The organism is Rhodoferax sp., from assembly GCF_044236835.1.
In the GTDB taxonomy this organism is placed as follows: Bacteria; Pseudomonadota; Gammaproteobacteria; order Burkholderiales; family Burkholderiaceae_C; genus Allorhodoferax.
Genome location: NZ_JBIIGC010000013.1, coordinates 1 through 110,223, shown reverse-complemented (window position 1 = coordinate 110,223; position 110,223 = coordinate 1). Strand labels below are relative to the sequence as shown.

The 110,223-nt window shown below is 62.0% G+C and carries 100 protein-coding genes, 2 tRNA genes and 1 pseudogene; 51 read left to right on the top strand and 52 right to left on the bottom strand.

Going from position 1 to position 110,223, the window contains the following annotated elements:
• The first annotated feature begins 765 nt into the window (after positions 1-765).
• Genes istA through ACILRC_RS10690 form a run of 3 tightly spaced genes read left to right on the top strand, consistent with a single transcriptional unit; the run spans position 766 to position 3,220 of the window.
• Positions 766-2,283, top strand: coding sequence for an IS21 family transposase (gene istA / locus ACILRC_RS10700; RefSeq protein ID WP_395669352.1), 1,518 nt, complete (start codon positions 766-768; stop codon positions 2,281-2,283).
• Complete coding sequence (istB, locus tag ACILRC_RS10695; protein ID WP_395669351.1) at positions 2,280-3,095, top strand: IS21-like element helper ATPase IstB; 816 nt, start codon at positions 2,280-2,282, stop codon at positions 3,093-3,095. The genes istA and istB overlap by 4 nt, the downstream gene beginning before the upstream one ends.
• A complete protein-coding gene (locus ACILRC_RS10690) occupies positions 3,092-3,220 on the top strand; it encodes a hypothetical protein (protein ID WP_395669350.1) in 129 nt (42 codons plus the stop codon). Before istB ends, ACILRC_RS10690 begins: the two co-directional genes overlap by 4 nt.
• Positions 3,221-3,697: 477 nt before the next feature.
• Here ACILRC_RS10690 and ACILRC_RS10685 read toward each other — a convergent pair whose 3' ends face one another.
• Positions 3,698-4,339 (bottom strand): TetR/AcrR family transcriptional regulator, encoded by a 642-nt coding sequence (locus ACILRC_RS10685; RefSeq protein WP_395669349.1) that lies wholly within the window; start codon positions 4,337-4,339, stop codon positions 3,698-3,700.
• 82 nt (positions 4,340-4,421) lie between these two features.
• On the opposite strand from ACILRC_RS10685, the gene ACILRC_RS10680 reads away from it, so the two are divergent.
• Complete coding sequence (locus tag ACILRC_RS10680) at positions 4,422-5,405, top strand: alpha/beta hydrolase (protein WP_395669348.1); 984 nt, start codon at positions 4,422-4,424, stop codon at positions 5,403-5,405.
• A 262-nt stretch (positions 5,406-5,667) separates the two neighbouring features.
• Here ACILRC_RS10680 and ACILRC_RS10675 read toward each other — a convergent pair whose 3' ends face one another.
• Positions 5,668-5,985 carry an integration host factor subunit beta gene (locus ACILRC_RS10675; RefSeq protein ID WP_395669347.1) on the bottom strand — a complete coding sequence of 106 codons (318 nt, stop codon included), beginning with the start codon at positions 5,983-5,985 and terminating at the stop codon, positions 5,668-5,670.
• Positions 5,986-6,382: 397 nt separating this feature from the next.
• Between ACILRC_RS10675 and ACILRC_RS10670 the strand changes: the two genes are divergently transcribed.
• The 3 genes from ACILRC_RS10670 to ACILRC_RS10660 all read left to right on the top strand — a co-directional run bounded on the left by ACILRC_RS10670 (position 6,383) and on the right by ACILRC_RS10660 (position 10,886).
• The gene (locus tag ACILRC_RS10670) at positions 6,383-7,558 is read left to right on the top strand and encodes a restriction endonuclease (RefSeq protein ID WP_395669346.1); all 1,176 of its coding nucleotides are present in this window, start codon (positions 6,383-6,385) and stop codon (positions 7,556-7,558) included.
• A gap of 85 nt (positions 7,559-7,643) precedes the next feature.
• Positions 7,644-9,110 carry an SEC-C metal-binding domain-containing protein gene (locus ACILRC_RS10665; protein ID WP_395669345.1) on the top strand — a complete coding sequence of 489 codons (1,467 nt, stop codon included), beginning with the start codon at positions 7,644-7,646 and terminating at the stop codon, positions 9,108-9,110.
• A 123-nt stretch (positions 9,111-9,233) separates the two neighbouring features.
• Positions 9,234-10,886, top strand: a complete 1,653-nt coding sequence (locus ACILRC_RS10660; protein ID WP_395669344.1) for a hypothetical protein — start codon at positions 9,234-9,236, stop codon at positions 10,884-10,886.
• 382 nt (positions 10,887-11,268) lie between these two features.
• On the opposite strand, the gene ACILRC_RS10655 is transcribed toward ACILRC_RS10660, so the two are convergent.
• The 8 genes from ACILRC_RS10655 to cysS form a co-directional block, all read right to left on the bottom strand.
• Positions 11,269-12,117 carry an ArdC family protein gene (locus tag ACILRC_RS10655; protein ID WP_395669343.1) on the bottom strand — a complete coding sequence of 283 codons (849 nt, stop codon included), beginning with the start codon at positions 12,115-12,117 and terminating at the stop codon, positions 11,269-11,271.
• Positions 12,118-12,713: 596 nt separating this feature from the next.
• Positions 12,714-13,934 carry a tyrosine-type recombinase/integrase gene (locus ACILRC_RS10650; protein ID WP_395669342.1) on the bottom strand — a complete coding sequence of 407 codons (1,221 nt, stop codon included), beginning with the start codon at positions 13,932-13,934 and terminating at the stop codon, positions 12,714-12,716.
• A gap of 176 nt (positions 13,935-14,110) precedes the next feature.
• Positions 14,111-14,203: transfer RNA gene (locus tag ACILRC_RS10645), tRNA-Ser, on the bottom strand.
• A 36-nt stretch (positions 14,204-14,239) separates the two neighbouring features.
• A complete protein-coding gene (locus ACILRC_RS10640) occupies positions 14,240-15,508 on the bottom strand; it encodes an aspartate kinase (RefSeq protein ID WP_395669341.1) in 1,269 nt (422 codons plus the stop codon).
• Positions 15,509-15,514: 6 nt separating this feature from the next.
• Positions 15,515-16,495: a tRNA lysidine(34) synthetase TilS gene (gene tilS, locus ACILRC_RS10635; protein ID WP_395669340.1), complete on the bottom strand. Its 981-nt coding sequence runs from the start codon at positions 16,493-16,495 to the stop codon at positions 15,515-15,517.
• Positions 16,496-16,513: 18 nt separating this feature from the next.
• Positions 16,514-17,491, bottom strand: a complete 978-nt coding sequence (locus ACILRC_RS10630) for an acetyl-CoA carboxylase carboxyltransferase subunit alpha (protein ID WP_395669339.1) — start codon at positions 17,489-17,491, stop codon at positions 16,514-16,516.
• 50 nt (positions 17,492-17,541) lie between these two features.
• The gene (locus ACILRC_RS10625) at positions 17,542-18,192 is read right to left on the bottom strand and encodes a DNA-3-methyladenine glycosylase family protein (RefSeq protein WP_395669338.1); all 651 of its coding nucleotides are present in this window, start codon (positions 18,190-18,192) and stop codon (positions 17,542-17,544) included.
• Positions 18,192-19,589 carry a cysteine--tRNA ligase gene (gene cysS, locus ACILRC_RS10620; protein ID WP_395669337.1) on the bottom strand — a complete coding sequence of 466 codons (1,398 nt, stop codon included), beginning with the start codon at positions 19,587-19,589 and terminating at the stop codon, positions 18,192-18,194. Before cysS ends, ACILRC_RS10625 begins: the two co-directional genes overlap by 1 nt.
• Positions 19,590-19,834: 245 nt before the next feature.
• On the opposite strand from cysS, the gene ACILRC_RS10615 reads away from it, so the two are divergent.
• Genes ACILRC_RS10615 through ACILRC_RS10595 form a run of 5 tightly spaced genes read left to right on the top strand, consistent with a single transcriptional unit; the run spans position 19,835 to position 24,060 of the window.
• On the top strand, positions 19,835-20,962 hold the full coding sequence (locus tag ACILRC_RS10615) for a tetratricopeptide repeat protein (RefSeq protein ID WP_395669336.1): 1,128 nt from the start codon (positions 19,835-19,837) through the stop codon (positions 20,960-20,962).
• 25 nt (positions 20,963-20,987) lie between these two features.
• Positions 20,988-22,172, top strand: coding sequence for a L,D-transpeptidase family protein (locus tag ACILRC_RS10610; protein WP_395669358.1), 1,185 nt, complete (start codon positions 20,988-20,990; stop codon positions 22,170-22,172).
• Positions 22,169-22,753 (top strand): peptidylprolyl isomerase, encoded by a 585-nt coding sequence (locus ACILRC_RS10605; RefSeq protein WP_395669335.1) that lies wholly within the window; start codon positions 22,169-22,171, stop codon positions 22,751-22,753. Before ACILRC_RS10610 ends, ACILRC_RS10605 begins: the two co-directional genes overlap by 4 nt.
• Entirely contained in the window at positions 22,750-23,256 is a 507-nt protein-coding gene (locus tag ACILRC_RS10600; RefSeq protein WP_395669334.1) for a peptidylprolyl isomerase, read from the top strand. The genes ACILRC_RS10605 and ACILRC_RS10600 overlap by 4 nt, the downstream gene beginning before the upstream one ends.
• Positions 23,257-23,274: 18 nt before the next feature.
• The gene (locus ACILRC_RS10595) at positions 23,275-24,060 is read left to right on the top strand and encodes a UDP-2,3-diacylglucosamine diphosphatase (RefSeq protein WP_395669333.1); all 786 of its coding nucleotides are present in this window, start codon (positions 23,275-23,277) and stop codon (positions 24,058-24,060) included.
• Here the strand turns inward: ACILRC_RS10595 and ACILRC_RS10590 are convergent.
• Together ACILRC_RS10590 and ACILRC_RS10585 are read right to left on the bottom strand one after the other, a co-directional pair.
• Complete coding sequence (locus ACILRC_RS10590; RefSeq protein ID WP_395669332.1) at positions 24,035-25,657, bottom strand: HD domain-containing phosphohydrolase; 1,623 nt, start codon at positions 25,655-25,657, stop codon at positions 24,035-24,037. The genes ACILRC_RS10595 and ACILRC_RS10590 overlap by 26 nt on opposite strands.
• A 98-nt stretch (positions 25,658-25,755) precedes the next feature.
• Complete coding sequence (locus ACILRC_RS10585; protein ID WP_395669331.1) at positions 25,756-28,320, bottom strand: DUF349 domain-containing protein; 2,565 nt, start codon at positions 28,318-28,320, stop codon at positions 25,756-25,758.
• A gap of 504 nt (positions 28,321-28,824) precedes the next feature.
• Between ACILRC_RS10585 and ACILRC_RS10580 the strand changes: the two genes are divergently transcribed.
• The 3 genes from ACILRC_RS10580 to nrdR all read left to right on the top strand — a co-directional run bounded on the left by ACILRC_RS10580 (position 28,825) and on the right by nrdR (position 31,446).
• Entirely contained in the window at positions 28,825-29,619 is a 795-nt protein-coding gene (locus ACILRC_RS10580; RefSeq protein ID WP_395669330.1) for a transglycosylase SLT domain-containing protein, read from the top strand.
• Positions 29,620-29,740: 121 nt separating this feature from the next.
• Positions 29,741-30,985 carry a serine hydroxymethyltransferase gene (glyA, locus tag ACILRC_RS10575; protein WP_395669329.1) on the top strand — a complete coding sequence of 415 codons (1,245 nt, stop codon included), beginning with the start codon at positions 29,741-29,743 and terminating at the stop codon, positions 30,983-30,985.
• 11 nt (positions 30,986-30,996) lie between these two features.
• Positions 30,997-31,446, top strand: coding sequence for a transcriptional regulator NrdR (nrdR, locus tag ACILRC_RS10570; RefSeq protein ID WP_395669328.1), 450 nt, complete (start codon positions 30,997-30,999; stop codon positions 31,444-31,446).
• Between the two features lie 3 nt (positions 31,447-31,449).
• Here the strand turns inward: nrdR and ACILRC_RS10565 are convergent, their stop codons facing one another.
• Positions 31,450-32,055 carry a GspH/FimT family pseudopilin gene (locus tag ACILRC_RS10565; RefSeq protein WP_395669327.1) on the bottom strand — a complete coding sequence of 202 codons (606 nt, stop codon included), beginning with the start codon at positions 32,053-32,055 and terminating at the stop codon, positions 31,450-31,452.
• Between the two features lie 183 nt (positions 32,056-32,238).
• Here ACILRC_RS10565 and pilV point away from each other — a divergent pair, with 183 nt between their 5' ends.
• The 15 genes from pilV to ACILRC_RS10490 are packed head-to-tail and all read left to right on the top strand — an operon-like array spanning position 32,239 to position 47,328.
• Positions 32,239-32,853: a type IV pilus modification protein PilV gene (pilV, locus tag ACILRC_RS10560; protein ID WP_395669326.1), complete on the top strand. Its 615-nt coding sequence runs from the start codon at positions 32,239-32,241 to the stop codon at positions 32,851-32,853.
• A gap of 7 nt (positions 32,854-32,860) precedes the next feature.
• Positions 32,861-34,009 (top strand): PilW family protein, encoded by a 1,149-nt coding sequence (locus tag ACILRC_RS10555; protein WP_395669325.1) that lies wholly within the window; start codon positions 32,861-32,863, stop codon positions 34,007-34,009.
• A 22-nt stretch (positions 34,010-34,031) separates the two neighbouring features.
• Positions 34,032-34,640 carry a PilX N-terminal domain-containing pilus assembly protein gene (locus ACILRC_RS10550; RefSeq protein ID WP_395669324.1) on the top strand — a complete coding sequence of 203 codons (609 nt, stop codon included), beginning with the start codon at positions 34,032-34,034 and terminating at the stop codon, positions 34,638-34,640.
• Between the two features lie 4 nt (positions 34,641-34,644).
• Positions 34,645-38,934: a pilus assembly protein gene (locus ACILRC_RS10545; protein ID WP_395669323.1), complete on the top strand. Its 4,290-nt coding sequence runs from the start codon at positions 34,645-34,647 to the stop codon at positions 38,932-38,934.
• Entirely contained in the window at positions 38,931-39,368 is a 438-nt protein-coding gene (locus ACILRC_RS10540) for a type IV pilin protein (RefSeq protein WP_395669322.1), read from the top strand. The genes ACILRC_RS10545 and ACILRC_RS10540 overlap by 4 nt, the downstream gene beginning before the upstream one ends.
• Positions 39,365-39,910, top strand: a complete 546-nt coding sequence (locus ACILRC_RS10535; RefSeq protein ID WP_395669321.1) for a GspH/FimT family protein — start codon at positions 39,365-39,367, stop codon at positions 39,908-39,910. Before ACILRC_RS10540 ends, ACILRC_RS10535 begins: the two co-directional genes overlap by 4 nt.
• The gene (ribD, locus tag ACILRC_RS10530; protein ID WP_395669320.1) at positions 39,907-41,046 is read left to right on the top strand and encodes a bifunctional diaminohydroxyphosphoribosylaminopyrimidine deaminase/5-amino-6-(5-phosphoribosylamino)uracil reductase RibD; all 1,140 of its coding nucleotides are present in this window, start codon (positions 39,907-39,909) and stop codon (positions 41,044-41,046) included. Before ACILRC_RS10535 ends, ribD begins: the two co-directional genes overlap by 4 nt.
• A 56-nt stretch (positions 41,047-41,102) precedes the next feature.
• Positions 41,103-41,732 (top strand): riboflavin synthase, encoded by a 630-nt coding sequence (locus tag ACILRC_RS10525; protein ID WP_395669319.1) that lies wholly within the window; start codon positions 41,103-41,105, stop codon positions 41,730-41,732.
• An 18-nt stretch (positions 41,733-41,750) separates the two neighbouring features.
• The gene (gene ribBA / locus ACILRC_RS10520; RefSeq protein WP_395669318.1) at positions 41,751-42,923 is read left to right on the top strand and encodes a bifunctional 3,4-dihydroxy-2-butanone-4-phosphate synthase/GTP cyclohydrolase II; all 1,173 of its coding nucleotides are present in this window, start codon (positions 41,751-41,753) and stop codon (positions 42,921-42,923) included.
• Between the two features lie 14 nt (positions 42,924-42,937).
• Positions 42,938-43,411, top strand: a complete 474-nt coding sequence (ribH, locus tag ACILRC_RS10515; RefSeq protein ID WP_395669317.1) for a 6,7-dimethyl-8-ribityllumazine synthase — start codon at positions 42,938-42,940, stop codon at positions 43,409-43,411.
• Positions 43,411-43,938 carry a transcription antitermination factor NusB gene (gene nusB, locus ACILRC_RS10510; RefSeq protein WP_395669316.1) on the top strand — a complete coding sequence of 176 codons (528 nt, stop codon included), beginning with the start codon at positions 43,411-43,413 and terminating at the stop codon, positions 43,936-43,938. Before ribH ends, nusB begins: the two co-directional genes overlap by 1 nt.
• Before the next feature lie 32 nt (positions 43,939-43,970).
• The gene (locus ACILRC_RS10505) at positions 43,971-45,155 is read left to right on the top strand and encodes a pyridoxal phosphate-dependent aminotransferase (RefSeq protein WP_395669357.1); all 1,185 of its coding nucleotides are present in this window, start codon (positions 43,971-43,973) and stop codon (positions 45,153-45,155) included.
• Positions 45,156-45,191: 36 nt separating this feature from the next.
• Entirely contained in the window at positions 45,192-45,887 is a 696-nt protein-coding gene (gene tolQ / locus ACILRC_RS10500) for a protein TolQ (RefSeq protein ID WP_395669315.1), read from the top strand.
• A 21-nt stretch (positions 45,888-45,908) separates the two neighbouring features.
• Complete coding sequence (locus ACILRC_RS10495; RefSeq protein WP_395669314.1) at positions 45,909-46,373, top strand: biopolymer transporter ExbD; 465 nt, start codon at positions 45,909-45,911, stop codon at positions 46,371-46,373.
• A gap of 19 nt (positions 46,374-46,392) precedes the next feature.
• On the top strand, positions 46,393-47,328 hold the full coding sequence (locus ACILRC_RS10490) for a TonB family protein (protein ID WP_395669313.1): 936 nt from the start codon (positions 46,393-46,395) through the stop codon (positions 47,326-47,328).
• On the opposite strand, the gene dnaE is transcribed toward ACILRC_RS10490, so the two are convergent.
• Positions 47,325-50,882, bottom strand: a complete 3,558-nt coding sequence (gene dnaE, locus ACILRC_RS10485) for a DNA polymerase III subunit alpha (protein ID WP_395669312.1) — start codon at positions 50,880-50,882, stop codon at positions 47,325-47,327. The two genes, ACILRC_RS10490 and dnaE, sit on opposite strands and share 4 nt — an antisense overlap.
• Positions 50,883-50,934: 52 nt before the next feature.
• On the opposite strand from dnaE, the gene ACILRC_RS10480 reads away from it, so the two are divergent.
• A complete protein-coding gene (locus ACILRC_RS10480) occupies positions 50,935-51,714 on the top strand; it encodes a sulfurtransferase (RefSeq protein WP_395669356.1) in 780 nt (259 codons plus the stop codon).
• On the opposite strand, the gene ACILRC_RS10475 is transcribed toward ACILRC_RS10480, so the two are convergent.
• Positions 51,665-53,620, bottom strand: a complete 1,956-nt coding sequence (locus ACILRC_RS10475) for an MFS transporter (protein WP_395669311.1) — start codon at positions 53,618-53,620, stop codon at positions 51,665-51,667. The two genes, ACILRC_RS10480 and ACILRC_RS10475, sit on opposite strands and share 50 nt — an antisense overlap.
• Before the next feature lie 31 nt (positions 53,621-53,651).
• A complete protein-coding gene (locus ACILRC_RS10470) occupies positions 53,652-54,443 on the bottom strand; it encodes a hypothetical protein (protein WP_395669310.1) in 792 nt (263 codons plus the stop codon).
• Positions 54,444-54,568: 125 nt separating this feature from the next.
• Between ACILRC_RS10470 and ACILRC_RS10465 the strand changes: the two genes are divergently transcribed.
• Entirely contained in the window at positions 54,569-55,300 is a 732-nt protein-coding gene (locus ACILRC_RS10465) for a helix-turn-helix domain-containing protein (RefSeq protein WP_395669309.1), read from the top strand.
• Positions 55,301-55,466: 166 nt separating this feature from the next.
• Complete coding sequence (locus tag ACILRC_RS10460) at positions 55,467-56,258, top strand: hypothetical protein (RefSeq protein ID WP_395669308.1); 792 nt, start codon at positions 55,467-55,469, stop codon at positions 56,256-56,258.
• Positions 56,259-56,321: 63 nt separating this feature from the next.
• Here ACILRC_RS10460 and ACILRC_RS10455 read toward each other — a convergent pair whose 3' ends face one another.
• Both ACILRC_RS10455 and ACILRC_RS10450 read right to left on the bottom strand, forming a co-directional pair.
• Complete coding sequence (locus tag ACILRC_RS10455; protein WP_395669307.1) at positions 56,322-56,855, bottom strand: flavodoxin family protein; 534 nt, start codon at positions 56,853-56,855, stop codon at positions 56,322-56,324.
• 90 nt (positions 56,856-56,945) lie between these two features.
• A complete protein-coding gene (locus ACILRC_RS10450; protein WP_395669306.1) occupies positions 56,946-57,647 on the bottom strand; it encodes a pirin family protein in 702 nt (233 codons plus the stop codon).
• Between the two features lie 88 nt (positions 57,648-57,735).
• Between ACILRC_RS10450 and ACILRC_RS10445 the strand changes: the two genes are divergently transcribed.
• From ACILRC_RS10445 to dinG, 6 genes are all read left to right on the top strand, one after another.
• Entirely contained in the window at positions 57,736-58,677 is a 942-nt protein-coding gene (locus ACILRC_RS10445; protein WP_395669305.1) for a LysR family transcriptional regulator, read from the top strand.
• A 57-nt stretch (positions 58,678-58,734) separates the two neighbouring features.
• Entirely contained in the window at positions 58,735-59,778 is a 1,044-nt protein-coding gene (locus ACILRC_RS10440; protein ID WP_395669304.1) for an NAD(P)/FAD-dependent oxidoreductase, read from the top strand.
• Positions 59,779-59,842: 64 nt separating this feature from the next.
• Positions 59,843-60,739, top strand: a complete 897-nt coding sequence (gene gluQRS, locus ACILRC_RS10435) for a tRNA glutamyl-Q(34) synthetase GluQRS (RefSeq protein WP_395669303.1) — start codon at positions 59,843-59,845, stop codon at positions 60,737-60,739.
• 11 nt (positions 60,740-60,750) lie between these two features.
• Complete coding sequence (gene trmB / locus ACILRC_RS10430; protein ID WP_395669302.1) at positions 60,751-61,509, top strand: tRNA (guanosine(46)-N7)-methyltransferase TrmB; 759 nt, start codon at positions 60,751-60,753, stop codon at positions 61,507-61,509.
• Positions 61,506-62,411: a pseudouridine synthase gene (locus ACILRC_RS10425; protein ID WP_395669301.1), complete on the top strand. Its 906-nt coding sequence runs from the start codon at positions 61,506-61,508 to the stop codon at positions 62,409-62,411. Before trmB ends, ACILRC_RS10425 begins: the two co-directional genes overlap by 4 nt.
• 10 nt (positions 62,412-62,421) lie before the next feature.
• Positions 62,422-64,647 carry an ATP-dependent DNA helicase DinG gene (gene dinG / locus ACILRC_RS10420; RefSeq protein ID WP_395669300.1) on the top strand — a complete coding sequence of 742 codons (2,226 nt, stop codon included), beginning with the start codon at positions 62,422-62,424 and terminating at the stop codon, positions 64,645-64,647.
• Positions 64,648-64,680: 33 nt separating this feature from the next.
• Here the strand turns inward: dinG and ACILRC_RS10415 are convergent, their stop codons facing one another.
• Both ACILRC_RS10415 and ACILRC_RS10410 read right to left on the bottom strand, forming a co-directional pair.
• Positions 64,681-65,694, bottom strand: a complete 1,014-nt coding sequence (locus tag ACILRC_RS10415; protein ID WP_395669299.1) for an adenosine kinase — start codon at positions 65,692-65,694, stop codon at positions 64,681-64,683.
• 17 nt (positions 65,695-65,711) lie between these two features.
• Positions 65,712-66,485, bottom strand: a complete 774-nt coding sequence (locus ACILRC_RS10410; protein WP_395669298.1) for a ferredoxin--NADP reductase — start codon at positions 66,483-66,485, stop codon at positions 65,712-65,714.
• A 121-nt stretch (positions 66,486-66,606) separates the two neighbouring features.
• Here ACILRC_RS10410 and ACILRC_RS10405 point away from each other — a divergent pair, with 121 nt between their 5' ends.
• The gene (locus tag ACILRC_RS10405; RefSeq protein ID WP_395669297.1) at positions 66,607-66,993 is read left to right on the top strand and encodes a thioredoxin family protein; all 387 of its coding nucleotides are present in this window, start codon (positions 66,607-66,609) and stop codon (positions 66,991-66,993) included.
• Positions 66,994-67,049: 56 nt separating this feature from the next.
• On the top strand, positions 67,050-67,517 hold the full coding sequence (locus ACILRC_RS10400; protein ID WP_395669296.1) for a DUF411 domain-containing protein: 468 nt from the start codon (positions 67,050-67,052) through the stop codon (positions 67,515-67,517).
• A gap of 91 nt (positions 67,518-67,608) precedes the next feature.
• Here the strand turns inward: ACILRC_RS10400 and ACILRC_RS10395 are convergent, their stop codons facing one another.
• The 4 genes from ACILRC_RS10395 to alaS form a co-directional block, all read right to left on the bottom strand.
• Complete coding sequence (locus ACILRC_RS10395; protein WP_395669295.1) at positions 67,609-68,109, bottom strand: TPM domain-containing protein; 501 nt, start codon at positions 68,107-68,109, stop codon at positions 67,609-67,611.
• A gap of 2 nt (positions 68,110-68,111) precedes the next feature.
• Positions 68,112-68,996, bottom strand: a complete 885-nt coding sequence (locus ACILRC_RS10390) for a TPM domain-containing protein (RefSeq protein ID WP_395669355.1) — start codon at positions 68,994-68,996, stop codon at positions 68,112-68,114.
• Positions 68,996-69,628, bottom strand: a complete 633-nt coding sequence (locus ACILRC_RS10385; protein ID WP_395669294.1) for a LemA family protein — start codon at positions 69,626-69,628, stop codon at positions 68,996-68,998. The genes ACILRC_RS10390 and ACILRC_RS10385 overlap by 1 nt, the downstream gene beginning before the upstream one ends.
• A 416-nt stretch (positions 69,629-70,044) precedes the next feature.
• A complete protein-coding gene (gene alaS / locus ACILRC_RS10380; protein WP_395669293.1) occupies positions 70,045-72,777 on the bottom strand; it encodes an alanine--tRNA ligase in 2,733 nt (910 codons plus the stop codon).
• Positions 72,778-73,026: 249 nt separating this feature from the next.
• Between alaS and ACILRC_RS10375 the strand changes: the two genes are divergently transcribed.
• Positions 73,027-74,505, top strand: a complete 1,479-nt coding sequence (locus ACILRC_RS10375) for an NAD-dependent succinate-semialdehyde dehydrogenase (protein WP_395669292.1) — start codon at positions 73,027-73,029, stop codon at positions 74,503-74,505.
• 48 nt (positions 74,506-74,553) lie between these two features.
• Here ACILRC_RS10375 and ACILRC_RS10370 read toward each other — a convergent pair whose 3' ends face one another.
• Positions 74,554-75,489, bottom strand: coding sequence for a diguanylate cyclase domain-containing protein (locus ACILRC_RS10370; protein WP_395669291.1), 936 nt, complete (start codon positions 75,487-75,489; stop codon positions 74,554-74,556).
• Between the two features lie 37 nt (positions 75,490-75,526).
• A complete protein-coding gene (locus tag ACILRC_RS10365; RefSeq protein WP_395669290.1) occupies positions 75,527-77,509 on the bottom strand; it encodes a methyl-accepting chemotaxis protein in 1,983 nt (660 codons plus the stop codon).
• Positions 77,510-77,731: 222 nt separating this feature from the next.
• Between ACILRC_RS10365 and ACILRC_RS10360 the strand changes: the two genes are divergently transcribed.
• The gene (locus ACILRC_RS10360; protein ID WP_395669289.1) at positions 77,732-78,571 is read left to right on the top strand and encodes a shikimate dehydrogenase; all 840 of its coding nucleotides are present in this window, start codon (positions 77,732-77,734) and stop codon (positions 78,569-78,571) included.
• A 55-nt stretch (positions 78,572-78,626) separates the two neighbouring features.
• Here the strand turns inward: ACILRC_RS10360 and ACILRC_RS10355 are convergent.
• The 10 genes from ACILRC_RS10355 to uvrB form a co-directional block, all read right to left on the bottom strand.
• A tRNA-Val gene (locus tag ACILRC_RS10355) sits at positions 78,627-78,701 on the bottom strand.
• Positions 78,702-78,734: 33 nt separating this feature from the next.
• Complete coding sequence (dnaQ, locus tag ACILRC_RS10350) at positions 78,735-79,436, bottom strand: DNA polymerase III subunit epsilon (protein ID WP_395669288.1); 702 nt, start codon at positions 79,434-79,436, stop codon at positions 78,735-78,737.
• A 9-nt stretch (positions 79,437-79,445) separates the two neighbouring features.
• Positions 79,446-79,784, bottom strand: coding sequence for an ISC system 2Fe-2S type ferredoxin (gene fdx, locus ACILRC_RS10345; protein ID WP_395669287.1), 339 nt, complete (start codon positions 79,782-79,784; stop codon positions 79,446-79,448).
• An 18-nt stretch (positions 79,785-79,802) separates the two neighbouring features.
• Complete coding sequence (gene hscA / locus ACILRC_RS10340) at positions 79,803-81,659, bottom strand: Fe-S protein assembly chaperone HscA (RefSeq protein WP_395669286.1); 1,857 nt, start codon at positions 81,657-81,659, stop codon at positions 79,803-79,805.
• An 8-nt stretch (positions 81,660-81,667) separates the two neighbouring features.
• Complete coding sequence (hscB, locus tag ACILRC_RS10335; RefSeq protein ID WP_395669285.1) at positions 81,668-82,183, bottom strand: Fe-S protein assembly co-chaperone HscB; 516 nt, start codon at positions 82,181-82,183, stop codon at positions 81,668-81,670.
• A complete protein-coding gene (gene iscA / locus ACILRC_RS10330; protein WP_395669284.1) occupies positions 82,180-82,503 on the bottom strand; it encodes an iron-sulfur cluster assembly protein IscA in 324 nt (107 codons plus the stop codon). The genes hscB and iscA overlap by 4 nt, the downstream gene beginning before the upstream one ends.
• 4 nt (positions 82,504-82,507) lie before the next feature.
• Positions 82,508-82,894 carry a Fe-S cluster assembly scaffold IscU gene (gene iscU / locus ACILRC_RS10325; protein ID WP_395669283.1) on the bottom strand — a complete coding sequence of 129 codons (387 nt, stop codon included), beginning with the start codon at positions 82,892-82,894 and terminating at the stop codon, positions 82,508-82,510.
• Positions 82,895-82,925: 31 nt separating this feature from the next.
• Positions 82,926-84,146 (bottom strand): IscS subfamily cysteine desulfurase, encoded by a 1,221-nt coding sequence (locus ACILRC_RS10320; protein WP_395669282.1) that lies wholly within the window; start codon positions 84,144-84,146, stop codon positions 82,926-82,928.
• A 59-nt stretch (positions 84,147-84,205) separates the two neighbouring features.
• A complete protein-coding gene (locus ACILRC_RS10315) occupies positions 84,206-84,742 on the bottom strand; it encodes a Fe-S cluster assembly transcription factor (RefSeq protein ID WP_395669281.1) in 537 nt (178 codons plus the stop codon).
• A 111-nt stretch (positions 84,743-84,853) separates the two neighbouring features.
• Entirely contained in the window at positions 84,854-86,983 is a 2,130-nt protein-coding gene (uvrB, locus tag ACILRC_RS10310; protein ID WP_395669280.1) for an excinuclease ABC subunit UvrB, read from the bottom strand.
• Between the two features lie 175 nt (positions 86,984-87,158).
• Between uvrB and ACILRC_RS10305 the strand changes: the two genes are divergently transcribed.
• The 3 genes from ACILRC_RS10305 (at position 87,159) to rsxB (ending at position 90,581) form a co-directional block, all read left to right on the top strand.
• Positions 87,159-88,355, top strand: a complete 1,197-nt coding sequence (locus ACILRC_RS10305) for an amino acid aminotransferase (protein ID WP_395669279.1) — start codon at positions 87,159-87,161, stop codon at positions 88,353-88,355.
• Positions 88,356-88,461: 106 nt separating this feature from the next.
• Positions 88,462-89,883: a polyhydroxyalkanoate depolymerase gene (locus ACILRC_RS10300; RefSeq protein WP_395669278.1), complete on the top strand. Its 1,422-nt coding sequence runs from the start codon at positions 88,462-88,464 to the stop codon at positions 89,881-89,883.
• A complete protein-coding gene (gene rsxB / locus ACILRC_RS10295; RefSeq protein ID WP_395669277.1) occupies positions 89,880-90,581 on the top strand; it encodes an electron transport complex subunit RsxB in 702 nt (233 codons plus the stop codon). The genes ACILRC_RS10300 and rsxB overlap by 4 nt, the downstream gene beginning before the upstream one ends.
• Before the next feature lie 119 nt (positions 90,582-90,700).
• On the opposite strand, the gene ACILRC_RS10290 is transcribed toward rsxB, so the two are convergent.
• The 7 genes and pseudogenes from ACILRC_RS10290 to scpA form a co-directional block, all read right to left on the bottom strand.
• Positions 90,701-93,025, bottom strand: a complete 2,325-nt coding sequence (locus ACILRC_RS10290) for a methyl-accepting chemotaxis protein (protein ID WP_395669276.1) — start codon at positions 93,023-93,025, stop codon at positions 90,701-90,703.
• A gap of 117 nt (positions 93,026-93,142) precedes the next feature.
• A complete protein-coding gene (locus tag ACILRC_RS10285; RefSeq protein ID WP_395669275.1) occupies positions 93,143-93,610 on the bottom strand; it encodes a VOC family protein in 468 nt (155 codons plus the stop codon).
• 22 nt (positions 93,611-93,632) lie between these two features.
• The gene (locus tag ACILRC_RS10280; protein ID WP_395669274.1) at positions 93,633-95,681 is read right to left on the bottom strand and encodes an acetyl-CoA carboxylase biotin carboxylase subunit; all 2,049 of its coding nucleotides are present in this window, start codon (positions 95,679-95,681) and stop codon (positions 93,633-93,635) included.
• A gap of 373 nt (positions 95,682-96,054) precedes the next feature.
• Positions 96,055-97,587, bottom strand: coding sequence for an acyl-CoA carboxylase subunit beta (locus tag ACILRC_RS10275; protein ID WP_395669273.1), 1,533 nt, complete (start codon positions 97,585-97,587; stop codon positions 96,055-96,057).
• Between the two features lie 21 nt (positions 97,588-97,608).
• Complete coding sequence (gene meaB / locus ACILRC_RS10270) at positions 97,609-98,682, bottom strand: methylmalonyl Co-A mutase-associated GTPase MeaB (protein WP_395669354.1); 1,074 nt, start codon at positions 98,680-98,682, stop codon at positions 97,609-97,611.
• A gap of 198 nt (positions 98,683-98,880) precedes the next feature.
• A pseudogene (locus ACILRC_RS10265) lies at positions 98,881-99,069 on the bottom strand (GIY-YIG nuclease family protein); the annotation flags it as partial.
• 319 nt (positions 99,070-99,388) lie between these two features.
• Positions 99,389-101,563, bottom strand: coding sequence for a methylmalonyl-CoA mutase (gene scpA / locus ACILRC_RS10260; RefSeq protein WP_395669272.1), 2,175 nt, complete (start codon positions 101,561-101,563; stop codon positions 99,389-99,391).
• Between the two features lie 92 nt (positions 101,564-101,655).
• Between scpA and ACILRC_RS10255 the strand changes: the two genes are divergently transcribed.
• The 4 genes from ACILRC_RS10255 to ACILRC_RS10240 all read left to right on the top strand — a co-directional run bounded on the left by ACILRC_RS10255 (position 101,656) and on the right by ACILRC_RS10240 (position 104,142).
• Positions 101,656-102,330, top strand: coding sequence for a GntR family transcriptional regulator (locus ACILRC_RS10255; RefSeq protein WP_395669271.1), 675 nt, complete (start codon positions 101,656-101,658; stop codon positions 102,328-102,330).
• 122 nt (positions 102,331-102,452) lie between these two features.
• On the top strand, positions 102,453-102,800 hold the full coding sequence (locus ACILRC_RS10250) for an NIPSNAP family protein (RefSeq protein ID WP_395669270.1): 348 nt from the start codon (positions 102,453-102,455) through the stop codon (positions 102,798-102,800).
• Positions 102,797-103,534: an ArsR/SmtB family transcription factor gene (locus ACILRC_RS10245; protein WP_395669269.1), complete on the top strand. Its 738-nt coding sequence runs from the start codon at positions 102,797-102,799 to the stop codon at positions 103,532-103,534. The genes ACILRC_RS10250 and ACILRC_RS10245 overlap by 4 nt, the downstream gene beginning before the upstream one ends.
• Before the next feature lie 197 nt (positions 103,535-103,731).
• Positions 103,732-104,142 carry a hypothetical protein gene (locus ACILRC_RS10240; protein WP_395669268.1) on the top strand — a complete coding sequence of 137 codons (411 nt, stop codon included), beginning with the start codon at positions 103,732-103,734 and terminating at the stop codon, positions 104,140-104,142.
• Between the two features lie 65 nt (positions 104,143-104,207).
• On the opposite strand, the gene ACILRC_RS10235 is transcribed toward ACILRC_RS10240, so the two are convergent.
• Together ACILRC_RS10235 and dusA are read right to left on the bottom strand one after the other, a co-directional pair.
• Entirely contained in the window at positions 104,208-105,206 is a 999-nt protein-coding gene (locus ACILRC_RS10235) for an alpha/beta fold hydrolase (RefSeq protein WP_395669267.1), read from the bottom strand.
• A 12-nt stretch (positions 105,207-105,218) separates the two neighbouring features.
• Positions 105,219-106,256, bottom strand: coding sequence for a tRNA dihydrouridine(20/20a) synthase DusA (gene dusA / locus ACILRC_RS10230; protein ID WP_395669353.1), 1,038 nt, complete (start codon positions 106,254-106,256; stop codon positions 105,219-105,221).
• A gap of 112 nt (positions 106,257-106,368) precedes the next feature.
• Here dusA and ACILRC_RS10225 point away from each other — a divergent pair, with 112 nt between their 5' ends.
• The gene (locus ACILRC_RS10225; protein WP_395669266.1) at positions 106,369-107,502 is read left to right on the top strand and encodes a tyrosine-type recombinase/integrase; all 1,134 of its coding nucleotides are present in this window, start codon (positions 106,369-106,371) and stop codon (positions 107,500-107,502) included.
• A gap of 57 nt (positions 107,503-107,559) precedes the next feature.
• Here ACILRC_RS10225 and ACILRC_RS10220 read toward each other — a convergent pair whose 3' ends face one another.
• The 7 genes from ACILRC_RS10220 to ACILRC_RS10190 form a co-directional block, all read right to left on the bottom strand.
• Positions 107,560-107,784 (bottom strand): hypothetical protein, encoded by a 225-nt coding sequence (locus ACILRC_RS10220; protein ID WP_395669265.1) that lies wholly within the window; start codon positions 107,782-107,784, stop codon positions 107,560-107,562.
• Positions 107,785-107,988: 204 nt separating this feature from the next.
• The gene (locus ACILRC_RS10215) at positions 107,989-108,447 is read right to left on the bottom strand and encodes a D-Ala-D-Ala carboxypeptidase family metallohydrolase (RefSeq protein WP_395669264.1); all 459 of its coding nucleotides are present in this window, start codon (positions 108,445-108,447) and stop codon (positions 107,989-107,991) included.
• Between the two features lie 4 nt (positions 108,448-108,451).
• A complete protein-coding gene (locus ACILRC_RS10210) occupies positions 108,452-108,772 on the bottom strand; it encodes a hypothetical protein (RefSeq protein WP_395669263.1) in 321 nt (106 codons plus the stop codon).
• Positions 108,769-109,179, bottom strand: a complete 411-nt coding sequence (locus ACILRC_RS10205; RefSeq protein ID WP_395669262.1) for a hypothetical protein — start codon at positions 109,177-109,179, stop codon at positions 108,769-108,771. The genes ACILRC_RS10210 and ACILRC_RS10205 overlap by 4 nt, the downstream gene beginning before the upstream one ends.
• A gap of 74 nt (positions 109,180-109,253) precedes the next feature.
• On the bottom strand, positions 109,254-109,439 hold the full coding sequence (locus ACILRC_RS10200; protein WP_395669261.1) for a hypothetical protein: 186 nt from the start codon (positions 109,437-109,439) through the stop codon (positions 109,254-109,256).
• Positions 109,432-109,854 (bottom strand): hypothetical protein, encoded by a 423-nt coding sequence (locus ACILRC_RS10195; protein WP_395669260.1) that lies wholly within the window; start codon positions 109,852-109,854, stop codon positions 109,432-109,434. Before ACILRC_RS10195 ends, ACILRC_RS10200 begins: the two co-directional genes overlap by 8 nt.
• Before the next feature lie 4 nt (positions 109,855-109,858).
• A partial coding sequence (locus ACILRC_RS10190; RefSeq protein ID WP_395669259.1) for a hypothetical protein occupies positions 109,859-110,223 on the bottom strand: 365 nt, incomplete at its 5' end.

Genomic DNA, 110,223 nt, shown 5'->3' with positions numbered 1-110,223 from the left:
TATTCGCCACGGTGCTCCTGCACCATGCGCACAGCGCGCTCGCGGACTTCGGGGGAAAACTTCGTTGACTTTCTCATGGCTCCATCTTCTCAGGTGTTGGAGCCTCCTCAAAACCCGGGGCGGTTCAGTTGTGAATGGCTGTCCAGAAGCGCACTTTTCTGGCTTTTGAGCGCGGTATTGATCCCGATTCAACGATCCATCACTTGAATTCATCCGGGTGGCCCGAGGGCCACCCGGATGGGCGAGTTTCATAATCCAGCCAATACTGAGGTGCTGCCGGAGGTGTCTTGCACGAACAGACCGGCAGACTTTTCCTATGCGCACGTTGCCAGACACAAGTCCTGATTTGCAGCCAATGTGACCGTGGCCATCGCTACTGCGTCAATGGCTGTGCAAATATCACCCGTCGAAGCCGCCAACGCGAGGCCAGTAATCGCTACCAGCAAAGTCGCACCGGACGTCACAAACACGCAGCGCGCATGCACCAATGGCGCAAACGCCGCGCAGCCTCAGCAAAGATAGTGACGCATCACGGTTCCCAGGCCGCCCCTACCGATGCTGTACTGCCGGTCAACGAATCAACCTCGGCACTCCCGCCAGATTCACAGTCCCTATCGCTATGTACATCGTCAACATCAGAGTCAATTGTGGTCGGCACCACCCACAGCGGCTTAGCTGCGCCAGTCTGGCGCTGCCACTGGTGCAAATCACCCTGTCCAGGCCTGGTGCGCCAAGGCTTTCTTCGCCACAGCAGATGGGTGCGTAATGGTTGTTACCCCTGAACTGCGCGCCCAGATCCTGCGTCTGTACCTAGCCGACCAATGGCGAATCGGCACCATTGCCCGCCAATTGCACGTTCACCGCGACACCGTGCGGCGCGTCTTGGCAGTCTCCAGTGTGCTGCGTGCACCTGCCGCCGTGCCAGTCCGCCTGATTGACCCATTCATGCCGTTCATCCAGGAGACGCTGGCAAAGTTCCCCACGCTGGCGGCCAGTCGCCTGTACGCCATGGTTCAGGAGCGTGGTTATGGTGGCGGCAGTTCGCATTTTCGCCATCTGGTGGCGCCACTGCGCCCGCGGCCTGCAGCCGAGGCCTACTTGCGACTGCGTACCCTGGCGGGTGAACAAGCCCAAGTGGACTGGGCCCATATGGGCTATGTGGTGGTTGGCAAAGCCAAGCGGCCCTTGATGGCATTCGTGATGGTGCTGTCGTATTCCCGGCGCATCTTCTTGCACTTCAGCCTGAATGCCCAGATGGACAGCTTCCTGCGTGGCCATGTTCTAGCATTTGAGGCATGGGGCGGTGTTCCCAGAGTCATTCTCTCGGACAACCTCAAGAGCGCCGTACTGGAGCGCATGGGCGATGCCATCCGGTTCAATCCGCAATACCTGGCCTTTGCGGCCCACTACCGGTTTGAACCGCGCCCCGTGGCGGTCGCACGCGGTAACGAGAAGGGACGAGTGGAACGCTCAATCCGCTATATCCGCGACAACTTCTTTGCCGCCCGTGTGTTTGCGGACGTGGCGGACCTCAACGCTCAGGCCAAAGCCTGGACCGATGGACCTGCGACTACCCGGCCATGGCCAGAAGGTGTGCAGTTAACTGTGACCCAGGCGTTTGAGACCGAGAAGCCTAAGCTGATGGCACTGCCCATGGACGCCTACCCGGTGGATGCTCGTCTAGAGGTATCGGTGGCCAAGACGCCCTATGTGCGTTTTGATCTCAACGACTATTCCATCCCGCACACCCATGTACAGCGCACCGTGACGGTGTTGGCCAGCGCGGATTGGGTCCGCGTGCTCGATGGCGAAGTGGTGCTTGCCGAGCATGCGCGCAGCTATGACAAGGGTGTTCAGGTCGAAATTGCGGTTCACGTGGAGGATCTGGTACAGCAAAAACGCGGTGCCCGCCAGCACAGGGGAATGAGCCAACTGACCCAATCGGTACCTGCCATGGCGGATCTGATGACCAGCGCCGCCGCCAAAGGCCACCACCTGGCCTCCATGACGCGGGTGCTGGGTCAAATGCTGGATCACTACGGTGCACCGGCCATGCAAGAGGCGGTGCTCGAAGCCTTGCGCCGGGATGTTCCTCACTACAACGCGGTACGCCATGCTCTGGAGCGTGCGCGCCAGGAACGACAGGATGCCCCACTGATCGTGCCGCAACTCTCCGAGCGAGCCCAGCGCATGGATGTGACGGTTCAGCCGCACCGGCTGGATGCTTATGACGATTTGCAAGCACCCACCCCTGACACCGATGTTGAAGAGGACACCCAATGAAGAGCAGCACACCGAAGAACAGCACATCAGTCAGCGCCAACATGGCGCAACTCCAAGCCCGCGCCAAGGAACTGCGACTGGCCGGACTGCTGGCCCACTGGGACACGCTGGTGTGTGACCCCGCCCGACTGGCTTGGGTGACTGAATTGCTGGGGTGGGAGGAAACTGAGCGTGACCAGCGCAGTTTGGAGCGACGCTTGCGCGCATCCCATATCGGCAAGTTCAAGCCATTGGCAGACTATGAGTGGGATTGGCCCAGGCGCTGTGACCGCCAGGCCATCCAGGAACTGATGACGCTATCGTTCATGGCAGACGCCAGCAACGTGATGCTGGTGGGGCCCAACGGGGTCGGCAAGTCCATGCTGGCCTGCAATCTGGGCCATCAGGCCTTGATTCAGGGCCACACCGTGTTGTTCATCACTGCCGGGCAATTTCTGGGCGAGCTGGCGGCACTGGACAGTGACTCTGCCTTGCGCCGCCGCCTCAAGCATTACGCGGCACCAGATTTGCTGCTGATCGACGAGGTGGGGTACTTGTCGTATTCCAACCGGCACGCCGATTTACTGTTCGAGCTAATCAGTCGGCGTTACGAGCACAAGAGCACCGTCATCACCACCAATCGGGCTTTTAAGGAATGGCACGAGGTGTTTCCCAATGCCGCCTGCGTGGTGTCGTTAATTGACCGGTTGGTGCATCGCTGCGAGATTGTGGCCATTGAGGGCGAGTCTTACCGACTAAAGGAGGCGAAGGCGCGTTCAGAGAAGAAGGCGGCAAGCCGTGCGGCTGCGCCCCGCAAAGGCAAAACACCATGACACGGCGCAATCTGGTGATGGGACAGCGATCACAGGAAGAAGGCAACAGTTCCACCATGTGGAAGTTGCCAACGCATTGGACGGCCGCCCAGGCCTTGGCAGTATTTGAGGTTCTGGACGGCTAGGCGAAGAAGATTCAGCAGGCTGCACGCCTAGACCGCACCGTCACAACGCCATCACTGCCAGCAAACATTGATATTGGGGATGTGCCGTTCTAGGTCGGCAATGGGTTGGGAGCCGTCTTTCGGTTAGCGGCCTTGAAGGGCAGTTCCCGACCCAAAAGCAGTCTTCTAGCACCTCAGCTTCATGGCCCGTTAGCTGACATTCGATGAGGGATCAACGGACAGGTACGATGGACGGCCGTGCAGCGGTAGGCGACGTTGATCACTCCGTTGCGATGGTCCGGATGCGACCCTGGGCCGCCCTTGTGCGCCCCGATCTTGCCGCCATAAAGCTGCGGTCCAATCTACCCGCTGGCGCCCAGCTATGCCCCGGGACTCAGGCCACGCATCTGCCGGCAGCAGTCGACGCCAATGGCGCATAAAGCCTTCCGCGGCGACCAGGGCCAGCTCCCTGTGAACTTGGCGCAGAGGTCACCCGAGTCACATCCCGGGCTCAATCAGAGAGCGCAGATAGGAACCAAGCATCCGTTCGAGTTCCATCGACAAGCTGTGCTCGGTAACCGGCTTACCATCATGGTCGATTACCCAGCGATGGACCACGGCGTCCGTGGTCTCAACCAAGAGTGTCGCGACGAGCTTCGGCTGGCGTACGACGCCACTTAGGTGATGCTCGACGCGCATGACCGTTGCTTCCAAAAGCTGTCGGGCACGCGCGGTGACGTGCGACGAAAGCGGAACGGTACCAGACAAGGCGCGGTGAAGGGCAGGATCGTCGTGGTGAATCTTGATGAAGCCTTGAACGAGCGCATGCACGAATTGCTCCAGCGTCATGGACGATCGATCGTCGGCATAGGCCTTCTCAAGCAATGCCTCGCCCTTCGAGAGGTGCTCGTTAGCGACTGCGTCGACCAAGGCCTGCTTGTTGGGGAAATATTCGTACAGCGAGCCAATGGCGACGCCTGCCCTAGCTGCAACCGCGTTGGTATTGAAACCGTCCCAGCTGCGCTCGACGAGAACCCGAGCAGCGGCCTCCAATAACACGGCGACCGTATTACGTGCACGGTCTTGTTTCGGCTTGCGGACAAGGGCTTGCGAGCGTCTCTGACTGCCTGTCGTCGCCATGCAGAATCCGAGTTGAAAGTTGAGCAATGGCTCGATATTATCACTCCCATCTCGGCTAATCCGCTGGCTTGGCGGTCAACAAATGAAAAGCTACTCACAGCTTCCATCGTGGAACAATTACAAGGCGCTGGTTGCGCGGCGTTTCGGCATCTCAATCTTGCGCGAGCCCAAGGAATCAAGCATGCCGATCCGGGGCCATGCCATTCACTTGGACACCTGGGAACCAGATGCCCAACCCCGTGGCACGATCGTCCTGGTCCATGGTGGCGGCGGGCATGGCCGAATTCTTGCGCCGCTGGGTGATGCCGTCGCTGCGCTGGGGTGGCGTGCGATCGCGCCGGATCTGCCCGGATACGGACTGAGCACACCAGCACCAGGGTTCAGGTGGGAGTACGAAGAGTGGCCGGCAGTGGTGGCCGAGGTCGCCAACCGCGTCTCGGGACCTGTGGTCCTTTTCGGTTTATCTGTCGGCGGCTTGACTGCGGCTCTCGCAGCGACCCGCGCCCGATCCGTTGCCGGCGTCATCGCCACCACGCTGCTGGACATGGGCGACCGTGTGATCTTTGCTCGTTCCGCGCGGTGGAAGTGGCTCGGCCACGCGTCGATAGTGGGATTCAGTGCTTTGCCGTCTATCCTTGACAGGGTGGTTCTTCCGCTTCGGCTGGCCGCGCCGCTGGACAAGATGTCGCGGGACGTAGAGGTAGCCGCGTACTTTCGTCGCGATCCGCTGCTGGGAGGGCTGAAGGTTCCGACAAGGTTCTTTAGGACATTGCATGCGTGTAAAGTCGGCGCTCTTGCCTTGCCTTGTCCCCTCCTGCTGGTTCACCCGGGTGCGGATGACTGGACGCCGACAGCACTCAGTCAGGCAGTCTTCGATCGGATCGAGACTCCCAAAACATTCCGCGAGCTGAGCAACGGATCACACCTCCCGCTGGAGCAACCCGCCTACAAGGAGCTGATGGCTGCGGTGGAAGAATGGTTGAAGCCGCTATCTGAAACCGAACTCATGAAGGCGCCGGCCAAACCGTGGGGCCAACACGTGGTGGCAGATATCACTCCGAGTTGAGCTCCCACACACCTGCCGTCGTTGAACAACCACTCCTAACCGGAAACCTGCCCATTGGTTGGTGGCATCAGAAGGTCCGCTCCTAGCCTCAAGCTGAAGATTCGATTCGGCACAGTACGCCAGATGGAAGCATCAAAGTCACTTCCCTAAAGCGGTCATTGGCAATTGCCAGCAACTGGCCCACTCCAGCCTTAGAACTGTCACAAGCCTAAGACCACAATCGGCGGCATAGCTGGCTTACGATTTTCCCCATACCCGACCTTCATTTACCCTGACTCTTTGCGGGAGCAACCTCTTCACTGGGCAGATCGACAGCCTCCCGCAACGCCTTACCTACCTTGAAATGCGGCACGCGCGCCGCAGGAATCTCCACTGGAGCGCCACTGCGCGGGTTACGACCCATCCGCGAGGCACGGTCAATGACTGAGAAACTACCGAAACCCCTGATCTCAATGCGCTGCCCACGCACCGTTGCGCTAGTCATCGCCTCCAAGATGGTCGAAACGGCGGCTTCAGCATCCCCCTGTGTCAGCTGACTGAACCGTTCGGAGAGAAATTGCACAAGGTCTGTTCGGTTCATTCGCTCCGAAGGATAAGGCAGCTTTTTCAGGATTCGCCCAAAAAGCGCGTTCAAAAGCCATTTAGGCGCGCTTTTGGACAGCCGCTAACATCAGTCCGTATTCCGGTTGACTTGACCATCTGTTCCGGAAATTGCTGACCACCAACAGCGGTTTTTTTCTTGTGTTGATCAGAGTGAGTTGCTCTGGAGGCGATCAATGTCATCTGTGGGCCAGTTGCGGTCGTTGGTGAACGACCGGTATCGGGAGGCCAATCCTTCATTCAACTTTTCGCACTGATATCCTCGACCTAAAGACTCGATTGCCGCGATAGCTGGACTGCCTGCTGGTGGCGTGAAAATCAGCATGCCTACTGAAGGCACTAAGTACGACATTTAGTACGAACCGAGGAAGATTGAGATGGTCGATCACACGCAATTCGAGTACGCACCTCCGAAGTCTTGGGATCAGTTTGAGGAGATGTGCGCGGATCTCTTCCAGACAATGTGGAGCGACGCTTCGTTAGTTCGTCACGGCCGTTCGGGGCAGAGCCAGGATGGAGTAGATATTGTGGCGCGTCACAACGCGCTTTATCCGGTGGGCATCCAGTGCAAGCGCCGCACGAAGTGGCCGGTCAGCAAGGTGACGGTTGCACAGATTGGCAGCGAGATTAGAGATGCCGAGGCCTTCAAGCCACCGCTTAAGCATTTCTACATCGTCACCACGGCACAAGACGACACCAAGTTGCAGGAGCATCTGCGCACGACGAACGAGGCACGCAGAAAGGCCAACAAGTTCGAGGTGACTCTGTTGGGATGGTCAGAGCTTGTTCGCCGGGTCACCCTTGAGCCCACCGTGGCTCGAAAGCACTTCGGTGCAGTGGGCGGCGCGCAGCCAGAGCCTCTGCTGGCGACATGGTTCACCAAAGGGGGAGTGCTGCCGTTCACGGATCGTAGATTCGAGCTTGCAGTGGAAGAACTCGCCTTGGACCTCGACGACCATCCCAATGGTCGCGTCGTGATCCGCCAGATTGAATCAGACGAACTCCTTCAGCAGATCCAGGCACTTGAGGCAGTCGAAAGGACAGATCAGGTTCGGCAGAAGCGGGTCAACTTGCGTAAAGAGCTCAGAATAATGGCCGCTAGGGAAGCGCAGGCAGTGCGAAGCCTAAAATTTCTGTTTCAAGCGCCCAGCCTCAAAGACAGCCTGCGCTACAGCTGGGAGAAGCAGATGCCTATGCTTGTCCGCGCTGTCGTGGAAGGCGTGTTCGCGCAAATTGGGAGCATTGGATCAAGCGACTATGCCGAGATGCGGCTCTGGCCACCAGGGAAGCGCAACGACGACTTCTCGCGTCGTATCACGGTCCACCTCACCGCCGCTCAAGTTAACGACATCTTGAAATGTCGTCAGAACCACCTCGCCAAATATGGAAAGCCAATGGTTGATGCGGTCTGCGAGCTCCCGGACTCGGCCCTGGGCGCCACCTTCCCAGCCATCGTCCGTCGGTTGTTGAGGAACATCGATGATGGCAAGTCCATCGCGGAGCTGCATGCAGCTGGCTGGCTCAATCCTGCTTCTTGGGCCTTCGAGCTATGAGCGCACGTCGCTGCGTACCGGCAAGAGCTAACCTGTCCTAAGAGTCGAACATGACCGTAGGTAAAAAATTCAAAGGAGCTCGTCGATGTCAAAGCCGTCCGTAGGCGTCACCGAAACTGAAAGGCTGCTCGCGAAGTTCTGTGAGAACACTTTTTTAAAGCTGTGGTCGTATCCAAATCCGTTCAAAGACGATGGTCATGAGCTGTGCGATCTGCTGGCCGTCTTTGGCGACGACGTCTTCATCTTTTTTGACCGCGAGAACGTGCTTCCCGAAGAATCGGACAAAGACCCTCAAGTACTGTGGGACCGGTGGCGTAGGAATGTCATCGACCGTCAAGTGAAGACGGCCCACGGCGCTGAGCGCTACCTACGCCTTGGCAGGCCGGTTTATGTCGACGGCAAGCGCGCCCAACCATTTCCAATCGGCATCGATCCAGCAAAGGCCGTTTTCCATAAAATTATCGTCGCGCACGGCGCGAAGGACGCCTGTAAAAATGCTTCTCCCATGAACGTTTACGGAAGCTTGGCGATCACGTATTCCGACATGGAGACGGAGCCGTCCGTCCCATTTCACGTTGACCTCGAGCGAGCTTCGCCGGTGCATGTCTTGGACAGCCACAACATGCCGATTGTGCTGGGCGAACTCGACACGATCACGGATCTCTCATGCTACTTCCGCGAGAAGATGCGAGCCATCTCTCGATATGCCGCCCTGAGCTACTGTGGTGAAGAAGACCTGCTGGCCCATTACCTCTACAACTTCGACAGCGAGGCGGGCCAATATCTGATTGGCACGCGTGATGAAGACGTTGCATCAATTCACATTGGCGAAGGCGAATGGGCAACCTTCATCGAGTCGCCGACCTATCAAAGCACAAAGCGCGCTGACAAAATATCATACTTCTGGGACGAGCTGATACAACGAACTTGCCAGAACAGCCTTGACGGCACGCTTGGCGGAAATTCGAACATCGTCCGGGGAGAAAGCGCGATCTTCGAGATGGTGAGAGAACCGCGGTTCATCCGCCGCGCGTTGTCCGAAAGAATGCTGCACGCCACCGAGAGATTTCCTGACCAGCCTTCCGGAATGACTCGCCAGGTCACTTTCCTCCCGTCATTCCATGACGACGCGGGATATGTGCTTCTCCAACTTCGTATGCCGGAGGCCCTGCGCACAGCGCTAGATTATCGAGGCAAGCGCCAGTTCATGCTGGAGATCGCGTGCGGTGCGGCGAAGAACAAGTTCGATCATCTGGCCAAGGTCGTCGGGATCGGAATCGAGAACCCAAAATTCGTTCGCAACAACACTGGCGAGGACTTCATCCTGATGCCGTGCGCCGAGTGGCCTGCGGAGCAAAGGTTGTACTACGAAGGGCTGAATGAAAATTTCAACTTCTTCGACACAGACAAGCTGCAGCAATTCAATGAGCGCGTGACCCAGTTCGTCAACGACGACGAACGGCCCGTTTCCAGCCGCCCCGGAAAGACTGGCCGCAACGACAAGTGTCCATGCGAATCGGGGAAGAAATTCAAACACTGCCACGGCAGATAGACTGCCGACACCATGCCCCTCATTGACCACCTCGCTTTGTTCCCTATCCGTGGGGGCACCCTGCCAGCCCGTCTCCGAACGCTGCTAAGCCCTGTCGGTCTCGACCCTCTCGAGCGAGTCGAAGTGACCAGCGACGTCGAAGTCGACCCTCATGGGCCCAACGCCGAATATGTGCACATGCTCGTGGCCGTCGTGCCCGAAGCGATTGAAAGCCCACTGACCATATTCGACGAATGCGTAGGCGGTGTGGTGTCATTCTCGGAGCCCGTACTTGGCACCAAGGGCTCCTCGGCAGAATTTGCGCCCAGCATGTCTGGGTATGACTACATCGTCGCGTCCTGGGGCGATGGGTCGTATTACACCTACCACCTCGCCGAAAAGGTGTGGATGGCCCTTGGCCTCTCACCCAGATGCATTGGAAATGACCAACAACGCCTTGTCTACGACGATCTGGGCGTGCCGGAGTTTGCTGTCGCAGATGGCGAGGTTGCGCGCGAATATCACTACACATCCTCCCGTGACGTCACATGGCGCATGTCGAACTCTCATCTGAGAAAGTATCTATGGCTGCGTGGCGCGAGGGGCGTGCGAACATTTTTTTATCAGGCGCAGTTGCCCGACAGCGCGGAGTTAAGGCAACTGATGAATGGGCAGCGGCACATCGATATCAAGCCGGAGGCGGGGTGGTATGAAATCGACATAAGCGAGAAGGATGGAGGCCTGCTCTTGCAGGTGTGGGCGACCGTCGACGCTGTTTCCTGCGAATTATGTCCCGAGCGCACGGCTGACAACATCGACTGGCCTGGGGTGACGGGATTGGTGACGCACTCCAGCGCCAACGCAGATCGAGCAGTCCACATCATTCATCTCGACGACCGCTTTCTGGAACGATATGAAAAGAGCGGGTTCTACGACACCACGCCTGTGTTTCATCATGACCAGTGGCATTGCAGCCCGTCCTATCGCAACCAGTGGAGCTTCACAGATTGCAGACGCGTGGGCCGGAATCTCGTCCGCGTTTCGCTTCGAGAGCTCTATAAGCCCAAGCCTGACCAGGAAATACTTCATGCGCGCTCGTTCGCGCTGAGCCCCGCGACGGTCGCCCAGTTTGATCTGAATGAAGAACACGTCGCGTCGAAGACGAGGCGGCTTTTGGTGGAGCTTTTGACGTTGGGCGATCACCTCTCGCGATTGGGCGCAAATGTTGGGCAAGGAAAATCTGCCGAGGACCTTGTCGGGTTTTCTGCGGCGGACATCAAGGCCAATGGATGGCTTCACTACCCTCAGTTGAGCCGATTGGCACAAGTAGCGCCGTTGTCGATGTCCGAGCAGGACTTCCTCGCTCGTTGCAAAAGCCTCCATGAGATCTGGCAAAAAATCCCCAATGGCTTTTTGAAGCGAATTCTCGAAGCTGGGGGCTGCCCTAAAAAGGAGGTGGCTGATCTAGGGAGCATCAAATTGCTGCAGGCCATCCTCAACATCTCTGAGCGGCTCGACGCGCACGACGAAGATTCCACAGCATTCGCCAGCGCTGATGAACCGCCGGGCTGGAGGGAAAGCAACGAAAAAATCGCCGCGCTATTCGTAGCGCACGACTTGCGGATCGCCGATGCCCACGACACGTTCGCCAATGCTCTTCCGCGACTCCAAGATCTCGGCTTCGACACCGCAAGCCTCCAGCAGGGTTATGGACGCGCGCTCGACTTCGTGCTGGATGGGGTCATCGTGTCATTCTCAAACCTGAACGGCCCTCTGGGTCGCGTTCTCGATCGCTAGCCTGTGGTCTTGCCGCGCGCCATCGTGGGTGGCGCCCGGCCGCATCAGCGACTTACTTAGCTTGAATGAGCTTTACCCGGCGAAGCCGGATCTCTTTGTGCATCGTGAAAGGCGTAGTCGCGAGGACGCAGTCCTCTCGTAAAGCCGCAACCGAAGAAACCTCGACAAAAAAGGTGCGGTCTATCGGAGTATTTCAGGGCTTCTTACCCTCCTGACGGACCAATCCTGAATGTCAGCTTTCTGGCGATGAGTCTGAAGCCACGGAATTCCGCTATGGGTCGATAGCTGCCGGTGGTCATGACCAGCGTACTGGTCACCAATTGCCGAATTGATGGTCAGTGAATTCCGGCCTACGCACACTGGGCAGCGCAACCCATTTTGATCAGGCATTTGCCTGCGACGTAAGGATGAAATCAGATGCCTTCGCAGCCTGGCTGGCGGCGGTAAAAATTGCAGATTTGTCCGCCTTTAGGCACTTGAGCCAGCCATCCACATAGCTCGCGTGGTTCTCAATCGTGCCGTTCACCAGGCCCAATGAACCCATGCTGAACGCTGCCGACAGCTCGGCCACCAGTTCCTCCATGGCATAGGCATCGTCGCCAAAGCACCTTCCAAACGTGCGATTCAAGCGTGACTCGATCCCGGTCCAGTGGGCCAGTTCATGTAATGCTGTGGCGTAGTAATTCACTTCGCTGGTGAAACGCTCCCGATTCGGCAAACAAATTTCGTCCCGACTCGGCACATAAAAAGCGCAGTCAAAGCCGTGACGAATTGTCGCGCCGGTCTTGGCAAGTACCTGCTCCGCTTCCAACACCGGGCTAAATTCTTGCGTGGCTGGTGGTGCGGTCAAAGTCTCTGGTAAGGCGTCAATCTGCGCCGCATTGAATAGCCAAAACGGTTTTGCCATGGGATAGAAAATTTCTTCCTGGCCGTCGTCAGACTCTTTTTTGATCTTGTCAAAGAAAACGCACATCACGGATTTTTCACCCTTGCGGACCTGCGCGCCCATGGTTTCCGCTTGCTTGTACGTGAGCCAAAGATTAGAGCTGTAACCACGTTCGGCTGCCTCGGACCACAGCAGCAGCACATTGATTCCCCGATATGGTTCCTGTGTTTTTGCATTGCGCGGCAAGCCCTGACCCGCGCACTGCGTCCAGCGTGGCCCGCCCTTGGCGGTGCCAGCTTCCAAGATGCTGATGATTTTGTTGGTGATGGTTTGACGAATGCACATACGAAAGCCCCTTTGAAGTTGAGTTCGGAGGGCTTTAAAAAGTTACCCTCTCGCTCGGCTCTCGGCGTCTTCCCTTGGGGGAACGGATAGGGGGAGAGTCCCTGCCAGCGGGGCGGGGATTAGGGGTGGGGTGCTTTTGGAAATGAAAAACAGGCCTTCAAGCCCGTTGTCTGTCACCCCCACCAAGTCCCCGGCATAACTGTTCGGGCGCTTGGTGGGGGTGAAGGGCTTGATGGCATGTTTTGGTATTCGTCAGTTCCGCCGTTCTGAAACTGGCGTGCCACCAAGCAAAGCGACTGGCAAGGTAGTTTTTAGGCGAGACAGACGGGTGGTTTACCCCGAGCCGTTCACGGTTCGGGAGCTTTCGGGGGATGGGCAAATAGCATGCGCCAGGGGGTTGCATAAGCAGCCCCCGCGAGTTGACAAGTGACCAAGCCTGATAGGCCGAGACCCAAGACTCGGTTCACGCCGGGCACGGTCGGCGCACGCGCCGATGGCACAAGCTCAGATTCTTTGCTTAACGGATGCGCGCTCGAAGGTGCGAGCTAGACCCCGACGCGGTTAGCCGCACCATGCTTCGGAATCGGTCGAAGAGTTCACGCGGCCGTGCCATGCAGTTGAAAAACGTTTCCCTTGCGAAGACCGTCAAGGTGCTTCGCCCAATCCATCATCATGGCCCGCCGATCCCTTAGATGAGTTGCATGGTTGTATGCCGCCGCCGTCGAATTTCGCTCCTGGTGAGCCAGCTGCAATTCAATCAAGTGATGGGCATACCCCAGCTCATGCAAGATAGTGGACGCCACGCCCCTGAATCCGTGGCCAGTCATACGTCCGGCGTACCCCATTCGCTTCAACGCGCCCAAGATGGTGTTGTTGCTCATCGGCTTTTCGTGATCCCGCTCGCCAGGGAAGACAAGCTCACGCCCATTCGCCATAGTTTGCAATGCTTGAACCACCTCGACAGCTTGCGGTGAGAGCGGGACGATGTGGGGCGTACGCATCTTCATGCGCTCAGCAGGAATGCGCCATTCCGCCGCCTCCAAGTCAAACTCTGACCAACGCGCACCGATCAACTCCCCTGTGCGCACAAAGGTGAGCGCCATCAATTTGATGGCGAGCCGTGTGTAAGCACTGCCCTGATACGCTTCGATCTTGCGCAGCAGCTCGGGCATCTCCTTGGCGTCAAGACGCGCGTAGTTTTCCTTTTTTCGGGGCTTGAGCGCATCGGATGGTTTGACGTCCGCTGCTGGGTTGCGTTCGATGATTCCGTGAGCAACTGCGTACCGCAGAACCTGACCGCAAGTCTGCAATGATCGTTTTGCGATATCGACAGCGCCACGCGCCTCGATCCCCTTCGCCATTGCCAACAAATGGGGCGCCGTAATGCTGGCGATTGGCCTGGACCCAATGGCAGGAAAGACATCCGCTTCCAGCCTGCGAATGACGTAATCGGCGTGCCTTGGGCTCTTCGGCCCCTTCCAATGGTCCCACCACAGCCGCGCAATCACTTCGAAGCTGTTTGCGGCATCGAGTGCCCGCGTCAGCTTGGCTTCTCGTTTGATCTGAGACGGGTCTTCGCCCACTGCAATGGACTCGCGGGCCTTGTCACGCGCCTTCCTGGCCACCGCCAACGTCACATCGGGATACACGCCAAGAGCGAGGCGTTTTTCTTTGCCAAGGTGACGGAACTTGAGCCGCCAGTACTTTCCGCCCGTTGATGTGACCTCCAAGTACATGCCCCGCTCGTCTGAAAGGCGAACGTACGGACGGTCATCAGGGCATGAAGCCTTCTTGCATTGCAGCTCTGTCAATGGCATTTTGGGGGCACATTTCTGGGGGCATCGGGAAGTACCGATTTATGCCCCCAAATATGCCCCCGGTTGACGTCGGATGTCAATCAACCGCATCGGACGGCAGAAAACAAAAAAGCCCCTGGTAGAGGGGCTTTTAGGGGTCTCTGGTGGTCCGCATTGGACTACCTAAAACCATTTTTTGGCGGAAACGGAGGGATTCGAACCCTCGATGAGGCTCTACACCCCATACTCCCTTAGCAGGGGAGCACCTTCGGCCACTCGGTCACGTTTCCAGCGGGTTGGATTATGTCACGACTTGTTGGGCGCACTCAGCGTTCGGGCTGGTCCAGGTCGAAGGCTTTGTGCAGGGCGCGCACCGCCAGCTCCATGTACTTCTCGTCGATGACGACCGAGGTCTTGATCTCGGAGGTGGAGATCATCTGGATGTTGATGCCCTCCTCGCTCAAGACCCTAAACATCTTGCTGGCCACGCCCACGTGGCTGCGCATGCCGATGCCGACGATGGAGACCTTGCAAATCTTGGTGTCACCCATGATCTCGGTGGCGCCCAGCTTGGGCAGCACCTTGGTCTTGAGCAACTCCACCGCGCGGGCGTAGTCGCCCCGGTTGACGGTGAAGCTGAAGTCGGTCTTGCCGTCTTTGCTGACGTTTTGGATGATCACATCGACGTCGATGTTGGCGTCGGCCACCACACCCAAAATTTGGTAAGCGATGCCCGGTGTGTCGGGTACGCCCAGCACCGAAATTTTGGCTTCATCGCGGTTGAATGCGATGCCGGAAACAATGGCCTGTTCCATGTGTTCGTCTTCCTCAAAAGTGATCAGGGTGCCGGAGGCGGCCTCCTCGTTGATGTCGATGTCCCAGGGGGTGAAGCTGCTCAAAACGCGCAGGGGCACCCGGTATTTGCCAGCAAACTCGACCGAGCGAATTTGCAGCACCTTGGAGCCCATGGAGGCCATCTCCAGCATCTCTTCAAAGCTCACGGTCTTGAGCCGGCGCGCTTGGGCCACTACGCGTGGGTCGGTGGTGTAGACGCCATCCACATCGGTGTAAATCAGGCATTCGGCAGCCTTCATCGCAGCGGCTACGGCGACTGCCGAGGTGTCCGACCCACCGCGCCCCAGCGTGGTGATGTTGCCCAGCTCGTCCAAGCCCTGAAAGCCAGTCACGATGACCACTTTGCCTGCGTTGAGGTCTTGGCGCACTTTGGCGTCGTCGATCGACTCGATGCGGGCCTTGGTGTAAGCGCTGTTGGTGCGGATAGGTACTTGCCAGCCAGCGTAGCTCACCGATTGCATGCCCTCGCCCTGCAAGGCAATGGCCAGCAATGCGCTCGATGCTTGCTCGCCGGTGGCGGCGAGCATGTCGAGCTCGCGTGCGTAGGCGGCGTCTTGGCGGGAAGGGGCCAGCTCGGAAGCCAGGCCCAGGAGCCGGTTGGTTTCACCGCTCATCGCGGAAGGAACGACCACCATTTGGTGCCCGGCGCGCGCCCATTTGGCAACGCGCTTGGCGACATTGCGGATGCGCTCGGTGGACCCCATGGATGTGCCGCCGTATTTGTGAACAATCAGGGCCATTGGTACTTAGGAGTGTGTCGGAGCCGCGGGATTGTACCAAGCGAGTACCTCGCCACTGCGCTCCAGCAGGCCCGCTCCGACCTTCAAATGCAGGCGGTGTCCCCGGGTAACGCAGGCCGCCAACTGGCGTTGCAACTCCGCCATTTGCGCAGTGCTGGGCATCACGCCAAACGCGGTCTTGAGCCAATAGCGCAGCACATTGTTTTGGCGCGCTGGCGATAGCGTTTGCAGCGCGCGGATCCGGGGCAATCCGTCCGTTGGTCGGGCCACGCCGCGCAAGTCGTCTGCGGCCAATGCGTCCAACAACTCCACCGCCTGCGCCGCATGCGCCGCGCTGCGGGCGAAGGTGTCTCGAAACTGCGGGTTGGCTGCGGCCAGCGCGGGCAGAACCTGTGCGCGCAGCCGGTTGCGGGTGAAGCGCAAGTCGGTGTTGCTGGGGTCTTCAACAAACGCGGCCCCATACCCGGACAGCGCCAACCGGATATCGGCACCGGACACGCCCAGCCAGGGCCGCACATAGCGCACACCGCCACGCTGCCAAGACGCACGCATTCCGCTCAGGCCCGCAAGCCCCGCGCCACGGCCCCAGGCGAGCAGCAAGGTTTCCACCTGGTCGTCGGCATGCTGCGCCAAGGCGATGGTGGGTAGCGGACCTGCACCACCGGGCTCGGCGGCCAGGCGGTCCAGCGCCTGGTAGCGTGCGCGGCGGGCAGCGTCTTCGGGGCTTTGGCCTTGGGCAGCGCCGGCCTGCACCTGCGCCACCCGCAGCTCCACCTGCAACTGCGCGCAGGTGGCAACGCACTGCCGCTCAAAGTCAGCCGCTGCCGCTTGCAAACCGTGGTTGACATGCAGCGCCACCACCTGGCCGGGCCACTTGGCCGCACAGGCACACAGCAATGCAGTGGAATCAGCGCCGCCGCTGAACGCCACCCCCAAGGGCAGGGCCGGCTCGAAGGCGGCCATCGCCGCCTGCACCGACACCGTCATGGCCGGCGGCGCAGGCAGTTACTTGGAAGACGACTTGGTGTCGGTAAAGCGGCCATAGCTTTGCAAGCGCTCGTAGCGCCTATCCAGCAACTCTTTGACCTTGAGGTCGGCCACTTGGCGGTAGGCGTCGGCCAGGCCGCGCTTGAGGAACGCGGCGGCCTGCTTGGTGTCGCGGTGCGCGCCGCCTACAGGCTCGCTCACGATTTTGTCGACCAGGCCGAGTGCTTTGAGGCGGTGCGCGGTGATGCCCAGGGCCTCGGCCGCCTCTTGCGCCATGTCGGAGGTTTTCCAAAGGATGGAGGCGCAGCCCTCCGGGCTGATGACCGAGTAGATGGAGTACTGCAGCATGATGACCTGGTCGGCCACCGAGATGGCCAGTGCGCCGCCCGAACCGCCCTCGCCGATGATGGTGGTGATGATGGGCACCTCGAGCTGCGCCATCTCGAAGATGTTGCGCCCAATCGCCTCCGACTGGCCCCGCTCCTCGGCGTCGATGCCGGGGTAGGCGCCAGGCGTATCGACAAAGGTGAACACCGGCAGACCGAATTTTTCTGCCAGCTTCATGAGGCGCAGCGCCTTGCGGTAGCCCTCGGGCTTGCTCATGCCAAAGTTGCGCAGACCGCGCTCCTTGGTGTCGCGTCCTTTTTGCTGGCCAATCACCATGCAGGGCGTGCCGTTAAAACGCGCCAAGCCACCGACGATGCTGAGGTCATCAGCGAAATGGCGGTCGCCATGCAGCTCGGTGAAGTGGGTGAAGATTTCGGCGACGTAATCCAGCGTGTAGGGCCGCTCGGCGTGGCGGGCGATCTTGGTGATCTGCCAGGGGGTGAGGTCGCTGTAGATGTCTTTGGTGAGCTGCTGGCTTTTCTTCGCCAGTTGTTCGATCTCGGCGGAGATGTCTACCGCCGATTCGTTTTGCACATAGCGCAGCTCTTCAATCTTGGTTTCCAACTCGGCAATGGGTTGCTCAAAGTCCAGAAATACTCTTTTTCCCATGCAATGCTCCTGTGAACGGTGGGGTCCTGCGACGGGGGCTTTGCGCCCGCTCAGTACGCCACCGGCAGCGGGTCCAAAGACCGCCAAATATACCAAGTCGCGACGCTGCAATATGGCTGCCAAGCGGCTGCCACCTCGCGCGCGTCGCTGCGGCTGACCACGTCGCCGGAGAAGTAGTTGCGGCTGATGCCGTTGATGAGACCCACATCGTCGAGTGGCAGCACGTTGGGGCGCATCAAATGGAAAATCAAAAACATCTCGGCGGTCCAGCGGCCAATGCCGCGGATGCCCACCAGCTCGGCGATGATGGCATCGTCATCCATGCTGGCCCACTGCGCGACATTGAGTGCACCGCTGTCGAAATGCAGGGCCAAGTCCACCAGGTACTCCACCTTGCGCGCGCTCAAGCCGGCGGTGCGCATGTCGTCGACCTTCAGGCGCAGCACATTGGCTGGCGTCATCGCGCGCGGCAAGGCCGAAAAGCGGTCCCACACGGTCTGCGCCGCCTTGACCGAAATTTGCTGGCCCACGATGCTGCGCGACAGGGTGACAAATGCATCACCCCGGGTTTGCAGGCAGGCGTTGCCAAACTGCGGGATGAGCCGCTTCATCACCCGGTCTTTCTTCATCAGGTGCTTGCAAGCGTCCTGCCAAAAATCTGGCGTCACCGGCACGGCGTCTGGGGTGCTTGCTGGAGCCATCAGCGCAGCGCCTCCCAGGTGGTGCCTTGTCCGGCGTCTTTGAGGACCACGCCTTGGGCGCGCAGGCTGTCGCGGATCTGGTCGGCCAAGGCGAAGTTCTTCGCGGCCTTGGCCGCAGTGCGTTGGTCGATCAGGGCCAGGATGTCGGCCTCCAACAGGCCGGCACCGGCCTGCAAAAAGGCCTTGGGCGCTTGCTCCAGCAGCCCCAGGCAGCCGCCAAGTTGCTTCAGCAACAGCGCAAGGTCTGCACTGCTGCTGCGGTAGACCTCGGACGCCAGGTCGAACAGCACGGCGATGGCTTCGGGCGTACCAAAGTCTTCGTCCATCGCCGCTTGGAAGCGCTGCGCAACCGGATTGCTCCAGTCGATACCACCGTCGGCTGGCAAGTCACCGGCTTGGTCGATGGCCGCGTAGAGTCGGCGCAAGCCTGCATGGGCGTCACTGAGGTGTACATCGCTGTAATTCAAGGCGCTACGGTAGTGGGTGCGCAGCAGGAAAAAGCGCACCGTCTCCGGATCGAACTTGGCCAAAACTTCGCGGATGGTGAAGAAGTTGCCCAGGCTTTTGGACATCTTCTCGTTGTCCACCCGCACAAAGCCGTTGTGCATCCAAAACCGCGCCAATGGTTTGCCGGTGGCACCTTCGCTTTGGGCGATTTCGTTCTCATGGTGCGGGAACTGCAAATCGGCACCGCCGCCGTGGATGTCGAAGGTCTCGCCCAAGGTGGCGCAACTCATGGCGGAGCATTCGATGTGCCAACCGGGTCGGCCCACGCCAAACGGGTGGCCCCATTGCGCGCTGTCCCATTTGGCGTCTTCAGGTTCAGTGGGCTTGGCGGCCTTCCACAGCACGAAGTCCAAGGCATCGTCTTTGCTGGCGTCCACCGCCACCCGCTCACCGGCGCGCAGTTCGTCCAGGGACTTGCCCGAGAGCTTGCCGTAGCCTGCGAACTTGCGCACCGCAAAGTTGACATCGCCTGTGGGGCCCTGGTAGGCCAAGCCTTGGGTCTGCAAGGTGCTGATCAGCTTCAGCATCTGCGGCACGTACTCGGTGGCGCGCGGCTCCAGGGTGGGTGGTTCGATGCGCAGCAGGCCAATGTCTTGGTGCATGGCGGCCACCATCTCTTCGGTGAGTGCGCGGATGCTGATACCACGCTCAAGCGCGCGGCGGATGATCTTGTCGTCGATGTCCGTGATGTTGCGCACGTAGGTGACACGGTAGCCGCTGACTTTGAGCCAGCGCTGCACCACATCGAATGCCATCATCATGCGGGCGTGCCCGATGTGGCACAGGTCATAGATGGTCATGCCGCAGACGTACATGCGGACATGCCCTTCAGTGAGTGGAGTAAACGGCTCTAGGGCACGGGTTAGCGTGTTGTAGATTCGCAGACGCATCGGATCGTTTTTCTTGTTCAAGTCCAGTCGCAAAAACCTGCAAGCGCGCGAAAGCTTTCGTTGAATTTGTGAGGGATTTGGGGGGCGTCTCAGAGGGGATAGTACAAACCCCTCAGATACAATCCGCCGCAGTATAAGGCCCTGCACCCAGCTCAATTGCAGGGCCAACCAACCCAGGAGGCTTGAAGCGCGTGCATCTCGACGGATCGTGGCTCAGACGGTGGCTCGCTGTTGCTGCATTGCTGATGCTGCCCTGTGCTTATGCAGACGAATACGCCGATGCGTCCGAGCTGATGCGCGCGGGCAAGCTGTCAGAAGCCCTGACCAAAGTGGACCAGTTTCTGGCCACCCAGCCCAAAGACCCCCAGATGCGCTTTTTGAAGGGCGTCATCCAACGCGATGCGGGCAAAACCCAAGACGCCATCGCCACCTTCACCCGTCTCACTGAAGACTACCCCGAGCTGCCCGAGCCCTACAACAACCTGGCGGTGCTGTATGCGGGCCAAAACCAGTTGGACCGGGCACGTACCGCCTTGGAAATGGCCATACGCACCAACCCAAGTTATTCCACGGCCCACGAAAACCTGGGCGATGTGTACGCCAGGTTAGCCAGCCAGGCCTACAGCAGAGCACTTCAAGTCGAGAACGCTGCCAGCGCCAGCGCCGCACCTAAGCTGGACCTGATTCGGGAGTTGTTCAGCGTAGGAGCCAACCGGGGGCAGCGCCCCAGCATGCCCAGCGCCGCAGCACCCGCTTTGTCTGGCGCGCAAAGCAGCGCAGGCAAGCCACCGCCCACGCTGCCAGCGCCGCGACTGCCCGCAGCGAAAGCGGCCACCGCCACCGCCGCTGTCAACCTGAACACCGCCAACCCCTTGCCTGCTGGCTCCGCAACCTCCAGCGCCGCAATGCCCAGCCCGGCCGCTGCACCAATGGCAACCGCTCCAGCAGCTACCACCAATGCAGCCCCGCCAGTGGCCGTGTCTCCAGGGACGGAGAGCACGTCCGCTGCCCCTGATTCGGCAAGCACCGCCAACGATGAGAACGAAGTGACAGCCACCGTGCGGGCTTGGGCTGCGGCTTGGGCCGCCAAAGATGTGAGAACCTACCTCGCCTTTTACGGCAAAAGTTTTGATGCACCCGGCTCCCTCTCGCGTGCCGCGTGGGAAAAAGAACGCCGCCAGCGCATCACCAGCAAAGCCACCATCAGCGTCAAGCTCGACAACCTGAGTGTGCGAACCAATGGAAACCAAGCTACGGTGAAGTTTCGGCAAGACTACCGCGCCAATGGCTTGGCGGTATCAAGCCGCAAGACGCTAGAACTGCAAAAAGGCGGTGGCCGCTGGTACATCGTCAAGGAGTCGGTCGGTGGATAAGTGCCGAAGCGGCTGGCCCAAGTGGTTGCTGACTGGGGCGGTCGTATGGTGCCTGGGCAGCGCGCCCCAACCGGCGCTGGCACAGGCCCCGGCCAACACTGCGGGCTTGGCAGAAGCGCGGCTGATAGAAATCTACCAGCTTATCGGCGCCGGGCAGAACAGCGAAGCGTTGGTCAAGTCGCAAAAGCTGGCCACCGAACTGCCGCATTTCCAGCTCGCCCAGCTGGTGTATGGCGACTTGCTGGCCGCTCGAACCCGCTTCGTTCGCACCGTGGGCGATGTACCAGAGGACCTCGCCCGCATTGCCGGGCCCAATCTCACAGACCTGCGCGAAGAGTCGCAGCGCCGCATCCAGGCCATCAGGGAACGCCCCCTGCCAGGCACGGTGCCCTCGCAGTTTGTGGCCTTGTCGGCAAAGACCAAACACGCTATCGCAGTGGACGCATCGCGCTCGCGCCTGTACCTGTTCGAAAACTCGCCAGCGGGAATGCGGCTGATTTCCGACTACTACATCTCGGTCGGCAAAGCGGGCCTATCCAAGACCATCGAGGGTGACCAGCGAACGCCCTTGGGGGTGTACTACATCACCAGTAACTTGGACAAGAAGTCACTCAAAGACTTTTACGGTGCGGGCGCCTTACCCATCAACTACCCCAACGTCCTCGACCTCAAGCGTGGCAAAACCGGCAGTGGGATTTGGCTTCACGGCACCCCGCCCAACCAGTTCGCGCGGGCACCCCTGGCCACCGATGGATGCGTGGTTCTCACCAACCCCGACCTGGACCACATCCTGCGAACCGTGGAGGTGCGCAGCACCCCGGTGGTGATTGCCGATCGCCTGCAGTGGGAAGACGCACGCGCAGTACGGCAAAGCGGCGGCGCATTTGAGGCGGCGCTGCGTGCATGGCGAAATGCCAAAACGCTGGGCGATGTGAATCAGGTGCTTTCCTTCTATGCGCCCGACTTCAGAAGCAATGGCCGGGCACTGGAGCAGTGGATTCCGCAACTCAAGGACGAGCTGGCCAAGACCCGCGGCCGCACGATTGAACTCAAGGACCTTTCCCTGTTGCACTGGTCCGATACGGCCGAGACCATGGTGGTAACCTTTGGCGAAGTGCCACAGGGCACGCGCACCGGCCGGACCAAGCGCCAATACTGGGTGCGCAACAACGATCAATGGAAGATTTTTTTTGAAGGAAGCCTGCAATGAAATGGTTCCCCCTGCAGCGCCGCGCACTGTTCTTGCTATGCGCTGGCGCCCTGGCCTTCAGTGGAGTGCATGCGCAAAGCGCGCCCAAGGTCCGGTTTCAAACCAGCCTGGGTGACTTCACCGTGGAGGTTTATTCCGACAAAGCGCCCAAGACAGTGGCGAACTTCTTGCAGTATGTGCAAGACAAACAGTACGACGGCACCGTGTTCCACCGCGTCATGGACAACTTCATGGTGCAAGGCGGCGGCATGACCCCCGACATGAAAGAAAAGCCCACCCGCGCACCGATCCCACTCGAAGCGCGTAACGGCCTGCGTAACGACCGTGGCAGCATCGCCATGGCACGCACCTCCAACCCCAACTCAGCGACTGCCCAGTTCTTCATCAACGTGGTGGATAACCCCGGCCTGAACGCGCCCCAGCCGGACGGCTTTGGCTACGCGGTATTCGGCAAGGTCGTCTCCGGTATGGACGTGGTCGATAAAATTCGCGCCGCGCCCACTGGCAACCGCGGCATGCACCAAAACGTGCCGCTCACGCCCATCCTCATCCAATCTGTCACTCTCTCGACCCAACCATGAGCAATCCCCAAGTTGAACTGCATGTTGCCGACTACGGCGTCATCACCCTCGAACTAGACCAGGAAAAAGCACCCAAGTCGGTGGCCAACTTTCTTACCTATGTGGCCAAAGGCCATTACGACAACACCCTGTTCCACCGGGTCATCCCCGGCTTCATGGTGCAAGGCGGCGGCATGGAGCCAGGCATGGGCCAAAAGTCTACCGACGAGCCCATCACCAACGAGGCCAACAATGGCCTCAAGAACACCACCTACAGCGTCGCCATGGCGCGCACCGGCAACCCGCATTCGGCCACCGCGCAGTTCTTCATCAATGTGGCCGACAACGGCTTTTTGAACCACAGCGCGCCAACCTCCAGCGGCTGGGGCTATGCGGTGTTTGGGCGCGTTACAGCGGGCACCGACGTGGTCGACAAGATCACCGCCGTCAAGACCGGGCGCAAGGGATTCCATGACGATGTGCCGCTTGAGGACGTGCGCATCGAAAAAGCCATCGCACTCTAAGCCTGCCAGGACCGCCCGATGGACATCGCGCTGCCCCCCGCATGGCGGCGCATCGATTTCATCTCTGACATCCACCTGCAAGCCAGCGAACCCGCCACCTTTGCGATGTGGCGCGACTACCTGTTGGGTACGCCTGCCGATGCGCTCTTCATTCTGGGCGATTTGTTCGAGGTGTGGGTGGGCGACGACGCGTTGGACGCCGGTGACGCCTTCGCCCAGGATTGTGTCGAACTGCTCTTGGCCACGTCAACGCGGCTGTCGCTGCACATCATGGTGGGCAACCGGGACTTTCTTTTGGGCGAGCAGTTTTTCGCGGCCTGCCATGCGCGCCGCTTGGACGACCCCACCGTGCTCGACGGCGGCGACCTGCGCATCGCCCTCACCCATGGCGACGCGCTGTGCTTGGATGACACCGCCTACCAACAGTTCCGTGCGGTGAGCCGCAGCCCGCAATGGCGCGCAGACTTTTTGGCCCAGCCGTTAGCGCAGCGGCGCGCATTGGCGCAGCGCATGCGCGCACAGAGTGAATCGCACAAGCGCGACGTAGGTGGCTACACCGACGTGACCGAGGCCGCCGTGCAAGCACAACTTGCCAAGCTGTCTTGCCAGCAGATGGTGCACGGCCACACGCACCAACCGGCAGTGCATGCGGTGGCAGGTGGCGGTATGCGCAGTGTGCTCAGCGATTGGGATGCAGCACAGCAACCGCTGCGGGGCGATGTGCTCCGCCTGGAGTTGCTGCCGCAGGCGCGCTGCGAGTGGTCGCGGCTGACGCCCGCTACTGCAGCAAAGCCTGCGGATTGACCTCGTCGATCTGCCAAGGGTCCAGGAACTGCTTCGCATAGAGCAGGTAAACGCCCTCTTTGACAAAAACGTCAAAAAGGTCGGGGTCAATGTGCCCGTTGTACTTGAACTTGCGCATGATGCCCATGGCCTGGGAGAGCTTCATGCCTTGCTTGTACGGCCGGTCGCGCGCGGTAAGCGCCTCAAATATGTCGGCAATGCCCATCACGCGCGCCTGGATCGACATTTGTTCTCGAGTCAGGCCTTTGGGATAACCTTTTCCGTCCATACGCTCATGGTGACCGCCGGCGTACTCCGGCACCCGTCGCAGATGCTTGGGCCAAGGAAGCTGCTCCAGCATCTTGATGGTGGCAACGATGTGGTAGTTAATGGTGTCGCGCTCGGCAGCAGTCAGTGTGCCGCTGCGGATCGTCAGATTCTCGATCTCGTCTGCGCTTAGAAAGTCGGACTCCACGCCGGCCACATTGCGCCAAACATTGTTGCGACCTATGTCGCGCACGCGCTGCATATCCGCGTCGCTCATCGCTTCTGTGCCTTGGTTGGCGGCGCGCAGAAAAGCACGGTCTGCGTCCAGAGACGCCATCGCGGTACGGCACTGGCTCCACAGGGCCGCCTCGGCACTGGCGTCCTTGCAGTCCCGCAACGCGAGCTGCGCACGCAGGGCGGAAATCTCTTGGTCGCGCTTGAGCACTTCGAAGCGGGTGTCAATCTGGTCAATGCGGTCACAAAGGGTTTGCAGTTTGGTCGCCTTGTCCACCACGTGCACTGGCGTGGTGACTTTGCCGCAGTCGTGCAGCAGGCCTGCGATCTTGAGTTCGTAGCGGTCGCGGTCATCCATCGAGAAGCTCGCCAGGGGGCCAGTGGTGGTGGCATTGACCGCCTCCGCCAGCATCATGGTCAGCGCCGGAACCCGCTGGCAATGGCCACCGGTGTAGTGCGACTTCTCGTCGATGGCCAGATTGATCAGATTGATGAACGACTCAAAAAGCTCTTCCAACTGCACCATCAGCTTGCGGTTGGTGATCGCAATGGCAGCTTGCGAGGCCAGCGACTCCGCCAGACTTTGGTCCGCTGCAGAAAAAGGCTGCGCTGTCTGGGCGCCAGGTGGCATCGCGTTGATCAGCTGCAGGACGCCGATCACCTCGCCTTCGTGGTCCTTCAGGGGCACCGATAAGAAGGATTTAGACCGGTAGCCCGTCTTTTGATCAAACTTGCGGGTGCCCGAAAAATCAAAGTCCGGCTCGTTGTAGGCGTCGGCGATGTTGACGGTTTGGCGGTGAATCACCGAATACGCTGCCACCAGCGAGTCATTGGGTGCGCCCGACTCGGTGTAGAGCGGCAAGTTGGGAAAATTGATGGCTTTGCCCGAGGTGCCACCCATGGCAATGTTGAGCGATTCGGTTCGCATGATCTCAAAGCGCAAGGCGACTCCGCCGTCGGTGACGCGGTAGAGCGTTCCACCATCGGCATGGGTGATGTTCTTGGCCGCCACCAGAATACTTTCCAGTAGCCGGGTGATATCACGCTCCTTCGAAAGCGCCGCGCCGATCGCGTTGAGCTGCTCGAGCCGGCGCAACAGGTCTTCTACCGAATTCATTGAACCTCCCTAAGCCACAACCAATCCGCTTGGCAACTGCATCACCTCAATCCCGCAAAGCTACCACGGTCCGCCCGCGCTACCAGCGCAACGGCCCACTAAATCTTAAGCATCGACTTGATCGCATTTTGCAGGCGTCTCGCGTCCGCCGGATCAAACGGCCCTGCCAACACCGCTGCAGTATCTTCCACCCAAGTTTGCGCCGGTGCGGGGTCGTTGCGTCGGGTCAACAACTGCAGCTGAAGCATGCGCCGCTGCGCCAGTTGTTGGGCTGGGGTCGGTAACTCGGTGGCGATCTCTAAGCGCAGCAACGCGGTTGCCGGGTCAACCCCTTTGGTGGTTGTCAAATCGCCCGCAATTGCACGTTGCCAAAGCGCCCGGGCCTGCGCGTTCACCCGCGCACCGAGATCCTGCAGACTGGGAAACTGTTGCGCATCCCGGCTTTGCCAGCAGTTCAGCAACTGGGTGAGGGCCTCGCCATGGGCTTGGGACGCGAGCTTTTTGAGCGCCTGATGGGCGTTGTCCATCGCTTCGCGCTGGGCACGAAACGCGAAGTCGCCCAAGCGCGCCGGTTCAGCAAAGCCCGGGCCGCGACCACGGGCATCTTCTCGCTGGGAAAACGCAGGCTTACCGGGCCGATCACCACGGGGGCTCTCGCTGCGCCCCATGGGCTTGGCACCGCGTCCTTGCGCTGTCGCTGGTGCCTCCGATCTCATTCCGGGGCGGTCATCACCGCGTACCGCCCGCACCGGCTTGGCTGCTGGAGATGTTGCAGCAAGGGGCGCAGTGGGCGCTGCAGGCATTGGCAACGGCGTAGCCGTTGGGGACGCCGCAGCGCCGGCTGGCGTTTCTTGCGCGCGCACTGCGGCATCTAGGTCAGCAATTGCTTTACGGATCGCGGCTGCATCGCCAGATGCGGTGGCCACTCCCAGCGCTTTGGCGGCATCCAGCACGGCCTTGTCACGCTCACCCAAGGCAGCCTGCGTGCGCTCACGCTCGCTCGCCTTGCGGCCAAAGGCTTCATCGATAGGCTGGCGAAATGCGTCCCACAACTTTTGGTCCAGGCGGCGCTCCAGTGGGACGCGGTGGGCCTCGGCCTGCCAGCGCTGCTGCAGGGACTTGACAGCATCCAGACGCAAGACCGTCGCAGCGCCCAAGGTCTGGGCTTCCTCGATCATGGCCTGACGCTGGGCCACGCTTTGGGCCTGGAGTTCCTCCAGGGGCGCGGCAGCAAATGAGATGGCCTCTTTCCATTGGGGTTGGAGCTCGGCAAACAGCTTTTCGCCTACATGGCCCGCATCGCGCCAACGCTCGCCAAACTGTTGCAACACCCGCCCAAAACCCTTCCAGTCATTGTCTAAAGCAGTGCGGTTGGCCTCGGCCCAGGCCCGAACTTCCGCAATCAGCGCCAGCCGCTGCGCCTTGTGCTCGGCCGCCTGCGTGCGCACCTGCTCCAACCAGGCCTCCACCACCTTGTGCGCATCGTTGCAGGCGGCGTCAAACCGCTTCCACAGGCCGTGGTTGGGTACCCCGCCCTGGTCGGTTTGCTTCCATTGCTCGCGCAAGGCGCGCAGCTGCTCTTGCATCTTGCGCCCCCCCATGGCCTGACCTTGCGGTCGCTGCAGCAAACCCTCGGCCTTGGCCACCAACTCTTCGCGCAGCTGGTCGGCACGCCAGCGCTGCCACCCCTCGAGCTCGCTTGCGGCAGCCAACACATTGTTGGCACGGCCTTCCGTCTTGGCGTCCAACAGCTTGCCATGCTCTTTGAGCACTTGGCGCAAAGCCGCCGAGGCACCTGCAGACGCCTTGCCGTGGCCCTGTGCGACCTCTTGCTCAAGCTTCTCCAAGGCCTCGCTGACCGCGGCATGGGCCTGGGCACGCAACTTCGGATCCACCTGCGGCTTGGCGGACTTGGTCGAGGCCTCGCTGCCTGCTTCGCGAGCAGCGCGCAACCCTTCGGCCCAGGCGGGAACCGATGGCAAGGGCGCGTTGGGATCGTCGGCCGCGGCCACAGCCAACGCCAACGCACCCTGAAACGCACCCCAAACCACCAACAACTGCGCGCGCGATGCGTCCAGCAAAGGCGGGAACTTCAAGTCCACGCTGGCCCAATTCGGGTTGAGCACCAACTCAGAGGCTTGCGTTTGCCAGCGCTGAACGTCGGTCTGCAGGCTGTCCATGGCGCTACGCGCATCGGCCAATGGTTTGGTGGACAGGACTTCAATACGCTGGGCAAGCAAGACGGCTGCCTCGCGCTGTACTTGGACTTGGTGCTGCAGGTCTTCGATTCCGCGCACACGCTCGGCGATGCGGGCTTTGAGCGAGGCCAAAGGTTCCTTGCTTAAGGGCGCGCCTGCTTTTGCGGCATCGCGCTGCCAGGCCATCGCATCGGCAATGTTGAGCTTGCCCACTGCCAGCAAGGCCTCGGCCTTGCTGGCCCAGTCGGTGGCCAGCGCTTCCTGACCCTTGGCGCGCTTGGCTTCGTCGAGTTTTTCACGCACCAGCTTCGCCGCGCCTTTGTCCTTGCTGCTGAGCTCTCGGAAGACTTCGGCGAGGTGCTCGGCTGCCGGTTCGGTGTCAACCCAAGCTTTGATCCGGGCAGAACGTTCCGCTGACGTGGCTGCAGTGAAAGCCCCACCTGTCAAATCATCCAGGTTGTGCATGGCAAGTGTTTTTGTGGGGTGGGCGGTCGTCACAGTGGGCTCGAGTCCGAAAAACGAAAGACCGCGCATTTTCGCAGTGATTTGCGCAGTGATTAACACAATGTGAGGACGACAAGGGCAATTTTGTGGCTTGCGGCGCGAGAGCAAAGACTGGCATCAGCACGCCAAGAATCCGTGACTGGTCACCCGCCAACAGCGCATGGGCAGGCTCGTTAACCGACGACAGCGACTCTCCATAGATCAAAAACCGGCTAACTAGTCTAATTTTTATTGTTGACTCGTTATATTGCGCCCACCTAGAATCCCGGGCATCGGCCCCAAGCCGACTCGCGCGGCCCCCGGGCCGCTTCGCTGCCGAACCCGGCATGTTCAAGTCGCTGCATATGTCAAGACGACGCCGCAGGACATTGATAGCGTACCAACCCAACCCGGCACGCTTGCGTTGCTCTCTTGCCAGCCCCTGCGGTCTGAGTGCAGCACAAACCTGCCAACGAAGGAGGTGCTATGACAGTTGCCAATCCGTTCAAAAAGATCACCAAGGTCTTCCCAGGTGTTTTGACCCGTGGATTCTTTGCACTCACCCACAGTGGCTTCACGCTGCTAGGTTTGGGCGTGGTTTTTGTGGCCATCACCCTGCTCGCCCGGCCTGAGCTGCGCGAGGCCAGCGAAACTGCCCTCATTAGCTGGCTGCAAGATCGCCAAGTTGCGCTGGATGGTTTCGCCCAGGACGCCGATGCGGGCGAACGCGCAACCGCTGCCAACCCCAAGGACTTACCCAAACCACAGGCCGCAGTGGCCTACTGGCTAAGTCGGAAGTACCGGGTCGCGCCAGAGCCCCTGAGCGCGTTGGTCGTGGAGGCGTTCGAAACCGGCAAGAAAGTCAACGTGGACCCCGAGCTGATTTTGGCCGTGATGGCCATTGAGTCTGGCTTCAATCCATTTGCCCAAAGTCCCATGGGCGCCCAAGGGCTGATGCAAGTGATGACCAAAGTGCACAGCGATAAGTACGAGAGCTTCGGTGGCCAGCTGGCAGCTTTCGACCCCTTGAGCAATCTGCGCGTGGGTGTCAGGGTCTTAAAAGAGTGCATCGCCCGAGCTGGATCCGTAGAAGGTGGCCTGAAACTCTACGTGGGTGCAGCCAACCTGGAGGACGACGGCGGGTACGCAGCCAAGGTGATGGCTGAGTACGCCCGCATCCAGCGCGTGGCGGCGGGCCAGCCAGCAACTCCCGATACGGCTACGCCGACGCCCTCCCAAACCACGGGCGGCGAGCGACTTGCCAGCTTGGTGGGCAGCTAGTTCTTGCTCGGTTAGACTCTCGCCGCTTCGGGCCACCGGCGGGTGGCTTCTCGGCCTGGCAGCCACGACGCTGCCGCTCAATCCTGCGAACCGCCACCGACATCTCCCCTGAAAGACCGCCATGTACGACCGCCAGACCCTGATTGCCCAGACAGACCCCGAACTGTGGGCCGCCATCCAGGCTGAAAACGCCCGCCAGGAGCACCATATTGAGCTGATCGCCAGCGAGAATTACGCGTCCCCTGCTGTGATGGCCGCACAGGGCAGCCAGCTCACCAACAAGTATGCAGAAGGCTATCCTGGCAAGCGCTACTACGGCGGTTGCGAAAACGTCGATATCGCTGAGCAGTTGGCGATCGACCGCATCAAGCAGCTTTTCGGCGCAGATGCCGCCAACGTTCAACCGCACTGTGGCGCCTCTGCCAATGAAGCCGTATTCCTGGCGTTCTTGCAGCCTGGCGACACCATCATGGGCATGAGCCTGGCCGAAGGCGGCCACCTGACGCATGGCATGCCGCTCAATATCAGCGGCAAGTGGTTCAAAGTGGTGTCCTACGGTCTCAACGACAAGGAAGAAATTGACTACGAAGCCATGGAGCGCACCGCCCACGCGACCCGCCCCAAGCTGATCATTGCTGGCGCCAGTGCCTACTCGCTGGCAATTGATTTCGAGCGCTTCGCGCGGGTGGCCAAGGCGGTCGGCGCGATCTTCATGGTGGATATGGCCCATTACGCGGGCCTGATTGCTGCCGGTGAATACCCCAACCCCGTGCCGCATGCTGATGTAGTCACATCTACCACCCACAAAAGCCTGCGTGGGCCGCGCGGCGGCATCATCTTGATGAAGTCCGAGTTCGAAAAGGCCATCAACAGCGCGATCTTCCCCGGGCTGCAGGGAGGACCCTTGATGCATGTGATTGCTGCCAAGGCAGTTGCTTTCAAAGAGGCGCAAGGTCCCGATTTCAAGCGCTACCAGCAGCAAGTTAGGCGCAATGCCAAGATCGTTGCCGAAACCCTGGTGGCGCGCGGGCTGCGCATTGTCAGTGGGCGCACCGAAAGCCACCTGATGTTGGTGGACCTGCGCGCCAAAGGCATCACTGGCAAGGAAGCCGAGACCGTCTTGGGCCAAGCCCATATGACGATCAACAAAAACGCTATCCCGAATGACCCGGAAAAACCAATGGTGACCAGCGGCGTGCGCATCGGGACCCCGGCCATGACCACACGCGGCTTCAAAGACGAAGAGGCCCGTGCCACCGCCCACCTGATCGCCGATGTCCTGGACAACCCGCGCGACGCCGCCAACATCGAGGCGGTACGTGCCAAGGTACACGCCCTGACCGCCCGCTTCCCGGTCTACCGCTAGGGCACTGCGCGATGAAATGTCCGTTTTGCGGTCATCCGGAGAACCAGGTGGTCGAAACCCGGGTGTCGGAGGACGGCGATTTCATCCGCCGCCGGCGCCAGTGCGGCGCCTGTGAAAAGCGCTTCACCACCTACGAGCGCCCCGACGTCAACTTCCCGTCCATCGTCAAGAAAGATGGGCGCCGGATCGAGTACGAGCGGGCCAAGCTACTCGCGTCCATGAACCTGGCGTTGCGCAAGCGGCCTGTGAGCATCGAGCAAATTGACACGGCCGTGGAGAGAATCGAAGAGAAGCTTCTCAACCTGGGGCTGCGCGAGGTGCAGAGCAACCGCATTGGGGAACTGGTGATGCGCGAGCTCAAAAAGCTCGACAAGGTCGCCTACGTCCGATTCGCGAGCGTCTACCGCAATTTTGAAGACATCGACGCCTTCAAAACCCTGGTAGACGAGGTCAGCCGATAAGGCTCAGGCGCAATTTCCCACCGACGCGGCATCGACCCGGGCCCGGCCACCGGGGCTGATCACCACTTTGCGCAATTCCACCTCGCGGCCAGCGGGGCTGCAAACGGTGAAGGTGCCCGACTGGAACGCGCCCGACAGGTGCGCACTCACCCCCATGCCGGTGTAGGAGACGTAGTTCGCCACCGCCGAGTTGCCCACAATGCGAACCTGGGGTGCCTCGGTTTGGCGCTGCAGCACCAACTCAGAAGGGTCCACATTGGCGTTGTTGTTTGCATCCAGAAACACCAGCCAACCCTGCTCCCAACCACCCGCATGCGTGCACGTCGCACCATCGCGCGACTTGCACAGCACCACGCGCATATTGCGCATCACTGCCTCACGGCGGGTGAACAACACGCTGTTGAAGAGATTGTTCGTTGCCGTTTTGAGCTGCAACTGGGTTCTGAATGCCGCCACCGAGGGTATGGCCACCGTGAGCAAAACCGCGACGATGGTGCCCACGACTGCCAACTCCACCAAAGTGAAACCTCGCACCCGCTCCAAGCGTTGTGAGCGGGCCAAAACGTGTGCCTTGTTGAGAAGAATGCGGGGAGTGGTTGGCTGCTGCATCGTGGACCTCCGGAAGGCATCCACTGTCGGCAAGCAAGTCGGCGCACCGTGAGCACAGTGTTCGACAGAGTGCAATGGCAATTTGTCCGGCGTGACCAATTCCACGGCTGGGCGGTTGAGTTTGGCGGATGTGCGGTTGCACCACACCGGTCATGGCAGCGAACCGGGCTCTAACATCCGCCCATGAATTTGAACTGCAAGGGTGATCGAGGTCGGCGCAGGCACGACGGCTTTTCCATGCTGGAAGTGCTGGTGTCCGTCGTGATTTTGTCGGTCGGCATTTTGGGAGTCGTCGGCTTGCAGGCGGCCGCGCTCAAGGCCAACCGCGAGGCCCTGAACCAGTCGTCCGCCTCGCGCTACGGTCGCGAAATCATCGAGATGATGAAGGGCAACCCCAGCATCGCCGGGGTGACCACGGCAGCAAACAACCCCTACCTCATCAGCTACCAGGCCGCAGTGGACGACCTCGACACCTTGGCTGCGCAATCCACCGACTGCTTCACCGGGGACTGCACCACCACTTCGGACGCCGCTGCCCGCACAGCCATTGCACAGTGGCAGGTGCGCGACTGGCTGTACCGGCTGAACCATGAGATCCCTGGCACCCGGGTAGAAATCTGCTTTGACGCAAGTCCGTACACCAACACCGGCATGCCGGAATGGGACTGCAGCAACACCGGCACCGTCGTGGTCGTCAAAATGGGATGGACGCGCCGCGCGCTCAACAGCGCCGCCGGGGCAGCGCAGGCCTTCGATCTGGCCAACACACCCGCAGTGGTGCTCCCAGCTGCGTTCTGATCTGTCTATGCAAGTCCGCACAGCAGCTCGCAGAATCCATCTCGCCGGCTTTAGCCTGATCGAGTTGATGGTGGCACTGGCCTTGAGCGGCCTGATTGCCCTGGCCGCAATTGCCTCGCTGAGTGTGGCGCGACAGGGCTTTAGCTCGGTGGATGTGTCCTCGCAGCTGCGGGATAACGCCCGTTTCGTCACCGAGACGATCCAGCGCGTGGCGGTGCAAGCCGCGTTCCAGGACGCCAGCTTTGCCGCCGCATCCGATTTGACCGGGTTCACGGGCCTGGGCGGAGGTGGCGTGACACCCAACATCTTGGGCGCCAACAACCAGTTGCTGAAAATCGCATCAACCACGGACACGCTGTTGCTTGGCTCGGACTTTGTGAGCCGCGTTGGCGCCAGCCAAGGCGACAGCAACTGCGTAGGCACGGCCGACACGGCGTGCAGCAACGGCAGCGATGTGCTGATCGTGCGCTACCAAACCAGCGCTGTGGCGCCTGGCTCCACCGTGGCAGACGGCGCCATGGTCAACTGCGCTGGCCTCGCTGAAACCGCCGTGCCCACTACCGCCAACGACCGCATGACCAGCGTGTTTCATGTGGCCAAACCGCCCAACAGCGCCGAGCCCGCCTTGATGTGCTCGTACTTCAGCCGCAGCGACAACACCTGGAAGAGCGAGCCGCTGGTGGAGGGGGTGGAGAGCTTCCAGGTGTTGTACGGACTCGACGGTGCCGTCGGCGCACCCAATACGGCGTTCACCACGGTCAATCCAGATGGCGTTGCCGACCGTTTCCTCAACGCAAGCCAAATGGTGGTAGCGAGCGACCCCGACTCGGCCGCCAGCTACAGCAACTGGATGCGGGTACGTAGCCTGCGCATTGGCCTGGTGCTGCGTGGCCCGCCCAGATCGGCACCCGTGGCGGCTGGCACATTGTCCACCCGCTGCCCGCTGGGCTACCTGCGACCCGACCTTTTGATACCGCAAGACCTGAACGGGCAACCCGCACCGATCGCGACCGACTGCATCGATCCGCCATCCAACGGGGACTCAGAGCTCACATCCCAGGGTTCGGAATTTCCGCGCAAGGGCGCATTGATTGACGACGATGGCCGCTTACGCCAGGTCATCACTTTCACTATCAATGTGCGCAACGCCCAGTAAGCCCCAACGGGTACCAAAGACCGTGCAAACAACCGCGTCCACGCCAATCCCACCTCGTAACCCGAGCACCCAGCGCGGCGCTTCGCTGCTGGTGGTGGTCATGATCCTGATCATCGTGTCCATCCTGGGCATCGGAGGCGCACAGATCGCTTTGATGAGCGAGCGTGGGGCCCGCAACGACACCGCGCTGCAATTGGCCTGGCAGTCGGCAGAATTGGGGCTGATGGACGCCCAAGTGGACATCACCACCGGCACCCGCGAAGGCGTTTTTGTGACCGACAACCAATTGGCGTTTGTTGCGGGCTGTGGCGCTGCTGACACCTCCGGCAGCGGCTTGTGCCTACCAAGCGCCGGCAGCAAACCCGCCTGGCTGGAGGTGGACCTGCGCTCAGACGACGGCGCCTACACCGAGTTCGGCGCGTTTACCGGGCGGTCCTTCAACGCTGGTGACACCGGCATCCAGCCCGCGCAGGCACCGCGCTACGTCATTGAAATCCTCGACGACCCGGACGTCGGGGGCAACTTGGCGATCGGAAAAGGTAAGCGCTACATCTACCGCGTCACCGCCATCGGATTTGGGCCGCGTGCCGACATCCATGCGGTCACACAAATGGTCTATAGGAAGGAATAAAGGCATGGGCAAGCTCGCACTAACCTTTGCCCGCGTGCGCGCCATGGCACCCAGAAAACTGGCATGGATAGCAGTGCTACCCCTGGTTGCACTCTCCTGGTTGGCAATCGGCCAATCCACGCCCTCGGCGCACCCCACCATCCCGCTGGCCTCGGAGCCGCTCTACGCCCGTGGCACCCGCGACAAACCCACGTTGACGCTGGCGCTGTCGGTGGAGTTCCCCACCGTCGGGGCGCTCTATACCAGCCCATTCAGCGCCACCAACGATTTCACCTACAACCCTGACACCGAGTACGTGGGCTACTTTGACACGGAGAGCTGCTACGTCTACAACAACGCACCCACTGAAGTGGCCAGCACGGACGTCAACTACAGCAATTACAAACGCTTCGACCGATCGGGAGCCGCCAACAAACGCCTCTGTGGGGGCACCGGTTTCAGTGGCAACTTCATGAACTGGGCTACCAGCTCAGCAGTCGACATCCTGCGCATGGGGCTCACCGGCGGAGACCGCTGGATCGACACGGCCAATCTCACCATCCTGCAGCGCGCCATATTGCAGAGAAACGAGATGTACAACGACAGCTACTTCCCGTCCAAACGCCTGGTCAGTACCCATGCAAGTGGTGCTGTTCCTGCCAGCTTGCGGGGCACCCACACGGGCGACATATTCATCGCAAATTGTCTTGACAGGGTTCACTTTGGCACCAGCCGGACCGGCAACTGCACCAACCCCGGCAACAACGCCAACCTGGGCGTGGCAGGTGGCACCGCTGGCACCACAGCACTGGCCACTGAAAGATTCTTTTTCACCCGCGTGCAGGTATGCAATGCGGTGGGCAACCAGTTGCAGGATACGCGCCAGTTCAATGGCGACAACTACTGCGTCAAATACCCCGCAGGCAACTACAAGCCGGTGGGCAACCTCCAAAAGTACAGCGACGCGATGCGGGTGGCGGTGTTTGGCTACCTCAACCAGAGCGACAATGCGCGCTATGGCGGTGTTTTGCGTGCGCCGATGAAGTACGTGGGCCCCACCCAGTTTGACAGTTACGGCGTGCAGATGCCCGCCAAGAACCCCCAGGTGGAGTGGAGCGACCAAACCGGCGTCTTTGTAGCCAACCCCTTGGGCGACGCCTCGGGCATCAGCGGCGTGGTGAATTACATCAACAAGTTTGGCCGCACCGGTAACCCCACTGGGATGTACAAAACATTCGACCCGGTGGGTGAGCTGTACTACGAGGCACTGCGCTACTTGCAGGGGCTAGGCCCGACCATTGGCACCACAGAAGCGACCAGCCCCACTTTGCACGCCCTCAACACCTCCGACAGCACCATACTTGCGCGAAAGGACGGATTTCCGGTGTACGAAACCTGGACCGATCCGCACGCAGGAGGCTCCAGTAGCGGGGACTACACCTGCCTGCGCAACAACCTGTTCACGATTGCCGACATCGGAACGCACGCCGACAAGTACATCCCGGGCAACACCCGAGCCAACACCAACGATGAGGTCCGGCCCGCCAGTGTGGCCAACAACGAGCCCGATTTTGTCTACTGGACCCGGGTGGTGGGGGCCTTCGAAGCGGGGGCGGCCATTGAATACAAAGTGGGTCCCGAGTCGAGCAGCCGCACTGTCAAAACCTACAACCCCAACCCAAGCACCGGCAACTACCAGCGTTACACCGACTTCTATGCCAGCGCCAGCAATCATCTTGGCACCCTGGGCACCGGCGCGGGCTCAGCCGCTTTCTACATCGCAGGCATGGCGTACTGGGCCAGAACCCACGATATACGCGGCAGCGATTGGACCGCACAGCCCAGCAAGCAGCGCCCCGGCATGCGGGTCAAGACCTACGTGCTCGACGTGAACCAGAACGCGTCGAGCAGCGCAACCGACACCCGTCGCAAAAGCCAGCTCTTTCTCGCTGCCAAGTACGGTGGCTTTGCCGACGAGTCCGGCATTGGCAACCCCTATCTAACAAAGGACCCCGCAGGCGCCGGCATTGCGGCCCTATCGGACACCACCGACGCCAGTGCAAGCACCAAGTACCTGGCAAACAACGCTGTCTGGGACAAGTCCAACATCAACTACTTTGACCCCACCCAGCCCGGTGAAGCTGGCAGCCATTTTCTGGCCAGCGATGGGCGGGCGGTCCTACGCACCTTGAACAACATTTTTGCCACCATCGCCCGCGATGGTTTCAGCGTGGCCGGTGGTGCTATTTCCACCCAACGGCTGACCTCGGTGGGTGGTTTTGTGTACCAAGCGCTGTTCGATGCGGCAGACTGGACCGGGGACTTGGTATCGCAGTACGTGCGGCTCACCAACAATGTGGTGAGTGTTTCCAACGGTTCCCTGTCTGACCCCCACCAATGGCACGCTGCGGGCAAACTCAACGCACGCATCGCGGCCAAACCAGACGCATCCTGGCGCAATGTCGTCGTTGGCAAAAGCAGTCCCACCGCCAGCGCCACGGCCACCGCATTCCTCTGGAACGAGGTCGACACCGACGTACAAACCGCCTTGAGCAAGGCCACGCCAAGTGCCAGCGCCGACCTACGGGGTCAGGACCGCCTCAACTACATCCGCGGAGTGCGCACGCTGGAGGGCACGACGGTCGATGGCACGGCATTTCGCAAGCGCGGCGGCCTGTTGGGCGACATTCTGAACTCCGGCGTCGCCTACTCTGGTGCGCCCACGGCCAACCAAGCGGGCGCGGATTACAAGAAATTCTTTGACGACAACAAGAGCCGCACCAAGGCCTTGTTTGTGGGTGCCAATGACGGGATGCTGCATGCCTTCAACGCGGCCGACGGCGAGGAGTTGTTTGCCTACATCCCCAGTTGGGTGGTGAAGAACCTGCCAGCCCTCACCTCGCCGAGCTACAACGCCGGTGGGCACCAAAGCTATGTGGACGGTACGCCCGCGGTCAGCGAGGCTGAAGTGGGCGCGCCGCCCAACGCTTGGAAAACGGTTCTGGTCTCTGGCACTGGCGCTGGGGGCCAAGGGGTCTTTGCACTCGATGTGACCAACCCCGACAGCTTTGACGCATCCAAGGTTATGTGGGAGTTCACCGACCGCGATGACCCCGACCTGGGCAACGTGATCGGCCGTCCGCAGATCCTGAAGTTCCGCACCAGCGCGCCCGGCGCCAGCACGCCCACCTTCAAATGGTTCGCCGTGGTGCCCAGCGGGGTCAACAACAATGCCAACGACGGCTATTTCAGCACCACCGGCAAGCCCGCCTTGTTCTTGCTCGACCTGAGCAAAGGCGCCGCAGTCGCCTGGCAGGAGGGGGTGAACTACTACAAGGTGTCGTTGCCTGCGGGTTCGACCACCATGCCTTCTGGATTGGTCAACTTTTCAGCCACCGGCGGCTTGGCAGGTGAAGTGCAGCAGATTTACCTGGGCGATCTGCAGGGTAACGTGTGGAAGCTGAACTTCGCGGGCAACGGCACAGCCGGCTGGAACCTAGACACCCTGTCCTTCTTCAAAACCGGCGGTGCAACCCCCGCTGCCTTGCCATTCTTTGTCGCCAAGGACGACTCCGGCGTGGTGCAACCGATCAGCGCTGCGCCTGCGCTGACCCGCGGGCCCAACGGCGGAGTGATTGTGTTGGTGGGCACCGGAAAGTACCTGGAGACCGCCGACAACGTGGTCAGCAGTACCACCCAGAAGCAAGCGGTGTATGCCCTGCTCGACACCGGCAGCCCCGTCGCAGACTCCGCCACCCCCAGCAGTGCCATCTCGGGGCGCGGCCGCCTCAAGAAGGGTACGGTGACGAGTTCCACCGGCGCGGTGAGCACCGATGCTTTCACATGGGGCCGGGCCACCTCAGACACCGATGCGACCTTTCGCTCTGGCTGGTATGTGGAGTTCCCCAACCGGGGCGAACGCCAGGTCAGCGGTTTCGGTGTCCTGGGCACCAAGCTGGTGTTTGGCAGCCTGATTCCGCCAGACCAATTCACCGACCCGTGCGGAACCGGCTCGGGATACCAATACTTTGCGAACCTGGCCACGGGCACCGGCAAGCGCAACATCTCCCAGGTGGGCCTCTTGGGCGAGCCCTACGTTCTGGAGCTGGGTGAGGTCGACATTTCTGTAGCCAACGGCACCGGCAGGCGAAAAAGAACCACCAAGGGCCAAATCTTTCTGCAAGGTTCCGAAGGTATCCAAGTGGTCGTGGGTGACGGCGCGGGTGGCGCGTTCTCCAATGACACCATCATCGGCAGGTTAAGCTGGCGCCAGATTCCCAACTATGCAGAACTCCGGAGTGAAGCAACACCATGACGAGAAACTGTGAGCGCGGATTTACCTTGGTCGAACTCATGGTGGCGGTCGCCATCGTAGGCATACTGGCCGCGCTGGCCATTCCCAGTTACAACGACAGCGTGCGCAAGGGCAAGCGCGCCGAAGGCCGCGCGGCGTTGATTGACCTGTTGCAACAGCAAGAGCGCCACCTAGGGCAGTACGGCAGCTACGGCGCGTTTGTCGACGGCACCAGCACCGTGGGAGCGCGCTTCAAGGTGTTCTCTGGCGGCAATGCGGCAAGCTCCGCCTACCTGCTGCAGGCCAAGGAGTGTGCGCCGCCCAACAACAGCCTACGCATCTGCGTGCAATTAGAAGCACTGCCCCAGTTCAATGATCCCGAAGCCGGAATTCTCTCGGTCAACAGCACGGGTGTCAGAGCTTGCACCGGCACCAACCCGAACGCATGCTGGTGAGCCACGCACCCAGCCAGCGCCACGCTGGCTACACCGTGATTGAGCTGCTGGTGACGGTGGCCATCATCGCCATTGCGATGATGATCGCCGTGCCAAGCTTTATCGAATTCCGGCGTGGCGCAGCCTTGTCATCTGCCGCCAGCAACCTGGCTGCGGCGCTGAACAACGCACGCTCCGAAGCAATGGCCCGCGGCACCCGCACCCGGGTGGTGCCCGCCGGCCCCAGCTGGGCCAGCGGCGTCGTGTCGTTTGTTGACCTCGATGGATCGGGTAACCCGTCGGAACAAAACATCACGCTGGCGCAACAACCTGCGGTTCCCGGCTTCCTGTCGATCTCGGGTCCCGCGGTGTTCCAGTTTGAACCCTCCGGCTTTGCATCCGTGCTCTCGGGCACGCTGTCGCTCAAGCGCAGCGACGTTTCTGAGGCCGACGAACTCCGGCAGACCCGCAGCATCGATGTCGCCCGAACCGGGCGCATTAGAGTGTGCACACCCACCTCCACGCCGGACCCCTTGTGCCCCGTAGCCGACGACCCCAATTGACTACCTCCCATCCCCTGCTGATCCAGGCCCTCGAACTGGCCACGGCCTGTATCAACCTGACCTCACCCAACCCCCGCGTTGGCTGCGTGATTGCCAGCACCGACGGCAAGGTGCTCGGCCAAGGACACACCCAGCGCGCGGGCGGCGCGCATGCCGAAGTCGTGGCCCTGCAAGATGCGCAGCTGCGCGGCCATGCAGTGCGGGGCGCCACCGCCTACGTCACACTGGAACCCTGTTCGCACCAGGGTCGCACCGGCCCCTGCTGTGATGCCTTGGTGCGCGCTGGCATCGCGCGGGTGGTCGCATGCGGCACCGACCCCAACCCCCAAGTGGCAGGCCAAGGGTTCACCCGGCTGCGCGCCGCTGGCGTTGCGGTCGAGGTGCTGCCCGTGGGCGACCCACTCGCGCAGGCGGCGCGTACGCTCAACATTGGTTTTTTTAGCCGCATGCTGCGCAAAACCCCTTGGGTGCGCATGAAAGTGGCCGCTTCCCTGGACGGCACCAGCGCCCTTCCCAATGGCACCAGCCAGTGGATCACTTCACCAGAAGCGCGCGCCGATGGCCACGCCTGGAGGGCCCGCGCCTGCGCGGTACTGACCGGCGTGGGAACTGTGCTGCAAGACCGTCCCCGCCTGGATGTGCGACTCGTGCCCACGCCACGCCAACCCCAGCTGGTGGTGGTGGACAGCCGCTTGCAAACGCCCGCCGATGCGGCACTCTTCAACGTTGCCGACCGCCAAGTCACCCTGTACGCCGCCGCGCCCGAGCTCGGTTTGGACGCGGCACTGGAGGCACGCGGAGCCACCATCGTGCGGCTGCCGGGGCACGGACCCGACGGCCAAGCCACTGGCAAAGTGGACCTGGCGGCCATGCTCGCTGACCTGGCTCAGCGCGAAGTGAACGAGCTGCATATCGAAGCAGGGCACCAACTCAACGGCTCCTTGCTGCGTGCCGGCTTGGTGGACGAGCTACTGGTGTACCTCGCCCCGAGCCTGCTGGGCGACGGTGCGCCCATGGCCAGCTTTGGACCGCTGGCTGCGCTCGGCCAAGCCCTACCGCTGCAGTTCAAGTCGGTGGACTTGGTAGGCCCTGACCTGCGGATACGGGCGGGCGTCGCCGGGCGCGATGTCTTTTAGTCGCCGTTTCTACCCCTATGCCCGGGGATGGCCCCAAAGCCTGCGAAAATGCGCCGATGTTCACAGGCATCATCACCGGCGTAGGCCGCATCGACACGGTCAGCGCCTTGGGCGCATCGGCAGCCCATGGCAAGCGACTTGGCATCACCTGCCCCTCGCACTACCTCGATGGTGTCGGACTAGGTGACAGCATTGCAATCAACGGAGCCTGCATGACGGTGACCGAACTGGATACCGATGCGCAGCGTTTTTGCATTGACATCTCCGCCGAGTCACTGGCCTGTACCGCCGGCCTGGACGCACTGGGCAGCGTCAACCTGGAAAAAGCCCTGCGGGCCAACGACCGGCTCGGCGGCCACCTGGTCTCGGGCCATGTGGACGGAATCGGGCAAGTCACCCACTTTGCGTCAGTGGGAGAGAGCTGGGAGCTGCGCCTGCTTGCACCGACCGCACTGGCCAAGTTTCTGGCCTTCAAGGGCTCCATCACCGTCAACGGGGTGAGTCTCACCGTCAACCAGGTGAGCGACCGTACCGATGGCTGCGAAATCAGCATCAACCTCATTCCTCACACCGTGGATAACACCGCCCTGCACACGCTGCAAGTGGGCAGCGCAGTGAACCTCGAAATCGACCTGATCGCTCGGTATGTGGAGCGCATGCTCAGCGCGCCCGCGGCTGCGCCCTAACCTTTTTTGCCACCACCCATGACCGAATCTGTGATTGCCGCCGTGCCCCCTGTCCCCGCCAACCCACCAGTGGCCCCCATCGCACCCATCGCGCCGGTAGAAGAAATCGTCGCCGAGCTGCGCGCAGGCCGTATGGTGATCTTGGTGGACGAGGAGGACCGCGAGAACGAGGGCGACCTGGTGCTTGCAGCCGACCATGTCAGCGCCGACGCCATCAATTTCATGGCGCGCTTTGGCCGGGGCCTCATCTGCCTGACCTTGACCCGCGAGCGCTGCGAGCGCCTCAAGCTGCCACCCATGGCCGCGCGCAACGGCGACAAAAAGGGGACGGCTTTCACCGTGTCGATCGAGGCCGCCGAGGGCGTGACCACTGGCATCTCCGCCGCCGACCGTGCACGCACGGTGCAAGCAGCGGTGGCCGCCAAGGCAGTTCCTGACGACCTGGTGCAACCAGGCCATGTGTTCCCCCTGCAAGCCGTCGATGGCGGTGTGCTGATGCGCGCCGGCCACACCGAAGCCGGTTGCGACCTCGCCGCCATGGCCGGGTGTTCGCCCGCCTCGGTCATTTGCGAAATCATGAACGACGACGGCACCATGGCCCGCCTGCCGGACTTGCAAGTTTTTGGAGCCTTGCACGGCATCAAGATCGGCACCATCGCCGACCTCATCGAATACCGCAGCCGCGTGGAGTCGCTCATCCAGCCCATTGGCAGCCGCAGCCTGCAGACCGCCGCTGGCGAGTTCACCGCCCACGCGTTTCGGGACACGACCGGCCAGGGCATCCACCTAGCGCTGGTGCGCGGCCAGTGGGGCGCAGATGAGAACGTACCGGCGCGCGTCCATGAGCCTTTGAGCGTGCTCGATGCCCTCGAGCGCGGCCGCACCATGCACTCCTGGAGCCTGGACGCCGCCTTGGCCCATGTGGCCGCCGAGGGCAAAGGGGTGGTGGTTTTGCTCAACTGTGGTGAAAGCGGCGAGCAATTGCTGGCCCAATTTGCAGGCACCGCGCAGGCGGCGCAAGCGCCGCAGCGTGGGCGCATGGACCTGCGCACCTACGGCATTGGCGCCCAAATCTTGCGCCAGTGTGGTGTGCACAAGATGTCCCTCATGGGCAGCCCGCGCCGCATGCCAAGCATGGCCGGCTACGGCTTAGAGATCACCGGCTACATCCGCCAATCCACCCCCACCTGAAAAAAGAGATTCCCATGTTTGGAGCAGACAAAGGCCATGCCGCCCAAGGCGACCAGCGCCTCAATGGCAAGAAGCTCAAGATCGGTATCGTGCAAGCCCGCTTCAATGCGGCCATCACCGACGCGCTGGCCGCAGCCTGCCTGGCCGAGTTACGCCAGTTGGGCGTGGCCGACAAAGACATCGACCACATCACCGTCCCAGGCGCACTCGAGGTGGCGGTGGCGCTGCAAGCCCTGGCCGAAAAATCGAGCTACGACGCACTCATCGCGCTGGGCTGCATCATCCGCGGCGAGACCTACCACTTCGAGCTGGTCGCCAATGAATCCGGCGCAGCAGTGACCCGGGTTGCGCTGGACTACCAGTTGCCCATTGCCAATGCGATCCTCACCACCGAGAACTTGGAGCAAGCCGTGGCCCGCCAAACCGAAAAGGGCGTCGATGCTGCGCGCGTGGCCGTCGAGATGGCCAACCTGCTGGAGTCGCTCTGATGGGTGAAACTGTGCACCCTGCTGGCAAGGCTAGGCCACCGCGTCAAGCCCGCACCGGGCTGACCGCCACCGGCGCCCGCAAGGCCGCCAGCAAAAACCCCCGCAGCCGCGCCCGCGAGTTTGCCTTGCAAGGCCTATACCAAAGCATTGTCGGTGGTAACCCGATCGACCAGGTGGACCCGTTCACCCGCGACCTCGCCGGGTTCGGCAAGGCGGATGCGGTGCACTTTGACGCGCTGCTGCACGGTTGTGTAGCGCAGGCCACCGAGCTTGACGCGCTACTTACCCCCTTGTTAGACCGCCCACTGGCGGAAATCTCGCCGATTGAGCGGGCGGTGCTGTGGATTGGTTGCTACGAGTTCATGCATTGCCTCGACGTGCCCTGGCGTGTGGTCATCAACGAGTGCGTGGAACTGGCCAAAGAGTTCGGCGGCACCGACGGCCACAAGTACGTCAATGGTGTGCTCAACCGGCTGGCGCCGCGCCTGCGTGCCGCCGAGGTGGACGCCGACCGCCGCACGGCCTGAGCCCGCGCATGGACTTGGCAGCACCATCCGCCCTGCGCATCTCAGACCGCGCACAACGGATCGAGCCGTTTTATGTGCTGGAGGTGGCCAAGGCCGCTGCCGCACTGGCCCAGCAAACCAGCACCACCGACGCGCCGGTGGTGTTTCTCAACATCGGCGAACCTGACTTCAGCGCCCCGCCCTTGGTGCAAGAGGCTGCAGAGCGCGCCATCCGCGCCGGCCACACGCAGTACACCCCTGCCACGGGCCTGCCGCAATTGCGTGAGCGCATCAGCGCTTGGTACACCAGCCGCTTTGGTGTGCAGGTGCCGGCCAGCCGCATCGTGGTCACCGCCGGGGCGTCCGCCGCTTTGCATCTGGCCTGCATGGCCTTGATCGACGCCAACGACGAAATCTTGGTACCCGACCCCAGCTACCCCTGCAACCGCCAGTTTGTCAGTGCCGCAGGCGGCGTGGCCGTGCCTATGCCTGCCGGCCCCGTACAGCGCTTCCAGCCCAGCGCCGCCCAAGTGCATGCACACTGGGGCGAACGCACCCGTGGCGTGCTGCTAGCCTCACCGTCCAACCCCACCGGCACCTCCATCGACCCCGACGAACTGCGCCGCATCCATGCACTGGTGCGCGGCCGCGGCGGCATCACCTTGGTTGACGAGATTTATCTGGCGCTGAGCTTCGATGCGCGGTTGGGCCAGACGGCCTTGGCCATTGACGAGCACATCATCAGCATCAACAGCTTTAGCAAGTACTTCAACATGACTGGCTGGCGCCTGGGCTGGATGGTGGTGCCCGAGGTGCTGGTGCCGGTGATTGAGCGCTTAGCGCAGAACCTATTCATCTGCCCCAGCAGCATCGCCCAGCATGCCGCCCTCGCCTGCTTCGAGCCAGAGAGCCTGTCCATCTACGAGGCCCGCCGCGCGGAGTTCCGAGCCCGCCGCGACTACTTCATTCCCGCGCTCAATGCCTTGGGCTTGCGCGTTCCCGTGGTGCCCGACGGCGCGTTTTATGCCTGGGCCGATTGCAGCGCCGCGTGCGCCAAGCTAGGGCTGAAAGACAGTTGGGATTTCAGTTTCGAGGTGCTGCAGCGTGCCCATGTGGCCATCACGCCCGGGCGCGACTTCGGCAGCGCCGAGACGGCACACTATGTGCGTTTTTCCACCGCCAGTTCCATGGACCACCTGCAGACTGCGGTCGCGCGCCTGGGCGCGCTGCTGGCCTGAAGGTGCTCCGCTCCGCCCCACAACACCGTACCCACTATGAACCAAGACATGTCAATCCTTCACCTGGTGCTCAATGCCAGCCTGGTGGTCCAAGGCGTGATGCTGCTGCTGTTGGTGATGTCCGTGGCCAGCTGGGCCGCCATTTTTCGCAAGCTGTTTGCGCTCTCCAAAGTCAAGGCACGCAACGAGGAGTTTGAGCGCGAGTTTTGGTCGGGTGCCACGCTCAACGAGTTGTTCAACACCGCCACCAAACGCGCCAGCGAGGGTGGGCCCATGGAACGCATTTTTGCCAGCGGCATGCGCGAGTACCAAAAGCTGCGCGAGCGGCGTATTACAGATGCGGGCACCCTGATGGACGGGGCCCGCCGGGCCATGCGCGCGAGTTTTCAGCGCGAGATGGACGCTGCTGAATCCAACCTCTCATTCCTCGCCTCGGTGGGTTCGGTCTCGCCGTTTGTGGGGCTGTTTGGCACCATCTGGGGCATCATGCACGCCTTCAACGGCCTGGCCTCGCTGGAACAAGTCACTCTGGCCACCGTGGCGCCCGGTATCGCCGAGGCGCTGGTAGCCACCGCCATCGGCCTGTTCGCCGCCATCCCTGCGGTGGTGGCCTACAACCGTTTCGCGCGCGACCTGGACCGCATCGCCATTCAGCAAGAAACCTTCATTGAAGAGTTCAGCAACATCTTGCAGCGCAACGTCAGTGCGCAAGCCGCACCAGCCCCCCGCTAGTGCGCCACCGGAGACCTACGCATGCCAGCAGTCCTGCACCGCGGCCGCAGCCGCCGCGCCATCAACGAAATCAACATGGTGCCCTTCATCGACGTGATGCTGGTGCTGCTCATCATCTTCATGGTCACCGCGCCGCTGATCACGCCCAGCCTGATCCAGCTCCCCAGTGTGGGCAAGGCCGAACGCGCGCCCGACCAGATCATCCAGGTGCTGGTGGGCAAGGACGGCGAACTCGACCTCAAAACCAAGGACCAAACCACCCGAATGAACCTAGAAGCCCTGGCCGCTGCCGTTCTGCGCGCCCAAACCGGTAGCGGCGGCACCCCCTCCGGCGGTAGCGGCGCTGCGGCATCCGCCGGCAAGGACGCCGCAGTGGTCATCAGTGCCGACAAAGGCACCCGCTACGAGCACGTGGTGCGGGTGATGGACACCTTGCAACGCGCCGGTGTGGCCCGCGTGGGCCTGTCGGTGCAAGTCGTCAACTAAGGAAGCGCCTAAGCCTGCCATGGCCCACGCCCGAGAGCACCTCGAGTTCGCACCACCGCCCGCGCCAGGGATGCTGCGCGCGCTGGTGCTGGCGGTGCTGGCCCACGGCCTGCTGTTGGGCGTATTGACCGCTGGTATCGCCTGGAAGCGTGAGGCCACGCCGGTGACCGTGGCGGCTGAACTGTGGTCGGCGCTGCCCCAGGAAGCAGCGGCACCTGCGTTGCCAGACCTTCCCCCCGACGCGCCCGAAGAAGCGCCGCCGCCGACTGAGCCCCCTCCCAAACCCACGCCGCCCACCCCTGCGCTAGTGCCCCAGCCCCTGGAACCACCCAAGCCCGACCCGCGCATTGCGCTAGAGAAAGAGGAGACCCGCAAGCGCGAAGAAAAGCAAGCCCAAGAGGCACAACGCAAGTTGCAGCTAGCGCAGGAAAAGCGGGACAAAGAACAGCGTGAGAAAGCCCAGCGCGAGAAAGTGCAGCAGGACAAGGAACAGCGCGCCAAGGAGCAACGCGAGCAAGCCCGCCGCGACGCGGCCAAACAAAAAGCCAAGGAACTGGCAGAGCGCAAGAAGCTCGAGGAAATGCGCCAGCAAAACATCCAGCGCATGGCCGGCCTGGCCGGCGCAGGCGGCACCGGCAACAACGCCAACAGCAGCGCCTTGCGTGCGTCTGCGCCCTCGGCCAGCTACGTTGCCCGCGTGGTGGCCCGCATCAAGCCCAATGTGGTCTACACCGAAACGGTGGTTGGCAACCCGACCACCGAGATTGAAATCTTTACCGCCGCCGACGGCAGCATCACCAGCCGCAAGGTGGTCAAGTCCAGCGGCAACCCCGACTGGGACACTGCCGCACTCAACGCCATCGACAAAACCGCCGTGCTGCCGCGCGATGAAAACAACCGCGTGCCGCCGTCGATGCTGATTGTGTTTTCGCCCCGGACCCTGGTGGGGCCTTAGTCGTAGGCGATGGTGGCCTGGCCTTGGTCGGCCTGCGCGCGCCAACCGGCCAAGGCGGCGTCGCTGGGAAAAAAGCGGGCGCTGTCGTCCAGCGCCAACACGGCCTCGGCACCTTGTACGCCGTCGGCAGCGGCGGGCAGCTGGCGCTGCAGGTGCAGGCGAATGCCCAAGCCGCGCACCAGCTCGCCTTGTTCGGAGAGTTCGCGCTGGGCTGGAAACTCCTGCAACAAGCGCGCCACGTCGGGCGCGCGGCCGTTGACGGCCACCCGCAGGTACTTGCCAAAGCGGCAGCGCGCTTGCTCCAGGCTCCAAAGCTGCTGCACCGTGAACTGCATGCCACCCGAAAACCGGTCGGGCTGGGCCTTGCCTAACACCACCACCAGTTCGTCATCCTTGAGGCGGCCTTTGTGCTCGTTGATCAGCTTTTCATCGGCCCGCGCTTCGATGGTGGCCGACGTGTCATCGAGCTTGAACAGCGCCAACTTGCCGCGTTGCCCGTTGATGATGCGCAAATCGCCCACAATGCCCGCCAGCAACTGCGGCTCGCGCGTGTCTTGCAGTTCTTCGATGGGGCGCTTCACAAACTTGCGCACCTCGGTGGCCACCTCGTCGAACAGATGGCCTGACAAGTAAAAGCCCACCGCCGTTTTTTCTTGGGTCAGTCGCTCTTTCACGCTCCAGGGCAGGGCCTCCACCAAGTCGGGCTCCTGGGTGCTGGAGCCGTGGCTGTCGGCTTCACCCAGATCGAACAAGCCCACCTGGTTGGCGTTGGCGGCGGCGGCGGTCGCGAAGTCAAACGCCCGGTCGATCGAGGCCACCAGCGCAGCGCGGTTGCGCTGCAAGGTGTCGAACGCGCCTGCCTTGATCAGCGCCTCGACGCAGCGCTTGTTGAGGCGGCTACGCTCCACGCGGCAGCAAAAGTCAAACAAGCTGGTGAACGCGCCTGACTGCCCGCTGGGCCCGCGCCCCTCGCGCGCGGCCACGATGGCCTCGATCGCCTGCTGGCCGGTGCCCTTGATGGCGCCCAGCCCGTAGCGGATCTGGGTGTCGGAAATGGGCTCAAAGCGGTAGACGCCGCGGTTGATATCGGGCGGCTCAAAGCGCAGGCCCATGCTCTGCGCATCCTCGAACAGCACCTTGAGCTTGTCGGTGTCGTCCATCTCCACCGTCATGTTGGCGCAGAAGAACTCCGCTGCGTAGTGCACCTTGATCCAGGCCGTGTGGTAGGCCAGCAAGGAATAGGCAGCGGCATGCGATTTGTTGAAACCGTAGCCGGCAAACTTCTCCATCAGGTCGAACACCTCGTCGGCCTTGGCTTCGCTGATGTTGTTTTTGGCGGCACCGGCGCGAAAGATGCTGCGGTGCTCGGCCATTTCTTCGGCCTTCTTTTTGCCCATGGCCCGGCGCAGCATGTCGGCACCGCCCAGCGAGTAGCCGCCCAAAATCTGCGCGGTCTGCATCACCTGCTCTTGGTAGACCATGATGCCGTAGGTCTCGGACAGCATGTCGGCCACCAAGGGGTGGGGGTACTCAATCGTCTCGCGGCCGTGCTTGCGCGCCACGAAGCTGGGGATCAGGTCCATCGGGCCCGGCCGGTACAGCGCGTTGAGCGCAATCAGGTCTTCCAGCCGGGTGGGTTTGGCGTCGCGCAGCATCCCTTGCATGCCCCGGCTTTCAAACTGGAACACCGCCTCGGTCTTGCCCTCGGAGAACAACTGGTACACCGCCTTGTCGTCCAAGGGCAGGTCTTCGTAGGTGAACTGCTCCATACCGGGGTGGCGCTGGCGGATGAGGTCGCGCGCGATCTCCAAAATGGTCAGGGTGGCCAGGCCCAGGAAGTCGAACTTCACCAGCCCAATGGCCTCCACGTCGTCCTTGTCAAACTGGCTCACCGCCGAATCGCTGCCGGGCTGCTGGTACAGCGGGCAAAAATCCGTGAGCTTGCCCGGCGCGATCAGCACGCCACCGGCGTGCATGCCGATGTTGCGGGTCATGCCCTCGAGTTTGCGGGCCAATTCCAGCAGGGTTTTGACGTCCTCCTCCTTGGCCTCGCGCTCGGCCAACACGGGCTCGGCTTCGCTGGCGTAGGTGAGCTTGTCGCTCTTCTTGCCGTCTTTGGGTGGCAGCTGCAGCGTGACGCTGGTGCCGGGCTTGTTGGGGATGAGCTTGCTGATGCCGTCGCAAAAGGTGTAGCTCATGTCGAGCACGCGGCCCACATCGCGCACCACACCGCGCGCGGCCATGGTGCCAAAGGTGGCAATCTGGCTGACCGCATCCTTGCCGTATTTGTCCTTGACGTAGTCGATCACCAGGTTGCGGTTGGTCTGGCAGAAGTCGATGTCAAAGTCGGGCATGGACACCCGCTCAGGGTTGAGAAAACGCTCAAACAGCAAGTTGTACTGCAGCGGGTCCAGGTCGGTGATGTTGAGCGCATAGGCCACCAGCGAGCCCGCGCCCGAACCACGCCCCGGCCCCACCGGGCAGCCGTTGTTCTTGGCCCAGTTGATGAAGTCGCCCACGATCAGGAAGTAGCCAGGAAAACCCATCTTCACGATGGTGCCGATCTCAAACTCCAAGCGTTCCAGGTAGCGCGGCGTCTGCAGCTGTCGCTGCGCGGGGTCCGGGTACAGGCGCTCCAGCCGCTTGTGCAAGCCTTCCGTGGACACATGGCGAAAGTAGGCCTCGGCCGACATGCGCTCTCCGTTGACCAAAGGCGTGGGGAACTCGGGCAGCTGCGGCTTACCCAGCACCAAGGTGAGATTGCAGCGTTTGGCAATTTCTACCGTGTTGGCCAGCGCCGAGGGAATGTCGTGGAACAGCGCCTGCATCTGCGCGCTGGACTTGAAGTACTGCTCGCGGGTGAAGCGACGTACCCGCTTGGGATTGCCCAAGATTTCGCCATCGGCAATGCACACGCGGGCCTCGTGGGCCTCGAAGTCGTCGGGCGCGGTGAACTGAATGGGTTGGGTGGCCACCACCGGCAAACCAATGCGCGCTGCCAACTGCACGGTAGCGGCCACATGGGCGGCGTCATCGGCGCGCCCCACCCGCTGCAACTCCAGGTAGAAGCGGTGTGGAAACACGCCGGCCAATTGCAGCGCCGCCTCGTGGGCGCGGGCCACATCGCCCTGCACCAGCGGGCCACCCACCGGCCCAGCCTGCGCACCCGAGAGTGCAATCAGGCCCTCGCTGCATTCGCGCAACCACGCAAACTTGACCACCGCTTGGCCTTTCACCACATGCTGAGTGTGGGCGCGGGTGATGAGTTCGGACAGGTTGAGGTAGCCCTGCTTGCTTTGCACCAGCAAAACGATGCGGGTCAGCGCCGCCGGATCGGCTCCCAGACCTTCGAGCACGATTTCAGCGCCGATGATCGGCTTGACACCTTTACCGCGCGCCTCACGGTAGAACTTGATGGCGCCAAAGAGGTTGTTGAAATCGGTGACAGCGATGGCCGCCTGCCCATCTTGCACGGCAGCTGCAACGACCTCGTCGATGCGGCAGGTCGAGTCGACCACGGAAAATTCGGTGTGCAAACGCAGATGGACAAACATGCAGCCATTGTAGGTTTTGCGCACCGCCGAGCCGCCCCAGGCGGCACGTAAAATCCGCCGCGTGAACGTGCTCAATATCTCCTGCTACCGCTTCGTCGAACTCTCCGATCCGCACGCGGTGCGCGAGGCCTTGCAAGCCCGGGCGGTGGCGCTGGAACTCAAGGGCACGGTTCTGCTAGCGCACGAGGGCATCAACCTGTTTTTGGCGGGTCGCGCTGAGCAGGTGCGCGCTTTCGTAGCCCAGCTGCAAGAGGATAGGCGCTTTGCCGGCATCGCCCCGAAAGAGAGCTGGTCTGCCACCCAGCCTTTCAAGAAAATGCTGGTCAAGGTCAAGGGCGAAATCATCCGCATGAACCACCCCACGGTGCGCCCTGCCGAGGGCCGGGCCCCGGCGGTGGCAGCCGCCACAGTGAAGCGCTGGTTGGACCAGGGGCACGACGACAGCGGCCGCCCGGTGGTCACACTGGACACCCGCAACGACTTTGAGGTCGACGCCGGCAGCTTCGAAGGTGCCATCGACTGGCGGCTGACCAAGTTCAGCGAGTTCCCGCAGGCTTTGCGCGCGCACCAAGCGGACCTGCAAGGCAAGACCGTAGTGAGCTTTTGCACCGGCGGTATCCGTTGCGAAAAAGCCGCCATCCTGATGCGCGAACTCGGGCTGGACTCGGTCTACCAGCTTGAGGGCGGCATCCTGAAGTACTTTGAGGAGGTGGGCGGCGCCCACTACCGGGGCGACTGCTTCGTCTTTGACGAGCGCCGCACCCTGGACGCCGGCCTGCAGGTCACTGCGCCAGCAACTGCTGCACCCGCGCCTGCAAGGCCGCCGGGCTGACCGCATCCATCGCCACGGGCTTGCCCACCTGCAATCCCACCCGGCTCCACACACCACGACGAAACGGTCGCACCATCGCCGAGCCGCGCTCAATGCGGCTGAAGAACGAGCCCCACAAGTTGGTCAAGGCCATGGGAACCACCTTCAGGTCCACCCCCTCGGCCTGCGCGCGCGCAAGAATCTTCATCACGCCGCCCTTGAACTCTTGCACAGAACCGTCCTTGCTGATGCCCCCCTCGGGGAAGATGCACAGCAAGTCGCCCTCGCGCAGCACCTTGGCCGCAGCATCGAACGCTGCCTCATAGGCCGCAGGGTCCTGCCCTTGCGGCGCGACGGGAATAGCTTTGGCCAACTTGAACAGCAGGCCTAACAAGGGCAACTTGAAGATGCGGTGGTCCATCAAAAAATAGATGGGCCGCGGACTGGCCGCCATCAGCAGCACCGCGTCCACAAAGCTCACATGGTTGCACACCAAAATGGCCGCACCTTGGGTGGGAATGTGCTGGTCTCCCACCACCTTGAAGCGGTACACCAGGCGCGACAGAAGCCATGCCAAGCAGCGCAGCAGGTACTCGGGCACCACCAGAAAGATGTAACCCGCCACCACCAGGTTGGCCAAGCCAGTGATCAAAAAGATCTCGATGATGCTAAAGCCAGCCGACAGCAAGGCACCCGCCAGCACCGAACTGGCCACCATGAACAGGGCGTTCAAGATGTTGTTGGCGGCGATGATGCGGGCCCGGTGCGTGGGTTGGCTACGCATCTGAATCAGCGCATACATGGGCACGCTGTACAGACCGGCAAACAGGCTCAGCAGCACCAGATCGGCCATGACGCGCCAGTGCGCCGGCTGCGCGAGAAACGCGCCCACACCCAAGGCTGCCGAGGGCGGCAGGCCCCGGCTGGCGAAGTACAAGTCAATCGAAAACACACTCATGCCCAAAGCGCCAATGGGCACCAAACCGATCTCCACATGGCGGCGGCTCAGCACTTCACATAGCAACGCGCCGGTGCCTATGCCCACCGAGAAAAGCACCAGCAAAAGCGAAGCTACGTGCTCATCGCCATGCAGCACATCCTTGGCCAGGCTGGGAAACTGGCTCAGAAACACCGCGCCGAAAAACCACATCCAACTGATGCCCAGCAAGGAGCGGAACACCACCACATTGCCATGCGCCAGCTTGAGGTTGCGCCAGGTTTCGGTGAACGGATTCCAGTTGATGGCAAGCGCAGGGTCGGTGGCGGGTGCCGCTGGCACCCAGTGCACCACCAAGCGCCCCACGAGCGCCATGGCAACGCAAGCGACGCCAACATAAACCGCACCCACTTGCGGCACGGCAATCAGCAGACCGCCCACCACATTGCCCAGCAGGATCGCCACGAAGGTGCCCATCTCGACCATGCCGTTGCCACCGGTCAACTCCCGCTCCGAGAGCACCTGCGGCAGGTACGCGAACTTGACCGGACCAAACAAAGTGGAATGCAGGCCCATCAAAAAGGTGCACAGCAACAGCACCGGCACATGCGCGTGAAAGAACCCCCAGGCCGCCAGCAGCATGATGGCGATTTCCAGGCTTTTGACGAAGGCCATCATGCTGCGCTTGTCGTACTTGTCGGCCAACTGGCCGCTGGTGGCCGAGAACAGCAGAAACGGGGAGATGAACAAGGCGCCAATCACCAAGCCCGCCATCGCCGGTGGCAGCCAGACCACCGAGATCTGGTAGGTCACCATCACAGTGAAGGCGAACTTGAACAGGTTGTCATTGGCCGCGCCGCAGAACTGGGTCCAGAAAAACGGGCCAAAGCGGCGCTGGGACAGCAGCGCAAACTGGTTGGGGTGCGTTTCGTGGGACGCCAGCGCGGGCGCGGCGCTCTCGGGCTTGCTGGGGGGTAGCGGCTGTTGCATAGCAGTCTTCTCAGTGTGCGACAGACGCGATTTAAACCGATGTTGGCCGAGCGGCGCTGGGCACGCGCTGCGCCGGGACAAGCAACTTGGGCATGGCTGCAAACAGCGGCAACACCACAGCGGCAGCCACCACATGTTTGAGGGTGTGGCCACTGATAAGTCCCAGGGTCAGGTCCAGCACCGCGTGATCGGCCATTTCAAACACCTTGGCCAGCAGGTACAAGCCCACCACCTTGGCCCACGGCAAATTCCAAGCACCTTCGGCCGGGCGGCGAAACGCCAACGCGGTGATCAGCAGCAACCCGCCGCCTTGCAACACCGCCCAAGGAAGCAAGTTGCCTGCATAAAGCCACCAGCACGCCGCCAGCGGCCCGACAGCCGCCAGCCCAGCCGCAACCCAAACACCGCTGCGCTCGCTGATGCGATCCGCCGCAGCCATACCTGCAAGGCCCGCAAACGCGACGACCATACCCAAGCGATCCAAGGTCAAGCCGACGTCGGTAGGTGCCCAGTGGTACACGCCAGATCCCAGGGCGGTCGCCACCAGCCCAACGAAAAACAATGCGGCCAGCCCCCAACGCCGGTCCAGGGGCTGCACTTGGGCATGGCGGCCGACCCGCGCGAGGCCCCACAAGCCGCCGAGTGCGAATGGCAGGTTGCTCAGCACATTGAGCGCCGAGGGCACGCCCCAGGCCGCGCGGTGGTCGGCGAATGCGTGGTAGTGGGGGTGCTGGGCCAGCGCGGGGCCAAATACTGCGACGCCAGCGGCGCACACGGTAGCCGCTAACAGTTGCCATTCGGTGCGAGAGAGCTTTGCTTGCATACCGGTTTCTCCTAGTGATTGAAAGCCACAGTGTCAGCAGCGCCAAAACGAAAAGCACCGGAAAAGAACCCAAGTAGCGTTGCGCTATCCTGCAAGTACATTCATTCGATACCGAGGTGGCATCCATGGGCGGCACAACCGACTTGATCCAAGCGCTGAAAAAGGAGCTCAAGGCGGCCCGCATGACCTACGCCGACCTCGGACGGGCCCTCGGTATGGCGGAGTCCAGCGTCAAGCGCATGTTTGCCAAAGGAGATATGTCTCTGTCGAAGGTGGACGCCGTCTGCCGGGCCTTGCAAATCGACTTTGCTGACCTGGCGCGCCAGGTGGCCGACCACCAGGTACTGCTGTTGGAGTTGACCCGCGAACAAGAGGCGATGGTGGTGGCGGATAAGAAGCTCTTGTTGGTGGCGATCTGTGTGCTGAGCCAATGGACCGGTGAGCAGATCACCCAGGCCTACCGCCTGACCGACGCCGAAGTGGTGGCCGCCCTGGCCAAGCTCGACCGGATTGGCCTGATCGAGCTACGTCCCCACAACCGCTACCGCTTGAAGCTGGCCAAAGCCTTTCGCTGGCGCCCCCATGGGCCGGTGATGGAGTACTTCCGGGACAAGGCCCTGATCGACTATTTTTCTGGAGGCTTCGACGGCGCAAATGAGGGGCTGCTGCTGGTGCACGGCTCGATCAGCCATGCTGTGGCCCCGGCGTTCATAGAGCGTATGCAGCGCGTCGCCCAGGACTTCGCGCAGCAGCATTTGGCAGACCAAAAAATGCCGGAGGCACAACGCACGGGTTACACCATGCTGCTTGCCATGCGCGGTTGGGAGTTTCGGGCGTTTACCACCCTGCGCCGCTGACGGTAGAGGCACGCACGTTTGCGTCTGCATGGTCGCCTTCAATGGCTCTGCGGCTGGCGCTACGCCCGCGGCGCTCAATGCACAGGGTTAAACAGTGTGCCTGGAGCCGCTTCGCCCCGCCGCCGACAGTCCCTGTCCGACTCACCCCGACAGAAGATGCCCCCACATGCCAAGCTCCCACCCAAGCCCCATCCGTGCAATGTTCAAAGTCGTGCTGCTCGCGACCGCACTTTCTCTGGTCGCATGCGCTTCCATTGAGCCACCCAGCTCCTTGATCGAAGACGACTTCATCCAGTCCAGCGAGGGACGATCTGGGGGCCTCTTCAAACGCAGCGCCAAACCGGCACAGGGTCTGGACCACTATGCGGGCGTGCGCACCGCGTACAAAAATGCCCTTGCCAACCCGCAAAGCAACGAAGCCAACCTCGTTTTTCTGACCGAGGGCATGGCCTTGGTGCAATCGAACTGCAGTGCCTACTTCACCCGGCTGGGCGCTGGCGCGCAGCATCTGGGATTTGCGCGCAAAGAAACCTCGCTCGCTGGCGGCTTGGCTGCCGCTGTCATGGGCTTGGCAGAGGCCAGCGCCACAGCAATTTCCGTGACGGCGTCGGCGTTTGGCTTCACCACAGCGACGATGGACAACTTCTCCGAGGCCTACCTGTTTGCGCCCGACATCCGGGCCACGCAAGACCTGGTGATGTCGGCGCTGGAAGCCCAGCGGACGATCGGCGCGAGGATCATCGACGGTGTGGGCAAGAAAGAACAGAATCTGAGCTTCACCCAGGCCAGCAAGTTTTTGTTGGAGATGGAAACCTACTGCCAACCCCACGGCATCCGCTCGCTGGTGACCAGCGCGGTCAACACCCAGCTGGCTGCGCCAGCAACACGCGCCGGCAGCAGCCAGACCTTGATCCTGCAAAGCAAACAGGGTTCAAGCACGAACCCTCCGAACCAATAAAGCTGCGGCGCAGGTCGCGCCGCAGCTGCGCGCTAGCACGCAGCCGCGGCCCAGCCTGCTCAATCAACCGCGCAGCTTGGCGGCCACTTCGGCCACGCGCTTGCCGTAGGCCTTGGCGGTGTCGAGGTCCCCCTGGGGGATATCCTCTGCCGGGCTGGTCGGACCGACCTGGGCCATCACACCGGAGTTGGAGCCGATGCGGTTGATGGTGCCGTCGTTCATCGCAGGCTGTCCCACCCAGACCATGCCTTGCTGCATGGCCAAGGTGATGAAGTACTGGATGGTGGAGAGCTTGTCACCGCTGGGGCTGGCCGAGCAGGTAAAGCCGCCGGCGACCTTGTCCTTCCAGGCACTGGTGAACCAGCGCTTGCTGGTGGCATCGGCAAACTTTTTGAACTGCCAGGACGCCATGCCCATGTAGGTGGGCGAGCCCATGATGATGGCGTCAGCCGCGTCCAGCGTGGCCCACTGCGCATCGGTCAGGTTGCCGTCGGCATCGATGGCCAGCAACTCGGCGCCGGCGCCGTCGGCAACAAATTGCGCCACCCGCTGGGTGTGGCCATAACCGGAATGAAAAACCACTGCTACTTTTGCCATGTCTAAGCTCCTTAGGGTTGCAATTGCGGCCTGCACCATGCAAGCCACCAAACTCAAAAATCAATCGGTGTGGGCACCGCTGCCCGCATGTCAGGCGCTAAGGTCAAACACCATTACCTGGGCCGCGTCACCTTCTGAGAAGGTCAGCTGGCTTTCGCCTTCGACCAGCAGGGCGTCGCCGGTTTCCAAGCGCTGCCCATTGACCTGCAGCGCACCGCGCATCAGGTGGACATAGGCCTTGCGCGCTGGGTCCAGCTGCAGGTCGGCGCGCTGGCTGCCCTGCAGGTGGCCGATGTACATGCGCGCGTCGGCGTGGATCTTGACCGAGCCCTGCGCCGCGTCGGGCGAGGCCACCAAGCGCAGCACGCCATCTTTCTCGGCAGCGGAAAAGTTTTTCTGCTCGTAACCGGGCGCGATGCCCGTCACATTGGGCGTGATCCAGATCTGGAAAAAGTGCGTCGTCTCATCGGGCGCGTGGTTGAACTCGCTGTGCTGCACGCCGGTGCCGGCGCTCATGCGCTGCACATCACCCGGCGGAATGCCTTTGACGTTGCCCATGCTGTCCTTGTGGGCCAAGTTACCCGCCATCACGTAACTGATGATCTCCATGTCGCGGTGACCGTGGGTGCCGAAACCGGTGCCCGGCGCGATGCGGTCTTCGTTGATCACCCGCAGGTTGCCCCAGCCCATGTGCGCGGGATCGTAATAACCCGCGAACGAAAAGCTGTGAAACGATTTGAGCCAGCCGTGGTCGGCGTAGCCTCGGTCTTGGGATGGGCGCAATGTCAGCATGGGCGCCACTGTAGCCCGCAGCTCTGGCCCAAAAGCGGTGGCAGATTGATGGCATCATTCAAAATGATTCAACGAAAATCCACCAACCATGCAGAGCCCACGCGACGTACTCACCCCCGACGCCCTGCGCATGCTGCAAACCATCGCCCACTGCGGCAGCTTTGCCGCCGCCGCCCGTGAATTGGGGCTGGTGCCCAGCTCGCTGACCTACCGGGTGCGCCAGATCGAGGACGCGCTCGACGTGCTGCTGTTCGACCGCAGCTCCCGCCAAGCCAAGATGACCCCCGCCGGTGCCGAACTGCTGCGCGAAGGCAGTCGGCTGCTGCTAGAAATCGACGCGGTGGCCAACCGCGTGAAGCGGGTGGCTACGGGTTGGGAGTCGCAACTCACGGTGGCGGTAGACACCATCGTCTCCAAGACCACGGTCATGGAACTGTGCGAAAGCTTCTACAGCCAGTCGCCGCCCACCCGCATCCGCCTGCGTGATGAAACCCTGTCCGGCACGCTGGAGGCGCTCACCTCCGGCCAGGCCGATCTGGCTATCGGCGTGGGACCGGACGCTGCCACCTCAGCAGGCGTGCACTGCAAGCCGCTGGGTGCAGTGCAGTTTGTTTATGCCGTCGCGCCCCACCATCCGCTAGCCAACGCGCCCGAGCCCATCAGCGATGACACGCTGCAAAAGCACCGCGCAGTGGCTGTGGCTGATTCGGTGGTCCGCGGCGGGGGCCTGACCTTTGGCCTGCTGAGCGGGCAAGACGTGTTCACCGTGGCCAGCATGCAGGCCAAACTGGACGCCCAACTGCGCGGCTTGGGCGGCGGCTATTTGCCAAGCTGCATGATTGGCCGCTATGTGGAATCGGGCCGTCTGGTCGTCAAGAAAACCGAGCGCGAGCGCGGCCTGGCCCCCATCCACTATGCCTGGCGCGGCGGCAAGGCGCCCGCCCTGGGGCGGGCCCTGCGGTGGTGGCTGGCGCAACTAGAAAGCCCCACCACCCGCGCCGCCCTGCTCTCCGCCAACGCCAGCGCCTGAGGCGCCGCCGCCCGTGTATAAAGCCCTCAACAAATCCAAACCCTGAAAGCAACCCAAATGACACACGCCAAACACTTCGCCATCGTTGGTGCCGGTATGGCGGCCATTGCCTGCGCGCGCACGCTGGTGCAAGCCGGGCACCGGGTCACCGTGTTTGAAAAAAGCCGCGGCGCTGGCGGGCGCATGTCCACCCGCAATAGCCCGTTTGGCACCTTCGACCACGGCGCGCAGTACTTCACCGTGCGCGATGCCCGCTTTGCCACCGCGCTGCAAACCGCACCCGGTGTGTGCCGTCCTTGGAGCGCCAACACCGTACGGGTGCTGGACGCCCATGGCCGCGTGGCAGCAGCCGGCCTGCCCGGGCGCGACCCCCACTGGGTGCCCAAACCCGGCATGAACGCATTGGTCACCCACTGGGCGCAGCCGCTGGTGGCTGCTGGCGCCTTGCTGCTGGAGACCTGCGTGACGGCCCTGGCGAGAGATGCCCTCAACCCCGCCCAATGGCAACTACAAACCAGCGGCCCAGGTGACACCAGTCAGGTGCACAGCGGGTTTGATGCGGTACTGCTGGCCACGCCCGGCCCACAAGCCGCAACGCTACTGCGCACCCACGCGCCTTGTGCCGCACTGGCAGGCCAGGCCGAGAGCTCGCAAGTGGCTCCGTGCTGGACCTTGATGCTCGCCTTTCCGCAAGCAGTCCAACCGGGGCTGACCACGCTGGGGCCGCAATGGAATGCGGCGCGCAGCACCCACCACCGCATCGCCTGGCTGGCGCGCGAGTCCAGCAAGCCGGGCCGCGGCGCGATTGAGCGCTGGACGGTACAAGCCAGCGCCGCGTGGTCGCAAGAGCACCTGCAAGATGACGACGCGCGGGTGGTCGCCAAAATGATCAAAGCCTTTGCCGAAGTCACCGGCATCCATGCCGAACCGGCGCACGCCCAGGTGCACCGCTGGCTCTACGCCAAGACCGAAAAGCCCTTGGGCGTCTCGCACCTGTGGGACGCCAAGCTGGGCGTTGGCGTGTGCGGCGACTGGTGCCTGGGCCACCGGGTCGAAGACGCCTTTGTGTCCGGCCTGGAACTGGCCTTGTCAGCCGCGTAATTGGGTTGCGACGTCAAGCGCACACTGTCCGGCCCCAGCCCATACCCACCCGTTGGAATGCCGCGTGACCGCCCCCGCCTACATCGGGAGGTTCGCGCCCTCACCTACTGGCGCGCTGCATGCGGGATCGCTGGTGGCGGCGCTGGCGAGTTGGCTAGACGCCCGTGCCCACGGCGGCCGCTGGCTGGTGCGCATTGAAGACACAGACACCCCGCGCTGCGTCCCTGGCGCAGACCGCGCACTGTTGCAACAACTGTCCGACTGCGGCCTGCACCCGGACCTGCCGCCCGTGTGGCAAAGCCAGCGCCTGGCGTACTACGAAGCGGCGCTGAGCAGGCTGCTGGCGCAGGACCTGGCCTACCCCTGCGCGTGCTCGCGCAAGGAAATCGAAGCGGTGCTGGCAGCCAGCGGACAGCCCACGCCGCGCCACCACGAGCCCATTTACCCCGGTACCTGCAGCAACGGCCTGCAAGGGCGTGTCGCACGCGCTTGGCGCCTGCGCAGCAAGGCAGGCGTGGTGCGCTGGACCGACCGCCGCCTGGGCCCACAGCACCAAGATGTGCAAAAGGCGGTGGGCGACTTTGTCTTGAAGCGCGCCGACGGCCTGTTTGCCTACCAGTTGGCGGTGGTGGTGGACGACGCGGCGCAAGGTGTCAGCCACGTGGTGCGTGGAGAGGACCTGGCCGACAACACCGCGCGGCAAATCCAGCTCCAAGCGGCCTTGCAACTGCCTCAACCGCAGTACTTGCACACCCCGCTGGTGCGCGCCGCCAACGGCGAAAAGCTCTCCAAACAAAACGGTGCGCAAGCCATCGCCACGCACACGCCGGAATTGGCCTTGCAGAGCCTGGCAGCAGCAGCACAGGTGCTGGGCCTGGAGGGGGTGGGCAGCGGCGACAATACTGCTGCCGCATTGGCCCGCTGGACCCGCCAGTGGCGCAGCCAGATGTGCGCAGCCTGATGCACCGACCCATGACCACCCCTGACACCCCCGCCGATACCCGCTCTGTCGACGCGCCCAAGCCCTTCATGCGCACCATCAAGAGCTTTGTCAAACGCGCCGGCCGCACCACCCCCGGCCAGGCCAAGGCCGTCGACGAATTGGGGCCGCTTTTTCTCGTGCCCTACCAAACCACGCCCTGCGACCTGCACACCCTGCTGGGTGCACCCGCAGCGGCGCCGGTGGTGCTGGAAATTGGCTTTGGGATGGGCGAGGCCACCGCGAAGATCGCCGCCACCCTGCCCGACACCTACTTCTTGTGCTGCGAGGTGCACGAGCCCGGCGTGGGCGCGTTGCTTAAGCGCATAGGCGCTGACGGTCTGAACAACATCCGCATCTGTGCGCACGACGCGGTTGAGGTGATCGACCATATGCTGCCGCTGCACAGCCTGGACGGCGTGCATATCTTTTTTCCCGACCCTTGGCACAAAACCAAGCACCACAAGCGCCGCCTGATCCAGCCGCCGCTGGTGGCCAAACTGGCGCAGCGGCTCAAGGTGGGCGGCTATCTGCATTGCGCCACCGACTGGCAGCCTTACGCAGAGCAAATCTTTCAGGTATTGAGCGCCGAGCCGATGCTGCACAACCGCGCCGCCATCACCCACCCGCAGCTGGGCGGCTACGCGCCCAAGCCACACTACCGGCCTTTGACCAAATTCGAAAACCGCGGCATCCGTCTGGGCCATGGCGTGTGGGATCTGGTGTTTGAGCGCAGCGCACAGCCACGGTGAGCCGCTACCGCCCCAACCCACCGCCCACACGCCGTGGTGTGGGACCCAGTTGCGTGGTCACGCCGCAGGGGCCTTGGCTTGGAGTGCTTGATTTTTTGGTACAGCGGTTTCCCGCGGTGTCAGCTGACCAGTGGCACAGCCGGATGCTGCGCGGTGATGTGATCAACACCCAAGGCCAGGCGCTGGCACCCCAGACGCCATTTGAACCCGGCCTGCACCTGTACTACTACCGCACACTGCCGCACGAGGTGGCCATCCCTTTTGACGCGGTGGTGCTGTACCAGGACGACCACCTGCTGGTGGTGGACAAGCCACACTTTTTGCCGGTACTCCCGTCTGGTAAGTACCTGCAGGAGACCGTGCTGATAAGGCTGAAAAACACACTCAACCTGCCGCAGCTCGCGCCCATCCACCGCATTGACCGCGACACCGCCGGGCTGGTGCTGTTCTCCGTCAACCCAGCCACCCGCAACGCCTACCACGCGCTATTTCGCGAGCGCACAGTGCACAAGATGTACCACGCGGTTGCGCCTTGGAACCCGGCATTGCACTGGCCGCTTCGGCGCGAAAGCCGCATCGCCCCGGCGCAGCATTTCATGCAGCAGCAAGAGGTATCAGGCACCCCGAACGCCATCACCACCATGACGCCGCTGGACCACCGCGGCACGCTGGCGCTCTACCAATTGGAGCCCCACACAGGCCAACGTCACCAGTTGCGGGTGCACATGGCGGCGCTGGGCTTGCCTATCGTCAACGACGGCATCTACCCCACACTCACGCCGGAGGGGCCGCCCGACTATGGCAAGCCGCTGCAGCTCTTGGCCCATTCGCTGGCGTTCACCGATCCGCTGACTGGAGAGCACCGGGTGTTTAGCAGCACGCGGCGGCTGCAGTGGGACTGAGTGCATTGGCATGACTAACGCAGCGCCCACACCATCGGACCTGGCCAGTGCGGCGCTATCAGCGTTCGAGCGCGTCGTAGCCGCGACGCCGGGCTTTAGAGCACGACTAGGCCAGCACGCCATGGCCGAATGCATTGCGACCAGCTTGTCGCAGGTGGACCTGGGCGACCACCCCGCGCCCCAAAGCGCGATTGCCGTGATCCAGGCGGGTACCGGCGTAGGCAAGAGCGCGGCCTATGCCAGCACCGCCATCGCCATGGCACTGGCGCGCAAGACCCGGGTGCTGATTTCTACCGCCACCGTGGCCTTGCAAGAGCAGCTGATGCAAAAAGACCTGCCCGCGCTGGCGGCCACACTGGGCCTGCCGTTTGACTACGCGCTGGCCAAGGGGCGGGGCCGCTATGTGTGCAAACTCAAGCTCGAACGGCTGGTGGGTGACGGTGCCACCGAAGACGACTTTTTTGAAGACGAGGGCCAAGACCGCCACCTGCGCGTGGCCATGCACGGCGACACCGAAGCGCGCCGCGAGCGCCTCTACGGGAGCATGGCCACCCTGCTGGCACAAGCCCAGTGGGACGGCGACCGCGACACGCTGCCCCAGGCACCCGACCCACTCGACTGGGCGGGCGTGGCCGCCGAGCGCCACAGCTGCACCGCCCGCCACTGCCCGCGCTACAAAGACTGCAGCTACTACAACGCCCGCAGCCGCTTGGCCCAGGCGCAGGTGATCGTGGCCAACCACGACCTGGTGCTGGCCTCGCTGGGCATGAAGACCCTGCCTGAACTGGACAACTGCTTGGTCATTTTTGACGAAGGCCACCACCTGCCCGCCGTGGCCCTGGACCAGTTTTCCAGCAGCATGGACCTCAGCCGCTTGCGCTGGCTCGACGTTCTACCCAAAGCGATGCAAGAGGTTGCAACCAAGCTCAATCTGCACCTGGGCAGTGAGGTGCAGACCGTCTGCAGTCAACTCAAAACGGCGCTCACCGACCTGGCCCGTTTGGCCATGGAATTGGTCTTGGCGGGTGGTGCCGATCAGCGCAGTGGGTACCAAGGCGCGCAGGGTGGAGACCGAGCGGGGCGCAGCGCAATGGACAGCGCCAGCGGCCCGAGCAAGTACACCGAAGGTCCAGGCGCTGACGGCAGCGTGCGCTTCGCCCACGGCGTGTTGCCCACGGGCCTGGCCGAGCCACTGGCCCACATCTTGGCGCAGGCCAGTGGCCTGTCCACGACACTGGAGGCGCTGGGCGCCGAGGTCAAAGCCATCGCCAAGGACGATCCCAGCCGGGCCACACAGTGCGCGACCCTGTACGCCAAGCTGGGCACGCTGGCGCCGCGCTTGGGCAGCGTCCTGTCCACGTCCACATTGCTACTGGAGCATGGCGCGCAGCCCTTGGCCAAGTGGCTGCAGGCACAAACCGACGGCGGCTATGTGAACCTCAGCGCCCACGCCTGCCCTACGGTGCCCGGCGACTTGCTGCTGCAGTTTTTGTGGAGCCGGGTGCGTGGCGCGGTGGTGACGTCGGCATCGCTCACCAGCTGCGGCAGCTTTGACTACTTCCTCCAGGAAGCGGGCCTCGCGCAGCTCCCGCAAGTGAAGACGCTGGCGGTGCCCAGCCCGTTCGACTACGCCACCCAAGGCACGCTGACCGTGGTGCACACCCGCGCCGACCCCAAGCAGGCCCAGGCCTACACCGCCGAAATGGTGGCCGCGCTGGTGCAGGACCTGCGCACCGTGCAGCGTGGCGCCTTGGTGCTATTTACCTCGCGGGCACAAATGCGCGCCGCCACCGAAGCGCTGCCCGAGGACTTGCGCTCCCACGTGCTGGTGCAGGGAAGCCAGTCGCGTATGCGCTTGCTGGCAAGCCATGCCGAGCACGTCGCGGCGGGCATGCCCTCCATTGTGTTTGGCATGCAATCCTTCGGCGAGGGCTTGGATTTGCCTGGCGCGCTGTGCGAGACGGTGTTCATCACCAAGCTGCCCTTCACACCGCCCAGCGAGCCGGTGGACGAAGCGCGCGCGGAGTGGCTGCGCAGCTTGGGGCGCGATCCGTTCAACGAGCTGGTGGTTCCAGCCACCGGTATCAAGCTCTTGCAGTGGACTGGCCGAGCCATCCGCACCGAAGACGACCGCGCGCGCGTCATCTGCTACGACAAGCGCCTGCTGTTACAAGCCTATGGCCGACGCATGCTGGCGGGCCTGCCGCCGTACCGTTTGGAGGAGCGGCGCGCTTAGGCCGCGCCGCACATCCGCGCCCGCAGGCAGCCGTCAGGCCAGGTACTGGGCGAACCGGGCTTGAACCTGCGCGACTTCCGCAGCATCAAGCCGATTGCCGTAGCGCGAGACCACCATGCCCGCAGCGAGGTTGGCCAGCCACGCGGCTTGCGCCACCGTGTGACCCTGGGTCACGGCATACAAAAACGCCCCGGCAAACATGTCGCCCGCGCCATTGGTGTCCACCGCCTGCACTGGCGCTGCCGGTACCTCGGTTTGGGTATCGCCTTCGATCACGATGCAGCCCTTGGCGCTGCGCGTGAGGCATACCACGCGGGCCAGCACGCGCAGCTGGTGGCACACCGCCGCCAAGTCTTGGGTGCCGCACCAGACCTGGGCTTCTTCTTCGTTGCAGAACAGGTAATCCAAGCCGTCGCCGGGACCACCCAGCATGGCCTCCAGGCCGGGGCGGCAAAACTGGATCATGCTCATGTCCGACAAGGTGGCCGCCAGCGCCACGCCGTGCGCGCGGGCCACCGCGCGGCCTTGCAGCGCCGCGTCCAGGCCGGTGGGGGAAGCCGAGAGGTAGCCCTCCATGTAGTACACACGGGATTTGGCAATGTCTTTGGCCTGCAGGGCGCTGTGGTCCAGGTCGGCCGTGGCGCCCAGAAAGGTGCTCATGCTGCGCTCGGCGTCGGGGGTGACCATCACCATGCAGCTGCCGGTTTGCCCAACGGGCAAGCGGTCGTGCGACAGGTTGGTGGCCACACCGTGGGAGAGCAAGTCCTGGAAGTAAAACGCACCGAGCTCGTCGTCGGCGACGCGGCAGGAGTAAAAGCCTTTGCCGCCGAGCTGGGCCAGCGCCACCACGGTGTTGGCGGCCGAGCCGCCGCCGGTGCGCCGGGCGTGCATTCCATGGACGCCGGCCAGCAAGTCAGCGCGGCGGGGCGCGTCGATCAGCGTCATGTGGCGCTTTTGCACGCCCATGGCCTGCAACTGGGCTTCGGAGACTTGGTACTCGGAGTCCACCAAAGCGTTACCAATGGCGTACAAGTGGAAGTGGGACATGCGGGCCTTGGGCTAGCTTATTGTTCGACGAACGCGCGCTCGACGACATAGTCGCCCGGAGTCGTGGTGGAGCCTTCCTTGAAACCACGCGCATCCAGGATGGCGCGCATGTCCTTGTTCAGGCCGGGGCTGCCGCAAATCATGACCCGGTCGGTGACGGGGTCCAGCGCGGGGAGTCCCAAATCAGCGGTGAGTTGGTCCGAGGCAATCAGGTCGGTGATGCGGCCCTGGTGTTCAAAGGCCTCGCGGGTCACGGTGGGGTAGTACAGCATCTGCTTGCGCACCATGTCGCCCAGAAACTCGTGCTGCTGCAGCTCGGTGCTGAGGTAGTCGTGGTAGGCCAGCTCCTGTACTTCGCGTACCCCGTGGACCACGATGACTTTCTCAAAACGCTCGTAGGTGTCGGGGTCGCGCGCCACGCTCAAAAACGGCGCCAAACCGGTGCCGCTGCCCAGCAGGTACAAGTTTTTTCCAGGCAGCAGGTAGTCGATCAGCAAGGTGCCGGTGGGCTTGCGCCCCACCACAATTTTGTCGCCCACCTGGATGTGCTGCAGCCGCGAGGTGAGCGGGCCATCGGGCACCTTGATGCTTAAGAACTCCAGATGCTCTTCGTAATTGGCGCTGACGATGCTGTAGGCGCGCAACAGGTTTTTGCCATCGACTTTCAAGCCGATCATGGTGAAGTGGCCGTTGGAAAAACGCAGCGTCGGGTCGCGGGTGGTGGTGAAGCTAAACAGGCGGTCGGTCCAGTGGTGGACGCTCAAAACGGTTTCTTCCAAAAATGCACTCATGGGGACCTTGTGGTGGTGTCGTGCCCGCGCTCAGGCGAGCCGCGTAGTGTAAAACGGCCGGCCTGCGCGCCCGGCGTTGCGCCGGGGCGGGAAGCAAGCCCTTTTCTGCCATCATTGCGCCATGTCAAGCCCGCCCAAGCCCGACGCCCTGCTGGTGGCCTGCCTGTGCGCCCAGTGGTGCAGCACCTGCCGCGAGTACCAGCCGCTTTTCTCTCAGCTGCAAGCTGAATATGCACATGCGCAATTCGTCTGGATCGACATCGAAGACCAGGCCGACTTGGTGGACCCATTGGAGGTAGACAACTTCCCCACCCTGCTGATCGCAAGCGGCGGCCAGGCCCGCTTTTTTGGCACCCTCACGCCCCACATCGAGACCCTGCGCAGGCTGCTGCAGACCCAGAGCGCTGCCCCAACATCCACCGTCCGCGACACGGGAGTGCATGCGCTGGTCGCGCGGCTAATGGCGCGGCGTGCGCCACCCGTCTCAAGTTCCACGGGAGCCACGTAAGGGGCCAACCCCAGCTGCCGTTACCGCCACGTACAAACAAGCGCAAGGAATCAGCCATGAGAGAACCATTCGCCCTGCACCGCAGAACCCTGCTGCTGTTCGCTTTGGCTACCGCTGCAAACGCAAGTTTTGGCGCTACGCCCCGACCAAAAGTTGAGGTCTGGAAAGACCCATCCTGTGGATGCTGCAAGGATTGGGTTGATCACCTCGAAAAGTCAGGATTTGACGTCATGGTGAATGATTCGGGCAACGACCAGGCAAGGCAGCGGCTTGGAATTCCGCAGCGCCTTGGCTCGTGCCACACCGCCAGTGTGGGCGGCTACGCTTTGGAGGGGCATGTGCCGGCACGCGAAATCAAGCGTCTACTGGCGGCAAAGCCTAAAGCCCTTGGCCTTGCGGTTCCTGGCATGCCGGTCGGGTCTCCTGGCATGGACGGGGCGATCTACAAGGGCCGCAAGGACCCGTTTGAGGTGCTGCTGGTCGCCAAAGACGGAACCAGCACGGTGTACCAGTCCTACCGCTAGCGGGCTTGAACCGAAAAGGACTGAGGCAATCAGGAGCGATTGCGTTTTTTGCCCATGTTGATCCATGTTCATGGCTGTGCTGCGGTAGTTTTCAGGTCAGCAAAACAGGGGCGTCAGGAAGCTCGTTGCCGTAGGCTCCGCTGGGCGGAAAATGAGTCCGTATCGTTTCTGCAACCGCCGCGATACCCGCCAATGCACCGCGTTGGTACGCGGACTTTGAAAACTCCACTTGCATTGCAAGGCAGATGGCCTGCCAAGTTTCTTGACCTGCCTTAGCGTGAATCCCCCGGTCGGCCACGATTTCAACAGCATGGTCGGCCAGCAACACATAGATGAGCACGCCGTTGTTGCGCTCGGTGTCCCACACCTTCAACTGAGAAAAGACTTCGACGGCGCGCTCATGGGGTGATTGGTTTCTTAGCAGACGCTGACCGTCCAGCCCGCCCTCGACTGCGAAGCGAAGCTCACCGTCGTGCAGGCTTTCACTTGCATGGATGGCGGCTTCTATTGCTTGAAGGCACTCGCGGCTGAAGGCCCGGCGTACCTGCCAATCGGTAAACAGCAGATGACTCACGATGCGTTGGAAGTTCATGGTCACCACCTTCCAGACGCGCCACCGCCACCAAATCCACCACCACCGCCTCGGAATCCACCACCGCCAAAACCACCACTGCCGCCCGATCCGCCACGGCCACCACCGTACAGGCCACCCACACCGCGAAGCACCGTACCTGCGCCCATCAGGGTGACGACCATGGAAGCCAGCCCTGCCACAACGGCATACAGCAGGGTTCCAATGACAAACCACGCAAGCCCGGTCACCGCAATGCCAGTGATCAGCGAGCCGCCCACCTTCCCAAAGACACGGCGCAGCACACTGCCAAGCGCCAAGGCCACGATGAACAAGAGCGGCACGAACTGCTGCAGGCCCTGGTCTGCGGCTTTGGAGCTGCGTTGAACCGCGGGCAAAGGCTCGCCGTCTATGACACCCATGATCTGATCGGTGCCCGATTGCAGCCCCGCATAAAAGTCGCCTTGTTGGAATCGCGGCACGATGGTCTCGCTGATGATGCGTTTGCTCACGATGTCCGAGAGTGCGCCTTCCAAGCCGTAGCCGACCTCTATGCGCACCGTGCGGTCGTCTTTTGCGACCACCAAAATGACACCGTCGTCTACCTGCTTTCGACCCAGCTTCCACTGCTCGGCGACACGCAGGGCGTATGGTTCAATCGCCTCCGGGGCCGTGGTGGGCACCAGCAGGATTGCCAACTGCGTTCCCTTGCGCGCCTCAAAGGCGCTCAAAGTCTTCTCAAGGGTGGACGTCTGCTCTTGTGTGAGCGTCCCGGTCTGGTCGGTGACATGGCCCACCAGCGCAGGTACTGGCACCTGTGAATGCGCACTGCCAAGTGCAAGCACTGAAAACACTGCAAAGGAAAACAAAACGGCGCTGCACCTGCGGCGTAACGCCCCAGTGAAAATCACTTTGCAACTCCTGACGCAGTGCCCTGCGGTGCAGCCGCTGGAAGGTCAAAACTCACTGACGGTGGTTTGGCGATTTCTTTCTCGTTCTCCACAGTGAAATTGGCCTTTTCCTTGTAGCCCAGCACCATGGCGGTGAGGTTGGACGGAAAGGAACGCACCGTCACGTTGTACTCCTGCACCGACTTGATGTACCGGTTGCGTGCGACCGTGATACGGTTTTCTGTTCCTTCCAACTGGGCCTGCAAATCGCGAAATGCCTGGTTCGCTTTGAGATTGGGATAGTTTTCTGACACCACCAGCAAACGGGACAGGGCACCCGTCAATTGGCCCTGTGCCTGCTGAAATTGTTGAAAGGCCGCCGGGTCGTTGATGAGTTCTGGTGTGGCCTGAATGGAAGTGGCCTTGGAGCGTGCCTCAACCACCTTGGTCAAGGTGTCCTGTTCAAACTTGGTCTCGCCTTTGACCGTGTTAACCAAGTTGGGAACCAGATCTGCGCGGCGCTGGTACTGGTTGAGTACCTCTGCCCAACTGGCCTTCACTTGTTCGTCCGTGCTCTGGAATGTGTTGTAACCACATGCGGATAAGCCAAGGGTTACCACGGCCAGGACGCAAACAAAAAGCAGACGCATGATGTGACTCCAAAGAAAGAGACATGGTGTTCCAACGGTTGGTAGTCGCAAGCTCCAAATGGAAGAAACTGCAACAACAGGTCGATGGTAATCGGGGGCACCAGGTCACTCCACCGATGTTGGCCCTAAGAGTGAAACAGCAAAACCACCCAGCATCTGTACGCTGGGAAACCAAGTTTGCGACGCGACTTAGAACGTCAGCCGATGAGAAAGGATGTAAGCCAGTAGCGAACCCCAAGTAGAAGCGTCCTCGGGTCTAGATCGGTACCAGCGGCGCCAAGCCTCCACTTCCATTGGTCTGATTCCAAACCGAACCGCAGTGCCCTGATGAAGCGCCGCGAACTCATCCAGAAGTGAATCAGCACAGTGCTCTCAGTCTGACGCTTGACGGGTCAACGCGTGCCCGCCGCAGTTGATCAGAGCCTGCCAGCCACCCAAGCCTGCACACTCGCCAGTGCAGCACCCAGCTGGGCCGGCTGGGTGCCGCCGGCCATGGCCATGTCGGCTTTGCCGCCGCCTTTGCCGCCGACCTGGCTGGCCACATAGTTGACCAGTTCACCCGCCTTGACCTTGCCTAGCGTGTCCGCGGTGACGCCTGCTGCGATCTGCACCTTGTCGCCGTCCACTGTGCCCAGCACGATGACCGCAGTTTTGAGCTTGTCTTTGAGTTTGTCCAAGGTGTCGCGCAGGGTTTTCGCGTCGGCACCTTCCAGCCGCGCGGCCAGCACCTGCACTCCGGCCACCACCACCGCCTGACCGGAGAGTTCGTCGCCTTGGGCCGAGGCCAATTTGCCTTTGACGGCGGCGAGTTCTTTCTCCAAGTCGCGCACCTGGGCCAGCATGGCCTCCACCCGCGCGGGCACCTCGCCCGAGGTCACCCGCAAGGTTCCGGCCACGCCACCCAAGGTGGCCTCCATGCCTTGCACATAGTGCAGCGCCGCCATGCCAGTCACCGCCTCCACCCGGCGCACGCCCGCAGCCACGCCGCCCTCGGCGGTGATGCTGAAAAAGCCAATGTCGCCGGTGCGCGCCACATGGGTGCCGCCGCACAACTCGGTGGTGCTGCCAATGTCGAGCACGCGCACGATGTCGCCGTACTTCTCGCCAAACAGCATCATGGCGCCGGTTTGCTTGGCGTCTTCGATGGGCATCAGGCGTGCGTGGGTGGGCGCATTGGCCAAAATCTCTGCATTCACCAGGGCCTCGATCTCGCGGATTTGCGCGTCGGTGACGGGTGCGTTGTGGGTGAAGTCAAAACGGGTTTTGTCTGCATCCACCAGGCTGCCTTTCTGCTGCACATGGTCGCCCAGCACGCTGCGCAGCGCCTTGTGCATGAGGTGGGTGGCCGAGTGGTTGCGCACGGTGGCAGCGCGCACAGTGGCGTCCACATGCGCGGTTACCGCGTCGCCCACTTGCAGGCTGCCGGACTTGAGCGTGCCGTGGTGGCCGAACACATCGGCCTTGATCTTCTGGGTGTCTGCGACCTCAAACAAACCGGTGTCGCAAAACACTGCTCCTGCATCGCCCACCTGGCCGCCGCTCTCGGCATAAAACGGCGTGCTTGCCAGCACCACGATGCCGTCCTGCCCCGCCGACAGCGACTGCACCGAAGCGCCGCCTGCGTAAAGCGCCAGCACGGTGGTGGTCTGCGTCAGGTGCTCGTAGCCCACAAAAGTGTTGCCCGCGCCGGTGTATTCCAAAGCGCGGTCCATCTTGAATTTTCCTGCCGCGCGGCCTTTGGCTTTTTGCGCTTCCATGGCGGCCTTGAATCCCGCCTCGTCCACTTCAACGCCGTTTTCGCGGCACACATCTTGGGTCAGGTCCAAGGGGAAGCCGTAGGTGTCGTGCAACTTGAAAGCCACGTCACCGGGCAGGTGGAACAATTCGTCCTCGCCGCCGGAGCCATCCCCACGTCCAGCGCCCGCGCCCATACCCTTGCCAAACCCGCTTCCGTCTCCCAAACCTGCACCGGCCTTTGCCTCTGGACTCAAAGCCAGCTCAAGTATTTCCATCCCCGTCGCCAGCGTCTCAAAAAACCGCTCCTCCTCCACCCGCAGCACCTCGGTGATGCGCTGCTCGTCGGCGCGCAGTTTGGGGTAGGCCTCGCCCATCAGGCGCACCAGGTCGGCCACCAGCTTATGGAAGAAAGGCGTCTTCTTGCCGAGCTTGTAGCCGTGGCGGATGGCGCGGCGCACGATGCGGCGTTGGACATAGCCGCGGCCCTCGTTGCTGGGGATGACGCCGTCGCTCACCAAGAACGCGGTGGCACGGATATGGTCGGCGATCACGCGCAAGCTCTTGTTACCGAGGTCTTTTTCGCCGGTCTCGCGCGATGCAGCCAAGATGAGCTGGTCAAACAGGTCAATCTCGTAGTTGCTGTGCACATGCTGCAAGATGGCCGCCAAGCGCTCCAGCCCCATGCCGGTGTCCACGCAGGGTGCGGGCAACGGTTTGACCGAGCCGTCGCTTTGCATGTCGAACTGCATGAACACGTTGTTCCAGATCTCGATGTAGCGGTCGCCGTCTTGCTCTGGGCTGCCGGGCGGGCCACCGGCCACTTCGGGGCCGTGGTCGTAAAAGATCTCGGAGCACGGGCCGCAGGGGCCGGTGTCGGCCATCATCCAGAAGTTGTCGGAGGCGTACTTGGCGCCCTTGTTGTCGCCAATGCGCACCACGCGCTCGGGGGGCAGGCCGATCTCTTTCGTCCAGATGTCGTACGCCTCGTCGTCGTCAATGTAAACGGTAGCCCAAAGCCGCTCGGCGGGCAGCTTGTAGACCTGGGTGAGCAGCTCCCAAGCCCAGGTGAGCGACTCGCGCTTGAAGTAGTCGCCGAAACTCCAGTTGCCCAGCATTTCGAAAAACGTGTGGTGGCGCGCGGTGTAGCCCACGTTCTCCAGGTCGTTGTGCTTGCCACCGGCGCGCAGGCAGGCCTGGACGGAGGCGGCGCGCACATACGAACGCTTGTCGGTGCCCAAAAACACGTCCTTGAACTGCACCATGCCCGAGTTGGTGAACATCAACGTCGGGTCGTTGCCCGGCACCAAGGGGCTGGACGCGACCACGGTGTGGCCCTTGGAGGCGAAGAAGTCAAGAAAAGTCTTGCGGATGTCGGCAACACTCATGGTGCCGGGAAGTGCGGTCTGGGTCATGTCTTGGCTAGGGTGCGGGTCTAGGGGGCGCCGGGGGCGGTCAGCCGGTGATTATCGTTTCTTGCGAATCCGATTCAATGAGCGCCCAGATAAGGGCGCGCGCCCAGCGCCTGCACCCAGACTGCGTGTCGCTCCAAGTGGCACCACGCGAAGGGGGCCAGGTGGCGCGATGTACGCTTCAAAAAGTCGTTACGCTTGCGCCTTTGGCCCCTATAACTGCGGGCAAGCACTTCACCAGGAACCCACACCATGGACATGAAAACCGCCCCGCTTTCACTACTCAAAGACCCCAGCCTGCTCAAAACCGACGCCTTGATCAACGGCCAATGGGTGGCGGGCGCCAGCCGTTTTGCGGTGCACGACCCTGCCACCGGGAAACTGCTGGCCGACGTGGCCAACCTGGGCCCCATAGATGCAGAACAGGCCATTGCCGCCGCCAATGCGGCTTGGCCCGCGTGGCGCAGCAAAACGGCAAAGGAGCGCAGCATCATTTTGCGCAAGTGGTTCGACCTGCTGATGGCCAACCAGGACGACCTGGGACGCATCATGACTGCCGAGCAAGGCAAACCATTTGCCGAAGCCAAGGGCGAAGTGGCCTACGGCGCGAGCTTTGTCGAGTGGTTCGCCGAAGAGGCCAAGCGCGTCAACGGCGAGACGCTGCCGCAGTTTGACAACAACCGCCGCCTGATGGTCATCAAGCAGCCTATTGGCGTGTGTGCGGCGATTACGCCTTGGAACTTCCCGCTGGCCATGATCACCCGCAAGGTGGCGCCCGCGCTGGCTGCAGGTTGCACCGTCATCATCAAACCCGCCGAACTCACGCCGCTGACCGCACTGGCTGCTGCCGAGCTGGCGCTGCGTGCGGGCATCCCAGCGGGCGTGCTCAATATGGTGACGGCCGATAGCGACAACTCGATTGCCGTGGGCAAGGTCATCTGCGCCAGCGATGTGGTGCGCCACCTGAGCTTTACCGGCTCCACCGAAGTGGGCCGCATCCTGATGGCGCAGAGCGCACCCACGGTCAAAAAACTTTCGCTCGAACTCGGCGGCAACGCGCCCTTCATCGTGTTTGACGACGCCGATATCGACTCGGCGGTCGAGGGCGCGCTGGCCAGCAAGTACCGCAACGCCGGGCAAACCTGCGTGTGTGCCAACCGCTTTTATGTGCAGGCGGGCGTTTACGACGCGTTCGTGGCCAAGTTCTCAGCGCGCGTCAAAACCATGAAGGTCGGCAATGGTTTTGAAGACGGCGTGACACAAGGTCCGTTGATCGAAAACGCTGCTGTGGCCAAGGTGAAGCGCCATGTGGCCGACGCGCTCGCCAAGGGCGGCAAGGTAGAAACTGGCGGCAATGCGCTAACAGGCCAGTTCTTTGAACCCACGGTCATCAGCGGTGCCAGCGCTGACATGCTGTGCGCCAAGGAGGAGACCTTTGGCCCGTTCGCGCCCGTCTTCAAGTTCACCACCGAGCAAGAGGCTATCGATGCGGCCAATGCGACCGAGTTTGGCTTGGCCAGCTACTTTTACAGCCGCGACGTTGGGCGCATCTACCGCGTGGCCGAGGCGCTGGAGTACGGCATGGTGGGCATCAACGTGGGCATTTTGGCCACCGAGCACGTGCCCTTTGGCGGCGTCAAGCAATCCGGCTTGGGCCGCGAGGGCTCGCACTTTGGCATGGACGACTATGTGGAGGTGAAGTACTTCTGCCTGGGTGACATCCTGCGCTAAGGCAGCGCACAAGCTACCAAACACCGGGCGTGGGAAACCGGGCCAAGCCTAGAACTGTGCCCGGTTGCGCCCCTGCTGCTTGGCCTGGTAGAGCTTGGCATCGGCCTGCCGAAACACTTGCTGCAAGTCGCCTTGGGCCGCCTGAAGCCAATGGCCGCCGATCGACACCGTGGTGACGCCCCAGGCGTTGTTTTTTTCGTGGGCAATGCCGAGCGCCGACACCGCACTGACGATCGCTTGGGCCAGTTGCTGGCAGCGCTCTTGCTTGGCCGATGGAACCAGCACCGCAAACTCTTCGCCACCGTAGCGGGCGGCAAATGCCTGCACCGTCAGGCCCCGTGCGTTGCTGTGCTGGATAGTGGCCTCGATAGCCTGGGCCACACGTTTCAAACAGTCATCACCCGCTTGGTGGCCGTAGTGGTCGTTGTAGTTTTTGAAGTTGTCGAGGTCGAGCATGAGCACGGCAAACGGCGTGCCTGCTTGCGCAGCTGCGCGCCAGGCAGCGTCGGCATGTTGGTCTAGTCGGCGGCGATTGGGCAGCCCAGTGAGTCCATCGTGGTCAGCAATTTTTTGCAGCTGGGCGTGGGCCTGCGTAAGGCGCTGGCGCAGGTTGGCGATGCGGCTCATGGCCTTCATCTTGGCCTCCAACACCGACTCGGGCACGTACTTGGACATGAAGTCATCTCCACCGGCCTCGATGGCGGTGATGAGGTTGTCCACCGTGTCCGAAGAGGTCAAGAAGATGATGGGCGTCCAGGCCCAGTGCTGCGTGGCTTCAATCTCGCGGATCTTGTTGACGGCGACGAAGCCGTTCATCACCGGCATTTCGATGTCCATCAGGATCAAGTCGGCCTGCATGTCGGCAAACATCGTTACCGCCTCCAAGCCGTTTTGCGCATTCACGACCTCGTGGCCGTAGCTCAGCAGGCGCGCGGTCATCACCTTGACGACCGAACGCGCGTCCTCCACCAAAAGAATCTTCATGGGTTTGAGAAACGGAGTTGCGCAGGCGCGCAGTGAATCACTTCACCTGGAAATTGGCGATCTCGCTTTGGAGCACATCGGCCTGCCCGTTGAGGGCGCCCGCTGCAGCGCTGGTTTGCTCGACCAACGCAGCGTTTTGCTGGGTGTTTTGGTCGAGTTCCAAAATGGACCGGCCCACCTCGGACACCGCATTGGCCTGGTCCTTGGCAGCCACCGCAATATCGCTGAGGAATGCGTTGATCTGGCGGGCATTGGTGACCACCTCGGTCATGGTCTGGCCAGCCGCCTCGATCACACGGGTACCGCTCTCCACCCGCTCAACGCTGGCTGAGATCAGTGATTTGATTTCCTTGGCAGCGCCTGCGCTGCGCTGGGCCAGCATGCGCACTTCGCTGGCCACCACCGCAAAGCCACGGCCGGTCTCGCCGGCACGGGCTGCTTCCACCGCCGCGTTGAGCGCCAGGATGTTGGTTTGGAAGGCGATGCCATCGATCACGGTGATGATGTCGTTGATCTTGGCAGACGAGGTGTGGATGTCGCGCATGGTGCTCACCACTTCGGAGAACACGGCTCCACCGCGCTCGGCCACGTGGGCGTTGTCCACCGCAAAGGTGGCGGCCATGGAGGCGCGCTCGGCGGTGGCGCTGGCCATGGCATTGATTTCTTCCATGCTGGAGGACTGCTGCTCTAACGCAGCGGCTGACGACTCGGTGCGCGCGCCCAAGTCGGCGCTGGCGGCGGCAATCTCGCCAGACGCCTCGTGCAAAGCGCGGGCCGAGTGGCGAACCTTGCGGATGAGGATGTGCAGCGCGTCGTAGGCCTTGCGCAAATCGTGGATCACATCGGCGGGTTCGTCACTGCCCCAAGGTTTTCGCGGACGCTGGCGCAGGTCGCCTTCGGCCATTTTGTCGAGGTGCTTGCTAATGAGCAGCAAGCCGCCGCGCGTGACCAAAAAGAAACAGTAAAAGAGGTACAAGGCCAGCACCAGGCCCACGGCCAGCACCACCGTGGTCGTGATGCGGCTGCCCACCATGCCATCGATTCGCGTCACCAAGAGCGTATCCAGCGAATCGACCAGACGCACCAAAAGACCGTGCTGCAGCCCTTGTGCCTGCTCTGCAAGCTGACCAAAGCGGGCCAGCGCTGTCGGGGAAAAGTCCTGCTTCTCAATCAGATGATCGCGCGCGTAGTCAAAAAACTCTTGGGTTGCATCGAAAGTCGGCTTGGCATCGAGTGGGGTGCGCAAACTGTCGTTGTACGCCACCGCCTTGGCCAGGCCGTCGTGCATGTTTTTGAGCTGAAACTGTGCCAGGGTCAGGCTTTGCACCAAGCTGCGCAAATTCGCCGCGTCCAGCGTGCCAGCTTGGAAAGCGGCACGCCCCAGGTTGCCCAACCGAGACGTGCTTTCGGTCAGGTCGGGGATACGGAAGTACGCCGCATCCATCAGATAGTAGGAGTCGATGTCCGGGTCCAGCGTCAAATTGGACGCGTCGGTAGCCTGGCCCAAGAGCATGACCAAAGCGTCTGTGTAAGACGCTGTGCCCCCAGGCTGGGCCACGCCGCCGTGTGCCGCAATCACACCAGCGATCGCCTTTTTGGTGTCTAACTCATTGCCCAGCTGCGCATCTGTGGCCAATAGCTTGTCATGCTCTGACTGCCAACGTGCCTGAATTTGCTGCACCGTGCTGGCGCTGCCGGAAGCCTCGGCGTTGCGCCATTCCTGGGCGGTCTTAATCAAAGGAAATATCGCGCGGTTGTACTCCACACCCACACGCTCTTTCGCAGAAAACCCAATCTGCGTGGACATGTTGCTGTAGTACGCGCGGGACAACCACGCTATGGGCACCAAAAACAAGGCGCAAATCAGCAACGCCTTGGCAGCAAAACGCAAATTGCGCATCAAGCGAATTCCGGGGCCCCGCACGCCGTGCTTACTGACGGGACCTCCACCCGGTTCCTCGCTGTCCGTGGGCGCCAGAAAGGCCCGCAACTCGGTGCTCAAATCACTCTTGGACGACATAAGGACCTCATTTATTCATCGTGATCACACTGTTTACTTGCCTCGGCAGGGCAACGAAAACATAGGGTGAATCGTAACCCGGATTGTTCATTTTTTGATTTTTGCGAGGGCGTGCGGTTGCACATACCGTGCGTAACTGCGCGCAAAGTAGATGAGCGTCTGGCTGGCCTTGAGCACGTGCGTGGCACAAGTCGAGCTTTTGGCTCAGCCAAAATGCCGCCTATGAACTCCTCCAACTACCGCCTCGCCGGCGTCATGGGCTGGCCCATTGCGCACTCCCGCTCACCCATCATCCAGAACCATTGGCTGGATGTGCACGGCCTGTCTGGTGCCTACCTGCCGTTGGCGGTCGCCCCCACACGGCTTGAGGCTGCACTGTCAGGCTTGGCGGCCTTGGGCTTTCACGGTTGCAACATCACCATCCCCCACAAAGTTGAAGCGATGCGCTGGGTACACGACGTCGATGCCAACGCCCGGCGCGTAGGCGCAATCAACACCGTGGTGGTGCAGCCTGACGGCTCGCTCAAGGGCTACAACCACGATGGGTTTGGCTACATCCAGAGCCTATTGGAGGCCCAGCCCGATTGGCGGGCCGACGCAGGACCGGTCGTGGTGCTCGGTGCGGGTGGCGCGTCACGCGCGGTGGTGCTGGCGCTGGCGGACCGGGGTGCCAAAGAGATCCGCCTGCTCAACCGCTCACCTGACAAGGCCCTGGCACTGGCGCACGAGTTTGGCGCGCCGGTGCACGCACTGCCCTGGGACCAACGCCATGCCGCGCTGGCCGATGCAGCGCTTTTGGTCAACACCACCAGCCAAGGCATGCACGGCACCGAACCCCTGGACCTGGATTTGCAGCAACTGCCCTTGCGCGCGCTGGTCTCGGACGCGATTTACGTGCCCTTGGAGACGCCACTGCTGGCCGCAGCGCGCCAGCGCGGCAACCCTGCCGTCAACGGCTTAGGGATGCTGCTGCACCAAGCACGGCCAGCGTTCCAATCGTGGTTTGGGGTGATGCCCGAGGTAAGTGCGGAGTTGCGTGCTTTGGTGGAGGCCACGCTGTAACGTCAAGAAAAAAAGCACCTGGCGAAACCGACAGGTGCTTTTCAATGGAATGTGTTGGTGGGCAGTGCAAGTTTCGAACTTGCGACCCCTGCAGTGTGAATGCAGTGCTCTACCCCTGAGCTAACCGCCCCAACCGAGCGAAGCCTCGCAGTATACAAGCAAATCAGGCTGTTTTCGGCCATTGGGTTTTGCCGCCGCTCGACTTGTCGATCTGCGCTAAGACCTCGAGATGGGCCGCCAACTCTTGCGCGTTGGCAGCAACCACCGGCAGATTGAAGCTGCGCAAATCAACCTCCGGTCGCGCAAGGCCTTGCGAGGCCGGGCCGTCGCTGTCCATCAGCAGCGCGTCCTGTCCGCGGGTGAGATGGATGTAAACATCGGCCAGCAGTTCGGCGTCGAGCAAGGCACCATGCAGAGTGCGGCCCGAGTTGTCCACCCCAAGGCGGGAGCACAGCGCGTCCAAGCTGTTACGTTTGCCAGGAAACATCTCCTTGGCTAGCGCCAGGGTGTCGAGCACACCACGCACATGCGTGGCCAATGGCCTATGCCCCAAACGTCCCAACTCGGCGTCGAGGAATGCTGTGTCAAAGCTGGCGTTGTGAATGACAATGTGCGCCCCCCGGATGTACGCCAGAAAATCGTCGGCTACTGCGCTGAACTTAGGCTTGTCGCGCAAAAACTCCGTGGTGATGCCATGCACCCGCAAAGCGTCTTCGTGGCTGTCGCGTTCGGGATTGATGTACACATGAAAATTGTTGCCGGTGTACTTACGGTTAAGTAACTCCACGCAGCCAATCTCTATGACCCGATCGCCCTGCTCAGCAAAAAGACCGGTGGTTTCCGTGTCTAGAAAAATCTGGCGCATGGCGCGACCTCAGTGGTTTTCTCTGGCGTGATTGATGGAGTATTTCGGTATCTCCACTACCAGGTCTTTCTGGGCCACGATAGCCTGGCAACTTAAACGCGAATTGGGTTCTAAGCCCCAGGCGCGGTCGAGCAAATCCTCTTCGGTCTCGTCGGGCGCGTTGAGCGAGCCTATGCCTTCGCGCACGATGACGTGGCAAGTAGTACAAGCGCAGCTCATGTCGCAGGCATGTTCGATGGCAATTCCGTTGTCCAGCAGGGCCTCGCAAATGGAGGTTCCCACCGGTACCAACACATCCCTGCCTTGGGGACAGTACTCGGCATGCGGAAGAATTTTGATGGTGGGCATGGTGTGAAGTGGTTTTTTTCAAAGAGCGGCAATGTGTTTGCCAGACAGCGCTTGCGCAATGCCCCGGTTCATGCGGGCGGCGGCGAATGCTTCGGTGGCATCAGCCAGGGCTTTGGACTGTCGCTCGATCTCGGCGGGGTCATCGCTGTGCTGGACCCCATGCAGCGCTTGCATTGCCGCATCGATCTGATTGCGCTCTTGGAGCGTCAGCAGATCAGCATCGGCAGCCAATGCGGTGCGTGTGGCCAGCAGCAATCGCTCAGCGTCCAAACGGGCCTCGGCCAAGGCGCGGGCACGCATATCGTGCTCGGCGGTGCCAAAGCTGTCTTGCAGCATCTGCGCGATCTGGTCTTCACTTAGGCCGTACGAGGGCTTGACGTCGATCCGCGCCTCTACTCCGCTGGTCAGCTCGCGCGCCGCGACGTTGAGCAAACCGTCGGCATCCACTGTGAAGGTAACCCGGATCCGGGCGGCCCCGGCCACCATGGGTGGAATACCGCGCAGCTCAAAACGCGCCAGGCTGCGGCAATCGGCCACCAAATCGCGCTCACCTTGGACCACATGCAGCGCCAGTGCCGTCTGCCCGTCCTTGAAGGTGGTGAAGTCCTGCGCCATGGCGGTAGGAATGGTTTGGTTGCGCGGCACGATGCGCTCCACCAAGCCGCCCATGGTCTCCACGCCCAGTGATAACGGAATCACGTCGAGCAGCAGCAAATCGCCCGAGGGGTTGTTGCCCGCCAACTGGTTGGCCTGGACGGCCGCTCCCAGCGCAACTACCTCGTCCGGGTTGAGGTTGGTAAGCGGCGCCTGGCCGAAAAAATCGGCCACCGCCCGCCGAACTTGCGGCATGCGGGTGGCTCCGCCCACCAGCACCACGCCATCGATGTCGCCCACCGCCAGCGACGCATCGCGCAGCGCCTTGCGCGCCGCCTGCACTGTGCGTTGGGTCAAGGACGCAGTGACCGCTTCGAACTGGTCGCGATTGAGCGCCAAATCGATGGAGCCCACCGAAAGTTCCACCTCTGCAGTCACGATATCCTGATCTGTTAACGCCTCCTTGCACTCCCGCGCATGCGCCATCAGTCGGGCTTGGTCTTCGGGGGCATCGATGGCCAGACCCGATTCCTGCAACAGCCATTGCCCCAAGGCGCGGTCGTAGTCGTCGCCACCTAAGGCCGAATCACCGCCGGTGGCCAGCACCTCAAACACACCGGCAGTGAGCCGCAAGATGGAGATGTCGAAGGTGCCGCCGCCCAGGTCGTACACCGCAAAAACCCCTTCCGATGCATTGTCCAATCCATAGGCAATCGCTGCGGCGGTGGGCTCGTTGAGCAGGCGCAACACGTTGAGGCCGGCGAGCTGGGCGGCGTCCTTGGTGGCTTGGCGTTGGGCGTCATCGAAGTAAGCCGGGACGGTGATCACTGCGCCAAAAATGTCGTCGCTAAAGGTGTCTTCGGCGCGGTAGCGCAGCGTAGCCAGAATCTCGGCGCTGACTTCTACCGGGCTTTTTTCGCCCGCGATGGTGCGAATCTTGACCATGCCCGGCGCGTCCACCAGCGCATACGGCAGCGCGCTGGTGCCGACCACATCACGCAAGCCGCGCCCCATCAGGCGCTTGACTGAGCTGACCGTGTTGCCCGGGTCGTCGATCTGGTGTGCCAATGCGTCGTGGCCAATTTGTCTGCGTTGCGTGTCCAGGTAGCGCACCACGCTTGGAACAATAACGCGACCCTGCGCGTCCGGCAAACACTCGGCACTGCCGTTGCGCACCGCAGCTACCAAAGAGTGGGTGGTGCCCAAATCAATGCCGACTGCAATGCGCCGCTCGTGTGGGTTGGGCGACTGCCCGGGTTCGGATATCTGCAAGAGCGCCATGGTGAGCTTTATTCCAACTGGTCGATGCGCTGGCTTAAGTCCAACGCGAATTTTTCTATGAACATCAGCGCGCGCACCGGCGCCACCGCCGCCGCGAAATCGTGCGACCCGTCAAGCAAAGCTGCACATTGTTGCAGTAGCCGCGCTTTGCTGGCCTGGACCGCGTCGGCCAGTTGATGCAGGGTAGTGGCTTCAATCGCTTCGTCGAGTGCCTCACGCCACTCCATCTGCTGCACCAAAAAATCGGCAGGCATGGCCGTGTTGCTGTGGGCTTGGATGGGCGCTCCGGCCAACTCGCACAAATAAGCGGCGCGCTTGAGCGGGTCTTTGAGCCGCTGGTAGGCCTCATTGATACGCACCGACCATTGCATCGCCAGGCGCTGGGCGGACGCCCCGTGGGCTACGAACTTGTCGGGATGGGCCTCTCGTTGCAGAGCCTTCCAGCGCGCATCCAGGTCGGCGCGGTCTTGCGCGAACTGCCTGGGCACGCCAAACAGTGCAAAGTCATCCGCCTGCAGGTTCACACCCGAAACGACTCACCGCAGCCGCACTTGTCACGCTCGTTGGGGTTGTTGAAGCGAAACCCTTCGTTCAAACCCTCGCGCACAAAGTCGAGCTGGGTGCCGTCGATGTAGGCCAGGCTTTTGGGATCGACCAACACTTTCACACCATGGCCCTCAAAGGTGAGGTCCTCTGGCGCGGGCTCGTCGACGTACTCCAGCGTGTAAGCCAAGCCGGAGCAACCAGTGGTTTTGACGCCCAGCCGCACACCGAGTCCCTTGCCGCGTTTGGAAAGGTAGCGGGTGACGTGGCGCGCGGCGGCCTCTGTAAGGGTGACGGACATGGCGTTAGTTCAGGTGCTTCTTCTTGTAATCGTCCACAGCGGCCTTGATGGCGTCTTCGGCCAGGATGGAGCAGTGGATCTTCACCGGAGGTAATGCAAGCTCTTCGGCGATTTGGCTGTTCTTGAGCGCGGCGGCCTCGTCCAGCGTTTTGCCCTTGACCCACTCGGTCACCAGCGAGCTCGACGCAATCGCGGAGCCGCAGCCGTAGGTTTTGAATCGCGCGTCTTCGATCACCCCAGTTTGCGGGTTGACCTTGATCTGCAGCTTCATCACATCACCGCACGCGGGCGCGCCGACCATGCCGGTTCCTACCGACGCATCACCCTTGTCAAAGGATCCGACGTTACGGGGGTTTTCATAGTGGTCCACCACTTTTTCTGAATAAGCCATTGGGTTTACCTCTTCGATCAATACAGGGAAATCAGTGCGCAGCCCATTGAATAGTGCTGATATCGATGCCGTCTTTGTACATATCCCACAAGGGGCTCAGGTCGCGCAGCTTGGCAACGTTCTTTTTGATGGTCTCGATGGCGTAGTCAATCTCGGCCTCGGTGGTCCAGCGCCCAATCGTCATGCGCAGGCTGCTATGCGCCAACTCGTCGCTGCGGCCCAAGGCGCGCAATACGTAGCTGGGCTCTAGGCTGGCCGAGGTGCAGGCCGAGCCGCTGCTCACCGCCAAACCTTTGATACCCATGATGAGAGACTCGCCCTCCACGTAGTTGAAGCTCATGTTGAGGTTGTGCGGCACCCGCTGTTCCGTGTGGCCATTGATGAACACCTGCTCGATGTCTTTGAGCCCCGCCAGCATGCGGTTGTGCAAGGCACTGATGCGCAGGTTCTCGGCGCCCATTTCTTCTTTGGCGATGCGGTAAGCCTCGCCCATGCCAACGATCTGGTGGGTCGGCAAAGTGCCGCTGCGCATGCCGCGCTCGTGGCCCCCACCGTGCATCTGAGCTTCGAGCCGGATGCGCGGCTTGCGCCGCACATACAAGGCACCGATGCCCTTGGGGCCGTAGGTTTTGTGCGAAGTCAGGCTCATCAAATCGACCGGCAAGGTACTCAGGTCAATGTCCACGCGCCCGGTGGCCTGCGCCGCGTCCGTGTGAAACACGATGCCCTTTTCCCGGCACACCGCACCCAGGGCGGCGACGTCTTGAATGACTCCGATCTCGTTGTTCACCAACATCACGCTCGCAAGGATGGTGTCCGGTCGAATCGCCGCTTTGAACGCGTCTAGGTTCACCAAACCGTCGCTCTGCACGTCCAGGTAGGTCACCTCAAAGCCTTGGCGCTCCAGCTCGCGGCAGGTGTCGAGCACCGCTTTGTGCTCGGTTTTGACGGTGATGATGTGTTTGCCGCGCGTCTTGTAAAAGTGCGCTGCACCTTTGAGCGCCAGGTTGTTCGACTCGGTCGCACCCGAGGTCCAGACAATCTCGCGCGGGTCGGCGCCGATCAAGGCGGCCACTTGTTCACGCGCCTTTTCTACTGCTGCCTCCGCCTCCCAGCCCCATGCGTGGCTGCGCGAGGCGGGGTTTCCAAAATGGTTTCGCAACCAAGGCACCATGGCGTCCACCACCCGCTCGTCGCACGGGTTGGTAGCGCTGTAGTCCATGTAGATGGGGAAATGCGGGGTGGTGTCCATAAGAATGTGGGATTGGCTCGGTTGGGTTCGTTGGGTCGCTGCTCGCGCTGTGCGCTGTGTCAGCCCTCGGAAAAAGAGTTACCCAATGCGAACACCGAATTGGGGGCATTGACGCGGATGGGATGGGACACCGGCATGGGGGCGATGGCGCGCTTTACTCTGGGCGTGTCTTGCACATCCAGGCCTTTGGCGAGCTGGTCGTCCACCAGCTTTTGCAGGCTGACTGAGTCGAGAAACTCCACCATACGAACGTTAAGGGATGCCCACAAATCATGTGTCATGCAGCGGGTGCCCTCACCCAGGCAGTTTTCCTTACCGCCGCACTGAGTGGCGTCGATGGGCTCGTCGACCGACACAATGATGTCGGCCACCGTGATGTCGGATGCCTTGCGCGCCAAGGTATAGCCACCGCCCGGGCCCCGGGTGGACTCCACCAACTCATGGCGACGCAGCTTCCCAAACAACTGCTCTAGATAAGACAAGGAAATTTGCTGGCGTTGGCTGATTGCCGCCAACGTGACCGGTCCGCCCCCTTGGCGCAGCCCCAGATCGATCATGGCGGTGACCGCAAAACGGCCTTTGGTGGTGAGACGCATGGAACACTCCTTGGATTCCGACTTGGAACCGTTTGGTTGACTAACTCGGTCAACTATACCACTAGCCCGAGTATTTTGATCGGGTACCTAGACTGACCAGTCACCAAAGGGTCATTGCCCCGCCGGGAGGATGGCCACCAGGTTGTCGGAGCCCGGCGCGCCGAAGGTCTGCTCCTTCAAGATCTTTAGCTGGTCGCGCACCCGCGCCGCCTTCTCGAATTCCAGGTTGCGGGCATGTTCCATCATTAACTTTTCCAGGCGCTTGATCTCACGGGAGACATCTTTCTCGCTCATTTCTTCCACCTGGGCACGCTGCTGGGCGTCGCGCTCCAGCCGCTCGGCTTCCTTGCCGGCCTTCTCGCTGTAGACGCCGTCGATCAGGTCGCGCACCTTTTTGACAATGGCACGCGGCGTGATGCCGCGCTCTAGGTTGTGGGCGATTTGCTTCTTGCGGCGCCGCTCGGTTTCGCCGATGGCGCGCTCCATCGAATCGGTGATCTTGTCGGCATACAGAATCGCCCGGCCTTCTAAGTTCCGAGCGGCACGGCCTATGGTCTGGATCAGCGAGCGCTCAGATCGCAGAAAGCCCTCTTTGTCGGCATCCAGAATCGCCACCAGCGACACCTCGGGAATGTCCAGGCCCTCGCGCAGCAGGTTGATCCCCACCAGCACATCGAAGGCTCCCAGGCGCAAGTCGCGCAGTATCTCCACGCGCTCCACCGTGTCCACGTCGCTGTGCAAGTACCGCACCTTCACACCGTTGTCGGTCAGGTAGTCGGTCAGCTGCTCGGCCATGCGCTTGGTCAGCGTAGTGATAAGCACCCGCTCGTTTTTCTCGACGCGGATGCGGATTTCCTGCAGCACATCGTCCACCTGGGTGGTGGCCGGTCGCACCTCGATCTCCGGATCCACCAAACCGGTGGGGCGCACCAACTGCTCCACCACCTGGCCCGCGTGGTCTTTTTCCCAATGGGCTGGCGTGGCGGAAACGAACACCACCTGGCGCATCTTGGTCTCAAACTCTTCAAACTTCAGTGGCCGGTTGTCCAGCGCGCTGGGCAGCCGAAAGCCGTACTCGACCAAGGTGGTCTTGCGCGAGCGGTCGCCGTTGTACATACCGCCAAACTGCCCTATGAGCACGTGGCTTTCGTCCAGAAACATCAGCGCGTCTTTGGGCAGGTAGTCTGTCAGGGTGGCAGGAGGATCGCCAGGGGCGCCGCCACTCAAGTGGCGCGAGTAGTTCTCAATGCCTTTGCAGTGGCCCACCTCGGAGAGCATTTCCAAGTCAAAGCGGGTGCGTTGCTCCAGACGCTGCGCTTCGACCAGCTTGCCCAGGCCAAGCAGCTCCTTGAGGCGATCGGCCAGCTCTTGTTTGATGGTCTCCACCGCCATCAGCACTTGCTCGCGCGGGGTCACGTAATGGCTGCTGGGGTAGACCGTGAAACGCGGAATCTTTTGGCGAATGCGACCGGTCAGTGGGTCAAACAACTGGAGTGACTCGATCTCCTCGTCAAACAGCTCGACCCGAATCGCCATCTCGCTGTGCTCGGCCGGAAAAATGTCTATGGTGTCACCGCGCACGCGGAAGGTGCCGCGTGAGAAATCCATGTCGTTGCGCTGGTACTGCATGCGCACCAATTGCGAGATCATGTCGCGCTGGCCCAGTGTGTCACCCACCCGCAGCGTCATGATCATCTTGTGGTAGGCCTCGGGCTGGCCAATACCGTAAATGGCCGACACCGTGGCCACGATGACCACGTCGCGCCGCTCCAAAACACTTTTGGTGCACGACAGGCGCATTTGCTCGATGTGCTCGTTGATGGCCGAGTCCTTTTCGATAAACAGGTCGCGCTGGGGCACGTAAGCCTCGGGCTGGTAGTAGTCGTAGTAGCTTACGAAGTACTCCACCGCGTTCTTTGGAAAGAACTCGCGAAACTCGCTGTACAACTGCGCCGCCAGCGTCTTGTTGGGGGCAAACACAATCGCCGGGCGCCCCAGGCGGGCAATCACATTGGCCATGGTGAACGTCTTGCCCGAGCCAGTCACGCCCAGCAAGGTCTGGAACACCTCGCCGTCGTTGACGCCTTCCACCAGCTGGCGAATCGCCTCAGGCTGGTCCCCTGCGGGCGGGTAGGGCTGGTACAGCTCAAACGGAGAGTCAGGAAAGCGTACAAATTCGCCAGTGCGGGGGGCGACAGCGTCGTCTGCTTCGGCAAGTGCCAAGGGTGGGGGGGTGGTCATACGGCAGTGGCATCCGGTGGCAAAACAGCAACTGTAGTCCAGCCTGCGCGCCCATGCCTGTTTGGCTTGCTGCGAGACCATCGGGACTGATTTAGGCCGCAGTTGGGCCGCTAAAATGCCCCCTCGCCCAACACGCATTTGACTGTTGTTCTGCACTTTTTCCCAGGAAGCGTCCATGTCTCTTTTCTCCGCTGTCGAACTCGCCCCGCGTGACCCGATCTTGGGTATCAACGAGCAGTTCGCCGCCGACACCAACCCCAACAAAGTGAACCTCGGCGTGGGCGTGTACTTCGACGACAACGGCAAGCTGCCCCTGCTCCAGTGTGTGCAGGCCGCCGAGCGGGCCATGATGGCCACACCCACCGCACGCGGCTACCTGCCCATCGACGGCATCGCCGCCTACGACGCTGCCGTCAAGGGCCTGGTGTTCGGTGCCCAGTCGGAGCCGGTCCTATCCGGCCGCGTGGCCACGGTGCAGGCCATTGGCGGGACCGGCGGATTGAAGATTGGCGCGGACTTTTTGAAGAAAGTCAGTCCCAACGCCAAGGTATTGATCTCTGACCCCAGCTGGGAAAACCACCGCGCGCTGTTTACCAACGCAGGTTTCGAGGTGGGCAGTTACGCCTACTACCACGCAGACAGCCGAGGCATCGATTTCGCGGGCATGCTCGCCGGCTTGCAAGCCGCCGACGCCGGCACCATCGTGGTGCTGCACGCCTGCTGCCACAACCCCACCGGCTACGACATCACGCCGGCCCAGTGGGACCAAGTGATTGCCGTGGTTCAGGCCCGGTCGCTCACTCCATTTCTGGACATGGCCTACCAAGGCTTCGGCCACGGTATCGCCGAAGACGGCGCGGTGATTGGCAAGTTTGTCGCTGCAGGCCTTCGCTTTTTTGTGTCCACCTCGTTTTCCAAGAGCTTTAGCCTGTACGGTGAGCGCGTGGGAGCGTTGTCGGTGCTGTGCCAAGACAAGGAAGAAGCCAGTCGGGTGCTGTCGCAACTCAAGATCGCCATCCGCACCAACTATTCCAACCCGCCCATCCATGGTGGTGCGGTGGTGGCAGCGGTGCTCAACGACCCGGCGCTGCGTGCCCAATGGGAGCAAGAGCTGGGCGAGATGCGCCAACGCATCAAGGCCATGCGCCATGCGCTGGTCGACGGCCTGCGTGCCGCAGGCGTCAAGCAAGACATGGGCTTTATCACTGCCCAAATTGGCATGTTCAGTTACTCGGGACTGACCAAGGACCAGATGGTGCGGCTTCGCACTGAGTTCGGTGTGTACGGCACCGACACAGGGCGCATGTGCGTTGCCGCGCTCAACAGCAAGAACATTGCCTACGTGTGCCAATCCATTGCCAAAGTGGTTTGAGCCAAATTGGTCTCAATTTGGTTGCCGCGCAAGTGGGGAACCACTCTATTTTGAATGTGGGAATGCTGTTATATTGCACTGCAACAATCTTTGAAAAGAGCCCCCCATGCTGTACCAAATCTACGAAACCCAGCGCGCTCTGCTAGAGCCGTTTTCCGACTTGGCACAGTCGGCAGCCAAGGTGTATGCCAACCCGCTGTCTTTGTGGGGCCAGAGTCCGCTTTCGCAACGTATTTCGGCCAGCTACGACCTGATGCACCGCCTGGGCAAGGACTACGTCAAGCCCGAGTTTGGTTTGCGCACCATCGAGGTCGACGGCGCGGAAGTCGCTGTGCATGAGCGCATTGAAATCAACAAACCATTTTGTGAATTGCGCCGCTTCAAGCGCTTTAGCGACAACCCCGAGACCTTGAACCGCATCAAGGACCAGCCAGCGGTGCTGATCGTGGCGCCCCTGTCGGGACACTACGCCACCCTATTGCGGGACACGGTCAAGCAGATGCTCCAAGACCACAAGGTCTACATCACCGACTGGAAGAACGCACGCTTGGTGCCGCTGTCGGAGGGCGAGTTCCATTTGGACGATTACGTCAATTACGTGCAGGAGTTCATCCGCCATGTGCAAAGCCGTTACGGCAACTGCCATGTGGTGAGCGTTTGTCAGCCCACCGTGCCGGTGCTGGCAGCGGTATCGCTGATGGCCAGCCGCGGCGAGACAACTCCCTTGACCATGACGATGATGGGCGGCCCCATTGACGCGCGCAAATCACCCACAGCAGTCAACAACTTGGCCATGACCAAGAGTTACAGCTGGTTCGAAAACAACGTGATCTACCGTGTGCCCACCAACTTCCCGGGCGCGGGTCGGCGGGTGTACCCTGGTTTCTTGCAGCATGCCGGCTTTGTGGCCATGAACCCTGACCACCACGCCAAAAGCCACTACGACTACTTCGAAGACCTGATGAAGGGCGATGACACCAGCGCCGAGGCCCACCGCAAGTTTTATGACGAGTACAACGCGGTGCTGGACATGGACGCCGACTACTACTTGGAAACCATTCGTGTGGTGTTCCAAGACTTTGCTTTGGTCAATGGCACCTGGGATGTGCGCAACCCCAAAGGCACGCTCGAGCGGGTCAAGCCCGCTGACATCCGCACCACCGCGCTCCTGTCCATCGAGGGCGAGTTGGACGACATTTCCGGCTCAGGCCAAACCCGAGCAGTGCACGACATCTGCACCGGTGTGCCCAAGTCATTGCAAACACACTACGAAGCCAAGGGCGCTGGCCACTACGGCATCTTCTCGGGCCGACGTTGGCGCGAGATGGTGTACCCGCAAGTGCGCTCCTTTATCCAAGGCCACCACCCTGCTACTGCCGATGCTGCAGTGCAGCCCACCAAGGCCAAAGCAGCAACCGTGGTGACCACGACAACCCGAAAGCGCGCCGCGCCGGCCAAGCGCAGCCCAGCCCCCACCGCCGCAGCGCCTTCGGCCCCCGCCCGCTCGCGCAGCCGAACCGTGAAGTGAACCCCGCTGCGCAGGCTGCGCCCTCGCTGGCGCAACGACTGCTAGATGCCCTGCCCCAGACCCAGTGCACTCGCTGCGGATACCCTGACTGCGCGGGCTATGCGCAGGCTGTAGCTGCCGGTGAGGCGCCCATCAACCAGTGTCCACCAGGAGGGACCCAGGGCATCGCCCGGCTGGCGGCCATCACCGGTGACGCTGTATTGCCGCTGAACCCGGAGTTTGGAACTGAGGCACCACGCTGGGTGGCCGTGATCGATGAAGCCTGGTGTATCGGTTGCACCCTGTGCATCAAGGCCTGTCCGACGGATGCCATTGTGGGCAGCAACAAGCGTATGCACACGGTGCTGGAGCCCTACTGCACCGGTTGCGGCCTGTGCTTGCCGGTGTGCCCAGTCGATTGCATCGGCACCGAGACGGTTTCGAACGAACGCACCGGTTGGGATGCGTGGAGCCCTGCTCTGGCCGGTCAGGCTCGCGCACGCTACCAAATGCACACCGAACGCGTCCAGCGTGAAACCGAGTCACACGCTCAGGCCCAACAAGCCAAGGCAGAGCGCAAGCTGAGCAACTTAGTAGAGCACTCACAGCTCACTGACCCAGCGGTGCTGGACAAAAAACGGGCGGTGATTGAGGCGGCATTGGCAAAAGCGCGACAGCGCCAGCAGGCGCCATTCACCGCGCCAAAGCCAGCACCCTGATGCTCCCCAGGCAGCGCCTAAGCTACGAGGGCGGTGCAACCAATACGTTGTAACGAGCTCGGTGGGATGGGGCCGCTGTAGCTAGACCGCTTTGGCGGAGCGCGCCAAAAGCCCCGCGATCAGAGGGCTTGCATCAAGCTCTTATAAACGCCGCATCCCAGGTAGACATCGTCGACCTTGACCACGTAAGACATCTTGGTTTGCACCCGCCCAGTTAGCGGGTTGGCGATTTCATACTCCACCCAACCGGGACTGGCTTCGGCCTGGTGGACGATGGATGCAATGAGCGCATTGCCGTCGATACCCGCAACATCCTGCACGCGGGTGCCCACCTTAGCTTGGTTCCCTGCAAAGGCCAAATACTGCCCCTGGCGGTCGAGCACAAACACATACATGTCGCGGTCAAACAAGCCGGAATGCTGGGCGGTCACTTCACGGATGAAGGCATCACGGGAACCGGTGGCGCGGCGCAGTTCCATCGCGCTATCGACCAGCGCGCGGGCCTCGTCGGCTGAACCCTGCTGCAGCTTGAATACCGCCACCGCATCGGCCAACACGCTCGCCCGGTCTTGCAAGGCGGTGGCCTGGCTGACCGCCTGCTCCACCATGGACGCGTTTTGCTGCGTGATCTGGTCGAGTTGGCGGATGGCCGTGGTGATTTCAGAAAGGCTGGCACTCTGCTCTGCGGTGGAGGCTGAAATGTGTGACATGTTTTCCGCCACACCGCGCACGCCCTTGGCGATCTCGGTGATGTTCTTGGCGGATTCGCGGATCTGCTGCACACCGGCCGCAACCTGGGTGGATGACGTGGTGATCAGCTGCCGAATTTCTTTGGCCGAGGCAGCCGAGCGTTGCGCCAGCGAGCGCACCTCGGTGGCGACCACCGCAAAACCGCGGCCCGACTCGCCAGCGCGGGCGGCTTCGACCGCCGCATTGAGCGCAAGGATGTTGGTCTGGAAGGCCAACCCATCAATGACGCCAACGATCTCGTCCATGCGCCGGGTGCTGGCCTCAATGGCTTCGATCGACTCGATGGCATTTTGCATACCCGCGGCACCCTGTTCGGCCACACTGCGCACCTCTTGCGCCACGCGGTCCGAAGCTTGGGCCGCATTGGCGTTGTCCTGCACCGTCGACGCCAGCTCTTGCACGCTGGCCGAGGTTTGCTCCAGATTGGCCGCTTGCTGCTCGGTGCGGTCGGACAGGTTGCGGTTGCCCATCACCAGCACCTCGCCCGAGCCTGCGACCAGCGCCGAGTTACTGCGCACGCTGGCCACCATCACTGAAATGTTGTTGACCATCACATCCATGGAATGGGAGATTTCAGACAGCTCGTCGGCACCTCGGATCCGCACCTTATGGCGCAGGTTGCCGCTCGCCGTCTCTTCCATAAAGCGCAGCACCTGGCGCAAATCGGCAAGAAAACTCAGGTTGAAGGAGAGCATCAGGTACACCAGCAGCGCAATCGCCAGCACGCTGACGCCCAGCATCACATACAGGCTAACGTTGAGTGACTGTTCGCGCTCGAGCAACAGGCGCACCATGGTCTGGTTGACCAAGTCGTGGTACTGCGCCACGGCCGAGATGGCTTGGGTACCGGCAGCGAAATACGTGTCGGCGTTGCCTGTGGCCGCACCCACTTGAAAGCGCTGCTGGGTCAGGGTGACGAAGGCGTCCACCGCAGCCAAGGCATCGGCGCCACTGGCTTCTTTGAATCCCACGCGTCCGAGCACATTCTGCGCATACAAAACGTCGCGACTCCAGGCCTGCAACTCGCCCGCCAGCAACTGGGTGCGGGCGATAGCCACTTCGTTGAGTTCTGCGCCGCTGAGGTACCCCGAACCTGCGCCACGCAGGCGGCCCGCCTTTTCTTGCAAAGCAATGAGGCGCGACACCGACATGTCCATCAACAAATAGGTCTGCGGGTCGGGGTCGTACAGCAGACCCGATTGGTCGGCAACACCATACACAAACCGGGACAAATCTTCCACCAGAGCCGTGTGAAAACCAAAGGCGTGGGGCCCAGGCTTGCCCTCGGATTCCTGGGGCAACGCACCCAAGCGCGCTCGCAGCGCTTGCCACTCCGCACCGTTGACGTGTGCCTGTGGATCGCCTACCAACTGGTCTAAGGTTTGCACCGCCTTCGCCAGCGTGCTGCGGGTCTCGCTGAGTGCGGCTTGCACACTGGTGTCGCCAGAGAGCAAGCGGTTGGTCTGGCCCCGGTGCGTTTGCACGCTGCGAATGACATCGGCCGCGTGCTCCACCACCTCCACGCCGGCCACCTCAGAACGGGTGATGCGAATGTCGTCCAGTGTGCGGGTGACCGTTTGCCATGCGATCCACAGCATGGGCACCAAAGCGACGAGAAAAACGATGCTGAGTTTGGATCCGAAGCGCATCTTGCGCATGATCCACATGCCGGGGGCGAGCACCTGAAGACTCATAACGGGCGTTCTCGGGGAAAGTATTTGGTGCGGGGACTGTATCGTTTTTTTGTCCAATATCCGCCAAAACCCTCTGCCCCACCGCGGTAAGCCGCTTGGGGCTTGCCAATAGCGTGACTAACTTCCCGATAGGGCCGCCACCACCTCGGGTGGCGCCTGCACCAACTCGATCAACACGCCTTCGCCGGACACTGGAAACTCCGCGCTCGAGCGCGGGTGTAAAAAGCAAATGTCATAGCCCGCCGCGCCCTTGCGGATGCCGCCTGGCGCAAACCGCACGCCCTGGGCGCTGAGCCATTGCACCGCCGCCGGCAGGTCATCAATCCACAGACCCACGTGATTCAGGGGCGTGGTGTGCACCGCTGGCTTCTTCTCCGGGTCGATGGGCTGCATCAAGTCCACTTCCACGGTGTGGGGGCCCACGCCGAGGCTGCAGATGTCTTCGTCCACGTTCTCGCGCTCGCTCTTGAAAGTGCCGGTGATGGGCAAGCCGAGCAAGTCCACCCACAGGGTTTTGAGGCGGCTCTTGTCGGTTCCGCCGATGGCGATTTGCTGGAGTCCCAGCACTTGGAAAGGTCGTTGCATTGCTAGGTTCTCCCAAGTGGGCTTACGCGAATTCCACAATCGGCTGGTCCACGGTGAGCGACTCGCCCTTGGCCGCTAGCACTTTGCCCACCACACCGTCGGCCGGGGCGAACAGCACGTTCTCCATTTTCATGGCCTCGATGACGGCGATGCGCTCACCGGCCTGCACCTTTTGCCCCGGCACCACGGCCACGTCGACCAACAAACCGGGCATAGGCGAGAGGACAAAGCGGCTCATGTCGGGTGCCGCCTTGAACGGCATCAGGGCATGCAGCTCGGCCATGCGGGGGGACACCACCAAGGCGTCGATCCGCGTGCCGTTGTGCTGCACCCGCAGCGCCAACGGGTTCTTGGGCGTACCGCGCTCCACCTGCGCGGTAAAGGGCTGGCCGTTGACCGTGCCCACAATGGCAATGTCGTTCAAGCGCGACTGGCTGCGTATCTCGTACACCCGCTGGGCCACACGCACCCGCGCCGAGCCGCTGTCGCCCATGAATTCGTCTACATGCACCGGGGTGTAGATGCTCTTGCCATTCGCCGACAAGGTGACCACCACATAGTCTTTTCCCACGTTGACCGCGTAGCCCGGCAACTGGCCGCTGATGCTGGCAGCACGCTCACGCGATTTGCGGCGCACGAAGGCTGCCAGCGCCAACAAGAACGCCGCGTCCTCATGCGGCACGTCTTCGGCTGCGAAGCCTTTGGCGTAATGCTCTGCAATGAAGCCCGTATTGAAATCTCCCGCCACAAACTTGGGGTGCGCCAGCAGCGCGGACTGGAACGGAATGTTGCTGGAGACACCGCGGATCACAAAACCGTTGAGCGCCTCGCGCATTTTGGCAATCGCATCCAGACGGTCTGTGCCGTGCACGATGAGCTTGGCGATCATCGAGTCGTAGTACATCGGAATCTCGCCGCCATCTTGTACGCCGGTGTCCACCCGTACGCCATAGAGATGCGCGGTGTCTCCCTGCCACATGGTTTGCGCAGGCGGTGCGAAGCGCACCAAGCGCCCGGTGGAGGGCAGAAAGTTGCGAAACGGGTCTTCGGCGTTGATGCGGCACTCCATCGCCCAACCCTTGCGCTGCACATCGGCTTGGGTAAGCGGCAGCTTCTCGTCAGCCGCCACACGAATCATCAACTCCACCAAGTCCAAGCCGGTGATGGCTTCGGTGACCGGGTGCTCCACTTGCAAGCGGGTGTTCATCTCCAAAAAGTAAAAGCTCTGGTCCTTGCCCACCACGAACTCGACGGTGCCCGCGCTTTGGTACCTGACCGCCTTGGCCAGCGCCACCGCCTGCTCGCCCATGGATTTGCGGGTGGCGTCGCTGATAAAGGGCGACGGCGCCTCCTCAATCACTTTTTGGTGGCGGCGCTGAATGGAACATTCGCGCTCGTTCAAATACAGCACGTTGCCATGCGAGTCGCCAATCAGTTGAATCTCGATATGGCGCGGCTCCTCCACAAATTTTTCGATGAACACACGGTCGTCGCCAAAGCTGTTGCGCGCCTCGTTGCGGCAACTGGTAAATCCCTCCAGCGCCTCTTTGTCGTTGTAGGCCACGCGCAAGCCCTTGCCGCCACCGCCAGCACTGGCCTTGATCATCACCGGGTAGCCGATGCCTTTTGCAATCTCCACCGCCTTGTCTGCTGACTCGATCGCGTCGTTGACCCCCGGAATGCAATTCACCCCGGCAGCGCCCGCCAGCTTTTTGGATTCGATCTTGTCGCCCATGGCGGCAATGGAATAGTGCTTTGGACCAATGAAAACAATGCCCTCTTCTTCCACGCGCTTGGCGAAGTCAGCGTTTTCACTCAGGAAACCATAGCCAGGGTGCACGGCTTGCGCGCCAGTCTGCTTGCAGGCAGCGATGATTTTTTCGGCCTGCAAATAGCTCTCCCGGCTGGGCGCGGGACCGATGTGCACCGCCTCGTCGGCCAGCGCGACGTGGCGTGCTTCTTTGTCGGCGTCCGAGTAGACGGCAACGGTTTGGATGCCCATCTTTTTGGCAGTTGCAATCACGCGGCAGGCGATTTCGCCGCGGTTGGCGATCAAGATTTTGGTGAACATCGATTTCTCCTAACGTGATGGGGGGAGCAAGCGTGTGGCTCGCTCACAAGTGTTTCTGAGCCCGCAGCGGGCCCTGGGTGCCTGCCTCCGCGAATGTCCTCCGGCCGCTGTGCGGCCTCCCCCTTTATTTCGCTGCGGCAGGCACCCAGGGCCCGCTGCTGCGAAGGGAGTTTTGCTGCGACTCGTAAACGGTACGCATGCACACATCCCAGGCGCGGGATGCCCGGGTGTTTTGCGTGGGTAAAGGAGGAGGCCGAAGGCCGGGGGACACGGAGCAAAACACCCGGGCGTCCCGCGCCGTGCGTGAGAAAAGCACGACCGCGCCGTGGGAGATAAAAACAAGAAACCACCGCAGGAAAAAACACGCAGCAGTTCACAGCGGAATGTTCCCGTGCTTGCGCCAAGGGTTCTCAATCTTCTTGTCCTTGAGCATCACCAACGAGCGGCAAATCCGCTTGCGCGTCTCGCTGGGCAAAATCACATCGTCAATGAACCCACGCGCACCGGCCACAAACGGATTGGCAAAACGTGCCTTGTACTCCGCCTCCTTGGCCGCCAGCTTCTGAGGGTCGCCCTTGTCCTCGCGAAAGATGATCTCCACCGCCCCCTTGGCGCCCATCACCGCAATCTCCGCATTGGGCCAGGCAAAGTTCACGTCGCCGCGCAGGTGTTTGGATGCCATCACGTCATAGGCACCGCCGTAGGCCTTGCGGGTGATCACCGTAATCTTTGGCACGGTGCACTCGGCATAGGCGTACAGCAACTTAGCCCCGTGCTTGATGATGCCGCCATACTCTTGAGAAGTTCCGGGCATGAAACCGGGCACGTCCACAAAGGTAATCACCGGGATGTTGAACGCATCGCAAAACCGCACAAAGCGCGCCGCCTTGATGCTGCTCTTGATGTCCAGGCAACCGGCCAGCACCAGCGGCTGGTTGGCCACGATGCCCACGGTCTGCCCGTCCATGCGGGCGAAGCCGATCAGGATGTTCTTGGCGTACTCGGGTTGAATCTCGAAAAAGTCGCCATCGTCCACCGTCTTGACGATCAGCTCCTTCATGTCGTACGCCTTGTTCGGGTTGTCCGGCACCAGCGTATCCAGGCTTTTGTCAATGCGGTCGGCAGCATCACCGCTTTTGCGCACCGGCGCCTTCTCGCGGTTGGACAGCGGCAGGTAGTTGTAGAGGCGGCGCAGCATCAGGAGGGCCTCCACGTCGTTGTCAAACGCCAGATCGGCCACACCGCTCTTGGTGGTGTGGGTGATGGCGCCGCCCAGCTCTTCGGCGGTGACCTCTTCGTGCGTCACGGTCTTGACGACCTCGGGACCGGTCACAAACATGTACGAACTGTCTTTGACCATGAAGATGAAGTCAGTCATGGCTGGGCTGTACACCGCGCCGCCGGCGCTGGGGCCCATCACCATGCTGATCTGCGGAATCACGCCGCTGGCCATCGCGTTGCGCTGGAACACATCGGCGTAGCCACCGAGTGATGCCACGCCCTCTTGGATTCGGGCGCCGCCCGAGTCGTTGAGGCCAATCACCGGGGCACCGACCTTCATGGCCTGGTCCATCACCTTGCAAATCTTCTCGGCGTGCGCCTCGCTCAAGGCGCCGCCAAATACGGTGAAGTCTTGGCTGAAGACGAACACAAGGCGGCCATTGATCATTCCGTAACCGGTGACCACGCCGTCGCCCGGAATCTTCTGCTCGGCCATGCCGAAGTCGACGCAGCGGTGCTCGACAAACATGTCCCACTCTTCGAACGTACCCTCGTCGAGCAGCACCTCGAGGCGCTCGCGTGCGGTGAGTTTGCCTTTCTTGTGCTGGGCGGCGATGCGCTTGTCTCCCCCACCCTGGCGCGCGAGTTCGCGCTTGGCTTCGAGCTGTTGAAGAATGTCTTGCATGCGGTGTCCTTCCTTCTGAAACTAAGGCTCCGTGCGGCCTGCATCGGCGCGCGCGGTGGAATCTGGGTGGGAGTTGGCGGGGCCAGTACCAGCGGGCGCCACACCGATCGAAGCGGCAGCCAACAATTGACGCGCTGCCGTGCTGGCGGCCAACTGGCCGGACTGCACCGCCGTGGTCAGCTGCGGCAAGAGTGCCTGCACTGCGGGGTTGGCATGGAACGCGTGCTTGAGGCCTGCGTCGATGCGCTCCCACATCCAGGCCTGGGCTTGGCCCTGGCGGCGTGCTGCCATCTGGCCGTTGTCGGTTTGCAGCGTCTTAAAGCGTGTGACCACATCCCAAAACCCTTCCAAACCTTGCGCGTGCAAAGCACTGACTTGCAGCACCTGGGGCTGCCAATGCGCCTCGGTGTGTAGCGCGTGCGGGTCACCGACAAAGCCCATCAAACGCAGGCTGGACGTGATCTGCGCCTGGGCGCGCAGCGCGGCGTCGGCGTCGATGTCGGCTTTGTTGATGAGTACCAAATCGGCCAGCTCCATCACGCCCTTTTTGATGGCCTGCAAATCGTCGCCTGCATTGGGCAACTGCATGAGCACAAACATGTCGGTCATGTGCGCCACCGCAATCTCGCTTTGGCCTACGCCCACGGTTTCGACAATCACCATGTCGTAACCCGCTGCCTCGCACACCAGCATGGCCTCGCGCGTCTTCTCGGCCACGCCACCCAGGTTGCCACTGGACGGGCTCGGGCGGATGTAGGCCTGCGGGTGCACCGAGAGCTTTTCCATGCGCGTCTTGTCGCCCAGAATCGAACCGCCCGACACCGTGCTGCTGGGGTCCACCGCCAACACCGCGACGCGGTGGCCTTTGTCAATCAGGTACAGACCCAGCGCCTCAATCAACGTGCTCTTGCCCACACCCGGCACGCCGCTGAGCCCCAGGCGAAACGATTTCCCCGTGTGCGGCAACAAGTCCGTGAGCAAACCATCGGCTTGCGCACGGTGGTCCGCACGGGTGGACTCCAGCAAGGTGATGGCTTTGGCGATGGCGCGGCGCTGCTCGCTTGCCAACTCCTTACCAAGCACCTGCTCCAACAACCCCGTTCGTCCTGAGCCTGTCGAAGGACCTACCGCAGAAAGATGCTCCACGCCCGGCGCCTGCTCCAACAACCCCGTTCGTCCTGAGCCTGTCGAAGGACCTGCAATGCGGGGCTCTGTCTTTGGTGCAGATTTGGACTGGGCCAACTCCCGCATCCGATCCCAATCGCCGGCGATCAATGCCTCCTTCTTCAGTCTCGACCATCCCTTCACTTGGCGCTCGAACGCCAGCGCAGCGTCTCGGGTCTCGAACTCGCCCCGCCATACCAGTTCCACCGGCTTTCGGGTCGCGGTGTATCCAATCTCACCCACCGCGTGCTGGCGCAAGCGCGCTTCCAAATCATCGGTCTGCCCGATGTAGTAGGACGCATCGGAGCAGCGAAGCATATAAACAACGAACGGCTTCATCTAGTCGCCTCGTTGCTTCCATGAAGTGCGCTTGTCATGCAGCCCAGCCCCGTTCACTGAATCTTCTCAGGCGCGAGACGCTGCTGTGCGCTGTTGCTATTCGCCGTACCCCATACCAGGTTGACGGGCGTAGCGCATGGCGCAGCTTCGACAAGCTCAGCGCGAACGGGTGTGGAGAGGAGCGCTGCGGCGGGCATGGGTGGTGGGCTTCGACAAGCTCAGCTCGAACGGGTTTGGCGAGGGACGCTGCGGCGGGCATGGGCGGCGGGCATAGATGGTGGGGCGCTTGCGAAACCAATCAGCGGAGCGCCTTCTCTATCTGACTGAGCACATCCCGCGCACTCACCGGTATCGGCGTCCCGGGCCCGTAAATGCCTTTGACGCCGGCGGCGTACAAAAAGTCGTAGTCCTGGCGCGGCACCACGCCGCCTACGAAAACGATGATGTCGTCGGCGCCCTGCTTTTTCAGCTCGGCAATGATGGCGGGCACCAGCGTCTTGTGGCCCGCGGCCAAGGTCGATACGCCCACAGCGTGGACGTCGTTCTCGATGGCCTGGCGGGCACATTCTTCGGGGGTTTGGAACAGCGGACCCATGTCCACATCAAAGCCCAGGTCGGCAAAGGCGGTGGCCACCACCTTGGCGCCGCGGTCGTGGCCATCTTGGCCGAGTTTGCTGATCATCACGCGCGGGCGGCGACCTTGCTTTTCGGCGAAGGTGGCGATGTCGGCTTTGAGTGCGTTCCAGTACTCCATGGTGTCCCCTTGCGTGGCGCTGTCGTAGGCCGCGGCATACACACCGCTGACTTTGTGGGTGTCGGCGCGGTGGCGGCCAAAGGCTTTCTCCAGTGCGTCGCTGACCTCGCCCACGGTGGCGCGCAGGCGCATGGCCTGGATGGACAAGTCGAGCAAATTGCCCTCGCCCGATTCGGCGGCTGCACTCAGTGCCGCCAGTGCCGCCTGCACCTGGGCCGCATGACGACCAGCGCGCACCGCTTTGAGGCGGGCGATCTGGCCCTTGCGCACCGCCACGTTGTCGATGTCACGCGCCTCAATGGAGTCTTCAGTTTTGCGCTTGTACTTGTTCACGCCCACGATCACGTCTTTGCCGCTGTCGATGCGCGCCTGCTTCTCGGCGGCGGCAGCTTCGATCTTGAGTTTGGCCCAGCCGCTGTCCACCGCCTTGACCATGCCGCCCATGGCTTCCACCTCTTCGATGATCTTCCACGCCGCATCGGCCATGTCTTGGGTGAGCTTTTCCATCATGTAGCTGCCGGCCCAGGGGTCGATCACGCTGGTGATGTGGGTCTCTTCCTGGAGAATGAGCTGGGTGTTGCGGGCAATGCGCGCGCTGAACTCGGTGGGCAACGCAATGGCTTCATCAAAGCTGTTGGTGTGCAGACTTTGGGTGCCACCAAAGACGGCCGCCATGGCCTCGATGGTGGTGCGCACCACGTTGTTGTAGGGGTCTTGCTCGGTGAGCGACCATCCGCTGGTTTGGCAGTGGGTGCGCAGCATCAGGCTCTTGGGCGATTGGGCACCGAAGCCCTTCATGATGCGGCACCACAGCAAGCGCGCCGCGCGCATCTTGGCCACCTCCAGGTAGAAATTCATGCCAATGGCCCAAAAGAAAGATAAGCGCCCAGCGAACTCGTCCACATCCAGCCCGGTGGCAATGGCGGTCTTCACATACTCCTTGCCATCGGCCAGGGTGAACGCGAGTTCCAGCGCTTGGTTGGCGCCGGCCTCTTGCATGTGGTAACCCGAAATGCTGATCGAGTTGAACTTGGGCATATGTTTGGCGGTGTAACCAATGATGTCGCCGATGATGCGCATGCTCGGCGCTGGCGGGTAGATGTAGGTGTTGCGCACCATGAACTCTTTCAGAATGTCGTTCTGAATCGTTCCCGACAACTGGTCCTGCGACACGCCCTGCTCTTCTGCGGCCACCACATAACCAGCCAGCACCGGCAGCACGGCGCCGTTCATGGTCATGGACACCGACACCTTGCCCAGTGGAATCTGGTCGAACAAGATCTTCATGTCTTCCACGCTGTCGATGGCCACACCGGCTTTGCCTACGTCGCCAGTGACACGCGGGTGGTCGCTGTCGTAGCCGCGGTGGGTGGCCAAATCGAAGGCCACCGACACACCCTGTGCGCCACCGGTCAGCGCCTGGCGGTAAAACGCGTTGGACTCTTCGGCAGTAGAGAAGCCGGCGTACTGGCGAATCGTCCAGGGCCGTACCGCGTACATCGTGGCCTGCGGGCCGCGCAAGTAGGGCTCAAAGCCCGGCAAGGTGTCGGCGTGCGGCAGTGCTGCGGTGTCTGCTGCGGTGTACAGCGGCTTGACGGTGATGCCGTCCGGGGTGGTCCAGTTCAACGCATCGACCTTGCCACCGGGGGCCGATTTGGCGGCCGCCTGTTGCCAATCGGTCAGGGTGGCGGGCTTGAATTCGGGGGTCTGATCGGTCATGGATGGGTGCTTCCGAGTTAGGCGCGACGAGTGTACATTATTCATAATTATTCATTCAGAATCTGGGTTGAAGCTTACAATTTGCAGCACCTATGTCCGCCTTGCTATCCGAAATCCGCCCCAGCCTCTCGCCCCGCGCGCTCTATGTGGAAGTCGCCGAACTGCTGCGTCAGCGCATTTTTCAGCGCACCCTGGAGCCGGGCAGTTGGATCGATGAACTCAAGATTGCCGAAGAGTACGGCATCAGCCGCACCCCTTTGCGCGAAGCACTGAAAGTGCTGGCCGCCGAGGGCCTGGTGACCATGAAAGTGCGCCGGGGCGCCTACGTCACCGAGGTCTCCACCCAAGACCTGCGCGACGTGTACCACCTGCTCAGCCTGTTGGAAAGCGACGCCGCGGGCGTGGTCGCCACCACCGCCAGCGACGCCGAACTGGCCGAGCTGCAAGCGCTGCACACCCAACTGGAAGCCGCCGCCCAAGCGGACGCCGCCGGAGCCGCCAACACCGACCGGTTCTTCGCCATCAACGAACAGTTCCACATGCGCCTGCTGTCCATTGCCAGCAACCGCTGGCGCGACCAAATGGTGGCCGACCTGCGCAAGGTGATGAAACTCAACCGCCACCACTCGCTGCTCAAGACTGGGCGCATTGCAGAGTCATTGGCCGAGCACCGGGCCATCCTGGACGCGCTGTTGGCGAGGGATGCAGAGCGCACGCAGCGGTGCATGCGGGCGCATTTTGCAAATGGGTTGGAGGCGGCGGAGTAGGTCCACGCACGGTTTGCTTCGCAGAGCTACACCGCAAGTTCCGCCCCGCATTTCGCCACCCACCAAAGCATTCCACCCCCGCATCTCTGACACTCCTCCCACTACCATGTCGAGGAGCCTCCATGACCATCACCTGCTTCATCCGCTACGAAATCGACCCCTTCCAGAGAAACCAGTTCGCAGCCTATGCCAACAACTGGGCCCGCATCATTCCCCGTCTAGGCGGGCATTTGCTGGGCTACTTTGCACCGCATGAGGGAAGCAACTATGAGGCTTGGGGGCTGATCTCTTTCTCTAGCTTGGCGGCGTACGAGGCCTACCGCCAGCGTCTGCGTGTAGACGACGAGGCCCAAGCCAACTTTGCCTTTGCGCAGCGCGAGCGTTTCATCCTGAAGGAAGAGCGCACCTTCCCCCAGCCGGTGCACGACAGCTACCTGCGGGCCCCCACCGGCTACATTGAAGCCGCATGAAACCCCCACCATCGGCCCCACCATCAGCCACACCCTACGAGCCCAGGCTGGCCAGTGTCGCCGCCGTGATTGCCGATTCCACGCGTGCGCGCATGCTCAGCTACCTGCTGGCGGGCGACTACGCCAGCGCGGGCGAGTTGGCGCGGGCCGCGTCCGTCACGCCAGCCACAGCCAGCGGGCATTTGGGCAAGCTGATGGCGGCCGAGCTGCTGGTGTGCGAGCAGCGCGGGCGGCACCGCTACTACAAGTTGGCCGACGATGAAGTGGCCCACGCACTGGAGGCAGTGGCGCTGATCGCCGAGCGCCGCACCCACACCGCCGGTTGGGCCAACCCCACGCGCCAGCGGCTGCGCTTTGCCCGCTGCTGCTACGGGCACCTGGCAGGCCAACTGGGCGTGGAGCTGTTTTCGCAACTGCTGTCCAAAGAGTGGCTCGCGCCCGTCAGCGATGGCTACCTGCTCACCGCCCAGGGAATGGCGGGGCTGGACGCGCTGGGATGTGCGGTGAATGGCATGGACCAAGCCAAGCTGTCCGCAGCACACCGCGTAGCCTACCGCTGCCTGGACTGGTCCGAGCGCCGCGACCACATGGCGGGCAAGCTACCCAAAGCGCTGCTGGCGCACTGCCTGCAACAAGGCTGGCTGCGCCGCCATAACGGCGAACGCGCGTTGGACGTAACTCCGCTGGGACGCCAGTACTTGGCGGCCCTGCTGCCCTCGGTCAACGCGCTGTGATGCGCAAAGGAAATTCGCCGGTTTGGGTTGCCACACGACACCACTGAAACCCAGCCTGCACCGGGAAACGACGCGCATCACCCTTGCCATCCCACACCATTCCCTGCCATCCCCTTCCATCAGGGTTTTTCCGGGGATTATTTGCACCGCTCCGACCTCGGCGTAAATTTGTGGGAACGACAACACAGGAGCGCGTGATGCCCAGAGCAAAGAAGACATGGGGTGACAAGATGCTGGCCAAGCCGCCGCACCATGTCATCTTGGACAAAGATTTTGCGGGTGTGCCCAAGGGGGCCAGGCTGTACATCTCGTCGCCGATGGAGGTCGCGGCAGAACTCAAGACCATCCCGGCGGGAACCACGCTGTCGGTGCAGGCGTTTCGGCGCCGGCTGGCCGAGAAAAACGGCTGTGACGCGGCGTGCCCGGTGTCCACCTCCATTTTTCTCAGAATCGTCGCGGAGCACAGCTGGGAGGAGTTCAACCGGACTGGCAGTGTGCAGCCCCTCGCCCCGTTCTGGCGGGTGGTGGAGCCGGGATCGCCGATGGCGAAAAAGCTCAGCTTTGACGCCGCCTGGATTGCACTACAGAGGGAGCTGGAAGCGCGCTAAGGTTTCCCGAAAGGCGATGGCAGTGGCGGGCGCCGCCGCCGATGGCCAGCTTATCACCCGCCTGTTCATCGGACCGCCAAAAAAGGATCCAACAGCGCCACAAAGCCGGCCAGATCCTCAAAGTACGGCAGCGCGCCGCCCGGCACGGTGTGGAAGTGCCAGTTGGCACGACCCTGCACCGTGCTGCGCCCGATGTAGTTGGTGAAGTCGCCGCGCGTGGCCATGGAGACCCACACGGGGCACTGAAGCGCCTCATACATCGCGTTGACGTCTTTGCTGAACAAGTGCGCCGACAAAAAGTACAGCGGGGCGTAGCGGGCACCCGGTTGGCGAGTGGTCAGCACGTCGTAGTGCCATAGTGCCTCATCAATTTTTTTGGCGCCCCAGCTGCGCTGCAAAAAGTAGCGGATCACCCCCGGCCGGGTCAGACCCCGGTACAGCGCATCGCTCCACCAGGGGTGCGACAAAAAGCGGTGCAGGCCCTCCAGCCCCAAGGTGCTTTGCGGTGGTCCGTAGCGGCGGGGTTGGCCATTGAAGCCGGTGGGGCTCACCAAGGCCAAGCGGCCTACGCGCTGCGGCTGTTCTAGCTGCGCACGCACCGCGAACTCGCAGCCCAAGGACAACGCCACCACATCAAAGGCTTGCGCGCCATGCCGCTGCGCCATGATCTGCAGACAGGCCAGCAGCGCGTCGGTCATCAGGCGCGGTGTGTAAGGCCGGTCCGACCGGTCTGACAGGCCAAAGCCAGGCAGGTCCAGCGCGTGCACAGCGCGCGTTTGGCGGTAGTGCGCAAACAGGGGCGCCATCTCAGCAGCGGTTCCGGCGGCGTTAACGCTGTGTACCAAGAGCAGCGGCGGGAAGTTCAAACCCACTGGCGTGCGTGCCTGCATGCCTTGCACCTGCGAGCCCGGCACATGCCGGCCCACGGGGTCAGGCCCAGCGTGGTACAGCGCCACGGGCCCCGCTGCAGTTGGCAACTGGGTCCACTCGGCGGGCAAGGGCAAAGGCAAAGCGGGCGCAGCATCTGCGCGCAGGGGGCCGGAAGGAGATGGGGGGTTCGCCATGCGAGCAGCCCCTCAGGCCAGAACGTCTGCAGAAGATGCCGAAGCCCAAGCGGCCACCGGCGCCGCATCGGACGCAGCCGCATGGGCCAGCAGCATCACCTCGCGGGCCGGGAGGTGTTTGAGCCGGTGGTCGCTCCAGACCTGGCGCCAACGGCGCGCGCCGGGTTGGCCATGGCGCAGGCCCAGCATGTGGCGGGCAATGGGGTACCAAGCCGTGCCGTGCTGGATGGCTTCGCGCTCCATGTACTCCACCATCTGCTCCTCCACCCATTCGCGGGTGAGCGCCGACGGCGGCGCACCAAAAAACGTGGCATCCCAATCGGCAAGCCACCACGGGTTGTGGTACGCCTCGCGGCCAACCATCACGCCATCGACATGCTGCAAATGCGCGTGCACCTGCTCGGTGGTGGTGATGCCTCCGTTGATGGCCACCGTCAGCGCCGGGAAGTCCTTTTTCAGCTGGTACACCAGCTCGTAGCGCAGCGGCGGGATCTCGCGGTTTTCCTTGGGGCTTAAGCCCTGCAGCCAAGCGTTGCGCGCATGCACGATGAAAGTCTTGCAACCCGCCTGGGCCACAGTGCCCACAAAGTCCCGCACAAAGGCGTAGCTCTCATTGCGGTCAATGCCGATGCGGTGCTTGACGGTGACCGGCACCGACACCGCATCGACCATGGCCTTGACGCAGTCGGCCACCAGCGGCGCCTCGGCCATCAGGCAGGCACCAAATGCGCCACGCTGCACCCGCTCGGACGGGCAGCCGCAGTTGATGTTGATTTCGTCGTATCCCCAGGCCTCGCCCAGCTTGGCGCAGGCCGCCAGATCGGTGGGTTCGCTTCCCCCCAGTTGCAAGGCCAACGGGTGTTCTTCCGCATCAAAGCGCAGGTGGCGCGGCACGTCCCCGTGCAGCAAAGCCCCGGTGGTCACCATCTCGGTGTAGAGCAAGGCATGGTGAGATAGCAAGCGGTGGAAGTAGCGGCAGTGGCGGTCGGTCCAGTCCATCATCGGCGCCACGCTGATGCGATTTCTCGTCTGAGCAGCAGCTTTACCAATGGTGGCGGTGGGCTTTTCGCTTGTTGGATTCACCTTGTTTTAGCTGCTTTTTCGTTGATTTCGTTTGGCTGGTGCTACATTGAGTGCTACAAAAACTTCATGTAGCACCGCCATGGGCTCGATTGTCTCACGCAAGCGCAAGGACGGCACCGTTGGCCACACGGCCCAGATCCGCATCAAGCACGCTGGCAAGGTGGTGTTCACCGAGTCACAGACGTTTGATCGCAAGCCCGCTGCGCAGGCCTGGCTGAAAAAGCGCGAGACCGAGCTGGCCCAGCCTGGCGCGCTGACCCAGCCCAAAGACCCGCAGCTCAAGGACGTGATCGACCAGTACAACCAGGAGAACCAAAAAGCGCACGGGAAAACCAAGACGCAGGTGCTCGACACCATCAAGGCCGCCGACATCGGCAGCTTGCGCTGCTCCGAGATCACAAGCCAGGCGCTGGTGAAGTTTGCTCAGTCGATCGATGCGCAGCCGTCCACACGGGGCAACTACATCTCACACCTGGCGTCGATATTCAGCGTGGCCAAGCCAGCGTGGGGCTACCCGCTGGACAAACAAGCCATGGACGATGCGCGGGTGGTACTCGACAAGATGGGGCTGATTGGCAGATCCAGGCAACGCACCCGCCGCCCTACCCTGGACGAACTCGACCGGCTAATGGATCACTTCAGCGTCACCGAGCGCAAAGGCAGCAGCCGCAAAACGATGATCCCAATGACGCGGCTGGTTGCCTTTGCCATCTTCAGCACACGCCGGCAGGAAGAGATCTGCCGCATGCTGGCCAAAGACCTGGACGCCGCCAACATGGAGATCACAGTGCGGGACATGAAGAACCCGGGCGAAAAAATCGGCAACGACGTGCGCACCACCCTGACGCCCGAGGCGCTGCAGCTCATCACGCAGCAGTCGGCCAAAGACGGGGTGATCTGGCCGTACAACAGCCAGTCGGTCAGCACCGCATTCACGCGCACGTGCGTACTGTTGGGCATCGACGACCTGCACTTCCATGACCTAAGGCACGAAGGGATCAGCCGCCTGTTTGAGCTGGGCTGGACCATACCCAGGGTGGCCTGCGTGTCAGGCCACCGGTCGTGGACCAGCCTCAAGCGGTACACCCACCTGCGCCAGGTGGGCGACAAATACAAGGATTGGCCGTGGCTGGCCAGGCTTGGAATTGAGGTCGCGGCCGCAGACACAGACGCAAAAAAGCCCCCCCACCCCGTGAGGGGTGGGGGGGCATAGGGCGACGTTTAGATCACGGTGCAGACGTGCGCACTGCCTGCACATACGCCTGGAGTGCTACAACTTTTCCCGCCAATCGGTCAGCCTCTTGAGCCATTGCTCCAAGAGCGCCTGCACACTGGCCGAGTAGCTCGCGCTCAAGTCCTCCGGTTCCATGATCTGTGCCGGCGGCGGAGGTGGCACCACCACCAGCGGGGGCGGCGGCGAGCTCGACGCGCAGGCGCTCAAGAGCACCGCCAGCAGCAGCAGCGTCAGCAGCCGCGCGACGTTGGTTTTCCACATAAGCTTTCTCCAAGGTTGCGACCTGTGCGGTTTTAGTTTCGACGTAACGCAGGGCCGCACGGCTGCGCTGCAGATCCTCGGCGGTTCGCTCGGCAGTCACGACCGCGCCGCCGAGGTGGTAGGCCTTCCAGTGACTCGCGGCCAGAACCAGCAACAGCGCGCCAATGGCCCAGGTGCGGGGGTTGAAGAGGGCAGCCAGCGCACTCATGACAGCCTCACGATGCCAGGCTGCGCGCCACGGTCGGTGATGGTGAGCACGCGGTTGATCGACTTCTCGGGTGCGTGGGTGCTGACGTGCACCCACTGCTTGCCGCCAATGCCTTCCAGGATGAGCTGGCCAATGCCCAAGACACTCACCAACGGTGCCAGCATGGTGGCCACATCGGATGCCGTGCCGTAGCGGGGTGCAAGGATGTCGGCGGCATGGCCCTGGGTGTGGTCGGAGCTGGTGACGCCGCCCACAGCGCGGTTGAGCTGTGGCGAGCGGTAGCCACTGGTGACCGTGATTGGCACGTTGAGGGTGCTGCGGATGCGTTCAAGCATCTCGGCCAGAAGGATCAGGCGAGGCAGCAGCTCCGGCGCCGGTGTGTTGTCCAGGCCTAGGGCGCGCGCTTTGTTGCTGGCAGTCAGCTCGGCAAGGGTGAAGTGGGGGGAGAGTTGCATGGTGCTAGCCTTCTTTGACGCGCGTGCGCACGATGAGCACTGCAAAGCCCGCCAGCACGCAGGTCTCTGCCAGTGACGGAGCTTGGTGAAACAGGAACTGCGACAGGCCCGGATGCACGCCAATGGCGGTCAGGAAAGGGGACACCAAGGCCCCTCCCCCGCCGACTGCCAGCAAAGCCCAGGCCAGCGCTTTGAGGCCAGCTACCAGGCGCGCGTGCGATGTAAGGCCCGGCGCAAACGGCGCAGTGCGCTCCAACTTGTTGAGGGCCTCGGCCAGAACAATGAAGCCCGCGACCCAGTGCAGCAGTTGCAGTGTTGTGCTCATGGTGCGCTCCCATCATTCGATGCAGGGGGCACCCCGAACTTTGCGATCAGAATGAGCAACACCCGCTGCGCACCGCCACCAACACCAAACGCGGCACTGAGTAGCAGCGCGTCAGGAAGGCTAGCCAGCAGCAGCGCGAGCGGCGTCAGGTAGCCCGCCGTCACGCTGCTGGCCACGGCCACGAACATGCGCTTGAAAGTAGTGCGCACCAGGTGCTGCCATGTGTCACCCGCGCTGGGCACGCTGTTGAGCAGGATGATGGCGACCAGGCTTCCAAAAAAGCCTGCAATGAGCACGTCAGCACGCAACCCCAGGTTGACCCCAAAGGCTGTGAGCATCGGCACTGATAGACCAGCCGCTGCATACGTGGCGGCGGCCGCTGCAGTGGTGGAGGTGGGTTCTGGCATGAAAGTCCTCTGGGGGTTTTTAGGCGCAAAAAAGGCCGCTGGTTAGCGGCCTGTGTTTTGAAGTAGACGCGGGTTCAGCCGCTCTTTGCCCGCAGCTCTTTGATTTCAGCTTCTACGGCCGCAAACTTCTTTTGCACTTGCTTGGCCGCTTCGCCACCCAAAATAAACTCGCGCAGTTGGCGATGAGTTATTGGGTTTTGGGTTTCGAGTTGCTGGATTTTCTCGACCGGGTTGATCAGTTTCTGGTCAATCTTAATCATGGATTCGCTCTTTCAAAACGGGTTGCAAAGTTTCGTCCCAAGCCACAACGTCAACATTCGAGCCAGCGCCGTAGTTAGCACCCGTGCCATCGGTCAAATCGACCTCGTCAACAGTCCAGGCGTTGCGCTGACTGCGGTCGGTCGGCACCTGGTCCGCGTCGATGATTTTGAAAGGCTTGCCAGCAGGCACATCCTTGAGAGCAACGGCCAAGATGTATTCATCGTAGGTTTCGTCACGGTAGACCGCTGGCGTTACTAGCTCTTGCGCATCATGCTCAGGCATGTCGTCAGTCGCGGGCACAGTGACTGTGCGGTAGACCGCTTCACTCACCAGAATCTGCCGCTTGTCGCCAAAGCACGGGCGCACAATTGCGACCACGCCGTTGTCTTGTTTGTAAACAATTACTTTGTTCATGGTCTTACCTGAAAATCTGGACACACACGTAAGGCACGTCAGCGGCACCAACGCCAACTTGATGTACCCCAAACCGAAAACTACCCACTGCTGGCGCGCTTGTTGTTTGCTGCAATAAAAATCCGCTCGATAACGTGGAGTTATTTCCAGCATTGCCGCCAAATGAATAGTTTGGATCTGGCATAGCCGTGGTGAAGTTGAGTGAATATTCACCCACTCCATGGTCAGTAATAGACGTTGCGTTGCCACCGGCCCGGATAGCTACAGTACCAGTGCCGTTAAAGTTCACCCACGCACGACAGTCAAAACTATCCATCAAAGCACCGCCGCCAGTGGTGCGTGTTTGCTGTTGCCCGTTGTTTTTAATGA

Coding starts and splice junctions, on each gene's coding strand:
- istA (WP_395669352.1), top strand. CDS start 766: ATGGTTGTTACCCCTGAACTGCGCGCCCAGATCCTGCGTCTGTACCTA.
- istB (WP_395669351.1), top strand. CDS start 2,280: ATGAAGAGCAGCACACCGAAGAACAGCACATCAGTCAGCGCCAACATG.
- ACILRC_RS10690 (WP_395669350.1), top strand. CDS start 3,092: ATGACACGGCGCAATCTGGTGATGGGACAGCGATCACAGGAAGAAGGC.
- ACILRC_RS10685 (WP_395669349.1), bottom strand. CDS start 4,339: ATGGCGACGACAGGCAGTCAGAGACGCTCGCAAGCCCTTGTCCGCAAG.
- ACILRC_RS10680 (WP_395669348.1), top strand. CDS start 4,422: ATGAAAAGCTACTCACAGCTTCCATCGTGGAACAATTACAAGGCGCTG.
- ACILRC_RS10675 (WP_395669347.1), bottom strand. CDS start 5,985: ATGAACCGAACAGACCTTGTGCAATTTCTCTCCGAACGGTTCAGTCAG.
- ACILRC_RS10670 (WP_395669346.1), top strand. CDS start 6,383: ATGGTCGATCACACGCAATTCGAGTACGCACCTCCGAAGTCTTGGGAT.
- ACILRC_RS10665 (WP_395669345.1), top strand. CDS start 7,644: ATGTCAAAGCCGTCCGTAGGCGTCACCGAAACTGAAAGGCTGCTCGCG.
- ACILRC_RS10655 (WP_395669343.1), bottom strand. CDS start 12,117: ATGTGCATTCGTCAAACCATCACCAACAAAATCATCAGCATCTTGGAA.
- ACILRC_RS10650 (WP_395669342.1), bottom strand. CDS start 13,934: ATGCCATTGACAGAGCTGCAATGCAAGAAGGCTTCATGCCCTGATGAC.
- ACILRC_RS10640 (WP_395669341.1), bottom strand. CDS start 15,508: ATGGCCCTGATTGTTCACAAATACGGCGGCACATCCATGGGGTCCACC.
- tilS (WP_395669340.1), bottom strand. CDS start 16,495: ATGACGGTGTCGGTGCAGGCGGCGATGGCCGCCTTCGAGCCGGCCCTG.
- ACILRC_RS10630 (WP_395669339.1), bottom strand. CDS start 17,491: ATGGGAAAAAGAGTATTTCTGGACTTTGAGCAACCCATTGCCGAGTTG.
- ACILRC_RS10625 (WP_395669338.1), bottom strand. CDS start 18,192: ATGGCTCCAGCAAGCACCCCAGACGCCGTGCCGGTGACGCCAGATTTT.
- cysS (WP_395669337.1), bottom strand. CDS start 19,589: ATGCGTCTGCGAATCTACAACACGCTAACCCGTGCCCTAGAGCCGTTT.
- ACILRC_RS10615 (WP_395669336.1), top strand. CDS start 19,835: ATGCTGCCCTGTGCTTATGCAGACGAATACGCCGATGCGTCCGAGCTG.
- ACILRC_RS10605 (WP_395669335.1), top strand. CDS start 22,169: ATGAAATGGTTCCCCCTGCAGCGCCGCGCACTGTTCTTGCTATGCGCT.
- ACILRC_RS10600 (WP_395669334.1), top strand. CDS start 22,750: ATGAGCAATCCCCAAGTTGAACTGCATGTTGCCGACTACGGCGTCATC.
- ACILRC_RS10595 (WP_395669333.1), top strand. CDS start 23,275: ATGGACATCGCGCTGCCCCCCGCATGGCGGCGCATCGATTTCATCTCT.
- ACILRC_RS10590 (WP_395669332.1), bottom strand. CDS start 25,657: ATGAATTCGGTAGAAGACCTGTTGCGCCGGCTCGAGCAGCTCAACGCG.
- ACILRC_RS10585 (WP_395669331.1), bottom strand. CDS start 28,320: ATGCACAACCTGGATGATTTGACAGGTGGGGCTTTCACTGCAGCCACG.
- ACILRC_RS10580 (WP_395669330.1), top strand. CDS start 28,825: ATGACAGTTGCCAATCCGTTCAAAAAGATCACCAAGGTCTTCCCAGGT.
- glyA (WP_395669329.1), top strand. CDS start 29,741: ATGTACGACCGCCAGACCCTGATTGCCCAGACAGACCCCGAACTGTGG.
- nrdR (WP_395669328.1), top strand. CDS start 30,997: ATGAAATGTCCGTTTTGCGGTCATCCGGAGAACCAGGTGGTCGAAACC.
- ACILRC_RS10565 (WP_395669327.1), bottom strand. CDS start 32,055: ATGCAGCAGCCAACCACTCCCCGCATTCTTCTCAACAAGGCACACGTT.
- pilV (WP_395669326.1), top strand. CDS start 32,239: ATGAATTTGAACTGCAAGGGTGATCGAGGTCGGCGCAGGCACGACGGC.
- ACILRC_RS10555 (WP_395669325.1), top strand. CDS start 32,861: ATGCAAGTCCGCACAGCAGCTCGCAGAATCCATCTCGCCGGCTTTAGC.
- ACILRC_RS10545 (WP_395669323.1), top strand. CDS start 34,645: ATGGGCAAGCTCGCACTAACCTTTGCCCGCGTGCGCGCCATGGCACCC.
- ACILRC_RS10540 (WP_395669322.1), top strand. CDS start 38,931: ATGACGAGAAACTGTGAGCGCGGATTTACCTTGGTCGAACTCATGGTG.
- ACILRC_RS10525 (WP_395669319.1), top strand. CDS start 41,103: ATGTTCACAGGCATCATCACCGGCGTAGGCCGCATCGACACGGTCAGC.
- ribBA (WP_395669318.1), top strand. CDS start 41,751: ATGACCGAATCTGTGATTGCCGCCGTGCCCCCTGTCCCCGCCAACCCA.
- ribH (WP_395669317.1), top strand. CDS start 42,938: ATGTTTGGAGCAGACAAAGGCCATGCCGCCCAAGGCGACCAGCGCCTC.
- nusB (WP_395669316.1), top strand. CDS start 43,411: ATGGGTGAAACTGTGCACCCTGCTGGCAAGGCTAGGCCACCGCGTCAA.
- tolQ (WP_395669315.1), top strand. CDS start 45,192: ATGAACCAAGACATGTCAATCCTTCACCTGGTGCTCAATGCCAGCCTG.
- ACILRC_RS10495 (WP_395669314.1), top strand. CDS start 45,909: ATGCCAGCAGTCCTGCACCGCGGCCGCAGCCGCCGCGCCATCAACGAA.
- ACILRC_RS10490 (WP_395669313.1), top strand. CDS start 46,393: ATGGCCCACGCCCGAGAGCACCTCGAGTTCGCACCACCGCCCGCGCCA.
- dnaE (WP_395669312.1), bottom strand. CDS start 50,882: ATGTTTGTCCATCTGCGTTTGCACACCGAATTTTCCGTGGTCGACTCG.
- ACILRC_RS10475 (WP_395669311.1), bottom strand. CDS start 53,620: ATGCAACAGCCGCTACCCCCCAGCAAGCCCGAGAGCGCCGCGCCCGCG.
- ACILRC_RS10470 (WP_395669310.1), bottom strand. CDS start 54,443: ATGCAAGCAAAGCTCTCTCGCACCGAATGGCAACTGTTAGCGGCTACC.
- ACILRC_RS10465 (WP_395669309.1), top strand. CDS start 54,569: ATGGGCGGCACAACCGACTTGATCCAAGCGCTGAAAAAGGAGCTCAAG.
- ACILRC_RS10460 (WP_395669308.1), top strand. CDS start 55,467: ATGCCAAGCTCCCACCCAAGCCCCATCCGTGCAATGTTCAAAGTCGTG.
- ACILRC_RS10455 (WP_395669307.1), bottom strand. CDS start 56,855: ATGGCAAAAGTAGCAGTGGTTTTTCATTCCGGTTATGGCCACACCCAG.
- ACILRC_RS10450 (WP_395669306.1), bottom strand. CDS start 57,647: ATGCTGACATTGCGCCCATCCCAAGACCGAGGCTACGCCGACCACGGC.
- ACILRC_RS10445 (WP_395669305.1), top strand. CDS start 57,736: ATGCAGAGCCCACGCGACGTACTCACCCCCGACGCCCTGCGCATGCTG.
- ACILRC_RS10440 (WP_395669304.1), top strand. CDS start 58,735: ATGACACACGCCAAACACTTCGCCATCGTTGGTGCCGGTATGGCGGCC.
- trmB (WP_395669302.1), top strand. CDS start 60,751: ATGACCACCCCTGACACCCCCGCCGATACCCGCTCTGTCGACGCGCCC.
- dinG (WP_395669300.1), top strand. CDS start 62,422: ATGACTAACGCAGCGCCCACACCATCGGACCTGGCCAGTGCGGCGCTA.
- ACILRC_RS10415 (WP_395669299.1), bottom strand. CDS start 65,694: ATGTCCCACTTCCACTTGTACGCCATTGGTAACGCTTTGGTGGACTCC.
- ACILRC_RS10410 (WP_395669298.1), bottom strand. CDS start 66,485: ATGAGTGCATTTTTGGAAGAAACCGTTTTGAGCGTCCACCACTGGACC.
- ACILRC_RS10405 (WP_395669297.1), top strand. CDS start 66,607: ATGTCAAGCCCGCCCAAGCCCGACGCCCTGCTGGTGGCCTGCCTGTGC.
- ACILRC_RS10400 (WP_395669296.1), top strand. CDS start 67,050: ATGAGAGAACCATTCGCCCTGCACCGCAGAACCCTGCTGCTGTTCGCT.
- ACILRC_RS10395 (WP_395669295.1), bottom strand. CDS start 68,109: ATGAACTTCCAACGCATCGTGAGTCATCTGCTGTTTACCGATTGGCAG.
- ACILRC_RS10385 (WP_395669294.1), bottom strand. CDS start 69,628: ATGCGTCTGCTTTTTGTTTGCGTCCTGGCCGTGGTAACCCTTGGCTTA.
- alaS (WP_395669293.1), bottom strand. CDS start 72,777: ATGACCCAGACCGCACTTCCCGGCACCATGAGTGTTGCCGACATCCGC.
- ACILRC_RS10375 (WP_395669292.1), top strand. CDS start 73,027: ATGGACATGAAAACCGCCCCGCTTTCACTACTCAAAGACCCCAGCCTG.
- ACILRC_RS10370 (WP_395669291.1), bottom strand. CDS start 75,489: ATGAAGATTCTTTTGGTGGAGGACGCGCGTTCGGTCGTCAAGGTGATG.
- ACILRC_RS10365 (WP_395669290.1), bottom strand. CDS start 77,509: ATGTCGTCCAAGAGTGATTTGAGCACCGAGTTGCGGGCCTTTCTGGCG.
- ACILRC_RS10360 (WP_395669289.1), top strand. CDS start 77,732: ATGAACTCCTCCAACTACCGCCTCGCCGGCGTCATGGGCTGGCCCATT.
- dnaQ (WP_395669288.1), bottom strand. CDS start 79,436: ATGCGCCAGATTTTTCTAGACACGGAAACCACCGGTCTTTTTGCTGAG.
- fdx (WP_395669287.1), bottom strand. CDS start 79,784: ATGCCCACCATCAAAATTCTTCCGCATGCCGAGTACTGTCCCCAAGGC.
- hscA (WP_395669286.1), bottom strand. CDS start 81,659: ATGGCGCTCTTGCAGATATCCGAACCCGGGCAGTCGCCCAACCCACAC.
- iscA (WP_395669284.1), bottom strand. CDS start 82,503: ATGTCCGTCACCCTTACAGAGGCCGCCGCGCGCCACGTCACCCGCTAC.
- iscU (WP_395669283.1), bottom strand. CDS start 82,894: ATGGCTTATTCAGAAAAAGTGGTGGACCACTATGAAAACCCCCGTAAC.
- ACILRC_RS10320 (WP_395669282.1), bottom strand. CDS start 84,146: ATGGACACCACCCCGCATTTCCCCATCTACATGGACTACAGCGCTACC.
- ACILRC_RS10315 (WP_395669281.1), bottom strand. CDS start 84,742: ATGCGTCTCACCACCAAAGGCCGTTTTGCGGTCACCGCCATGATCGAT.
- uvrB (WP_395669280.1), bottom strand. CDS start 86,983: ATGACCACCCCCCCACCCTTGGCACTTGCCGAAGCAGACGACGCTGTC.
- ACILRC_RS10305 (WP_395669279.1), top strand. CDS start 87,159: ATGTCTCTTTTCTCCGCTGTCGAACTCGCCCCGCGTGACCCGATCTTG.
- ACILRC_RS10300 (WP_395669278.1), top strand. CDS start 88,462: ATGCTGTACCAAATCTACGAAACCCAGCGCGCTCTGCTAGAGCCGTTT.
- ACILRC_RS10290 (WP_395669276.1), bottom strand. CDS start 93,025: ATGAGTCTTCAGGTGCTCGCCCCCGGCATGTGGATCATGCGCAAGATG.
- ACILRC_RS10285 (WP_395669275.1), bottom strand. CDS start 93,610: ATGCAACGACCTTTCCAAGTGCTGGGACTCCAGCAAATCGCCATCGGC.
- ACILRC_RS10280 (WP_395669274.1), bottom strand. CDS start 95,681: ATGTTCACCAAAATCTTGATCGCCAACCGCGGCGAAATCGCCTGCCGC.
- ACILRC_RS10275 (WP_395669273.1), bottom strand. CDS start 97,587: ATGCAAGACATTCTTCAACAGCTCGAAGCCAAGCGCGAACTCGCGCGC.
- scpA (WP_395669272.1), bottom strand. CDS start 101,563: ATGACCGATCAGACCCCCGAATTCAAGCCCGCCACCCTGACCGATTGG.
- ACILRC_RS10255 (WP_395669271.1), top strand. CDS start 101,656: ATGTCCGCCTTGCTATCCGAAATCCGCCCCAGCCTCTCGCCCCGCGCG.
- ACILRC_RS10250 (WP_395669270.1), top strand. CDS start 102,453: ATGACCATCACCTGCTTCATCCGCTACGAAATCGACCCCTTCCAGAGA.
- ACILRC_RS10245 (WP_395669269.1), top strand. CDS start 102,797: ATGAAACCCCCACCATCGGCCCCACCATCAGCCACACCCTACGAGCCC.
- ACILRC_RS10240 (WP_395669268.1), top strand. CDS start 103,732: ATGCCCAGAGCAAAGAAGACATGGGGTGACAAGATGCTGGCCAAGCCG.
- ACILRC_RS10235 (WP_395669267.1), bottom strand. CDS start 105,206: ATGGCGAACCCCCCATCTCCTTCCGGCCCCCTGCGCGCAGATGCTGCG.
- ACILRC_RS10225 (WP_395669266.1), top strand. CDS start 106,369: ATGGGCTCGATTGTCTCACGCAAGCGCAAGGACGGCACCGTTGGCCAC.
- ACILRC_RS10220 (WP_395669265.1), bottom strand. CDS start 107,784: ATGTGGAAAACCAACGTCGCGCGGCTGCTGACGCTGCTGCTGCTGGCG.
- ACILRC_RS10215 (WP_395669264.1), bottom strand. CDS start 108,447: ATGCAACTCTCCCCCCACTTCACCCTTGCCGAGCTGACTGCCAGCAAC.
- ACILRC_RS10210 (WP_395669263.1), bottom strand. CDS start 108,772: ATGAGCACAACACTGCAACTGCTGCACTGGGTCGCGGGCTTCATTGTT.
- ACILRC_RS10205 (WP_395669262.1), bottom strand. CDS start 109,179: ATGCCAGAACCCACCTCCACCACTGCAGCGGCCGCCGCCACGTATGCA.
- ACILRC_RS10200 (WP_395669261.1), bottom strand. CDS start 109,439: ATGATTAAGATTGACCAGAAACTGATCAACCCGGTCGAGAAAATCCAG.
- ACILRC_RS10195 (WP_395669260.1), bottom strand. CDS start 109,854: ATGAACAAAGTAATTGTTTACAAACAAGACAACGGCGTGGTCGCAATT.